The organism is Cupriavidus basilensis, from assembly GCF_000832305.1.
Taxonomy (GTDB): domain Bacteria; phylum Pseudomonadota; class Gammaproteobacteria; order Burkholderiales; family Burkholderiaceae; genus Cupriavidus; species Cupriavidus basilensis_F.
In genome coordinates this window covers 2,958,742-3,071,246 of record NZ_CP010536.1, presented here as the reverse complement: position 1 = coordinate 3,071,246, position 112,505 = coordinate 2,958,742, and the positions used below count along the sequence as shown (strand labels likewise).

General features: G+C 64.8%; 110 protein-coding genes, 7 tRNA genes and 1 pseudogene. 82 read left to right on the top strand and 36 right to left on the bottom strand.

All coding sequences use genetic code 11. From position 1 onward, the window contains the following. The first annotated feature begins 71 nt into the window (after nucleotides 1-71). Entirely contained in the window at nucleotides 72-605 is a 534-nt protein-coding gene (locus RR42_RS14290) for a PaaI family thioesterase (protein ID WP_043352107.1), read from the top strand. 97 nt (nucleotides 606-702) lie between these two features. Next, nucleotides 703-1,320, top strand: coding sequence for a LysE family translocator (locus tag RR42_RS14285; RefSeq protein WP_043347971.1), 618 nt, complete (start codon nucleotides 703-705; stop codon nucleotides 1,318-1,320). A 390-nt stretch (nucleotides 1,321-1,710) separates the two neighbouring features. On the opposite strand, the gene rpsU is transcribed toward RR42_RS14285, so the two are convergent. Both rpsU and RR42_RS14275 read right to left on the bottom strand, forming a co-directional pair. Beyond that, the gene (gene rpsU / locus RR42_RS14280) at nucleotides 1,711-1,923 is read right to left on the bottom strand and encodes a 30S ribosomal protein S21 (protein ID WP_006158571.1); all 213 of its coding nucleotides are present in this window, start codon (nucleotides 1,921-1,923) and stop codon (nucleotides 1,711-1,713) included. A 34-nt stretch (nucleotides 1,924-1,957) separates the two neighbouring features. Then, nucleotides 1,958-2,155 carry a cold-shock protein gene (locus tag RR42_RS14275; protein ID WP_006158572.1) on the bottom strand — a complete coding sequence of 66 codons (198 nt, stop codon included), beginning with the start codon at nucleotides 2,153-2,155 and terminating at the stop codon, nucleotides 1,958-1,960. 129 nt (nucleotides 2,156-2,284) lie between these two features. Between RR42_RS14275 and RR42_RS14270 the strand changes: the two genes are divergently transcribed. After that, nucleotides 2,285-2,360 (top strand) — tRNA-Met (locus RR42_RS14270). Nucleotides 2,361-2,560: 200 nt separating this feature from the next. On the opposite strand, the gene RR42_RS14265 is transcribed toward RR42_RS14270, so the two are convergent. Next, nucleotides 2,561-3,889, bottom strand: coding sequence for an ATP-binding protein (locus tag RR42_RS14265; RefSeq protein ID WP_043347967.1), 1,329 nt, complete (start codon nucleotides 3,887-3,889; stop codon nucleotides 2,561-2,563). After that, complete coding sequence (locus tag RR42_RS14260) at nucleotides 3,890-4,624, bottom strand: response regulator (protein ID WP_043347964.1); 735 nt, start codon at nucleotides 4,622-4,624, stop codon at nucleotides 3,890-3,892. It abuts the gene before it with no gap. 246 nt (nucleotides 4,625-4,870) lie between these two features. Between RR42_RS14260 and RR42_RS14255 the strand changes: the two genes are divergently transcribed. From RR42_RS14255 to RR42_RS14230, 6 genes are all read left to right on the top strand, one after another. Next, complete coding sequence (locus RR42_RS14255; protein WP_043347963.1) at nucleotides 4,871-5,614, top strand: MipA/OmpV family protein; 744 nt, start codon at nucleotides 4,871-4,873, stop codon at nucleotides 5,612-5,614. 10 nt (nucleotides 5,615-5,624) lie between these two features. Then, nucleotides 5,625-6,821: an SDR family oxidoreductase gene (locus tag RR42_RS14250; protein WP_052494628.1), complete on the top strand. Its 1,197-nt coding sequence runs from the start codon at nucleotides 5,625-5,627 to the stop codon at nucleotides 6,819-6,821. A gap of 95 nt (nucleotides 6,822-6,916) precedes the next feature. Beyond that, nucleotides 6,917-7,168, top strand: a complete 252-nt coding sequence (locus RR42_RS41485) for a penicillin acylase family protein (RefSeq protein WP_043347961.1) — start codon at nucleotides 6,917-6,919, stop codon at nucleotides 7,166-7,168. 201 nt (nucleotides 7,169-7,369) lie between these two features. Continuing rightward, a complete protein-coding gene (gene fusA, locus RR42_RS14240; RefSeq protein WP_043352101.1) occupies nucleotides 7,370-9,478 on the top strand; it encodes an elongation factor G in 2,109 nt (702 codons plus the stop codon). Between the two features lie 75 nt (nucleotides 9,479-9,553). Then, nucleotides 9,554-9,835 (top strand): hypothetical protein, encoded by a 282-nt coding sequence (locus RR42_RS14235; protein WP_043347959.1) that lies wholly within the window; start codon nucleotides 9,554-9,556, stop codon nucleotides 9,833-9,835. Nucleotides 9,836-10,078: 243 nt separating this feature from the next. After that, the gene (locus tag RR42_RS14230) at nucleotides 10,079-10,855 is read left to right on the top strand and encodes a tripartite tricarboxylate transporter substrate binding protein (RefSeq protein ID WP_419188861.1); all 777 of its coding nucleotides are present in this window, start codon (nucleotides 10,079-10,081) and stop codon (nucleotides 10,853-10,855) included. A gap of 203 nt (nucleotides 10,856-11,058) precedes the next feature. On the opposite strand, the gene RR42_RS14225 is transcribed toward RR42_RS14230, so the two are convergent. The 3 genes from RR42_RS14225 to fdxA all read right to left on the bottom strand — a co-directional run bounded on the left by RR42_RS14225 (nucleotide 11,059) and on the right by fdxA (nucleotide 12,875). Then, nucleotides 11,059-11,134, bottom strand: a tRNA-Asn gene (locus RR42_RS14225). Between the two features lie 209 nt (nucleotides 11,135-11,343). Next, entirely contained in the window at nucleotides 11,344-12,453 is a 1,110-nt protein-coding gene (locus RR42_RS14220) for an NAD(P)/FAD-dependent oxidoreductase (protein ID WP_043347958.1), read from the bottom strand. Between the two features lie 98 nt (nucleotides 12,454-12,551). Then, a complete protein-coding gene (fdxA, locus tag RR42_RS14215) occupies nucleotides 12,552-12,875 on the bottom strand; it encodes a ferredoxin FdxA (RefSeq protein WP_043347955.1) in 324 nt (107 codons plus the stop codon). 353 nt (nucleotides 12,876-13,228) lie between these two features. On the opposite strand from fdxA, the gene RR42_RS14210 reads away from it, so the two are divergent. From RR42_RS14210 to rmuC, 6 genes are all read left to right on the top strand, one after another. Continuing rightward, the gene (locus tag RR42_RS14210) at nucleotides 13,229-13,762 is read left to right on the top strand and encodes a hypothetical protein (RefSeq protein WP_043347952.1); all 534 of its coding nucleotides are present in this window, start codon (nucleotides 13,229-13,231) and stop codon (nucleotides 13,760-13,762) included. Nucleotides 13,763-13,851: 89 nt separating this feature from the next. Beyond that, complete coding sequence (gene pncB, locus RR42_RS14205; protein WP_043347950.1) at nucleotides 13,852-15,030, top strand: nicotinate phosphoribosyltransferase; 1,179 nt, start codon at nucleotides 13,852-13,854, stop codon at nucleotides 15,028-15,030. Between the two features lie 82 nt (nucleotides 15,031-15,112). Next, nucleotides 15,113-15,799, top strand: a complete 687-nt coding sequence (locus RR42_RS14200; RefSeq protein ID WP_043347947.1) for a LutC/YkgG family protein — start codon at nucleotides 15,113-15,115, stop codon at nucleotides 15,797-15,799. Nucleotides 15,800-15,976: 177 nt separating this feature from the next. Then, nucleotides 15,977-17,419 (top strand): sodium:proton antiporter, encoded by a 1,443-nt coding sequence (locus RR42_RS14195; RefSeq protein WP_043347944.1) that lies wholly within the window; start codon nucleotides 15,977-15,979, stop codon nucleotides 17,417-17,419. 8 nt (nucleotides 17,420-17,427) lie between these two features. Continuing rightward, nucleotides 17,428-18,426 carry a 2-hydroxyacid dehydrogenase gene (locus tag RR42_RS14190; RefSeq protein ID WP_043347941.1) on the top strand — a complete coding sequence of 333 codons (999 nt, stop codon included), beginning with the start codon at nucleotides 17,428-17,430 and terminating at the stop codon, nucleotides 18,424-18,426. Between the two features lie 32 nt (nucleotides 18,427-18,458). Beyond that, on the top strand, nucleotides 18,459-19,931 hold the full coding sequence (gene rmuC / locus RR42_RS14185; RefSeq protein WP_043347937.1) for a DNA recombination protein RmuC: 1,473 nt from the start codon (nucleotides 18,459-18,461) through the stop codon (nucleotides 19,929-19,931). A 72-nt stretch (nucleotides 19,932-20,003) separates the two neighbouring features. Here rmuC and RR42_RS14180 read toward each other — a convergent pair whose 3' ends face one another. From RR42_RS14180 to RR42_RS14160, 5 genes are all read right to left on the bottom strand, one after another. Then, nucleotides 20,004-20,270, bottom strand: a complete 267-nt coding sequence (locus RR42_RS14180) for a hypothetical protein (RefSeq protein WP_043347933.1) — start codon at nucleotides 20,268-20,270, stop codon at nucleotides 20,004-20,006. A gap of 183 nt (nucleotides 20,271-20,453) precedes the next feature. Beyond that, nucleotides 20,454-21,731, bottom strand: a complete 1,278-nt coding sequence (glp, locus tag RR42_RS14175) for a gephyrin-like molybdotransferase Glp (RefSeq protein ID WP_043347929.1) — start codon at nucleotides 21,729-21,731, stop codon at nucleotides 20,454-20,456. 36 nt (nucleotides 21,732-21,767) lie between these two features. Next, nucleotides 21,768-22,367 (bottom strand): molybdenum cofactor guanylyltransferase MobA, encoded by a 600-nt coding sequence (gene mobA / locus RR42_RS14170; protein WP_043347927.1) that lies wholly within the window; start codon nucleotides 22,365-22,367, stop codon nucleotides 21,768-21,770. Between the two features lie 46 nt (nucleotides 22,368-22,413). Then, a complete protein-coding gene (gene moaA, locus RR42_RS14165) occupies nucleotides 22,414-23,538 on the bottom strand; it encodes a GTP 3',8-cyclase MoaA (RefSeq protein ID WP_043347925.1) in 1,125 nt (374 codons plus the stop codon). Between the two features lie 214 nt (nucleotides 23,539-23,752). Next, nucleotides 23,753-26,905: an Rne/Rng family ribonuclease gene (locus RR42_RS14160; protein WP_043347922.1), complete on the bottom strand. Its 3,153-nt coding sequence runs from the start codon at nucleotides 26,903-26,905 to the stop codon at nucleotides 23,753-23,755. A 768-nt stretch (nucleotides 26,906-27,673) separates the two neighbouring features. Here RR42_RS14160 and RR42_RS14155 point away from each other — a divergent pair. From RR42_RS14155 to RR42_RS14140, 4 genes are all read left to right on the top strand, one after another. Then, nucleotides 27,674-28,675: an RluA family pseudouridine synthase gene (locus RR42_RS14155; protein WP_043347918.1), complete on the top strand. Its 1,002-nt coding sequence runs from the start codon at nucleotides 27,674-27,676 to the stop codon at nucleotides 28,673-28,675. A gap of 19 nt (nucleotides 28,676-28,694) precedes the next feature. After that, a complete protein-coding gene (locus RR42_RS14150; protein ID WP_043347914.1) occupies nucleotides 28,695-29,354 on the top strand; it encodes an HAD-IA family hydrolase in 660 nt (219 codons plus the stop codon). Continuing rightward, on the top strand, nucleotides 29,347-29,739 hold the full coding sequence (locus tag RR42_RS14145; protein ID WP_052494627.1) for a Rieske (2Fe-2S) protein: 393 nt from the start codon (nucleotides 29,347-29,349) through the stop codon (nucleotides 29,737-29,739). Before RR42_RS14150 ends, RR42_RS14145 begins: the two co-directional genes overlap by 8 nt. A 63-nt stretch (nucleotides 29,740-29,802) precedes the next feature. Continuing rightward, nucleotides 29,803-30,972, top strand: coding sequence for a S49 family peptidase (locus tag RR42_RS14140; RefSeq protein WP_043347910.1), 1,170 nt, complete (start codon nucleotides 29,803-29,805; stop codon nucleotides 30,970-30,972). 82 nt (nucleotides 30,973-31,054) lie between these two features. On the opposite strand, the gene RR42_RS14135 is transcribed toward RR42_RS14140, so the two are convergent. Next, complete coding sequence (locus RR42_RS14135; RefSeq protein ID WP_043347907.1) at nucleotides 31,055-31,786, bottom strand: SAM-dependent methyltransferase; 732 nt, start codon at nucleotides 31,784-31,786, stop codon at nucleotides 31,055-31,057. A 51-nt stretch (nucleotides 31,787-31,837) separates the two neighbouring features. After that, entirely contained in the window at nucleotides 31,838-32,437 is a 600-nt protein-coding gene (locus RR42_RS14130) for a Maf-like protein (RefSeq protein WP_043347904.1), read from the bottom strand. A gap of 248 nt (nucleotides 32,438-32,685) precedes the next feature. Here RR42_RS14130 and RR42_RS14125 point away from each other — a divergent pair, with 248 nt between their 5' ends. The 23 genes from RR42_RS14125 to nagZ all read left to right on the top strand — a co-directional run bounded on the left by RR42_RS14125 (nucleotide 32,686) and on the right by nagZ (nucleotide 53,086). Continuing rightward, nucleotides 32,686-33,282 carry a DUF177 domain-containing protein gene (locus RR42_RS14125; protein WP_043347901.1) on the top strand — a complete coding sequence of 199 codons (597 nt, stop codon included), beginning with the start codon at nucleotides 32,686-32,688 and terminating at the stop codon, nucleotides 33,280-33,282. Between the two features lie 119 nt (nucleotides 33,283-33,401). Continuing rightward, nucleotides 33,402-33,581, top strand: a complete 180-nt coding sequence (gene rpmF, locus RR42_RS14120) for a 50S ribosomal protein L32 (RefSeq protein ID WP_006158597.1) — start codon at nucleotides 33,402-33,404, stop codon at nucleotides 33,579-33,581. Between the two features lie 323 nt (nucleotides 33,582-33,904). Next, the gene (gene plsX, locus RR42_RS14115) at nucleotides 33,905-34,981 is read left to right on the top strand and encodes a phosphate acyltransferase PlsX (RefSeq protein ID WP_043347896.1); all 1,077 of its coding nucleotides are present in this window, start codon (nucleotides 33,905-33,907) and stop codon (nucleotides 34,979-34,981) included. 59 nt (nucleotides 34,982-35,040) lie between these two features. Continuing rightward, nucleotides 35,041-36,021, top strand: coding sequence for a beta-ketoacyl-ACP synthase III (locus tag RR42_RS14110; protein WP_043347892.1), 981 nt, complete (start codon nucleotides 35,041-35,043; stop codon nucleotides 36,019-36,021). A 72-nt stretch (nucleotides 36,022-36,093) separates the two neighbouring features. Then, nucleotides 36,094-37,029, top strand: a complete 936-nt coding sequence (gene fabD, locus RR42_RS14105; RefSeq protein ID WP_043347888.1) for an ACP S-malonyltransferase — start codon at nucleotides 36,094-36,096, stop codon at nucleotides 37,027-37,029. A 15-nt stretch (nucleotides 37,030-37,044) separates the two neighbouring features. After that, complete coding sequence (fabG, locus tag RR42_RS14100) at nucleotides 37,045-37,794, top strand: 3-oxoacyl-ACP reductase FabG (protein WP_043347885.1); 750 nt, start codon at nucleotides 37,045-37,047, stop codon at nucleotides 37,792-37,794. A gap of 170 nt (nucleotides 37,795-37,964) precedes the next feature. Continuing rightward, nucleotides 37,965-38,204, top strand: coding sequence for an acyl carrier protein (acpP, locus tag RR42_RS14095; RefSeq protein WP_009522116.1), 240 nt, complete (start codon nucleotides 37,965-37,967; stop codon nucleotides 38,202-38,204). A 199-nt stretch (nucleotides 38,205-38,403) separates the two neighbouring features. Then, nucleotides 38,404-39,636: a beta-ketoacyl-ACP synthase II gene (gene fabF, locus RR42_RS14090; protein ID WP_043347879.1), complete on the top strand. Its 1,233-nt coding sequence runs from the start codon at nucleotides 38,404-38,406 to the stop codon at nucleotides 39,634-39,636. Between the two features lie 52 nt (nucleotides 39,637-39,688). Continuing rightward, nucleotides 39,689-40,156, top strand: coding sequence for a hypothetical protein (locus RR42_RS14085; protein ID WP_236701913.1), 468 nt, complete (start codon nucleotides 39,689-39,691; stop codon nucleotides 40,154-40,156). A 129-nt stretch (nucleotides 40,157-40,285) separates the two neighbouring features. Further along, entirely contained in the window at nucleotides 40,286-40,885 is a 600-nt protein-coding gene (rpoE, locus tag RR42_RS14080; RefSeq protein WP_006158605.1) for an RNA polymerase sigma factor RpoE, read from the top strand. Between the two features lie 134 nt (nucleotides 40,886-41,019). Then, entirely contained in the window at nucleotides 41,020-41,649 is a 630-nt protein-coding gene (locus RR42_RS14075; RefSeq protein WP_043347871.1) for a sigma-E factor negative regulatory protein, read from the top strand. Nucleotides 41,650-41,657: 8 nt separating this feature from the next. Next, entirely contained in the window at nucleotides 41,658-42,731 is a 1,074-nt protein-coding gene (locus RR42_RS14070; RefSeq protein ID WP_043352097.1) for a MucB/RseB C-terminal domain-containing protein, read from the top strand. A gap of 151 nt (nucleotides 42,732-42,882) precedes the next feature. Next, nucleotides 42,883-44,334: a DegQ family serine endoprotease gene (locus RR42_RS14065; RefSeq protein WP_419188860.1), complete on the top strand. Its 1,452-nt coding sequence runs from the start codon at nucleotides 42,883-42,885 to the stop codon at nucleotides 44,332-44,334. 14 nt (nucleotides 44,335-44,348) lie between these two features. After that, nucleotides 44,349-44,621: a glutaredoxin family protein gene (locus RR42_RS14060; protein ID WP_043347865.1), complete on the top strand. Its 273-nt coding sequence runs from the start codon at nucleotides 44,349-44,351 to the stop codon at nucleotides 44,619-44,621. A 273-nt stretch (nucleotides 44,622-44,894) separates the two neighbouring features. Further along, nucleotides 44,895-46,688, top strand: a complete 1,794-nt coding sequence (gene lepA / locus RR42_RS14055) for a translation elongation factor 4 (RefSeq protein ID WP_043347862.1) — start codon at nucleotides 44,895-44,897, stop codon at nucleotides 46,686-46,688. A gap of 87 nt (nucleotides 46,689-46,775) precedes the next feature. Then, a complete protein-coding gene (gene lepB, locus RR42_RS14050) occupies nucleotides 46,776-47,675 on the top strand; it encodes a signal peptidase I (protein ID WP_043347859.1) in 900 nt (299 codons plus the stop codon). 51 nt (nucleotides 47,676-47,726) lie between these two features. Then, on the top strand, nucleotides 47,727-48,212 hold the full coding sequence (locus RR42_RS41750; protein ID WP_419188859.1) for a DUF4845 domain-containing protein: 486 nt from the start codon (nucleotides 47,727-47,729) through the stop codon (nucleotides 48,210-48,212). A 1-nt stretch (nucleotide 48,213) separates the two neighbouring features. Beyond that, complete coding sequence (gene rnc, locus RR42_RS14040; protein ID WP_020205117.1) at nucleotides 48,214-48,984, top strand: ribonuclease III; 771 nt, start codon at nucleotides 48,214-48,216, stop codon at nucleotides 48,982-48,984. Beyond that, complete coding sequence (gene era / locus RR42_RS14035; RefSeq protein WP_043347855.1) at nucleotides 48,981-49,916, top strand: GTPase Era; 936 nt, start codon at nucleotides 48,981-48,983, stop codon at nucleotides 49,914-49,916. Before rnc ends, era begins: the two co-directional genes overlap by 4 nt. Further along, nucleotides 49,909-50,787 (top strand): DNA repair protein RecO, encoded by an 879-nt coding sequence (gene recO, locus RR42_RS14030; protein WP_043347851.1) that lies wholly within the window; start codon nucleotides 49,909-49,911, stop codon nucleotides 50,785-50,787. Before era ends, recO begins: the two co-directional genes overlap by 8 nt. A 30-nt stretch (nucleotides 50,788-50,817) precedes the next feature. Further along, a complete protein-coding gene (pdxJ, locus tag RR42_RS14025) occupies nucleotides 50,818-51,600 on the top strand; it encodes a pyridoxine 5'-phosphate synthase (protein ID WP_043347849.1) in 783 nt (260 codons plus the stop codon). Then, nucleotides 51,597-52,040 (top strand): holo-ACP synthase, encoded by a 444-nt coding sequence (acpS, locus tag RR42_RS14020; RefSeq protein WP_043347846.1) that lies wholly within the window; start codon nucleotides 51,597-51,599, stop codon nucleotides 52,038-52,040. Before pdxJ ends, acpS begins: the two co-directional genes overlap by 4 nt. Then, nucleotides 52,037-53,086, top strand: coding sequence for a beta-N-acetylhexosaminidase (gene nagZ / locus RR42_RS14015; protein WP_043347842.1), 1,050 nt, complete (start codon nucleotides 52,037-52,039; stop codon nucleotides 53,084-53,086). Before acpS ends, nagZ begins: the two co-directional genes overlap by 4 nt. A gap of 110 nt (nucleotides 53,087-53,196) precedes the next feature. Here nagZ and efp read toward each other — a convergent pair whose 3' ends face one another. Continuing rightward, complete coding sequence (gene efp / locus RR42_RS14010; protein WP_043347839.1) at nucleotides 53,197-53,757, bottom strand: elongation factor P; 561 nt, start codon at nucleotides 53,755-53,757, stop codon at nucleotides 53,197-53,199. A 126-nt stretch (nucleotides 53,758-53,883) separates the two neighbouring features. Beyond that, nucleotides 53,884-55,086: an elongation factor P maturation arginine rhamnosyltransferase EarP gene (earP, locus tag RR42_RS14005; protein ID WP_043347837.1), complete on the bottom strand. Its 1,203-nt coding sequence runs from the start codon at nucleotides 55,084-55,086 to the stop codon at nucleotides 53,884-53,886. 112 nt (nucleotides 55,087-55,198) lie between these two features. On the opposite strand from earP, the gene uvrC reads away from it, so the two are divergent. From uvrC to ybaL, 7 genes are all read left to right on the top strand, one after another. Then, complete coding sequence (uvrC, locus tag RR42_RS14000) at nucleotides 55,199-57,322, top strand: excinuclease ABC subunit UvrC (protein WP_082055019.1); 2,124 nt, start codon at nucleotides 55,199-55,201, stop codon at nucleotides 57,320-57,322. A gap of 103 nt (nucleotides 57,323-57,425) precedes the next feature. Continuing rightward, nucleotides 57,426-58,028, top strand: a complete 603-nt coding sequence (gene pgsA, locus RR42_RS13995) for a CDP-diacylglycerol--glycerol-3-phosphate 3-phosphatidyltransferase (protein ID WP_043347835.1) — start codon at nucleotides 57,426-57,428, stop codon at nucleotides 58,026-58,028. Nucleotides 58,029-58,195: 167 nt separating this feature from the next. Next, nucleotides 58,196-58,271: transfer RNA gene (locus RR42_RS13990), tRNA-Gly, on the top strand. A 79-nt stretch (nucleotides 58,272-58,350) separates the two neighbouring features. Beyond that, nucleotides 58,351-58,426: transfer RNA gene (locus tag RR42_RS13985), tRNA-Gly, on the top strand. 104 nt (nucleotides 58,427-58,530) lie between these two features. Beyond that, nucleotides 58,531-58,604 (top strand) — tRNA-Cys (locus RR42_RS13980). A 437-nt stretch (nucleotides 58,605-59,041) separates the two neighbouring features. Beyond that, entirely contained in the window at nucleotides 59,042-60,586 is a 1,545-nt protein-coding gene (locus tag RR42_RS13975) for a methyl-accepting chemotaxis protein (protein ID WP_043347834.1), read from the top strand. Nucleotides 60,587-60,984: 398 nt separating this feature from the next. Further along, nucleotides 60,985-62,223, top strand: a complete 1,239-nt coding sequence (gene ybaL / locus RR42_RS13970) for a YbaL family putative K(+) efflux transporter (RefSeq protein WP_082054901.1) — start codon at nucleotides 60,985-60,987, stop codon at nucleotides 62,221-62,223. 27 nt (nucleotides 62,224-62,250) lie between these two features. Here ybaL and RR42_RS13965 read toward each other — a convergent pair whose 3' ends face one another. Continuing rightward, nucleotides 62,251-63,156: a LysR family transcriptional regulator gene (locus tag RR42_RS13965; RefSeq protein WP_043347832.1), complete on the bottom strand. Its 906-nt coding sequence runs from the start codon at nucleotides 63,154-63,156 to the stop codon at nucleotides 62,251-62,253. Nucleotides 63,157-63,280: 124 nt separating this feature from the next. Between RR42_RS13965 and RR42_RS13960 the strand changes: the two genes are divergently transcribed. Next, the gene (locus RR42_RS13960; RefSeq protein WP_043347829.1) at nucleotides 63,281-64,384 is read left to right on the top strand and encodes a YeiH family protein; all 1,104 of its coding nucleotides are present in this window, start codon (nucleotides 63,281-63,283) and stop codon (nucleotides 64,382-64,384) included. Nucleotides 64,385-64,432: 48 nt separating this feature from the next. On the opposite strand, the gene RR42_RS13955 is transcribed toward RR42_RS13960, so the two are convergent. Then, a tRNA-Leu gene (locus tag RR42_RS13955) sits at nucleotides 64,433-64,519 on the bottom strand. 197 nt (nucleotides 64,520-64,716) lie between these two features. Here RR42_RS13955 and RR42_RS13950 point away from each other — a divergent pair. The 3 genes from RR42_RS13950 (at nucleotide 64,717) to RR42_RS13940 (ending at nucleotide 66,188) form a co-directional block, all read left to right on the top strand. Then, nucleotides 64,717-65,043 carry a hypothetical protein gene (locus tag RR42_RS13950; RefSeq protein WP_043347826.1) on the top strand — a complete coding sequence of 109 codons (327 nt, stop codon included), beginning with the start codon at nucleotides 64,717-64,719 and terminating at the stop codon, nucleotides 65,041-65,043. Between the two features lie 282 nt (nucleotides 65,044-65,325). Further along, nucleotides 65,326-65,583 (top strand): hypothetical protein, encoded by a 258-nt coding sequence (locus tag RR42_RS13945; protein ID WP_043347823.1) that lies wholly within the window; start codon nucleotides 65,326-65,328, stop codon nucleotides 65,581-65,583. Nucleotides 65,584-65,780: 197 nt separating this feature from the next. Beyond that, nucleotides 65,781-66,188: a heme-binding protein gene (locus RR42_RS13940; RefSeq protein WP_006158644.1), complete on the top strand. Its 408-nt coding sequence runs from the start codon at nucleotides 65,781-65,783 to the stop codon at nucleotides 66,186-66,188. Between the two features lie 246 nt (nucleotides 66,189-66,434). Here the strand turns inward: RR42_RS13940 and RR42_RS13935 are convergent, their stop codons facing one another. The 4 genes from RR42_RS13935 to RR42_RS13920 form a co-directional block, all read right to left on the bottom strand. Then, a complete protein-coding gene (locus RR42_RS13935) occupies nucleotides 66,435-66,767 on the bottom strand; it encodes a hemin uptake protein HemP (RefSeq protein WP_043347818.1) in 333 nt (110 codons plus the stop codon). Between the two features lie 216 nt (nucleotides 66,768-66,983). Beyond that, a complete protein-coding gene (locus RR42_RS13930; protein ID WP_043347815.1) occupies nucleotides 66,984-67,397 on the bottom strand; it encodes an ExbD/TolR family protein in 414 nt (137 codons plus the stop codon). 29 nt (nucleotides 67,398-67,426) lie between these two features. After that, nucleotides 67,427-68,164: a MotA/TolQ/ExbB proton channel family protein gene (locus tag RR42_RS13925; protein WP_043347812.1), complete on the bottom strand. Its 738-nt coding sequence runs from the start codon at nucleotides 68,162-68,164 to the stop codon at nucleotides 67,427-67,429. Nucleotides 68,165-68,193: 29 nt separating this feature from the next. After that, nucleotides 68,194-68,850: an energy transducer TonB gene (locus RR42_RS13920; RefSeq protein ID WP_043347808.1), complete on the bottom strand. Its 657-nt coding sequence runs from the start codon at nucleotides 68,848-68,850 to the stop codon at nucleotides 68,194-68,196. A 448-nt stretch (nucleotides 68,851-69,298) separates the two neighbouring features. On the opposite strand from RR42_RS13920, the gene RR42_RS13915 reads away from it, so the two are divergent. Further along, on the top strand, nucleotides 69,299-71,599 hold the full coding sequence (locus tag RR42_RS13915) for an AAA family ATPase (RefSeq protein ID WP_043347805.1): 2,301 nt from the start codon (nucleotides 69,299-69,301) through the stop codon (nucleotides 71,597-71,599). Nucleotides 71,600-71,620: 21 nt separating this feature from the next. On the opposite strand, the gene murI is transcribed toward RR42_RS13915, so the two are convergent. Beyond that, entirely contained in the window at nucleotides 71,621-72,433 is an 813-nt protein-coding gene (murI, locus tag RR42_RS13910) for a glutamate racemase (RefSeq protein ID WP_043347802.1), read from the bottom strand. Between the two features lie 96 nt (nucleotides 72,434-72,529). Further along, nucleotides 72,530-74,053, bottom strand: a complete 1,524-nt coding sequence (locus RR42_RS13905; RefSeq protein ID WP_043347799.1) for a fumarate hydratase — start codon at nucleotides 74,051-74,053, stop codon at nucleotides 72,530-72,532. Between the two features lie 285 nt (nucleotides 74,054-74,338). Between RR42_RS13905 and RR42_RS13900 the strand changes: the two genes are divergently transcribed. The 3 genes from RR42_RS13900 (at nucleotide 74,339) to RR42_RS13890 (ending at nucleotide 77,233) form a co-directional block, all read left to right on the top strand. Beyond that, complete coding sequence (locus tag RR42_RS13900) at nucleotides 74,339-75,136, top strand: hypothetical protein (protein WP_043347796.1); 798 nt, start codon at nucleotides 74,339-74,341, stop codon at nucleotides 75,134-75,136. A gap of 82 nt (nucleotides 75,137-75,218) precedes the next feature. Continuing rightward, the gene (locus tag RR42_RS13895) at nucleotides 75,219-75,971 is read left to right on the top strand and encodes a response regulator (RefSeq protein ID WP_043347791.1); all 753 of its coding nucleotides are present in this window, start codon (nucleotides 75,219-75,221) and stop codon (nucleotides 75,969-75,971) included. Then, entirely contained in the window at nucleotides 75,968-77,233 is a 1,266-nt protein-coding gene (locus tag RR42_RS13890) for a sensor histidine kinase (protein ID WP_043347787.1), read from the top strand. The genes RR42_RS13895 and RR42_RS13890 overlap by 4 nt, the downstream gene beginning before the upstream one ends. Nucleotides 77,234-77,264: 31 nt before the next feature. On the opposite strand, the pseudogene RR42_RS41130 reads toward RR42_RS13890, so the two are convergent. Both RR42_RS41130 and RR42_RS13885 read right to left on the bottom strand, forming a co-directional pair. Then, nucleotides 77,265-77,339 (bottom strand): annotated as a pseudogene (locus RR42_RS41130) (TIGR00645 family protein); the annotation flags it as partial. Between the two features lie 20 nt (nucleotides 77,340-77,359). Continuing rightward, nucleotides 77,360-78,304 carry a DMT family transporter gene (locus tag RR42_RS13885; protein ID WP_043347784.1) on the bottom strand — a complete coding sequence of 315 codons (945 nt, stop codon included), beginning with the start codon at nucleotides 78,302-78,304 and terminating at the stop codon, nucleotides 77,360-77,362. 408 nt (nucleotides 78,305-78,712) lie between these two features. On the opposite strand from RR42_RS13885, the gene acs reads away from it, so the two are divergent. The 8 genes from acs to RR42_RS13845 all read left to right on the top strand — a co-directional run bounded on the left by acs (nucleotide 78,713) and on the right by RR42_RS13845 (nucleotide 85,133). Then, a complete protein-coding gene (acs, locus tag RR42_RS13880; RefSeq protein WP_043347780.1) occupies nucleotides 78,713-80,695 on the top strand; it encodes an acetate--CoA ligase in 1,983 nt (660 codons plus the stop codon). A gap of 101 nt (nucleotides 80,696-80,796) precedes the next feature. Further along, a complete protein-coding gene (locus tag RR42_RS13875; protein WP_043347776.1) occupies nucleotides 80,797-82,848 on the top strand; it encodes a VC_2705 family sodium/solute symporter in 2,052 nt (683 codons plus the stop codon). A gap of 62 nt (nucleotides 82,849-82,910) precedes the next feature. After that, nucleotides 82,911-83,000: transfer RNA gene (locus RR42_RS13870), tRNA-Ser, on the top strand. A 536-nt stretch (nucleotides 83,001-83,536) separates the two neighbouring features. Then, nucleotides 83,537-83,917 (top strand): DUF5594 family protein, encoded by a 381-nt coding sequence (locus RR42_RS13865; RefSeq protein ID WP_043347772.1) that lies wholly within the window; start codon nucleotides 83,537-83,539, stop codon nucleotides 83,915-83,917. A gap of 43 nt (nucleotides 83,918-83,960) precedes the next feature. Further along, nucleotides 83,961-84,143: a hypothetical protein gene (locus RR42_RS13860; RefSeq protein WP_043347768.1), complete on the top strand. Its 183-nt coding sequence runs from the start codon at nucleotides 83,961-83,963 to the stop codon at nucleotides 84,141-84,143. Nucleotides 84,144-84,225: 82 nt separating this feature from the next. Beyond that, entirely contained in the window at nucleotides 84,226-84,429 is a 204-nt protein-coding gene (locus RR42_RS13855; RefSeq protein WP_043347764.1) for a hypothetical protein, read from the top strand. 82 nt (nucleotides 84,430-84,511) lie between these two features. Then, the gene (locus tag RR42_RS13850; RefSeq protein WP_043347761.1) at nucleotides 84,512-84,730 is read left to right on the top strand and encodes a hypothetical protein; all 219 of its coding nucleotides are present in this window, start codon (nucleotides 84,512-84,514) and stop codon (nucleotides 84,728-84,730) included. Between the two features lie 118 nt (nucleotides 84,731-84,848). Further along, the gene (locus tag RR42_RS13845) at nucleotides 84,849-85,133 is read left to right on the top strand and encodes a hypothetical protein (RefSeq protein WP_043347757.1); all 285 of its coding nucleotides are present in this window, start codon (nucleotides 84,849-84,851) and stop codon (nucleotides 85,131-85,133) included. Between the two features lie 102 nt (nucleotides 85,134-85,235). Here RR42_RS13845 and RR42_RS13840 read toward each other — a convergent pair whose 3' ends face one another. Then, on the bottom strand, nucleotides 85,236-86,507 hold the full coding sequence (locus RR42_RS13840; RefSeq protein WP_144409823.1) for a serine hydrolase domain-containing protein: 1,272 nt from the start codon (nucleotides 86,505-86,507) through the stop codon (nucleotides 85,236-85,238). Nucleotides 86,508-86,709: 202 nt separating this feature from the next. Between RR42_RS13840 and RR42_RS13835 the strand changes: the two genes are divergently transcribed. Both RR42_RS13835 and RR42_RS13830 read left to right on the top strand, forming a co-directional pair. Beyond that, nucleotides 86,710-86,937 carry a hypothetical protein gene (locus RR42_RS13835; RefSeq protein ID WP_043352090.1) on the top strand — a complete coding sequence of 76 codons (228 nt, stop codon included), beginning with the start codon at nucleotides 86,710-86,712 and terminating at the stop codon, nucleotides 86,935-86,937. Between the two features lie 127 nt (nucleotides 86,938-87,064). Then, a complete protein-coding gene (locus RR42_RS13830) occupies nucleotides 87,065-87,349 on the top strand; it encodes a hypothetical protein (RefSeq protein ID WP_043347749.1) in 285 nt (94 codons plus the stop codon). Nucleotides 87,350-87,711: 362 nt separating this feature from the next. Here RR42_RS13830 and RR42_RS13825 read toward each other — a convergent pair whose 3' ends face one another. The 4 genes from RR42_RS13825 to glpK all read right to left on the bottom strand — a co-directional run bounded on the left by RR42_RS13825 (nucleotide 87,712) and on the right by glpK (nucleotide 91,882). Beyond that, nucleotides 87,712-88,098 carry a hypothetical protein gene (locus tag RR42_RS13825; RefSeq protein WP_043347745.1) on the bottom strand — a complete coding sequence of 129 codons (387 nt, stop codon included), beginning with the start codon at nucleotides 88,096-88,098 and terminating at the stop codon, nucleotides 87,712-87,714. A 109-nt stretch (nucleotides 88,099-88,207) separates the two neighbouring features. Beyond that, complete coding sequence (locus tag RR42_RS37765) at nucleotides 88,208-88,600, bottom strand: MliC family protein (protein ID WP_052494624.1); 393 nt, start codon at nucleotides 88,598-88,600, stop codon at nucleotides 88,208-88,210. Further along, a complete protein-coding gene (locus RR42_RS13815) occupies nucleotides 88,597-90,201 on the bottom strand; it encodes a glycerol-3-phosphate dehydrogenase/oxidase (protein ID WP_043347742.1) in 1,605 nt (534 codons plus the stop codon). The genes RR42_RS37765 and RR42_RS13815 overlap by 4 nt, the downstream gene beginning before the upstream one ends. Nucleotides 90,202-90,319: 118 nt before the next feature. Further along, the gene (glpK, locus tag RR42_RS13810) at nucleotides 90,320-91,882 is read right to left on the bottom strand and encodes a glycerol kinase GlpK (protein WP_043347741.1); all 1,563 of its coding nucleotides are present in this window, start codon (nucleotides 91,880-91,882) and stop codon (nucleotides 90,320-90,322) included. A gap of 90 nt (nucleotides 91,883-91,972) precedes the next feature. Here glpK and RR42_RS13805 point away from each other — a divergent pair, with 90 nt between their 5' ends. Together RR42_RS13805 and purU are read left to right on the top strand one after the other, a co-directional pair. After that, nucleotides 91,973-92,839 (top strand): NUDIX hydrolase, encoded by an 867-nt coding sequence (locus RR42_RS13805; RefSeq protein WP_043347739.1) that lies wholly within the window; start codon nucleotides 91,973-91,975, stop codon nucleotides 92,837-92,839. A gap of 29 nt (nucleotides 92,840-92,868) precedes the next feature. Then, complete coding sequence (gene purU / locus RR42_RS13800) at nucleotides 92,869-93,735, top strand: formyltetrahydrofolate deformylase (protein WP_043347737.1); 867 nt, start codon at nucleotides 92,869-92,871, stop codon at nucleotides 93,733-93,735. Between the two features lie 115 nt (nucleotides 93,736-93,850). On the opposite strand, the gene RR42_RS13795 is transcribed toward purU, so the two are convergent. Beyond that, nucleotides 93,851-94,618, bottom strand: coding sequence for a DeoR/GlpR family DNA-binding transcription regulator (locus tag RR42_RS13795; protein ID WP_043347735.1), 768 nt, complete (start codon nucleotides 94,616-94,618; stop codon nucleotides 93,851-93,853). Between the two features lie 156 nt (nucleotides 94,619-94,774). On the opposite strand from RR42_RS13795, the gene RR42_RS13790 reads away from it, so the two are divergent. From RR42_RS13790 to RR42_RS13755, 8 genes are all read left to right on the top strand, one after another. Next, nucleotides 94,775-95,875, top strand: a complete 1,101-nt coding sequence (locus tag RR42_RS13790) for an ABC transporter ATP-binding protein (protein WP_043347733.1) — start codon at nucleotides 94,775-94,777, stop codon at nucleotides 95,873-95,875. Nucleotide 95,876: 1 nt separating this feature from the next. Further along, on the top strand, nucleotides 95,877-96,983 hold the full coding sequence (locus tag RR42_RS13785) for an ABC transporter ATP-binding protein (protein WP_043347731.1): 1,107 nt from the start codon (nucleotides 95,877-95,879) through the stop codon (nucleotides 96,981-96,983). Next, nucleotides 96,980-97,873 (top strand): carbohydrate ABC transporter permease, encoded by an 894-nt coding sequence (locus tag RR42_RS13780; protein ID WP_043347729.1) that lies wholly within the window; start codon nucleotides 96,980-96,982, stop codon nucleotides 97,871-97,873. The genes RR42_RS13785 and RR42_RS13780 overlap by 4 nt, the downstream gene beginning before the upstream one ends. After that, nucleotides 97,866-98,699 (top strand): carbohydrate ABC transporter permease, encoded by an 834-nt coding sequence (locus tag RR42_RS13775; protein WP_043347727.1) that lies wholly within the window; start codon nucleotides 97,866-97,868, stop codon nucleotides 98,697-98,699. Before RR42_RS13780 ends, RR42_RS13775 begins: the two co-directional genes overlap by 8 nt. A 12-nt stretch (nucleotides 98,700-98,711) precedes the next feature. Then, nucleotides 98,712-99,020, top strand: coding sequence for a DUF2160 domain-containing protein (locus RR42_RS13770; RefSeq protein WP_043347723.1), 309 nt, complete (start codon nucleotides 98,712-98,714; stop codon nucleotides 99,018-99,020). Nucleotides 99,021-99,167: 147 nt separating this feature from the next. Then, entirely contained in the window at nucleotides 99,168-100,898 is a 1,731-nt protein-coding gene (locus RR42_RS13765) for an ABC transporter substrate-binding protein (protein ID WP_043352086.1), read from the top strand. A 334-nt stretch (nucleotides 100,899-101,232) separates the two neighbouring features. Beyond that, nucleotides 101,233-101,709, top strand: coding sequence for a hypothetical protein (locus RR42_RS13760; protein WP_043352085.1), 477 nt, complete (start codon nucleotides 101,233-101,235; stop codon nucleotides 101,707-101,709). 136 nt (nucleotides 101,710-101,845) lie between these two features. Beyond that, nucleotides 101,846-102,448 carry a TetR/AcrR family transcriptional regulator gene (locus RR42_RS13755; RefSeq protein WP_052494803.1) on the top strand — a complete coding sequence of 201 codons (603 nt, stop codon included), beginning with the start codon at nucleotides 101,846-101,848 and terminating at the stop codon, nucleotides 102,446-102,448. On the opposite strand, the gene RR42_RS13750 is transcribed toward RR42_RS13755, so the two are convergent. Continuing rightward, nucleotides 102,429-103,823, bottom strand: coding sequence for an APC family permease (locus RR42_RS13750; RefSeq protein WP_043347719.1), 1,395 nt, complete (start codon nucleotides 103,821-103,823; stop codon nucleotides 102,429-102,431). The genes RR42_RS13755 and RR42_RS13750 overlap by 20 nt on opposite strands. A gap of 128 nt (nucleotides 103,824-103,951) precedes the next feature. Beyond that, entirely contained in the window at nucleotides 103,952-104,824 is an 873-nt protein-coding gene (locus RR42_RS13745; RefSeq protein ID WP_043347715.1) for a LysR family transcriptional regulator, read from the bottom strand. Between the two features lie 139 nt (nucleotides 104,825-104,963). Between RR42_RS13745 and RR42_RS13740 the strand changes: the two genes are divergently transcribed. From RR42_RS13740 to RR42_RS13720, 5 genes are all read left to right on the top strand, one after another. Then, complete coding sequence (locus RR42_RS13740) at nucleotides 104,964-105,569, top strand: cysteine hydrolase family protein (protein WP_043352082.1); 606 nt, start codon at nucleotides 104,964-104,966, stop codon at nucleotides 105,567-105,569. Nucleotides 105,570-105,721: 152 nt separating this feature from the next. Beyond that, nucleotides 105,722-106,720 carry a lipopolysaccharide heptosyltransferase I gene (gene waaC, locus RR42_RS13735; RefSeq protein WP_043347711.1) on the top strand — a complete coding sequence of 333 codons (999 nt, stop codon included), beginning with the start codon at nucleotides 105,722-105,724 and terminating at the stop codon, nucleotides 106,718-106,720. A gap of 252 nt (nucleotides 106,721-106,972) precedes the next feature. Next, nucleotides 106,973-107,587, top strand: coding sequence for a TetR/AcrR family transcriptional regulator (locus RR42_RS13730; RefSeq protein ID WP_043347708.1), 615 nt, complete (start codon nucleotides 106,973-106,975; stop codon nucleotides 107,585-107,587). A 57-nt stretch (nucleotides 107,588-107,644) separates the two neighbouring features. Further along, nucleotides 107,645-108,871: a YbfB/YjiJ family MFS transporter gene (locus RR42_RS13725; RefSeq protein ID WP_043347705.1), complete on the top strand. Its 1,227-nt coding sequence runs from the start codon at nucleotides 107,645-107,647 to the stop codon at nucleotides 108,869-108,871. Between the two features lie 92 nt (nucleotides 108,872-108,963). Beyond that, entirely contained in the window at nucleotides 108,964-110,085 is a 1,122-nt protein-coding gene (locus RR42_RS13720) for an NADH:flavin oxidoreductase/NADH oxidase (RefSeq protein WP_043347703.1), read from the top strand. A gap of 84 nt (nucleotides 110,086-110,169) precedes the next feature. Here the strand turns inward: RR42_RS13720 and RR42_RS13715 are convergent, their stop codons facing one another. Beyond that, nucleotides 110,170-111,150, bottom strand: coding sequence for a Bug family tripartite tricarboxylate transporter substrate binding protein (locus RR42_RS13715; protein ID WP_043347699.1), 981 nt, complete (start codon nucleotides 111,148-111,150; stop codon nucleotides 110,170-110,172). Between the two features lie 89 nt (nucleotides 111,151-111,239). Next, nucleotides 111,240-112,337, bottom strand: coding sequence for a porin (locus RR42_RS13710; protein WP_043347697.1), 1,098 nt, complete (start codon nucleotides 112,335-112,337; stop codon nucleotides 111,240-111,242). Nucleotides 112,338-112,505: the final 168 nt, after the last annotated feature.

The window sequence follows — 112,505 nt, the reverse complement described above, 5'->3', positions numbered from 1 at the left end:
TGCCGGCAAACGTTGCTGCGTGCATGGGACACAAAAAAAGCAGATCAGAGCGGATCATGGAGACAAAGCAGATGAGTGCGCAAGACACGTTGGCACAGTGGCAGGAAGCGGAACGACTGGCGCGCGCCAGGCTGGGAGGCCCGGGCGTGGCGACGCTCGCGCAGTTGAGCGAACGTGCCGGGCTGCAGTTCTTCGAGGACATGCTGGCCGGCAAGCTGCCCGGTGCGCCGATTGCGCAACTGATGGACTTCTTCCCGGTGGAGTTCGACGCGGGACGCTTCGTCTTCCAGGGCACACCCGGCCCGCAGCACTACAACCCGATCGGCAGCGTGCACGGGGGCTATGCTGCGACCTTGCTCGATTCCTGCGTGGGTTGCGCTGTCCACACCATGCTGCCGCCCGGCAAGGGCTACACCACCCTGGAGCTGAAGGTGAACTACGTGCGCCCGCTGACCGCCAAGACCGGCCCGATTCGCGCGGAGGGCAAGGTCATCAGCCTGACCACGCAGATCGGGATTGCCGAGGGCCGCATCGTCGACACGCAGGGCAAGCTCTACGCTTACGCCACTACCACCTGTCTGGTTTTTCCGATGCCGGCTGGTTGATACGTGGCAGGGCCGGCGCCCCTGTCACCGGCAAGCCGCGTTGCTTATACTGATGCGCCACCCGCAGGGTGCCCAATCAATGAAACCTGGAGTCGCAATGTCATTCGAACACTGGCTGGCTTTTGTGTTGACAAGTATCGTCGTCCTGATCATTCCCGGCCCGACCATCCTGCTGGTGATCGGCGATGCGCTTGCTCATCGTGGCCGCTCCGCCTATGCCACCGTGGCTGGCGTTGCCGCGGGCGACCTGACCGCGTTCACGCTGTCGATGGCCGGCCTCGGCGCGGTGCTGGCCACCTCGGCGGCCTTGTTCACGGCGTTGAAGTGGGCCGGTGCGGCTTACCTCGTCTACCTGGGCATCCAGGCCTTGCGCGGCGCCTCGCGTGCCGGCGCCATGGCGGTCACGGCACAGTCGGGGAGCAGCCGCCAGCGCTTTGCCAAGGCATGGCTGGTCACCGCGCTCAATCCCAAGAGCATCGTGTTCTTCGTGGCCTTCGTGCCGCAGTTCCTTGACGCGCGCCTGGCCTTCTGGCCGCAGGCCGTGGTGCTGATTCCCACCTTCGTGGTCATGGCGAGCGCCAACGCCGCTGTCTACGCGCTGCTGGCGCGCGCGCTGGCCAAGCGCCTTACCACACAGCGTGCCCAGGCCAATGTACAGCGCGCGGGCGGCATCACGTTGATTGGCGCGGGCGCGCTGATTGCGGTGCGCAGCTGACGCAGGGGGAGTTGCTGGCCAATCGGGCCGCCACGCATCGTGCGGCCTGTTATCTTGCCAGTCGCAGCGGCAAGTGCCGTAGCTTTAACGCGAGACAATGCGGCAGCAGCGCATACGCGCGTCTGGAGCCATTAAATGACGAAGAGAGGAGTAAAAGTGCTGGCTGTGTCGCACACAAAGGGCGAACGCAAGCATAGCGCCGGCCGCGCTCGGTCCGATTGGAGCGATGGGCAGGGCGGTATCAGGGCCGGTCGGCGGTTGTCAGGCCACGAAGGGCCGGACATCCGACGGCGCCGCTAAAACAAGAAAATCCGCCAGGCAATGACTGGCGGATTTATACGGCCTGCGGCAGAAACGCGTCGAAGCGCGCTCGCCGCTTGCTGTGCCGAATCAGTACATCTTCTTCGGCAACATCTGCATGCGCAGGCGTTTGCGAAGGCGCGATTCCGCGGCTTTCTTCTTGCGCTTGCGCTCGGTCGTGGGCTTCTCGTAAGCGGTACGGCTCTTGAGTTCAACGATCAGGCCGGTCTGGAGGATGGCCCGACGGAAACGCCGCATTGCAACTTCAACGGGCTCACCTGGTTTCAAGACGATCTTAGTCAATTCTGTCCTTTAGCATTGCCGCAAAGCGGCGGGTTCAAACGGGGGAAACATTGGCCGCTTCAGGACCCTTCTTGCCCTGTTGCGACTGGTATTGCACTCGCTGGTTATCTTGCAGCGGAGCACCCCCGCGAACCTGAGAGATGTGGACGAACAAGTCCTTGCCACCAGCGTCCGGGGTGATGAAGCCAAAACCCTTCTGGGCGTTGAAGAACTTGACGGTACCAGTTTCCATGGAAAAATCCTTTTTTGAGCGCAAAGAATGCGCCCACTTGCTTTTACACGTTTACGTAAACGCTGTCAAGAAAGCGCGCCGGAAAAGCTATGCAAATCCGTCAAGGTGGCGTATAGTACGCCCCTCTGACGCGGGGTGGAGCAGTTGGCAGCTCGTCGGGCTCATAACCCGAAGGTCGCAGGTTCAAGTCCTGCCTCCGCAACCAGACCGTATTCTACTAAAAAGCCTGCCCGGAGTCCCGGCAGGCTTTTTGTTTTGTTGCGCGGGCAGCTTCCGTCACTACCGCGCCATCACTGCGCCGCCAGACCGGAAAACGCCATCGCCAGCCAGCCGGCGCAGGCGCAGGCGGCCATCCACGCAAGCAGCACGGTAACGATCGTCGACCATTTCATGGGGGGCGGCTCCTCAACTCGCCGGCTTGCCGGGCATGGCGGGCTCGTCCATGCTTGGCAAGCTGATCACGAAGCGCGCGCCGCCTTCGCTGCTGCTGTCCAGCCTGACTTGGCCGCCATGCAGCAGCGCGATGCGCCGCACAATGGCCAGCCCCAGGCCGAACCCCCCGGTATGACGGTTGCGGCTGGAATCGGGCCTGTGGAAGGGCTCGAAAATGCGGGCGCGCTCCTCTGGCGCAATGCCGGGGCCATCGTCCTCCACCGTCAGGGTCAAGGTGCCTGCCGCGTCGGTCTCGGCGTGCAGGTGGATGGCGCTGCGCGCGTAGCGGGTGGCGTTGCGGCAGAGGTTGAGCAGCGCCCGCGCCGCCAGCCGTGGATCGCAGACGTGGTGGGGCGCAGGGCCGCTGGCGTAGGCCGAGAGCGTGAGCTTGTTATCCGCCACCTCATCGGCCACGCTGGCCGCGACACTGTCGATCAGCTCACTCACTGATACGCGCATCAGCATCATCGGCGCCGCGCCTTGCTCGAGCTGGCCTAGCGTCAGCAGCTCGGTGACCAGCTCGTCGAGCTCGCGCACGTCGCGGCGCAAGTCCTCCAGCCGCAATACCTGGCGCGCCTGTTCCGCTTCGCCAGTGCCGGCCGACTGCAGCAGCGCGATGCCGAACTCCAGCCGTGCGATCGGCGTCTTCAGCTCGTGCGAGATGCCGTGCATCATTTCGCGCTGGTGCACGATCGAGGCTTCAATCTGTTCGGCCATCTCATTGAATTGCCTGGCGAGTGCGGAGATGTTGGAGCGCCGGGGCAGGTTGGCCCGGGTCGACAGCTTGCCGTTGCCGAAATCCCTTGCCGCCTGCTGCAGCTTGTCCAGGTCGCGCCAGTGGTACCACACCCAGGCGATGATCGACAGCAAGGTGGCAAGGGCGATCAAGCCGTAGGCCAGCACCGAGATGTTGGTGTGGTCGTCTTCCACGCTGTACGCGTGCAGGATCTGGCCATCGCGCAGCGGCAGGTAGTAGTGCTTGGCGTCCTGGCTTAGCACCAGTTTGCCGGTGGCAAGGTCGCTGCGCTGCTGTGCATCGAGATGCGTCAGGCTGGCGGCGTCGACCAGGTCAAACGTCTCGCGCGAGTGTTCTTGCAGGATGGAAAGCGCGGCTTCGCGCTCGGGACCCTGTTGCGGCCCGAGGAATTGGGAGAGCGTAAAGGCATAACCCTTGCGGCTTTCGCGTTCGGTCTCGGTGAAATGTTCATGGAACAGCGGGATAAACGTGTTGTCGATGACAGTCACCGCGCCGGCCGCTGCCAGGATCACCAGCAGATAGAGCTTGAGTAGCGAGCGGACCATTCATTCCTCCCATGCCGACGGGCTGAACAGGTAGCCGCGGCCCCAGATGGTCTTGATCTTGTGCGGCTCGGGCGAGGCATCCTCGAAGCGGCGGCGCAGCCGCGAGATGCCGGAGTCGACGGTGCGGTCGATGCCATCGAACTCGATGCCGCGCAATGCCTTGAGGATGTCGTCGCGGCTCAGCACGGTGCCGGCGGCGCGCGCCAGGATCAGCAGCAGGTTGAACTCGGTGGTCTTCAGGTCCACCTCTTGCCCGCGCCATGTCACCTGCCGGTTCGGCGGCGAGATCACCAGTGCGCCGAATACCAGCTCATGGCCCCGCTGCGCGGGCGTGGCGGTCTCGGCAACCCGCTCTGCGGCGGCACGCCGTAGCAGGGCGCGGGCGCGCGCCACCAGCAGCCTTGGCTCGATGGGCTTGACCACATAGTCGTCGGCGCCGATCTCCAGCCCTGCCACCTGGTCATACGTATCGACGCGCGCAGTCAGGATCAGCACGGGCACGCGCGAGAAAGCGCGAATGCCGCGGCACACCTCCATGCCATCCATATGCGGCAGCATCAGGTCGAGGATGACCAGCGCCGGACGCAGGGCCTGGACGGCGGCCACCGCGATATCGCCGCGCCGCACCACCTCCACCACGAATTCGTAGTTGCCCAGATACTCGCTGACAAGCTGTGCGAGGCGATCATCGTCCTCGACCAGTAACACCTTGTACTTGGCCATGGTATCGCTCATGACAGGGCTCCCCGGGGCAGAAAAATGCCGATTCTATCCGGCGAACGACTTGTATTGGGTGCCGGAGACGCTTCAAGACAAATTTGCACAATTGAACAAGATTTCGCGCGATTTCAGGACAGACAGCCCGGCGCGCCATCCTTAATCTGCGTGCTTCGACATCAAGGCGGAGCATCCGTGCAAGAGCAAACAAGAGATCAGGGGGGCGCGGCAAGGTTGCCGGCAGCGTGCAAAGGCGGGCTTCTCGTGGCCGCGCTGGCGAGCCTGTGCCCGGCAGCGCATGCGCAAAGCACCTATTCCGTCGGCCTGGCCGCCGGCGCCGCACCGCGCTATGCGGGAAGCCGCGACTACCGGGCTGTCGGCGCGCCTGTGCTACGCGCCGACTTCGGCAACGGCGCCTTCATCGATATGCTGCAAGGCGCTGGCTATACCTACAAGTTCGGCAATGGCATGTTTGCCACCGCCTCGCTCGGCTACGCGCTGGGCCGTACCGACAAGAATCGCGTGGACCTGCCTGGCTCCAATCACCTGAAGGGCATGGGTGATATCCGGGGCTCGCTGATGGGCGCGTTTCAGCTCGGCGCGCGCGTGTACGGCGACGCCACATTGAGCGTGACGCTGGACGCGCCGCTGACGCATCGCGAACGCGGGCTGAGCGGACACATTGACCTGGTCGTGCCGGTGATCCAGTCGGGCGCGCACATCGTGACGCTCGGTCAGAGCGTGCACTACGGCTCGGGCCGCTACATGCAGACCCTGTTCGGCGTGACCGACGCGCAGGCCGCCAACAGTGCCTTCAGCGCGTATGCACCCAAGGCCGGCTTTGATGCCGCGACGCTGTCGCTCGCATGGAACTACACCCTCTCCAAGGAATGGTCGGTGCGCACCCTGGTTGCTACGACACGCCTGCTGGGAGATGCAGCGAAAAGCCCGATCGTGCAGACCAAGCAGTCGTACTTCGGCATGAGCTCGATCAACTATACGTTCTGAGGAGAACGCCATGATGTGGGATTGGCACGCCAGCCTGCCCGCGCAGGATCTCGCCGCCCGTGCGCATGCCTGCGGCACGCGCCTGCCCGGCGTCGACTCCTTGCTGCTGACCGGCGCTACCGGCTTTATCGGCGGCAATGTGATGGTGGCTGCCATCAACGCCGGCCTGGCGCGGCGCTTGCTCTGCCTGGTGCGCGGCGTGGATGCCGCAGATGCACTGGCTCGCCTGCGCGAGAATGCCATCCAGTGCGGCCTGTTGCGCAGCCGGGTGGACTGGCTCACCGAGGACAACATATTGCTTGGCGTGCTGGACAGCGATTTTTCGCCTGCCGCGCAGGCGCGCATTGCTGGCGTCACCCATGTCATCAACTGCGCCGCGATGGCCTCGTTCTCCGCCGATGCGCAGGTCACGCGCATCAACGTGCAAGATACGTTGCGCTTCGCCTCGCGCTTCGCGGGCAGCGCAACCTTGCAGCGCTTCATTCATGTCGGCACCGCGATGGCTTGCGGCACGCAGCGCGGGCCGAGGATTGCCGAGCGGGATGCTGGCCATGGCGGCGCCAGCGATCTCAGCCACCTGGTGCCCTACACGCGTAGCAAGCAGGAAGTGGAGGTGCTGCTGCGCAACAGCTTCCCCGACCTGCCGCTCGTGGTGGCGCGTCCCTCCATCGTGGTGGGGCATACCGTGCTGGGCACGCAGCCTTCAGCTAGTATCTTCTGGCTCTTCCGGATCATCCACCAGTCGCGCCGCTACACCGCGGGCCCGCATACCCGCATCGACGTGATCGCGGTGGACGACTGCGCGCGGGCGCTGCTGCGGCTCGCGGTCAAGCCCGAACTAGCCTTCGATGCCTACCATCTCTCGGCCGGCGCGCGCGCGCCCACCATCGCGCAGGTGATCGCCGCCATGGACGAGGCGGTCTCGATCGATGGCGAGCCCGCCTACCGCAGGTGCCCGGCCAGCGAACTGCCTGCGCTGGCGAGTGACGTGGCGCGCAAGGAGCGCAACAGCAACCGGCGCCTGATCGAGCGCGCGCTGCGGCTGTACTCGGGCTTCGCCGAGCTTGGCTATGTCTTCGATAACGGGCGCATCCGGGAGGAGATCGATTTCGAGCCCTTGTCGATCACGGACTATGTCAGCGAATGCATGCGCACGTCGCGCGGCGTTGGCATCCTCGAGCAGATGAGCTGGGATTTCAAGTCATGATGGGCATGCGCTGCGCCTCGGCCGCTTGCGTCGTCATCGGCCGAGGCATGGTGCTGGATGCCCGGCCCGCACGCCGCGCGGCCTGAAGCTGGACGATGCTGCCGTCGCGGGGCTGCTGCGGCTGGCGCGGTGCATGCGGTGGATGGCACTGGCATGCGGTGTCGTTCAGCGTTGCTGGGCCACATGCCGAAGCGTTCCTTGCCTATTCGCAGTCGTCGGACCCGGCGTCGCCGCATGCAGCCGACCAAGCCGAGCGTTTTTCCGACAAGCGCTGGATTGCCCTGCCATTTACCGACGCGCAGATCAACGCCGACCCTGGCTTCAGCGAGAGGCAGATCGCGCAATGAAGGGGCCCCCGCTCGCGGCGCGCCTGCCCACCTGGCACTGGCGCGGACGTGATGTTGGCGGTACTTGTTGCCGGCGCACGAGCTGGGGCGAGGCAGGCCGGCGCTGGCCGTGCCGGCCCGGCGAGCCGCGCCTGGCGTACCTTACGATGCGGCGCCTGTAGAAGTGTTACTCTTTTGAGTGATGCCTACCAGGAGATCACCGTGAGCCGCAAAACCCCCATCGAGCGCTATCGGAACATCGGTATCAGCGCGCACATCGACGCCGGCAAGACCACCACCACCGAACGCATCCTCTTCTACACCGGGGTCAACCACAAGATCGGCGAAGTCCACGACGGCGCGGCCACCATGGATTGGATGGAGCAGGAGCAGGAGCGCGGCATCACCATTACCTCGGCCGCCACCACGGCGTTCTGGAAGGGGATGGCCGGCAATTATCCTGAGCATCGCATCAATATCATCGACACCCCCGGGCACGTGGATTTCACGATCGAGGTGGAGCGCTCGATGCGCGTGCTCGACGGTGCCTGCATGGTCTATGACGCGGTGGGTGGCGTGCAGCCGCAGTCGGAAACGGTCTGGCGCCAGGCCAACAAATACAAGGTGCCGCGCATCGCCTTTGTCAACAAGATGGACCGCGTCGGCGCGGACTTCTTCCGGGTGCGCTCGCAGATTGCCGAGCGGCTAAAGGGCACGCCGGTGCCGGTCCAGATACCGATTGGCGCCGAGGAAGGCTTCCAGGGTGTGATCGACCTGGTCAAGATGAAGGCGACCGTCTGGGACGACACCAGCCAGGGGCTGCACTTCGAATACCGCGAGGTGCCGCCCGAACTGCTGGAGCTGGCCAGGGAATGGCGCGAGAAGATGGTCGAGGCCGCGGCGGAAGCCAGCGATGAGCTGCTGCACAAGTACCTCGGCGGCGAGCCGCTGACGGAGGACGAGATCAGGGCCGCGCTGCGCAAGCGCACCGTTGCCAACGAGATCGTGCCGATGCTGTGCGGCAGCGCGTTCAAGAACAAGGGCGTGCAGACGCTGCTCGATGCGGTGATCGACTACCTGCCGTCGCCGGCGGACGTGCCCGCGATTCTCGGCCATACCGAGGACGACAAGGAGGCCGAGCGCCATCCCAGTGACGACGAGCCATTCTCTGCGCTGGCCTTCAAGATCATGACCGATCCCTTCGTCGGGCAGTTGATCTTCTTCCGCGTCTACTCGGGCGTGGTGAACTCCGGCGACACGGTCTACAACCCGGTCAAGGAAAAGAAGGAGCGGCTGGGACGGATCCTGCAGATGCACGCCAATGTGCGCAGCGAAATCAAGGAAGTGCGCGCTGGCGACATTGCCGCGGCGGTAGGGCTGAAAGAGGCCACCACCGGTGACACGCTATGCGATCCCGATCACGTGATCATCCTCGAACGCATGAGCTTCCCGGACCCGGTGATCTCGCAGGCGGTCGAGCCCAAGACCAAGGCCGACCAGGAGAAGATGGGCCTGGCGCTGAATCGCCTGGCGCAGGAAGACCCTTCGTTCCGCGTGCATACCGACGAGGAGTCGGGCCAGACCATCATCTCTGGCATGGGCGAGCTTCACCTGGAAATCCTGGTGGATCGCATGCGCCGCGAGTTTGGCGTGGAGGCCTCGGTCGGCAAGCCGCAGGTGGCTTACCGCGAGACCATCAAGCAGGGGGTGAAGGACATCGAAGGCAAGTTCGTCAAGCAGTCCGGTGGGCGCGGCCAGTACGGCCACGTGGTGCTCGATCTGGCGCCGCAGGCGCCGGGCAAGGGCTATGAGTTCGTCGATGCCATCAAGGGCGGCGTGGTGCCGCGCGAGTTCATTCCCGCAGTGGACAAGGGCATCCGCGAAACGCTGGCGTCGGGCGTGCTGGCCGGCTATCCGGTGGTGGACGTCAAGGCTACGCTGGTGTTCGGCTCCTATCACGATGTCGACTCCAACGAGAATGCCTTTCGCATGGCCGGCTCGATGGCGTTCAAGGATGGCATGCGCCGCGCCAAGCCGATCCTGCTTGAGCCGATGATGGCAGTGGAGGTGGAGACGCCCGAGGAATTCACTGGCAACGTGATGGGCGACCTGTCGTCGCGCCGGGGCATCGTGCACGGCATGGAGGACATCGCTGGCGGTGGCGGCAAGTCGGTGCGCGCAGAAGTGCCGCTGGCCACCATGTTCGGCTACTCGACCTCGCTGCGGTCACTGACCCAGGGGCGCGCCACCTACACCATGGAGTTCAAGCACTACACGGAAGCCCCGGCGAGCGTGGCCGAGGCAGTCATCAACAGCCGGCACACGCGCTAGCGTGCATGGAATGGCCGGGCAGGGAAATGGCGCCGCGCGCCATGCGGCGCCGCTTCGACTTGACGGGAGAGTGCAATGGCCAAGCATCCGTTTTCCCAATTCCCCGAGGACGAACAACGAGAAGTCGTGGCCCTGTGCACGCGGCTCGGCTTTGTGACGGAGGACTTCGAGATCACCGACGAAGGCTTCCAGCCCGATGACGGCGACCCGGCGCAACGCCAGATCAGCGTGCGGCGCCCCGCGACGGACGCGCAGAGCGCCTATGATGCGAGCGAAGGGGCTGGCTGGATCGAGGAGTTCGAGAGCGATCTCGAGTGCGGCCTGTTCGGGCAACCTTCGGGGCAGGCGCCAGCCTAGTGTCCGCGCATCGGCGCGGCGTCCTGCCGCGCCACAAAAATAATCTGGAGACAATCTATGCAGCAGGGTTTGCCGGCTGGCGTGTCAGCGCTTGTGCGTTCTTTCTGGCCATCTTTTCCGTCTGCCTTCCCGTCGGGTTTTGCCTCGTCGTCACCGGCCGTGCATGCCGGCCGGCGCCGGCAACTTGCCGCATGGCTCGCCACCGCGCTCCTTTGCCTGCCGGCGTTGGTCGCGGCACAGGCCGTGGATAGCTATCCCTCCAAGCCGATTCGCGTCGTGGTGCCTTATTCGGCGGGCGGCGGTGCGGACAACGCCGCGCGCGTCATCACCGCTCAGATGACCGTGCTGCTCAAGCAGCAGGTGGTGATCGACAACAAGCCGGGCGCGAGCGGCACCATCGGCGCCGCGGCGGTCGCGCAGGCGCCGGCCGATGGCTATGTGGTGCTGTACGACGCGTCCACTTTCGTTGTCAATCCGGCGCTGCGCAAGCTGCCGTTCGATGCGGCCAAGGATTTCCTGCCGGTTTCGCTGGCGGTCACGGCGCCCAATATCCTGGTGGTGCCGCCCAACGCTCCCTACAAGACAGTTGGCGAGTTTCTCGGCTACGCTCGTCAGCATCCCGGCAAGACAACCTACGCGTCGTATGGTCCCGGCAGCCCCGCGCATATGGTTGGGGAACTGCTCAAGAGCCAGGCCAAGGTCGACCTGCTGCATGTGCCGTACAAAGGCGGCGCGCCGGCGCTGACCGACGTGATGGGCGGGCAGGTCGATGCCTACTTCGCCAACGCGGCGTCGGGCTTGCACTATGTGAAGGCCGGCAAGCTGCGGGCGCTGGCGGTGACTTCCGCCAAGCGCATGCCGGCGTTGCCCGACGTGCCGACGTTGGTGGAAAGCGGGCTGGCGGGCTTCGACGTGCTGGAGTGGAATGGTTTCTTCGTGCCCAAGGGCACGCCGCCGCCGGTGGTGGCGCGGTTGGCAGCGGCCCGCAGGCCTTCGGACAATTCCTGCAAGCCGAGCTGACGCGCTGGGCGCGGCTGGTCAAGCAGAACGGCATTGCGATCGAGTAGGGGGAGGTTGGATGGGCGGGATGCGGCTGCGGGGCTTGGACCCGCAGCGGTTCCGCCGCCGGGCGCGGCGTTACGATGCCGAAGCACGATGCATCGAAGAAGGTAGACGCACAAATGGAAAAGGCCCGCAATTTCTTGCGGGCCTTTCACATTCTTTGGCTCCCCGAGCTGGGCTCGAACCAGCGACCTGCGGATTAACAGTCCGTCGCTCTACCAACTGAGCTATCAGGGAACAGCTGAGAAAAGGATTGTAACCAGTTTCTCGTTTATCCGTCAACACCTGCGCTGTAATTTCTTGCTGCCGGTACTGCGGAACTTCTGGTTCCGCCCCGATGTTCCGAGGCAGGGCCGCATTATAGAAGGTCTTTCAGGTTTTTGCCATAAAAAATCGCCCCGAAGGGCGATTTTTTGCGCCATGCACTGAGTCAGGCGCGGCCAGGCTCAGTCGAACACCGGCGAATCGACGCCGAGGATCTTGTGCAGCTTTGGCGAGGTGGTCGTGTACTGCATGTGGATCTTCTTCTCGGGGAAGATGTAGGGCGCGGCGCCGAAGGCGGCCAGCGCGGCTTCATGGAAGCCCGAGAGGATCAGCTTCTTCTTGCCGGGGTAGGTGTTGATGTCGCCCACCGCGAAGATGCCCGGGATGTTGGTCTCGAACTTCTCCGTGTCCACCTTGATCTGCTTGCGCTCCAGATCCAGGCCCCATTCGGCGATCGGGCCCAGCTTGGGCGACAGGCCGAAGAACACCAGCAGGTCGTCGAGCGGCAGGCGGCGGGTCACGCCGTCGGCGCCCGTCACCTTGATCTCCGTGAGCAGGCCGTCCTTTTCCTCGTAGCCGCTGATCTGGCCCACCAGGAACTGCATCTCCATCTGCTCGCACAAGTCCTTCATCTTGGCGACCGATGACGGCGCGGCGCGGAAGCCGTCGCGGCGATGGATCATCACCACCGATTCGGCCTTGCCGACCAGGTCCAGCGTCCAGTCGAGCGCGGAGTCGCCACCACCGACCACGACCAGGTTGCGGCCGTGGAAGCGTCTCGGATCCTTGACGCGGTAGAACAGCTGCTTGCCGTCGAATTTGTCGATGCCGTCCACCTTGACCGTGCGCGGCTGGAATGAACCCACGCCGGCAGCAATGAAGATGGTCTTGGTGATGAAGCGGGTGCCGAGCGAGGTTTCGACGAAGAAGCGGCCATCTTCGCGGCGCTCCACCACGGCCACTTCCTGGCCCAGGTGGAAGGTCGGCTCGAATGGCTCGATCTGCTTGAGCAGGTTGTCCGTCAGTTCCTGGCCAGTGCAGATGGGCACGGCCGGGATGTCGTAGATGGGCTTGTCCGGATAGAGCTCCACGCACTGGCCGCCAACCACCTTGAGGGAGTCGATCACGTGCGCCTTGATTTCCAGCAGGCCCAGTTCGAAGACCTGGAAGAGTCCGACCGGACCGGCACCGACGATCAGCGCGTCGATTTCCAGCGGGTGACCGCCGCCAGCGTTGCCGGCGGCAACGTGGTTGGTGGCGTCGGCGACGGGATTAGGGATGCTCAAGTCCATATTCGTCCTGATACGTTGTGGGCACAGGCGTGCCCGGCATTACGGGAAAGCGCGTGGGTGGGGACGGCTTTCTGACCTGTCTTTTGGTGTTGCAGGTATCAGCGTTGCAGGTACTGCAGCTTCTCGGCCGTGTCCTTCCATTCCTCGGCTTCGGCCAGCGGGGCCTTGGTCTTGGTGATGGAGGGCCAGTTGCGTGCCAGCTCGGCGTTCAGGTCGATGAACTGTTGCTGGTCGCCCGGCACGTCTTCCTCGGCGTAGATCGCGTTGACCGGGCATTCCGCCACGCACACCGCGCAATCGATACACTCATCCGGGTCGATGGCGAGGAAGTTGGGGCCTTCGCGGAAACAATCGACCGGACACACGTCAACGCAGTCGGTATAGCGGCAACGGATGCAGGATTCGGTGACAACGTGAGTCATTTCGGTTCCAGAAAAACGGGATCGGCTTCGATGGGAATGGATTTGGCCTGTTGTGCCTTGCTCATCACGCCGGTGCGGGTGCAACCCAGGGTTCACCGGGTTCACCATACGCGGCGCGAGCGAAGGCCGTGGCCTATCAAAGACCGATATTGTAGCTGAGCCATTACGCTAGGGTAGTCGCTCTATATAGCCAGATCAGACAGTTTTCTTATTTCTTTATGTGCATTTGATCCAAGGCAGTCGGCATCCCACTTGCCGATGTGCGCCTCTGGCCGGTGCGGCGTTGCCGTTGTATGCTGCGTGGGCTTGCCTGCGCGGTATTGCCGCGTGCCCAACCGAGTGAGGAGTGCGCCATGCCAAGACCAGTCCGGGAGTCGCCGCGCGGCCGCCGTTTCAGCCAGGCGGCGAGGGCCTTGCTCTGCCTGGCGGCGCTGGCCATGCCAGCCGCGCATGCGCAGACGCTGGCCAAGGCCGGACCGCCGGACAGCGTGGTGGCCCGCCTGATGGCCTGGCGCATGATGAGCGACAGGCCGGTATCCCTGAGTGCGCTGGCGCTCTTTGAGTGGGATGATTTCGGCGTGGTGGTCGAGGCGGCGGGGGAGGGCATGGCCAACTGCGGCCAGGCCGGCTTCCTGCCATGCGATGCCAGCCTGCAGCCCGAGCGCGGCGCGCCGGTGCAGGTGCTGGTGTTCCGTCGCGGCACGCAGCGGGTCTACCAGGAGCGCATCACGGCCCGTTCGGCAACCTTCGCTGAACCGCTGCCCGCCCAAGTGCCCCGGGCGCAGGCCACGCTGGTTGGCTGCCCTGGCTATCGCGGGCAGGTCCTGTGGTGCCTGCGCGGCAGCGCACGGGGCCGCCAGCCCGATCCTTTCCTCGATGGCGCATGAGGCCGGCGTGGCCGATGCGGCTTCATGGCTTGAGCGCCGCGCTTTCGGGTAGCATGACGCTCTGACCCGGCACTGCCGTTTGGCCCGACATGATCATTACCTCATTGCTCGACACCGACCTGTACAAGTTCACCATGATGCAGGTGGTGCTGCATCACTTCCCGGCGGCACAGGTCGAATACCGCTTCAAATGCCGTAACGCGGGGGTCGATCTGACGCCCTACGTGGACGAGATCCGCGAAGAAGTGGCGCAGCTCTGCCAGGTCCGCTTTACGCCGGACGAGTTGCAATACCTGCGCGAGCTACGCTTTATCAAGAGCGATTTCGTCGACTTCCTCGACCTGTTCCACCTCAACGAGAAATACGTGACGATCGCGCCCGCCGCTCCCGGCAGCGGTGAGATCGAGATCACCATTCGCGGGCCGTGGCTGCATACCATCCTGTTCGAGGTGCCGTTGCTGGCCATTGTCAACGAGGTCTATTTCCGCCGCACCCAACCGCAACCTGACTGGAGCGAGGGGCGCAAGCGCCTGGAAGACAAACTGGCCTTGCTGAAGATGCCTGCCCACGCGGACTGCGTGATTGCCGACTACGGCTCGCGTCGCCGCTTTTCGCGCGACTGGCAGGAAGAGGTGTTGCAGACCATGCGCCGAGTGCTCGGCCCGCAACTGGCCGGCAGCAGCAACGTGCATTTCGCACGCACGCATAACCTGGTTCCGCTCGGGACCATGGCGCATGAATACCTGCAGGCCTGCCAGGCCCTGGGGCCGCGGCTGCGCGACTCGCAGGTGTTCGCGCTGGAAGTCTGGGCCAAGGAATACCGTGGCGACCTCGGCATTGCCTTGTCCGACACCTATGGCTTCGACGCCTTCCTGCGTGACTTCGACCTGTACTTCTGCAAGCTGTTCGACGGCGTGCGGCATGATTCCGGCGATCCCATCGCCTGGGGCGAACGCATGCTGGCGCACTACGCCGCCGGCCGTGTCGACCCGCAGGGCAAGACGCTGATCTTCAGTGACAGCCTCGACATCCCGCGCGTGATCGAACTGTACGAACGCTTTGGCGGGCGCTGCCGGCTTGCCTTCGGCGTGGGCACCAACCTGACCAACGATCTTGGCTACACGCCGCTGCAGATCGTCATCAAGATGACCCGCTGCAATGGCCAGCCAGTGGCCAAGCTGTCGGACACGCCCGAGAAGACCATGTGCGATGATCCAGCCTACCTCGCGTACCTGCGGCAGGTGTTCGGCATCAAGGCGCCGGCGTAGCGCTCAGGTGCGATGCAGGCGCGCCGTTGCTGCAGCCCCCAGATCCCTAAGCCTCCAAGCCTTCAACCTCCGGAAACCGACCATGGATACCACCTCCGCCCGCGATCGCATCTTTGCCCGCATCCGCGCCGCCCAGGGCCGCGCGCCCGGGGTGAGCAACGGCGAGCGCGCGGCGGTGGCTGATTACCTCGCGCGCCATCCCGCCGGCCCCCGTCCGCCGGCGCCGGTGGACCGGATCCAGGCCTTCCAGGAACAGGCGCAGAAAATGGCCTCCACGGTGGAGCGGGTGGCCACGATGGCCGACGTGCCGGGCGCGGCCGCGCGCTACCTGGACAGCCTCGGCCTGGCGCGCCGTGCCGTGGCCTGGGACAGCCTGGCGGCACTGGACTGGCAAGGGCAGGGCTTGACAGTGGCGTGCCGCCCGCCCATCCGCGATGCGCAGGCCGATCACGACCATGGCGACATGGTCGGTATCACGGGCTGCTTTTGCGCGATCGCCGAGACCGGCTCGCTGATGCTGCTGTCCGGCCCGCAGACCTTCGCTTCGGCGGCGCTGCTGCCGGAGACGCATATCGCGGTGGTGCCGGTCTCGCGCATCGTCGATGGCCTGGAAGACGCCTTCGCGCTGGTGCGCAGCGAGCGCGGGGAGTTGCCCCGTGCCACCAATACCATCAGCGGGCCCTCGCGCACTGGTGACATCGAGCAGACCATTGTGCTCGGCGCGCACGGCCCATACCGCGTGCACGTGATCCTGGTCGAACAGGACTGAGCGCGGCAGCCCAGGGCGTCCGGCATTGGTGGAGCCGCGCGGCGATTGCTTTACACTTGAGGGTCTCGCCGCGCGCCTGCGGCCCGCTTGCCGGGCCACTCGGGCTCGTGCGCTTTCTCCGCTCGCGGCCGCCTTCAGGCCCGGGTGACGCAATCCGATACAAGGAGATCCCGCCCGATGCGACGTGCCCCCGCACTGCTATTCCCGCTGGCCCCGCTGTTGTTCACCCTGCTGTTCATGCTGGCGCCGAGCCTGGCCCATGCCGCCGATCTCGACGGGGCCACGCTGTCGCCAATGTGGGCGTTGCCCTTCGCCGGTACCTTGCTGTCGATCGCGCTGTTTCCGTTGATCGCGCCGCGCTTCTGGCATCACCACTACGGCAAGATCATCGCAGCCTGGGCAGTGCTGTTCCTGGTACCGTTCGCGCAGGCCTTCGGCATGCATGCCGCCGTCGCCAATGCCGTGCACGCGCTGCTGTCGGAGTACATCCCCTTTATCGCGCTGATCGCCGCACTCTATATCGTGGCCGGCGGCATCTGCGTGCGTGGCAACCTGCATGGCACGCCGCGCCTGAATACCGGCCTGCTTGCGCTCGGCACGGTGCTGGCCAGCCTGATGGGCACCACCGGCGCCGCCATGCTGCTGATCCGGCCGCTGCTGCGCGCCAATGACAACCGCAGGCATGTGGCGCATGTGGTGGTGTTCTTTATTTTCCTGGCTGCCAATGCGGGTGGCGCGCTGACGCCGCTGGGCGATCCGCCGCTGTTCCTGGGTTTCCTGAAAGGCGTGGATTTTTTCTGGACCCTGCGCAACATCCTGCCCGAGACGCTGTTTATCTGCATCGCACTGCTGGTGATTTTCTATTTCGTCGATCGCCACTACTACCTGAACAAGGAAGAAGAGTTGCCGCAGGCAGCGGACCCCACACCCGATTCCGCGGGCATCCGCATCGAAGGCAAGCGTAATTTCGTGCTGCTGCTGGCGGTGGTGGGCTTGGTGCTGATGAGCGGGCTGTGGAAGCCCGGTATCGAATTCAACGTGATGGGCACCATGGTCGGCCTGCCGGCGGCGGTGCGCGATGTGTTGCTGGTGGTGGTGGCACTCGTGTCCCTGCTGATCACGCCGATCACGGCGCGCACGGGCAACGAATTCAACTGGGAACCGATCCTGGAAGTCGGCAAGCTGTTCGCCGGCATCTTCCTCACCATCATTCCCGTGATCGCCATGCTCAAGGCCGGCACCGACGGCGCCTTCGCCAGCGTGATCCGCATGGTCAGCGATAGCGGCGGCCAGCCCATCGACAGCATGTATTTCTGGGCCACGGGCATTCTTTCGTCTTTCCTGGACAATGCGCCGACCTACCTGGTGTTCTTCAACACCGCAGGCGGCGACCCCGCTACGCTGATGACGCGCGACGCCTCAACGCTCGCAGCCATCTCGGCCGGCGCCGTCTTCATGGGCGCCAATACCTATATCGGCAACGCGCCCAACCTGATGGTCAAGGCAATTGCCGAAAGCCGCGGCGTGCGCATGCCTAGCTTCTTCGGCTACATGCTGTGGTCGATCTGCGTGCTGGTGCCACTGTTCCTGGTGATGACCTTTATCTTCTTCCACGTGTGAGTGTGAGCATGACCAAGCCTTCCGTTCTCGTGACCCGCGCCGTCTTTCCCGAAGTGATCGACCGGCTCGCGCAGTACTTCGACGTCGACGACAACCAGCCGGACGTGGCGCTGGACGGCGCCGCGCTCAAGGCGCGCCTCGCCGGCAAGGCCGGCGTGCTGGCCAATGCCGCGGACCGCATCGATGCCGGCCTGGTAGCCGGGCTGCCGGCCTTGCGCGCGGTCTGCAACATGGCGGTGGGGTACAACAACCTCGATGTACCGGCGCTGACCGCCGCCGGGATCGTGGCCACCAATACGCCCGATGTGCTGACCGAGACCACGGCCGATTTCGGCTGGGCCTTGCTGATGGCGACCGCGCGCCGCGTGACCGAGTCCGAGCACTGGCTGCGCGCTGGCAAGTGGGAGCGGTGGAGCTACGACATGTTCCTCGGCATGGACCTGTACCGCAGCACGCTCGGCATCCTTGGCATGGGCCGCATCGGCCAGGCCCTGGCACGCCGCGCCGCGGGGTTTGGCATGTCGGTGCTCTATCACAACCGCAGCCGCTTGCCCGAGGACACCGAGCGCGTGTTGAACGCGCGCTATGTCAGCAAGGCCGAGCTGCTGGCACAGTCCGATCATCTGCTGCTGGTGCTGCCGTATAGCGCGCAGAGCCATCACAGCATCGGCGCGGCCGAGCTGGCGCAGATGAAGCCGTCGGCCACGCTGGTCAACCTGGCGCGCGGCGGCGTGGTCGACGACGCTGCGCTGGCCCGGGCGCTGCGCGAGGGGCGTATCTTTGCTGCCGGGCTCGACGTGTTCGAGGCAGAGCCACAGGTCCATCCCGACCTGCTGACGGTCCCCAACGTGGTGCTGACCCCGCATATCGCCAGCGCCTCGGAGAAAACCCGCCGCGCCATGGCGGATCTGGCCGCCGACAACCTGATCGCCGCGCTCGGCGTGGGGCCGCAGGCAGGGCAGCCGCCTTCGGTGATCAATCCCGAAGTGATGGCGCGCCGCCGCTGATCCTCTCGCCGCCAACACCTGCCAACCTATTCATGACTTTGATTTCCCTGTTGACCCTGGCCCTTGCACTGGCAGCCGTGCTGCTGCTGGTAGTGTTGCTGCTCCGACCCCGCGTGGCACAGGACGGCGCCGGTGGTCCGGAGCTGCTGCGTCAGCTCGCCGATCTGCGCGCCGAAGGCGCGCGCGGCAATGAGCGCCTGGAGCGTGAGCTGCGCACCGAGGTGACTGAGAGCGCGCGCGTCGGCCGTGGCGAAGCCGGCCAGCAGATGATGCGTTTCCAGCAGGCTCTGTCCTCGCAGCTCACCAGCATCGCCACGCTGCAGAACAACCAGATCGACATGTTCGCGCAGCAGCTTGCCAAGCTGACCGAGTCCAACGCCCAGCAGCTTGAGCAGGTCCGGCAGAACCTGTTGCAACAAGGCCAGCAGGCGCGAGACGAGCAAGGCAGCGCGCTGCGCCGATTTGGCGACGGGCTGCAGCAGGAACTGGCGCAGATGTCCGAGGGCAACGAGCGCCGCCTGGGCGAAGTGCGCGCCACGCTGGAGCAGCGGCTCAAGGAGATCGAGGTCAACAACGCGGCCAAGCTTGAGGAGATGCGCCGCACCGTCGACGAGAAGCTGCACGCCACGCTGGAGCAGCGGCTGGGCGAGTCCTTCAAGCTGGTCTCGGACCGGCTCGATCAGGTGCACCGGGGCCTTGGCGAAATGCAGGCGCTGGCCCAGGGCGTGGGCGACCTCAAGCGGGTGCTGACCAACGTCAAGTCGCGCGGGACATGGGGCGAAGTGCAGCTGGAGATGCTGCTGGAGCAGGTACTAACCGCCGAGCAGTACGCCAAGAACGTGGAGACGGTGCGCAATACTGGCGCGCGCGTGGAGTTTGCGATTCGCCTGCCGGGCAAGGATGCTGCCGGCGGACAGGTGTGGCTGCCCATCGATGCCAAGTTCCCGAAGGAACAGTACGAGCGCCTGCTCGACGCGCAGGAGCGCGGCGATGTCGATGGCGTGGCGCTGGCCGGGCGCGAACTGGAAGCCGCGATCAAGCGCGAGGCCCAGACGATCTCCGAGAAATATGTGTCGCCACCGGCGACCACGGACTTCGCCATCCTCTTTCTCCCCACCGAGGGGTTGTATGCCGAAGTCTTGCGGCGCCCGGGGCTGGCCGACCTGTTGCAGCGCAATTTCCGCGTCACGGTAGCCGGGCCGACCACGCTGGCCGCGTTGCTTAACAGTTTGCAGATGGGATTTCGCACCCTCGCACTGGAGCGCCGCTCAAGCGAAGTCTGGGAGGTGCTGGGCGCGGTCAAGACCGAGTTCGGCAAGTTCGGCGATGTGCTGGCCAAGACCCGCGACACGCTGGAACGTGCTGCCCGCAACATCGAGCAGGCTGAGGTGCGTACGCGCCAGATGGAGCGCAAGCTGCGCACCGTGGAAGCGCTGCCGGGCGAGAACGCGCAGGAACTGCTTGGCCTGGCCGCCGTGGTGGATGACGAGACCGCGGGCGGTTGAGGGGCAAAGCGCGCTGGGCAAAAAAAAGCGCATCGATTCGATGCGCTTTTTACGATCCGACGGCCGGCGGCTTCAGGGCAAGTCGCGGATTGTCACCTCGATGCCGCCGAAACGCGCTGCCACCCAGTTGTAGGCCTTGCAGGCCAGCCACAGCAGGCCGAAACCGATCAGCGCATTGAGAATCAGTGCCGTGAAGACGGTGATGCCGGGCAGGTCGCCATAGCGGATAAAGGCCACGAACAGACCCAGCGAGACGATGGGTACCGAAAAGCACAGGTACACGAGCACGAGCGCGCGGGCGGTTTTGACCGGGTGGAGGTACGCAATCTCCTGATTCATGACAGCTTGGGCAGTAAGCAAAGTAATGTTGCGCAAGTGTATCCAATGGGGGAGGCGGCGCATAGTCCGGCACTCGCGGGGTACGGAAAACCGCCGATCTGCTTGCTAAACCCCGGCAAAACTGCTGCACAAAAACGACACAAAGGTGCAGCCGGCGTACCGTGGCGGCCTTTCTGCCAGCGCTTACATCAGCCCGTCGAACAGCATGACTTCGACCTCGTCGCCGGCGGCGACCATGCCCTGTTCGTGCCCTAGCACGATGAAGCAATTGGCCTCGCTCATCGAGCGCAGCACGCCCGAGCCCTGCTGCCCGGTGATGCTAACCTGCCAGCCGCCCTCCGGGGCAGGCGCCAGGATGCCGCGCTGGTACTCGGTGCGGCCAGGTTTCTTGCGGATAGCCTGGGCGCTGCGCACGCGCATCAGCGGCAGGGGTGCCACCTTGGCGCCCATCTGGCGGTGCAGGGCAGCCCGCACGAAATGATAGAACGTCACCATCACCGCCACGGGGTTGCCCGGCAGGCCGAACAGCAGCGCTTCGTGGCCGTGGGAAGCGATGCGGCCGAAGGCCATGGGCCGGCCGGGGCGCATGGCGATCTTCCAGAAGGTCACATCGCCAAGCTGGGCCATGATCTGCTTGGTGTAGTCGGCTTCTCCCACCGAGACGCCGCCCGAGGTGATGACCGCGTCGGCGTTTTCGCACGCGCTGCGCAACGCCGCTTCGAGCGCGGCGGGATCATCGTGCACCACGCCCATGTCGATCAGGTCCACGTTCATCCGCCGCAGCATGCCGTGCAGCGTGTAGCGGTTTGAGTCGTAGACGCAGCCCGCATCGAGCGGCTCGCCAATGGAGCGCAGTTCGTCGCCGGTGGAGAAGAACGCCACGCGCAGGCGGCGCCGCACCTTGACTTCGGCCACGCCCAGCGACGCCAGCAGCCCGAGGTCGGCCGGCTGCAGGATGCGTCCGGCGGCCAGTGCCGGCTGGCCGATGGCGAGGTCTTCGCCCCGCAGGCGGCGGTTGTCGCCTGCCCGTACCGCCTTGGCATCGAAGCGAATCAGCTCGCCCTCGACGTCGACGAATTCCTGTGGAATCACGGTGTCGCAGCCGGCCGGCATGATGGCGCCCGTCATGATGCGCGCTGCCTGCCCGCGCGCAACCGCTTGCTCGCAGGCAGCGCCGGCGAAGGCGCTGCCGACCACAGCCAGGGCCACGTTGCCGCCCACGGCCAACTCGCTGCTGGCGAACGCATAACCGTCCATGGCGGAGTTGTCGTGCGCGGGCACATCCAGCCTGGAGATGACGTCTTCGGCCAGCACGCGGTCGAGCGCGGCGCGCAGGGCGACCTGCTCGGTGCCGCGCACCGGCTCGACCAGCTCGCCGATGATCTGGTTGGCCTGTGCCACCGGCAATGCGCCGGGATCGTAGTCGGACAGGCAGGAAATGACGGATTGTAGTGATGGCATGGACCGTTCCCGGGGGCAGCGGCCTGGTTTGGGTTGTCAGCGCGCTTCGAGCGTGCGCAACTCATCCAGGGTATTGATATTGGCGAAGGCGCCGGCGTCTTCGAACAGCACTTCGGCCAGGCGGTGCGAGGCGGCCCAGGTTTCGATCTTGCGGCCGCCGCCGTTGAGGAAAGCCACCAGGCCGTCGAGCGCCGTGACCGGCATCAGGCAAAACACCGGCTGGACCTGCCGGCGGCCATCCGCGTCGATGGTGACCGGGATGGCCATCTCGGCGTCTTGCGCGTCTACCGCGCTCGCCAGGCGCGCGGCCAGGTCGGATGGCAGGAAAGGCGAGTCGCAGGGGGCGCTCAGCATCCAGCCCGTCTGGCACTGTTCCAGCCCGGCCAGCATGCCAGCCAGGGGGCCGGCGAAGTCCGGCACCGAATCGGTGACCACCGGCACGCCGAAGGACTCATACGCGGCCAGGTTGCGGTTGGCGTTGATCAGCATGCCGCCGGTCTGCGCGGACAGGCGCAGCAGCGTATGCATCGCCATGGGCGCGCCGCGAAACGGCTGCAGGCCCTTGTCGGTGCCGCCCATGCGGCTGCCCCTGCCGCCGGCCAGGATCAGGCCGGTAATGTCTTCGCGAGAAATCATCGGGGGATGGGAGGATAGGGTGATGGGTTGGGCGGGACGGCTGTCGTCAGCCGCCGATATAGGACATCTCGATCTTGTTCTCGGCGCGCGCCTGGCGCACCGCGGGGTCGCTGCGCTGTTCGGAGTAGTGATCGGTGCGGCCTTGCCAGACCCCGGCAATGGCGTTCGAGATTTCCAGGTCGCTATGCTCGCCGCGCAGCAGCGCGCGCAGGTCGTAGCCTTCGGTGGCGAACAGGCACAGGTAGAGCCGGCCTTCGGTCGACAGGCGGATGCGGCTGCAGTCGCCGCAGAAGGCGTGGGTCACGCTGGAGATCACGCCGATCTCGCCGGCGCCGTCGCGGTAGCGCCAGCGCTCTGCGGTCTCGCCACTGTAGTTGGCTGGGATGGCTTCCAGCGGGAAGGCCGCGTGGATGCGGCGCACCACATCGGCCGAGGGCAGCACCTCGTCCATCTGCCAGTGGTTGCTCGCGCCCACGTCCATGAACTCGATAAAGCGCATGATGATGCCGCTGCCGCGGAAATGCGCGGCCATCGGCACGATTTCCCCGTCGTTGGTGCCGCGCTTGACCACCATATTGACCTTGATCGGCGCCAGGCCGGCCGCCTGGGCGGTCTCGATGCCGTCCAGCACGTCGCGCACCGCGAAGTCAACATCGTTCATGCGGCGGAAGGTGGCGTCGTCGATGGCGTCCAGGCTCACGCTGACCCGCGTCAGGCCTGCGTCGCGCAGCGCGCGCGCCTTGCGGGCCAGCAGCGAGGCGTTGGTGGTGAGGGTGAGGTCCAGCGGCTTGCCGGACACGGTGTCGATGCGCGCCAGCATTTCCACCAGCTTCTCGATGTTCTTGCGCAGCAGCGGCTCGCCGCCGGTGAGGCGGATCTTCTCGACGCCGTGCGCAACGAAGAGGCGCGCCGCGCGTTCGATTTCCTCGAAGCTCAGCAACTCGGAATGGGGCAGGAAGGTGTAGTCCTTGTCGAACACTTCCTTGGGCATGCAGTAGACGCAGCGGAAATTGCAGCGATCCGTGACCGAGATGCGCAGATCATGGAGCGGGCGGCCGCGCGTGTCGGCAACCAGCCCGGACGGTGCGGTGAGCACGGCCGGAATGCTTGGCGTCATCGAGCGGTAGCGATGGTCGCGCAGGTCGAAAATGGGAATGACGGATTCGGTCATGGCCTGGGGGGGTGGCAGTGCGGGTGACGGGCGGTTCTGGCGCGATTGCATGGGGCAGCATCGCCCGTTCCGGGCACCATCTTTCGGGTGCCATCTATTTGCCATTCTAGCCGAGCCGGGCATGGTACCGCCGGCATCACCCGGGACAAAGCCCGCTGGCATGAAAAAGGGACGGCATCGCCGTCCCTTTCCTTGCTACCCGTGAGGGTGCCGCTTACTTCTGCGGCGTCCCGGCGGTATCGCCACCGGTTTCGACCATGATCATCGGACCCTCAGGCAACGGCGGCAGAGGCTTGCGCTCCCGCACGACGCGCGCTGCCGGCGGGATGCTGGCAGCCGCTTCCTGCGCAGCGCGCAGCTTGCTGGTGTCGGTGTTGACCCACTCCAGGCCAGCCGAGGCCAGCATCGGCTGCAGGCTTTCGACCGCCACCGGGGCCACCGGGGCCACCGTTGCCACGGGGGCAGCGGCCGGCACATCAACGGCAGGCGCCACAACAACAGCAGGGGCTTCCACGACAGCTTCAGCCGCAACAGGGGCCGCAACTGGAGCCGATGCCGGCTGGTAGGCGGCCGGGCTTGCTGCGATCGTCCCAGCCACCGTTTCAGCCACTGGCTCGGCAACCGTTTCGACGATCGGCGCAGCGACCGGCGCCGAGATCGGCGCGGCCTGCACGAACACCGGCTCCGCCGGCAGTGCCACGGGCTGTTGCGTCACTACGGCAGCTTCGGCGGGCTGGTAAGCCGGTGCGCTCGGCGCGGCTTCGGCAACCGGCGCGGCAGCGGCTTCGATCGCAGGCGCTTGGGCGACCACAGCCGGGGCGGCGGCCTGGGTGCTTTCGCTCACTTCCGCCGTGTACTCGCCTTCAGCGCTTTCCGCGCCTTCGGTTGCCTGGACGCCGTCGTCGCGTTCGCGGCGATAGCGGTTGCGGCCACGGCGATTGCGGCGGCGGCGTTCTTCGCCTTCACCGTTCTCGGTGCCTTCCGTGCCTTCCGGCAGGTCGGTGCGTGCGTTGTCGGCGTCATCGTGCGAGGCAACCGCTGCGGCCACGGCCGGCGCTGCCACGACAGATGCGGCGGTCGCGGCTACGGCTTCGGCAGCCAGGCCTTCGGTGGCTTCGCCTTCGCGCGGCGCGTCGCCTCGTTCACGCTGGCGGTCGCGCTGGCGCTCGCGGCGTTCCTGGTTGCGGTCGCGGCGGCCTTCGCCACGGCCTTCCGTACGCTCGGCCGGCGCGCCTTCGGGCTGGCGGGCCGGCTGGACTTCCAGTGCGGCCTGGCGCGGAGCGCGGCTGTTGCGCTCGCCGCGTTGTTCTCCGCGCTCGCCACGTTGCTCGCCACGTTCGCCGCGCGCTTCGACGCGCTCCGTGCGCTGTTCGCCACGGTCCGCGCGCTCGGTGCGCTCGCCACGTTCCTGGGGGGCGCGCTCGCCGCGCTGGCCACGGCCCTGGCGGTCGCCACGTTCGCCGCCGCGCTCACCACGCTCGCCACCACGTTCGCCCCGCTGGCCACGGCCTTCACCGCGTTCGCCACGTTGGCCGCGTTCGCGACGGTTCTCCGCGCTGCGCTGCTCCGCGTCAACCGGCTTGGCCGGCTCGACGGCGGGCGCCGCGGGCTTGGCGCCGAACAGGTTCTTCAGCCAGCCGATAAAGCCACCGCCGACCACCGGCTGGGTAGCCGGCACCGGACGTGCGGCTGCCGCCGCGGCTTCCGGGCGCGGGGCGCGCTCTGCGCGCGGCACGGAGACGGGTGCCGGCTGTTCCGGGGTGATGCCCTTGACGGCAGCTTCCTGGCGCGGCTTGGCGTCTTCCTTCTTGCGGCTGCTGTAGCTGGTGTCGGCTTCCAGTTCCTTGGCGGCAGCCTCGGCCATCTTGTAGCTGGCCATGCTGTCTTCCAGGCGCGGGTCGTCGTGACGCAGGCGCTCCAGCTTGTAGTGCGGGGTCTCCAGGTGCTTGTTGGGGATCAGCAGCACGTTGACCTTGAAGCGCATCTCGATCAGGTTGATGTCCTGGCGCTTCTCGTTAAGCAGGAACGCAGCCACTTCCACCGGCACCTGGCAGTGGATGGCGGCGGTGTTTTCCTTCATCCCTTCTTCCTGGATGATGCGCAGGACCTGCAGGGCGGAAGATTCAGTATCCCGGATATGGCCAGTGCCGTTGCAGCGCGGGCAAGTGATGTGCGAGCCTTCCGACAGCGACGGGCGCAGGCGCTGGCGCGACAGCTCCATCAGGCCGAAGCGGCTGATCTTGCCCATCTGCACGCGGGCGCGGTCATGGCGCAGGGCATCCTTCAGGCGCGTTTCCACGTCCTTCTGGGCCTTGCTGGCTTCCATGTCGATGAAGTCGATCACGATCAGGCCGCCCAGGTCGCGCAGGCGCAGCTGGCGGGCGATTTCGTCGGCGGCTTCGAGGTTGGTGCGCAGCGCGGTTTCCTCGATGTCGGCGCCCTTGGTGGCGCGGGCCGAGTTCACGTCCACCGACACCAGGGCTTCGGTGTGGTCGATCACGATGGCGCCGCCCGAGGGCAGCATCACCATGCGCGAATAAGCCGACTCGATCTGGTGCTCGATCTGGAAGCGCGAGAAGAGGGGCACGTCGTCCCGGTACTTCTTCACGCGGTTCATGTTGTCGGGCATGACCACGCTCATGAAGGCGCGGGCCTGTTCGTAGATTTCGTCGGTGTCGATCAGGATCTCGCCGATATCCGGCTGGAAGTAATCGCGGATGGCGCGAATCACCAGGCTGGACTCGAGATAGATCAGCAGCGGGGCCTTGTTGTCGCCGGCGGCGCCGTCGATGGCCTTCCACAGTTGCAGCAGGTAGTTCAGGTCCCACTGGAGCTCTTCGGCCGAGCGGCCGATGCCCGCGGTGCGGGCGATGATGCTCATGCCCTCGGGCACGGCCAGCTGACCCATGGTCTCGCGCAGTTCCTGGCGGTCCTCGCCCTCGATGCGGCGCGATACGCCGCCGCCGCGCGGGTTGTTGGGCATCAGTACCAGGTAACGGCCGGCCAGCGAGATGAAGGTGGTCAGCGCCGCCCCCTTGTTGCCGCGCTCTTCCTTTTCTACCTGGACGATCAGCTCCTGGCCTTCATGCAACGCGTCCTGGATGCGCGCGTTACGCACGTCCACGCCTTCCTTGAAAAAGGCGCGTGCTACTTCCTTGAAGGGCAGGAAGCCGTGGCGTTCTTCGCCGTAGTTGACGAAGCAGGCTTCCAGCGAGGGCTCGATCCGGGTGATGACACCCTTGTAGATGTTGCCCTTGCGCTGTTCGCGCCCGGCGGCCTCGATGTCGATGTCGATCAGCTTCTGACCATCGACGATGGCGACGCGCAGTTCCTCTTGCTGCGTCGCGTTGAAAAGCATGCGTTTCATCGCATTACCTCACTCAATGCCGCGGATTGCACCGGCATGCGGTGCCCGCGGCGTTCGTTCCGTGGAGCACGCAAGGGAGCGAGTGAGGGCGCGAGAATTGCCGAAAGCGCCGTCGCGCAAATGAGCACGGCCGGCTGGGCACGGGTGAAAGAGAGGTAACGACGTCGAAAGCGCCGTCCGCATGGTCGGAGAGAACGCCGGTGTGCTGCTTTGCGCAGCGACCCAGCGGGTTTCCGGCTGGCATGGCGGCGGTGCGGGCGCAAAGAGGCGTCATCGCACCGCGGCCGGCCGCGGAAGGGCTAGACGCGTCAAAGAGCAAGTTTGTCGTCACGGCAATGCTGCTTCGCTTCCTGACATCTCCTGGCGGGCGCACCTACTGCTTCTTGGAGTTCTGCGACCGGGCGCCGGTATAACCAGTCAGGCGGCGTTGGAAGCATGCCGGCGGCACCGTTTCCCGGTGCGGGCGGGACTTCTCTCACCAGAGTGGATGCCGGTTGGGCATCCACTATCAAATTCTGTTCTACCTGAACACTACTCCCACGTGACCGCCGTCAGCGCCGAAGTTGCCTTTGGGCGACTTCCTGCGCGGGCGATACCGTGCGTGCTGCGTTTTTGCTGCCATTTACCAGCCCCGGGCTCGCGTGGTACGCAAAGAAGCGGGAGGCTGGCAGGGTTGGCGGCAACCCGAAGTGTAAAATACGACGAATCGCCTACACCTGACTTGCGCTGCCGGTCTTTGGCCGGAACAGCGAGGAAATTATATTGAAAATGAATGAGTTACGCCATCAAATTGAAAAAGAGGTGCGGCCCGCCGCGGCCGGGCCCCAGGTGGCGTATGTAACGATTGGCGACGAAGCCGATGGCCAGCGTATCGACAACTTCCTCCTGAAGCTCTCGAAAGGGGTGCCCAAGAGCCATGTCTACCGCATCCTGAGGTCGGGCGAAGTGCGTGTGAACAAGGGGCGGGTCGACGCCACCTATCGTCTGCAGTTGGGCGACGTGGTACGGATTCCGCCAATGCGTGTGGCGGCTTCGGCACCTGATGCCGGCAAGTTCGTGCCGCCGGCCAGTTTTCCGGTGGTCTTCGAGGATGAATACCTGCTGGTGATCAACAAGCCTGCCGGCGTGGCCGTGCATGGCGGCTCCGGCGTGGCATTCGGCGTGATCGAGCAATTGCGGCGCGCCCGCCCGCAGGCCAGGTTCCTTGAGCTGGTGCACCGTCTCGACCGCGAGACCTCCGGCCTGCTGGTGCTGGCGAAGAAGCGTACGGCGCTGGTGAACCTGCATGAGCAGATGCGCGGCAGTGCGCTGGACAAGCGCTACTTCGCCTGCGTGGCTGGACATTTCGAGAATGCCCGGCAGCACGTGAAATTCCCGCTATATAAGTACACCACCCCGGAAGGCGAGCGCCGTGTGCGGGTGCAGGAAGATGGCATTGCCTCGCATACCGTGTTCAACCGGCTCGAGGTCATGCCAGGCTACACCTTGCTCGAGGCCGAGCTGAAGACAGGGCGGACCCACCAGATCCGGGTCCACCTGGCGCATTCCGGCTTCCCGATCCTGGGTGACGAAAAGTACGGCGATTACGCCCTCAACAAGGCGCTGGCCCGCAGCGGCGCCAATCCTGGGCTCAAGCGCATGTTCCTGCACGCGCACAGCCTGACATTCACGCATCCGATAAGTGGGGAAATCACCACTGTCGTTGCACCCATGCCGCCGGAGTGCGAAGCGTTCCTGCAGCAAGCCCGTAACCAGCGCGCCGCTGACTAAGGCGCTAACAAGGATATTCATGGCCAGGCAATGCTTCGACCTGATCGTGTTCGACTGGGATGGAACCCTGATGGATTCCACCCCGACCATCGCCAAATGCATCCAGCTGGCCAGCCGCGACCTCGGCTTGCCGGTGCCCGACGACAGCGCCGCCAGCCACGTGATCGGGCTGGGACTCAAGGATGCGCTGTCGTACGCCGTGCCCACGCTCGATCCCGCCGACTATCCCCGGCTGGCCGAGCGCTACCGTTTCCACTTCCTGACCCGCGACGCCGAACTGGTGCTGTTCGATGGGGTGCGAGAGATGCTGGAAGCCTTGCGCGCCGAGCATTATTTCCTCGGTGTGGCGACGGGCAAGACCCGCGTCGGCCTGCAGCGCGCCTTGGAAGCAACTGGCCTTGTGCGCTCGTTCGACGGCACGCGTTGCGCCGACGAGACCTTTTCCAAGCCCCACCCGGCCATGCTGCAAGAGCTGACCCGCGAACTGGGGCAGGACATGGAGCGCACGGTGATGATCGGTGACACCACCCATGACCTGCAGATGGCGGCCAAAGCCGGCGCGGCGGGCATCGGCGTGGGCTACGGCGCGCATCCCGCGGACGCCCTGCGCGCGATGGCGCCGCTGCATTGCGCGTCGTCCATCGCCGACCTGAAAGACTGGCTGCTGGCGCATGCTTGACGCAACGGGCCGGGGGATGACCGGCGAGCGTCACCTGTGTGCGGGCGAGGACCTGGCTGACGGTGGCGTCGGGGTGCGTTTTGTGGTCGAAGTGGGTGGGCGCCCCGTGAGCGCGTTTGTCGTGCGCTTCGAGGGGGCTGTCCACGGCTACCTGAACCAGTGCGCCCATGTGCCGATGGAGCTCGATTGGCAGGAGGGACAGTTTTTCGAGTCCTCGGGCCTATACTTGATGTGCGCGACACATGGCGCGGTTTATGCGCCGGACAGTGGTTTGTGCGTGGGCGGCCCCTGCCGGGGCGCTTCATTGGCCAAGCTGCGCGTCGAAGAGCGCGATGGCAATGTGTACTGGCTGCCGGAAAGTCCATACGAAGCACCCGCGGGCTAGCGGGCAGCCGGCAGGCCCGGTGCCCCCGGCCCGCCTATCTATTCATAATCAAGAGCCAACTGCATGACTGAACAGCAAAAACCGCCGCAGGACGAATCCGGCAAGGCGCAGGAACCGGTGGCTTCGGCCAGCGCCGGGGCGCCCGGGGCGGGGGATGATCGGCTGGAAACCGCTTCGCAGGCCGATTACCCGCTGGAGCAGGAGTTGCGCGCCGGAGATGCTGCTTCGCAGAAAGAAGCCGGCCAGCGCAAGGCGCGCATGGCCGGCCGTGACGTCGGCCCGGTCCCCACGGGGACAGGCTGGGAGCGGGATGTGCTGGAAAAGGTGCTGATGGCGACGCTGCGCGAGCAGCGCGCGGCACGCCGCTGGCGGATATTCTTCCGCTTCGCCGGGCTCGCCCTGCTAGCGCTGATTTTCTTTGCCGTTTTTGACTTCAAGGGCGACGGCACCATTGCCACGAGCGGTCGCCATACGGCAATGGTGTCGCTCGACGGCGAGATTGCTGCCGGGACTCCGGCCAGCGCTGAATCGATCAATGCAGCCCTGCAAGCCGCGTTTGCCGATACCAATGCCGCCGGGATTATCCTCAAGATCAACTCGCCGGGTGGCTCGCCGGTGCAGGCTGGCATGATCAATGACGAGATCCGGCGCCTGCGGACGCTTTATCCCGCCAAGCCGTTCTACGTGGTGGTGGAGGAGATCTGCGCCTCGGGCGGCTATTACGTGGCGGCGGCGGCCGACAAGATCTATGTCGACAAGGCTAGCATTGTCGGCTCGATCGGCGTGCTGATGGACGGCTTTGGCTTTACCGGGCTCATGGACAAGCTGGGTGTCGAGCGCCGGCTCTATACCTCCGGCGCCAACAAGGGCATGCTCGACCCGTTCTCGCCGCAGGTGCCGAGGCAGAAACAATACGCCGAAACCATGCTCAAGCAGATCCACCAGCAGTTCATCGACGTGGTCAAGGAAGGCCGGGGCAATCGCCTGAAGGACGATCCGGACCTGTTCTCCGGCTTGTTCTGGTCCGGCGAGCGCAGCGTTGAGCTGGGCTTGGCCGACGGCCTGGGTAACGCGGACTACGTGGCGCGGGATCTCTTCAAGGCCGAGGACATCGTCGACTACACCGTCAAGGAGAATATTGCGGAGCGGGTAGCCAAGCGCTTCGGCGCGGCGATGGGCACGGCGGTGATGAAGACCATGCTGTTCGGCACGCGCGTGCAGGCTATGCATTAAGCCGGCCGGGCTGAACTCGGAGCAGAAAAATGGGGCGCAAACGCCCCATTTTTCGTTTGTTTCCTCGTTTGCCGGCCGTCGCTCAGGCTGCCAGCAAGGAGAAGATGGCCGGGCGCTTGTTCAGTGCCAGCCGCTCCGGGCGCCAGTCGGAGATGGGCAGCGTGACGATCGTCTCGCTTGGCAAGGTCAGGTCTACCGCGATCGACAGCAGGCTGGTGCCTGCGCAATGCTGGCGCATGGCTTCCAGCAACGGGCCATTGCGGTACGGCGTCTCGATCCAGACCTGGGTCTGGCGCGCTTTGCGCGATAGCTGCTCCAGCTCGCGCAGGCGCTTGGCGCGCTCGCCGGCATCCACCGGCAGGTAGCCGTTGAAAGCAAAGCTCTGGCCATTGAGGCCGGACGCCATCACGGCCAGCAGGATCGAGCTCGGGCCCACCAGCGGGCGCACGCGCACGCCCTTGGTGTGAGCCAGGCGCACCAGGTTGGCACCGGGATCGGCCACCGCCGGCACGCCGGCTTCCGACAGCAAGCCGCCGTCGCGCCCTTCGCGGATCGGTGCCAGCAGGGCGGCCAGTTCGCTTTCCCGCGTATTGACGTTGAGTTCGCGGATCTCGATCTGCTGGATTGGCTTGGCCAGCGGGCAGGTTTCGCTGAGTTTCTTCAGGAAGGCGCGTGCCGTCTTGGCGTTTTCCGCTACGAGGTAGTCCAGGCCGGCCGTGATCTGCTGCACGCCAGCCGGAATGACATCCGCGAGCGGGTCGAACTCGTCGCGTTTGCCCAGGGTGTTGGGGATCAGGTACAGGGTGCCGCTCATGCTTGGGTTCTCATTTGTCTTCTGTGGCTTGGCGCAAGGTGGGCGAAGCCCTCAGTCCTGGAAGAAAGGGTAGCCGGCCTGGCGCAGCATATTGGTCAGCGCGATCAGGGGCAGGCCTACCAGCGCGGTGGGATCGTCGGACTCCATATGCGAGAGCAGGGCGATGCCCAATCCTTCGGATTTTGCGCTGCCCGCGACATCATAAGGCCGCTCGATGCGCAGGTAGGCATCCAGTTCCTGGTCGGGAAGGTCGCGGAAAGTCGCGCGCGTCTGGATATCCGCCAGCTGAGCCTCGCCGTTACGACTGTCAAGCAGGCACAACGCGGAGTGAAAAGTGACGGTGCGGCCGCGCATCCACTGCAATTGCGCCAGGGCCTTCTCGTGGGAGCCGGGCTTGCCGATCTGCCTGCCGTCCAGCGTGGCGACCTGGTCGGAGCCGATGACCAGGGTGCCGGGATGCCGCTCAGCAATGGCCTGTGCCTTGGCGTGGGAGAGCCGCAGCGCGGTGGCCTCGGGGCTTTCGCCAGGCTGCGGGGTTTCGTCGATGTCCGGAATCGCCACCTCGAAAGGAATGCGCAGGCGCTCCAGCAATTCGCGGCGATAACGTGAGCTGGAACCCAGGATCAGGGTGGGGCGGGAAGTTTGCGGCATAAGTAATTGAGCGAAAAGGGAAAGCGGCGAATGGCCGTCTTCCGAAATTTTGACCGCGGCAGCAGAATCGACGTATAATCTCGCGTTTAGCCAAGCAAGTCCGGCGCAATACCGTGCTTTTTCCGGTGTTGTGTGGTTTCCGAGTCACGTTTCGACGGTGCGTATACGGGCATGTGTCAGGTATACGTAAAAAAGCGTCGAAGCCGCGATCCTCCGGGATGCCTCCCGGCATGACGGCACGATAAGACATGACCCAGCCGATTGACCTGCGCGCGCTCGATCTCTTTGCGTTTTGCCGCGCTGGCGACGACGCCACCGGCGAAGTTGCCGCACGCGATTTGCCGCGCATCATAGCCGAGACTGCGGCGCAAGCGCCAGCGTCGGCGCCGGACGAGGTGTTCAGCTACGCGCTTTCCGGCTTTGTCGAGGAAGAGGCGAGCGAGCCCGGCAAGCCCGCGGTGGAGCGCCTGTTCATCGACCTGGCCGTGAATGGCCGGGTCTGGCTGGACTGCCAGCGCTGCCTGCAGGTCTACGAACAGCTCATCGCCACGGACATGTGTTTCGAGGTGGTCGCCAGCGAGGCGGATGCCGATGCGGCGCCCATGGACGACGACGAGCTCGATGTGATTGTTGGCTCCAAGCGCTTCGACCTGCTGACGCTGATTGAAGATGAAGTGCTGCTGGCTTTGCCGGTGGCGCCCAAGCATGACGTTTGCCCCACGGTGCACGAAAGTCTCGTGACCGGGGTGGACGGACAGGCGGAACCTGAACCAGAGGTTCTGCCGGAAGAAGAAAAACGGCCTTCGCCCTTTGCGGCGCTGGCTGGCCTGAAAACGAAGCACTGAAGCTGGTTCGCCGGCATCTGGCAACGTTCGAGGGCACCAGGATCAGCATCCGGCCGGGCCCGGCTACGCCTCGTGCGGGATGCGTGTGTTACCATTGAAAAATTCTCGAAGGAGTCATCATGGCAGTTCAACAGAACAAGAAGTCGCCCTCCAAGCGCGGCATGCATCGCTCGCACGACCACCTGACCACGGCAGCGCTGGCAGTGGAGCCGACCACGGGCGAAACCCACCTGCGTCACCACGTGAGCCCGAACGGCTACTATCGTGGCCGCAAGGTCATCAAGACCAAGAACGACTGACAGATCGTTCGGCGTGACTTTGCGTCTCGTACGCGCGCGTTGGTAGGTCAAAAACAAAAAAGCGGCAAAATCGTTGCCGCTTTTTTGTTGCGCGCTCGCAGCGTAAACCGTAGCGCAGGCTTCCATCGAGCCGATTTGCGCCGCCGGCTCAAGCTGGGTGCATGGCTAGGTGCCATGCGCGGCGGCGAGGGCTGCGCCAGATCTTGCCGTGGAGCGCTCCGGGAGTGCCGTCGGGTTGCCACCGGCTGGTCAGGGTCAAGCCTGCCCGGCTCGGGAGCCAGGATTTCAAGTCACGCCGACCAGCGCTTCTGCACCAGGAAACAATGACGATCAAACTAGCTATCGACTGCATGGGTGGCGATCACGGTGTCTGCGTGACCGTACCGGCGGCGATCAGTTTTCTCTCAAGCCATAGCGACGCCGAAGTGGTGCTGGTCGGCTTGCGGGACAGCATCGAGCCGCAGCTCAGGAAGCTGCACGCGCTCGACCATCCGCGCGTGCGCATTGTGACCGCGTCCGAAGTCATCACCATGGATGACCCCGTTGAAGTGGCGTTGCGCAGGAAGAAGGATTCCTCGATGCGCGTGGCGGTGACCCAGGTCAAGGAGGGGCTGGCTGGCGCATGCATCTCGGCAGGCAATACCGGCGCCCTGATGGCGGTGTCGCGCTATGTGCTGAAAACGCTCGAAGGCATCGAGCGGCCGGCCATCGCCACCACCATTCCCAACGAGCAGGGCTGGGGTACCACGGTACTCGACCTCGGTGCCAATGCCGACTGCGAGCCCGAGCATCTGCTGCAGTTCGCGCGCATGGCAGAGGCCATGGTTGCCGTGGTGGATCACAAGGAACGCCCGAGCGTCGGCCTGCTTAACATTGGCGAGGAAGTGATCAAGGGCAACGATGTGGTCAAGCGTGCGGGTGAGCTGTTGCGCGCTTCGGAACTCAACTTCTACGGCAACGTGGAAGGCAATGACATCTTCAAGGGCACCACCGATATCGTGGTGTGCGATGGCTTTGTTGGCAACGTCGCGCTAAAGAGCAGCGAAGGGCTGGCCAAGATGATCGCCAACATGATCAAGGAAGAATTCACGCGTTCGTGGTTTACCAAGCTGCTGGCGGTCCTGGCTTTGCCGGTACTCAAGCGATTGTCCCGGCGCCTTGACCCGGCACGCTACAACGGCGCTTCCCTGCTCGGCTTGCGCGGGCTTGTCGTCAAAAGTCATGGTTCCGCCGACGCGCACGCTTTTGAGTGGGCTATCAAACGCGGGTATGATGCGGCCAGGAATGGTGTGATCGAACGCACCATTCAGGCCTTCGCCAACAAGTCAGGTAACAGCACTCCGGCTACCGGCCCGCAGTCAGGCGCCGAGGATTCCAGTCCAAGCCCGCACGCCGCCTGAGGTCTTGATGTAGATGCCGCGGGCGACGACCCGTGGCCAGACGATCGATCCGACATTACATGACAAGCTACGCAAAAATCATCGGGACCGGGAGCTATTTGCCTCCGCGGCGCGTCACTAACCAAGATATCGCGGCGCAACTGGCTGAGAAGGGCATCGAGACCAGCGACGAATGGATCTTTTCGCGCAGTGGCATCTCGGCCCGCCATTGGGCCGAGCCGGATGTCACCAGCAGCGACCTCGCCGTCAAGGCGGCGGAGCGCGCGCTGGAGGCCGCTGGCATCGATCGCCAAAGCATCGACCTGATCATCGTTGCCACTTCCACGCCCGATTTCGTCTTTCCCAGCACCGCCTGCCTGGTGCAGCAAAAGCTTGGCATCACCAACAACTGCGCGGCGTTCGACCTGCAAGCGGTGTGCTCCGGCTTTGTCTATGCGCTGGCCACCGCCGAGAAATTCATCCGCAGCGGTTCGCACCGCAATGCGCTGGTGATTGGCTCGGAAGTGTTTTCCCGCATCCTCGATTTCAACGACCGCACCACCTGCGTGCTGTTCGGCGACGGCGCCGGCGCAGTCGTGCTGTCGGCCTCCGAGGAGCCCGGCATCCTGTCGTCGGCGATGCACTCCGATGGCAGCCACGTGGATATCCTGTGCGTGCCGGGCAACGTCGCGGGCGGCAATATCACCGGCAACCCCTTCCTGCACATGGATGGCCAGGCTGTGTTCAAGCTGGCGGTCACCGTGCTCGACAAGGTAGCGCGCGAAGCACTCGCGGGCGCGCAGTTCCCGGCGGAAAAGGTTGACTGGCTGATCCCGCACCAGGCCAATATCCGCATCATGCAAAGCACGGCCAGGAAGCTTGGCCTGCCCGCCGAGCGCATGGTGGCTACGGTGCATGAGCACGGCAACACCTCGGCTGCCTCGATCCCGCTGGCGCTCGACGTGGCGGTGCGCGATGGCCGCATCCACGCAGGGCATCACGTGCTGATGGAAGGCGTGGGCGGCGGCTTCACCTGGGGCGCGGTACTGCTGCGCATGTAATATTCGGGCCGGCGCGGTGGTGTCATGCCGTTGCGCCGACCTGGCGCTATTCATCTTTACGATTCGATTGCGATGAAATTCTCCTTTGTATTCCCAGGGCAAGGCTCGCAGGCAGTTGGCATGCTCAACGCCTTTGCCGGCAATGCGGTAGTTCGTGCCACGCTGGATGAGGCATCCGCCGCGCTTGGGCAGGACCTGGGCCGACTGATCGCCGAAGGCCCGGCCGAGGACCTGAACCTCACCACCAACACGCAACCGGTGATGCTGACCGCCGCGGTGGCCATCTACCGCGCCTGGCTCGACGCCGGCGGCCCGGCTCCGGCCGTGGTGGCGGGGCACAGCCTGGGTGAATATTCCGCGCTGGTGGCAGCCGGGGTGATCCCCTTCGCTGACGCGGTGCCGCTGGTGCGTTTTCGCGCACAAGCCATGCAGGAAGCCGTGCCGGTTGGCGAGGGCGGCATGGCGGCCATCCTGGGCCTGTCCGACGATGACGTGCGCGCCGCCTGCGCTGAAGCGTCGGCGACCGGTGCCGGCGTGGTGGAGGCCGTGAACTTCAACGCGCCGTTGCAGGTGGTGATCGCTGGCAACAAGGGTGCCGTGGAGAAGGCCTGCGAAATGGCCAAGGCACGTGGCGCCAAGCGCGCGCTGCCGCTGCCGGTGTCGGCACCGTTCCACTCGTCGCTGCTCAAGCCCGCATCGGACCGCCTGCGCGAGCGCATGGTCGACATGGTGTTTTCCGCACCGTCGATTCCGCTGGTGAACAACGTCGATGTGGCCATCGTCAATGACCCGCAAGCCATCAAGGACGCGCTGGTCCGCCAGGCCGCAGCCCCGGTGCGCTGGGTCGAGTGCGTGCAGAAGATCGCTGCTGAAGGTGTGACCCATGTGATTGAGTGCGGCCCCGGCAAGGTGCTGGCGGGCATGACCAAGCGCATCGACGGCAGCCTGGTGGGCGGAGCGATCTTCGATCCGGCCTCGCTGCAGGACACGTTGGCGCTGCTGAAGTAAACAAGGACCAACGCAATGACAAAATTTCTGGAAAACCAGGTCGCGCTGGTAACCGGCGCATCGCGCGGCATTGGCCGCGCCATCGCGCTGGAGCTGGCCGCCCAGGGCGCCACGGTGGTAGGTACCGCCACCAGCGAGGCCGGTGCAGCTGCCATCAGCGAATACCTGGCGGCAGCCGGCGGCAAGGGCCGTGGCGCCGTGCTCAACGTCAATGATGCGGCAGCGTCAGAAGCGCTGATCGACGAACTGGTCAAGGCACATGGCAGCCTGGGCGTGCTGGTGAACAATGCCGGCATTACCCAGGACCAGCTCGCCATGCGCATGAAGGACGAAGACTGGAGCGCGGTGATCGAGACCAATATGACGGCGGTGTTCCGCCTGTCGCGCGCCGTGCTGCGCCCGATGATGAAGGCCCGCGGCGGCCGTATCATCAACATCACCTCGGTGGTCGGCTCGACCGGCAACCCAGGCCAGATGAACTACGCGGCTGCCAAGGCAGGCGTGGAAGGCATGAGCCGTGCGCTCGCACGCGAGATCGGCAGTCGCAATGTCACCGTCAATTGCGTGGCGCCGGGCTTCATCGATACCGACATGACCAAGGTTCTGTCGGAAGAGCAGCATGCGGCACTGAAGACGCAGATCCCGTTGGGCCGGCTCGGCCAGCCGGAAGACATCGCACATGCGGTGGCTTTCCTGGCAGGCCCGCAGGCGGCCTACATCACAGGTACGACGCTCCATGTGAATGGTGGCATGTACATGAATTGATCGCCTTGCGCAGTGATCGGGTTCGAGGGAGAAGCCGGTAGAAGCTGTGTGAAGTGGTTATTTTTAAAACTGATCGGGCGTAGTTCTTGCAATAGATGGCGGGGGGCATTTTTATGGCCCAAACCTGCTAAAATGCGCCCACTTTTTGTCGAACTTCCCTGGAGGGTTACATGGACAATATCGAACAACGCGTCAAGAAAATCGTGGCAGAGCAACTCGGCGTGGCCGAGGCAGACATCAAGACCGAATCGTCGTTTGTGAACGACCTGGGCGCTGACTCGCTCGACACGGTTGAGCTGGTGATGGCGTTGGAAGATGAATTCGGCATGGAAATTCCTGATGAGGAAGCCGAGAAGATCACGACCGTGCAACAGGCAATCGATTACGCCACTGCACACGTCAAGGCTTAAGCCTGTCGTATCTGAATTCCGAGCCACAGAAGGCAGGCGCGTGGGCCTATGGGTCCGCTGCGCTGTTTTCTGTGGCTTTCGTCTGTTCGCAGAAGCACAATTGGATGCGTTGCGCCGGTGCCGGTGCAGCCAGTTGCTGGCCTTTGGCCGGCATCGATTCCCAATCCGGTTTTGCTTCACGTATCCGTAGGAAATCATAGTGAGCCGTCGTCGCGTCGTCGTCACTGGGCTTGGCCTTGTGTCTCCGGTCGGAAACACGGTTGCCGAAGGCTGGGCCAACCTGGTCGCCGGCAAGTCCGGCATTGCCACCGTCACCAAATTCGATCATTCCGCGCTTGCCGTGCACTTCGCTGGCGAGGTCAAGGGGTTCAATGCCGAGGACTACATCCCGGCCAAGGAAGCCCGCCATATGGATACCTTTATCCACTATGGCATCGCAGCGGGTTCGCAGGCGCTGAAGGATAGCGGCTACGAAGTGACCGAAGCCAATGCCGATCGCATTGGCGTGCTGGTCGGATCGGGCATCGGCGGCCTGCCGATGATCGAGGATACCCACGCGGAGCTGACCAATCGCGGCCCGCGCCGGATCTCCCCGTTCTTCGTGCCTGGCTCGATCATCAACATGATCTCGGGCCACCTGTCCATCATCCATGGACTCAAGGGCCCCAACCTGGCCGCGGTCACGGCCTGCACCACCGGCCTGCACAGCATCGGCCTTGCGGCCCGCCTGATCCAGGCGGGTGACGCCGACGTGATGCTGGCCGGTGGCGCTGAATCCACCGTCTCGCCGCTGGGCATCGGCGGTTTTGCCGCAGCGCGTGCGCTGTCGACCCGTAACGATGACCCCGCAGCCGCCTCCCGCCCCTGGGACAAGGATCGCGATGGCTTCGTGCTGGGCGAGGGCGCCGGTGTGGTCATGCTCGAGGAGTACGAGTCGGCCAAGGCTCGCGGCGCCCGGATCTATGCGGAGCTAATCGGCTTCGGCATGAGCGGCGACGCTTACCACATGACCGCGCCCAATATGGATGGCCCCCGCCGCTGCATGGCCAACGCCCTTAGGGATGCTGGCATCAATGCGGACGAAGTCGGCTACCTGAATGCGCACGGGACCTCGACTCCGCTTGGTGACAAGAACGAGACCGAAGCGATCAAGCTGGCTTTTGGCGATCACGCCTACAAGCTGGCTGTCAACTCGACCAAGTCGATGACCGGTCACCTGCTGGGCGGCGCGGGCGGGCTTGAGTCGGTCTTCACTGTGCTGGCGCTGCACCACCAGGTGTCGCCGCCGACCATCAACATCTTCAACCAGGATCCCGAATGCGACCTGGACTACGTGGCTAATACGGCGCGTGACCTGAAGATCGATGTGGCGGTGAAAAACAACTTCGGCTTCGGCGGCACCAACGGCACGCTTGTCTTCCGTCGCGCCTGAACCCGGCGGCCGCCGGGCGGCTTTCCCTTTGCGTTTGGTCGGGGCCCATCCCTTGCGGTGGGCCTTGGTGCTGATCCTCGCCTGCGAGCTGGCAACGTTCGCGTTGCTGGCCTCGCAAGGCGTGCAGGAATTGGGGCGCTCGGTGCAACGCTGGGAATTCACGCAGTGGCTGTTGGCAGGCGGCTTGGCCGGGATGTGCGGCTGGCTGGCCTGGCATTGGCCCAAGCTCTGGCACGGCGCAGCCTGTACCTACGGCGGCCTTGCGCCAGGGCGGGATCGCACTGGCCGGCCTGGCATTGTGGTTGATATGCCGGACGGCAGCCGCGCGATAGCGAGGGTGGAATCCAGTTGGGAACTGGGCGAGCTGGCGCTCGTGCTGGCCTTGGAGCCGGTAGCCGGACAGCCACCACGTGTGCTGGTGGTCAATCGCGCATTTGCCGGTGCCGGCGCTTTGCGCGCCCTGAGGCGCACTATTCGGGTTGCGCGCCGCGAAGGCCCGGCGGCCGGCGAGGCTGGCTGATGCGCGGCTATTTCAACCATTCTTCACAATATGCGTTGCAACGCACTGACCGTGCGGCCGGCAACGTAGGTAAAATACAACGTTTGTCGTGAAGACGATACCAAGAGATACACTGCAGGTGAAATATTCGTGAGCGAACGCGAAGCCGATCAGCTCCTCGTTGAACGCGTCCAGCAGGGCGATAAGCGGGCCTTTGAATTGTTGGTGGTGAAATACCACCGCAAGATCATCAGGCTCATTTCGCGTTTGGTGCGGGATTCCGCGGAAGTGGAGGATGTGGCGCAAGACGCCTTCATCAAGGCGTATCGTGCATTGCCGCAATTTCGCGGTGAGTCGGCGTTCTACACCTGGTTGTACCGGATCGCGGTGAACACGGCGAAGAACTACCTGGCCACCCAGGGACGCCGCCCGGAAGCCTCCAGTGATATCGATGCCGAAGAGGCTGAAACTTTTGCGGACGGTGAGCAACTAAGAGATATCAATACGCCGGAGTCGATGCTTCATACCCGCCAGGTGGCCGAGACGGTCAACCGTGCGATGGAAGCACTGCCCGAGGAATTGCGCACCGCCATCACCCTTCGCGAGATCGAGGGCCTCAGTTATGAGGAGATCGCGGAAGCCATGGGTTGCCCGATCGGCACGGTCCGGTCACGCATCTTCCGGGCGCGCGAGGCGATTGCCGATAAATTGCGCCCGCTGCTGGGAACGGCAGAGGGCAAGCGGTGGTAGCAGGTAGTGATATCTAGCGGTAAGCAGTAAATAAAATGTCGTGCGGCCAGCGTTGCAGCCTATTCCTGCATCGAAAAACGACAAAGCTGTAGACGGGATTGTCGGTTGTTCAATGGTTTTTCTAGGGGTGGGAAATGGGTCAGGCTCATAAGCAGTCGGTTCATGAAGAGGAAGCAGCGGAGCAAATCTCCGTGCTGATGGATGGCGAGCTGGCGCCGCACGAAGTAAACGCAGTGCTGGACCTCGCGAAAAGTGAGGCAGGCATGGCGAGTTGGGCCTCTTATCAATTGATTGGCGATGCCCTGCGTTCGGAAGAACTGACGCATGCCGGCTCGACCGATGACTTTCTTTCCCGGTTTTCCGCTCGTCTGGACAGTGAGCCGCATGTGCTGGTGCCCGCCGTCGCCAAGGCGTCGTCGGCTCATCGCCTGCTGTTCAAGCCGTCGTGGGTGCGGCGCGTCATGCCGAGCACCGCGATTGCCGCTGCAGTGGCCGCCGTCAGTTGGGTAGCCGTGCCGCAGATGCGCGGCGCCGCCGACCTCGGCACGCCGGATGCGGTGGTGGCGCGTGTCGAGCAACCTGCAGCGCCCAAGGCTGGCGGTATCGTGACTGTCTCCGCCGATAACGCGCAGATGATCCGCGATCCCCGTCTGGATGAATATCTTCGCGCTCACCGCGTCTCGGTTGCCACCGATGCGGTTGTGCCGACCATGCGCCAAGTGGCTAACAGCGCAAACTTCTCTCAGGACAATTCGCAGGAATAATGCCGGACATGCATAAAGGATGGTCGCCCGCCAACGTAGCGGGCGCACACAGAATCAGGGCCCTTCGCAGGTCCTTTTTTCTGGCCTTGTGTCTGACTGCGGCTGCGGCAACTGCGCAGCCGCCGGACAATACGCTGGCCCGTCGCGACGCAACGGCCTGGCTCAACAAGATCCATCGCGCGGCCCAGCGCGAGAATTATGTCGGCACGCTGATTTATCAGCGTGGCAGCGTGATGCATGCATCGCGTATCCAGCACTACAGCGATCTCGTCAACAACGAGTATGAACGGCTTGAGACCCTCGACGGCAAGCCGCGCGAGGTGCTGCGCCAGAACGACATCGTCCACAGCCTGATTCCCGAGGCCAAGCTGGTGGTGGTGGAGAAGCAGGAGGCCAAGGATCGTTTTCCGGCGCTGCTGGCCACCAACAAGAGCGATGTGCTCGACATCTACGATATGCGCAAGCTTCCGGGCGAGCGCGTGGCTGGTGTCGAGTGCGAGGTTTTTTCGCTCGAGCCGCATGATGCGGCGCGCTACGCCGTGCGGCTTTGGGCCGAGAAGAATTCCGGCTTGCTGATGCGTGCACAGACCCTGGGCGAAGGTGGCAAGGTGCTGGAGCAGGTTGCTTTCTCGCAAGTCGATATCGGCGTGCCGTCGGAAAAGCAGCGCATTCTCACGGCCATCAAGAACTCCGGCTCCTGGACTCATTATGAGGTGACCAACCATCCGGCCAATATTGCCGACGAAGGCTGGAGCATCGCGGTTCCGGTCAAGGGGTTCCTGAAGATCCGCGAGGTTCGCCGCCCGCTGGGAGAGCTGCGCGCACCGCAGGCCAACCCGCGCGGCAATGTCTTCGAAGTGCTCCAGGTCGTCTACAGCGATGGCTTGACCGGCCTGTCGGTGTTTATCGAGCCGGTTTCCGAGCAGCGCGTGCGCCGCGAAGGCGTCGCCTCGCTGGGTGCCACGCAGGTCGTGGTACGCCGCGTAGCCGATTTCTGGATCACGGTGGTGGGCGAAGTCCCGCCGGCCACGGTGAGGCAGTTTGCCTCGGCGGTAGAATACAAATCACCGAAGGCCCACTAGGCCGGATCGCGGTGTTGCCGCAGGCGTGAACATCGCCTGTGGGCCGCCGCCGATCGGCAACCCTGCTGCCTGTGCTTTCTTCCTCTTTTCGCTGATTTCCCGGGAGTCGACGATGTCACCAAGATCTCCAGCCTTGGCTCGGACCGTGCTCATGGCTGCCATTCTCGCCTTTGCGCCCTTTGTCGCGGAGCTGAGTCACGCGCAGGCCGCCGCGCCGTCCTATAACCTGCCCGACTTCACCGATCTGGTGGAAAAGGCCGGACCGGCTGTCGTGAACATCCGTACCACCGAGCGTGTGCGCGCGCGCGGCACGCCGGGGGGGGCGGAAGATGACGAAATGGCAGAGTTTTTCCGCCGTTTCTTTGGCGTGCCCATGCCAGGCGCACCCACGCCGCCGGGTGCCCCGCGCCGTGGCCAGCCGCCGCAAGGCGAAGAGCAGAGTCGTGGCGTGGGGTCGGGTTTTGTCATCAGCCAGGATGGTTATGTGATGACTAATGCCCACGTGGTTGCCGATGCGGAAACCATCTACGTCACGCTGCCCGACAAGCGTGAATTCAAGGCCAAGCTGATCGGCTCGGACAAGCGCACCGATGTCGCCTTGCTCAAGGTCGACGCGACCGGCCTGCCAAAGCTGACGCTGGGCGATTCGGACAAGGTTCGCGCTGGCGAATGGGTGCTGGCCATTGGTTCCCCCTTTGGCCTCGATAACACGGTGACTGCCGGCATTGTCTCCGCCAAGGGGCGCGATACCGGTGACTACCTGCCGTTCATCCAGACCGATGTGGCGGTCAATCCCGGCAATTCCGGCGGTCCGCTGATCAACCTGCGTGGCGAAGTGATCGGCATCAACTCGCAGATCTATAGCCGCAGCGGTGGCTATATGGGTATCTCCTTCGCCATCCCGATCGACGAAGCCATGCGGGTCACCGAGCAGCTCAAGGCGACCGGCAAGGTCACGCGCGGACGCATCGCGGTGGCAATCGGGGATGTGACAAAGGAAGTTGCCGATTCACTCGGCCTGGGTCGTGCCCGGGGCGCGCTGGTCGGCAGCGTCGAGCCCGGCGGCCCTGCCGAGAAGGCGGGGATCGAGGCCGGTGACATCATCCTCAAGTTTAACGGCCGCGACATCGAGAAGGCGTCGGATCTGCCGCGCATGGTTGGCGACATCAAGCCGGGCACGCGTGTTCCGCTGCAGCTCTGGCGCAAGGGCGCGACGCGCGATGTGTCCATCACCGTGGCCGAGCTGGATGTGGATGCGAAGGTGAAGACCCGTGGCAATGGCTCGCGCGACGATAGCACCCCGCCGGCAGCCAAGCCCAATGCGCTTGGCTTGATCGTCAACGAGATTCCCGATGCAAAGCTCAAGGACCTCAAGATCAAGTCGGGGGTCGAGGTCGAGCAGTCGGATGGTCCGGCGATGCGCGCCGGCATTCGCCCAGGTGACATCATCCTGCGGCTGGGCGACAGCGATGTGACCAGCCCCAAGCAGTTCAACGAGCTGGTCAAGGGACTCGACAGAGCCAAGATCGCAGCGGTGTTCGTGCGCCGCGGCGATGCCACCCAGGTGCTTACCTTGCGGCCGGGCACGATGTCCTCGCGCTGACAGCCGCCGCCATCATGGCCGAGCTCACGCTGTATGGCAGAAGCTACTGCCATCTGTGCGAGGACATGAACATCGCGCTGGAGCCGCTCCGGCGCGATTTTTCCTTTGTCCTGCACGAGGTGGACGTGGATGCGGATCCGGCGGCCATGGCTCGTTTCGACGAGCTGGTACCCGTGCTGATGGCCGGGTCCCCGGCCGCCCCGGACGTGGAGCTGTGCCATTACTTTCTTGACGAAAAGCGGGTGAGGGCGTGGTTGGCCGCACATGTGGGGCCGCGAGCTGGCTAACGGGTGGGCAATGGGGCTGCAGATGGCATATAAGTGCGCCCGGCGAAGCCTGGTTCGGCTGCGGGGCTAGCGCCGTGGCCCATTTCGCAATACGGAAGTCCTTGAAAATACGGTAAAATCGCACTTTGGCGCAAAGTCTGCGTCACCAACCTGCGGCCGGGATCGGCGTGCGCCCCGCAGGGCGCCAGTTCCAGGCCGTTCATAATTGCTGCGCCGCCCGGCGTGCCCACGTGGGCACTTCGTGGCCTGAAACGGCGCACCCCTGAGCATCAGATGGACCATATCCGCAATTTCTCGATCATCGCCCACATCGACCACGGTAAATCGACCCTGGCCGACCGCATCATCCAACTCTGCGGAGGCCTGTCCGATCGCGAGATGGAAGCGCAGGTGCTTGACTCGATGGACATCGAGAAGGAGCGCGGCATCACCATCAAGGCGCAGACTGCCGCACTGAGCTACAAGGCGCGTGACGGCAAGATCTACAACCTCAACCTCATTGACACCCCGGGACACGTCGACTTCAGCTATGAAGTGAGCCGCTCGTTGTCCGCCTGCGAAGGCGCGCTGCTGGTGGTCGATGCATCGCAGGGCGTGGAAGCGCAGACCGTCGCCAACTGCTACACCGCGATCGAACTCGGCGTGGAAGTGGTGCCGGTATTGAACAAGATCGACCTGCCGTCGGCCGATCCCGAAAACGCGATCCGCGAGATCGAGGAAGTGATCGGCATCGACGCGCACGACGCCACGCCTTGCTCGGCCAAGACCGGCCTCGGCGTGCAGGACGTCATCGAGGCGATGATCGCCCGCGTGCCGCCGCCCAAGGGCGATCCCGCAGCCCCGCTGCAGGCCCTGATCATCGACTCGTGGTTCGACAACTACGTGGGTGTGGTGATGCTGGTGCGCGTGGTCAACGGCACCCTCAAGCCCAAGGACAAGGTCCTGCTGATGGCCACGGGCTCGCAGCACCTGGTCGAGCAGGTCGGCGTATTCTCGCCCAAGTCGCTGCCGCGCGAATCGCTGCAGGCGGGGCAGGTGGGCTTTGTGATCGCCGGCATCAAGGAATTGAAGGCCGCCAAGGTGGGTGACACCATCACCACGATGGCGCGCAAGGCGGCCGAGCCGCTGCCTGGTTTCAAGGAAGTCAAACCGCAGGTCTTCGCCGGCTTGTACCCGGTGGAAGCCAACCAGTACGAAGCGCTGCGCGAATCGCTGGAAAAGCTCAAGCTCAACGACGCATCGCTGCAGTACGAGCCCGAGGTGTCGCAGGCGCTTGGCTTTGGCTTCCGCTGCGGCTTCCTTGGCCTGCTGCACATGGAGATCGTGCAGGAGCGCCTGGAGCGCGAATTCGACATGGACCTCATCACCACCGCACCGACGGTGGTGTACGAGGTCGACATGCGCGACAAGACCAAAGTGATCGTGGAGAACCCGGCCAAGATGCCGGACCCGAGCCGCATCGAGAACATCCTCGAGCCCATCGTCACGGTCAACCTGTACATGCCGCAGGCCTACGTCGGCTCGGTGATCACGCTGTGCACGCAAAAGCGCGGCACGCAGATCAACATGAGCTACCACGGCAAGCAGGTGCAGCTTACGTATGAGATTCCGATGGCGGAAATCGTCATGGACTTCTTCGACCGGCTGAAGTCCGTGTCGCGCGGCTATGCCTCGATGGACTACGAGTTCAAGGAGTATCGCGCCGCCGACGTGGTCAAGGTGGACATCCTGATCAACGGCGACAAGGTCGATGCCTTGTCCGTGATCGTGCACCGCTCCAATTCGCAGTACCGTGGCCGCGAAGTCGTATCCAAGATGCGCGAGATCATCCCGCGTCAAATGTACGATGTAGCCATCCAGGCCACCATTGGCGTCAACATCATCGCGCGCGAGAACGTTAAGGCGCTGCGCAAGAACGTGCTCGCCAAGTGCTACGGCGGCGATATCTCGCGCAAGAAGAAGCTGCTGGAGAAGCAGAAGGCGGGCAAGAAGCGCATGAAGCAGGTGGGTTCGGTCGAGATTCCCCAGGAGGCCTTCCTGGCGATCCTGCAGGTGGGCGACAAGTAAGCCGGCTGGACCGCGCCGGCGCTGCCGGCAGACTCCTGGCAGTGGTTGACGCGGCCTCTATCAAAACAACACGACGATCTAGCCGACATGAATTTTGCACTGATCCTTTTTGTGCTTGTGGTTATTACGGGCATTGCCTGGGTGGCCGACAAACTGGTGTTCGAGAAGCAGCGGCGGCTTTCCGCCCAGTCCGCGCTGGCTGAGTTCGATGCGCGCAAAGCTGATCTCCAGGGACGCTACGGCGTCGGCGAGATCGACACCTCGCGTAGCCGCCTCGCCGAGGAAAAGCTGCGCCAGCCTTGGTGGCTGGAGTACTCGGCAAGCTTCTTCCCGGTGATCCTGGCCGTGTTCGTGCTGCGCTCTTTCGTGGTCGAGCCATTCAAGATCCCGTCCGGCTCGATGATCCCGACGCTGCTGATCGGCGACTTCATCCTGGTCAACAAGTACGACTACGGCATCAGGCTGCCGGTGGTGAACAAGAAGATCCTCTCGGTCGGCGACCCGAAGCGCGGCGACGTGATGGTGTTCCGCTACCCGAAGGATCAGTCCCTCGACTACATCAAGCGTGTGATCGGGGTGCCGGGCGATGTGGTGAGCTACCAGAACAAGCGCCTGACCATCAACGGCAAGGCAACCGATTACAGCCCGCTGCCCGATTACCTGGATGAAGAACGGCTTTCGTATTCGAAGCACTTCCGCGAGAAGCTGCCCGACGGCCCGGAGCACGGTATCCTCAACGACGCCGACCGGCCGCCGTTTGTCTCCGGCGCGGACCCCGATTTTCCGTTCCGCGAAAACTGCACTTACAATCAGCAAGGGCTGACCTGCAAGGTGCCGCAAGGTCACTATTTTGTGATGGGCGACAACCGCGACAACAGCCTGGATTCACGTTATTGGGGCTTCGTGCCCGATCAAAATATTGTCGGCCGGGCATTCCTGATCTGGATGAACCTCGGCAATATCGGACGCGTGGGGGCGTTCAAGTAAGCCTTCCGCGGCGCGAATAAATCACTCCAGTCAAGCGAGGGAAAGCGCAACATGGGTCAACAGGGTCAGAGTGGTCAGAAGGGTCAGGCTGGTCGACCGGCACTGGCAGAACAGGCAGAACAAGCAGAACAGTCGGATCAATCGCGTCGGGAGGTTGGTTCAAAGAGAGGGAGCGCACGCCTGGCGGGGCGGTACAAGGTGCGCGGATTCTCCCTTGGCAGCTTGCTGATCGTCATCTTGGTCGTCGGAGGCATCGTGATCCCGGCGGTCAGGGCGATCCCAAGCTTGCTGGAGTATTTTTCGGTCAAACGCGCCGTCGGTTATGCCAGGCAACAGGCATCCAACAAGCGCGAAGTGGCCGATTATTTTGCCAAGCAGGCACAGATTGACCGTATCACCGCTGTGCGCAGCGACGATCTGGACATTCAGGAGGACGACAATGGCACGATCCGCTCGGTGGGTTTTTCCTACCGTAACGAGGTGCCGTTATACGGCCCTCTGAGCCTTATGATTACCTATTCGGGAACGCAGTACTGACATGAACCTCGATGCCTTGCAGCAACGCCTCGGCTACCGCTTCAGCAAGCCAGAATTGCTGCAGCAGGCGCTGACGCACCGCAGCCACAGTGCCTTGCACAACGAGCGCCTGGAGTTCCTGGGCGATTCGGTGCTGAACTGCGCCGTGGCCGATATGCTGTACGGCATGTTCAGCAAGCTCGACGAAGGCGATCTATCCCGCGTGCGCGCCAACCTGGTCAAGCAGCAGGCGCTGTATGAAATTGCGCAGATGCTGCAGTTGTCGGAGGCGCTGCGCCTGGGCGAGGGCGAACTGAAGAGCGGCGGTTTCCGCCGTCCTTCGATCCTTGCCGATGCGCTGGAAGCCATCGTCGGCGCCGTATTCCTCGATGCCGGCTTCGAAGGTGCGCGCACACTGATCCGCAAGCTCTACATCCCCATCCTCGAGCAGGTGGATCCGCGCACGCTGGGCAAGGATGCCAAGACGCTGTTGCAGGAGTACCTGCAAGGCCACAAGATAGCCCTGCCGCAATATAACGTGATCGCCACCCATGGCGCCGCGCATAATCAGCAGTTTGAAGTCGAGTGCACCGTGCCTAAACTGGAAGTGCGGGTGTTCGGTACCGGCGCGTCGCGCCGTGCCGCCGAGCAAGCCGCAGCCAAGCTGGCGCTCGACGAGGTGCAAAAGCTCGTGCCCCAGTTGCTCAAGCGCAGCCGGGCCGAGCGCACCGGCAAGACGCGCAAGCAGCCGGTGCCGCCCGATCCCCAGTTGTCTCTCAGGTTGAAGGAATGACCGAATCTACCAATCCGCAGCAAGACGCCGCGGATATCCCAGGCGCAGCCTTTCGTTGCGGTACCGTGGCCATTGTCGGGCGTCCCAACGTCGGCAAGTCCACGCTGATGAACGCGCTGGTTGGCCAGAAGGTCAGCATCACCTCTCGCAAGGCGCAGACCACGCGCCACCGCATCGTTGGCATCCAGACCACCGAGGACGCCCAGTTTGTCTTCGTCGATACGCCGGGTTTCCAGACTCGCCATGCCAGCGCGCTGAACCGCTCGCTGAACCGCGCCGTCACCTCGACCCTGTCTTCGGTGGACTTGGTGCTGTTCGTGGTTGAGGCCGGCTACTACGGCGCCGACGACGAGAAGGTGCTGTCGCTGCTGCCCAAGAAAGTGCCGGTGCTGCTGGTCACCAACAAGCTGGATCGCCTTGGCGCGGACCGGGCTGAGGTGATGATGCCCTTCCTGGAAAAGATGGGGCACCAGTTCCAGTTCGCGGAAGTGGTGCCGATGTCGGCCAAGACGCACGATCACATCGAACGCCTGCTCGCCATCATCCGGCCTTACTTGCCGGAAGGCGAGCCGATGTACGACGCCGACTCCATGACCGATCGCAGCGAGCGCTTCATGGCCTCGGAGATCATCCGCGAGAAGGTCTTCCGCTGGACCGGCGACGAGTTGCCCTATACCAGCACGGTCATCATCGAGAAATTCGAGACCGAAGGCCGGCTGCGGCGCATCTTTGCCACCATCCTGGTCGAGCGCGACGGGCACAAGGCGATGATCATCGGCAACAAGGGCGCCAAGCTCAAGACCATTTCCACGGAGGCCCGCATCGACATGGAGAAGCTGTTCGACGGCAAGGTCTACCTGGAGATGTTCATCAAGGTCAAGAGCGGCTGGGCCGACAACGAAGCTGGATTGCGCGCCTACGGCTATGAGTGATAGAGCGGGCGGGCCTGCCCTGAAGGCCCGCCGCATTGACCCGGTGGTGGAAGAAGCCGCCGAACTGCTGGGCAGCCATGCCGTGCCTGGCATGGCAGTGGCGGAGCAACGCGCGATGATGGATCGCGCGTTGCGCATTGTGCCGGCGCGCACCGAGCTGCGCGTCGCCAACCAGCCCGGCTTCGTGCTGCATGCCTGGCCTTACCGCGAAACCAGCCTGATCCTCGACGTGTTCACGCGTGACCACGGCCGCGTGGCCATGGTGGCCAAGGGGGCCAAGCGGCCGCATTCGGCGCTGCGCCCTGTACTCCAGCATTTCCAGCCGATCTCGCTGTCATGGAGCGGCCGCGGCGAGGTCAAGACGCTGACGCGCGCGGAGTGGGTTGGCGGCATGCTGCCGCTGGCAAGCGACGCCTTGCTCTCGGGTTTTTATCTCAACGAATTGCTGCTGCGCTTTTGCGCCCGCGAAGACGCCCACGTTACCCTGTTTCGCCAGTACATGGCCACGCTGACCCAGCTCTCGCACGGCGAGCCGGCTGGCCTGGTGCTGCGCGGCTTCGAGCGTGTGCTGCTGCAGGAAACCGGCTTCGCGGTGGCTTTCGACGAGTGCGCCAATTCCGGCGAGACGGTCGAGCCGGAACTGGACTATGTCTACCAGCCCGAGCGGGGTGTGCGTCGCGCCCAGGCCAGCGATCCATCATCCTGGCCGGTGGTTTCCGGGCGGACGCTGCTCGACATGTCGCAGGACGACTATAGCCGTACGCAAACTGTCACGCAGAGTCGTGCCCTGATGCGCTTCCTGCTGCATTATTATTTGCAAGGCGCGCCACTGAAGACGCGCCAGATCTTGATCGACCTGCACTATCTCTGATTTATTTCCGAGCCTTTAGAGCCCACCCGCATGATCTTCCACGCGCATCCCGGCGTCATCGACCTTGGCGTCAATATCGACCACGTGGCCACGCTGCGCAATGCGCGCGGCACGGTCTATCCCGATCCGATCCAGGCAGCGCTGCAGGCCGAGCAGGCCGGCGCCGACCTGATCACGCTGCACCTGCGCGAAGACCGCCGCCATATCCGCGACGCTGACGTGCATGCGCTGCGCCCGCTGCTGGCCACGCGCATGAACCTGGAGTGCGCGATCACCCAGGAAATGCTCGACATCGCCTGCGGGATCCGTCCGCAGGATGTCTGCCTGGTGCCCGAGCGGCGCGAGGAAGTCACCACCGAAGGCGGCCTGGACGTAGCCGGGCGCTTCGAGCAGGTCAAGTCCGCCTGCCGCCAACTGGCCGACGCAGGCATTCGCGTCTCGCTGTTCATCGATGCGCAGGTCGAGCAGATCGAAGCCGCTGCCGCTTGCGGCGCCCCGGTGGTGGAACTGCACACCGGGCGCTACGCCGATGCGCATTCGGCCGAGGAGCAGGCCGCCGAGCTGCGCCGCGTCGCCGAAGGCGTCGATGCCGGCGTGCGGCTTGGCCTGGTGGTCAACGCTGGCCACGGCCTGCACTACACCAATGTGCAGCCGGTGGCCGCGCTGCATGGCATCAAGGAACTGAACATCGGCCACGCCATCGTCGCGCACGCGGTCTTTGTCGGCTGGCAGAATGCCGTGCGCGAGATGAAGGCCATCATGGTCGCCGCGCGTCTCGGCACCACCTATCCGCGCCCGGACGCCGCAGCGTGATCTACGGCATCGGCACCGACATCATCCAGATCGATCGCGTGCAGGGCGTGATGGAGCGCACACGCGGCCGGTTTGCCGAGAAGGTGCTCGGTCCGCAGGAACTTCAGAAGTACCACGCCCGCAAGGCGCGCTCGGAAAAACGCGGGCTCGCTTTCCTGGCCACGCGTTTCGCTGCCAAGGAGGCCTTCTCCAAGGCGATCGGCCTGGGCATGCGCTGGCCGATGACCTGGCGCGCGATGGAACTGCTGAACCTGCCCTCCGGCGAGCCGTATCCGCATTGTCACGGCGAGCTCGACGCCTGGCTGCGCGAGCGCGGCCTCGTGGTGCGGGTCAGTGTCAGCGACGAACACGATTATGCGGTCGCTTTTGCGATTGCCGAGCCGGGCGGCGCTGGCGTCAGCCTGCCGCTTGCCTCCCAGCCTAGTGAAGAATCCAAATGATCAAGAAGATTTCCGGTAAACGGCCGGGTCCGGTTGTACTCGATGTCAAAGGCAAGCAACTTGATGCGGACGATGTCCGCCGCATCTCTCACCCCCTGACTGGTGGCGTGATCCTGTTCGCGCGCAACTTCGAGTCGCGCGCGCAACTGCAGGCACTGACGCATGAGATCCGCACCGTGCGCGACGATGTGCTGATCTGCATCGATCACGAGGGTGGCCGGGTGCAGCGTGCCAAGACCGATGGCTTCACGCACCTGCCGGCGATGGCCCGGCTTGGCGCGTTGTGGGACCAGGACGTGCTGGCGGCAACCAAGGCGGCCGTGGCCTGCGGCTACGTGCTGGCGGCCGAATTGCGCGCCTGCGATATCGACCTGAGCTTCACCCCCGTGCTCGACCTGGACTACGGGCTCAGCGCCGTGATCGGCGACCGTGCCTTCCACGCTGACCCGCGTGTGGTGACCATGCTCGCCAACCACCTGACCCACGGCCTGCTGCTTGCCGGCATGGCCAATTGCGGCAAGCACTTCCCGGGGCACGGCTTTGTGGCAGCGGATTCGCATGTGGCCGTACCGGTGGACGAGCGCGGCCTCGACGAGATCCTCTCGCAGGATGCGCGCCCTTACGAGTGGATGGGGATGACGCTGTCATCGGTGATGCCGGCACACGTGATCTACCCCAAGGTCGACCCGCACCCGGCCGGCTTCTCACGCTACTGGCTGCAGGACGTGCTGCGTACCCAGTTGGGCTTCGAAGGCGTGATTTTCAGCGATGACCTGAGCATGGAAGGGGCCAGCGTGGCAGGCACGGTGACCGAGGCCGCGCGTGCTGCCTTGGGCGCCGGATGCGACATGGTGCTGATCTGTAACCATCCCGAGCGGGCCGACCAGTTGCTGGATGAGCTCGATGTGCGTATCGGCAAGACCTCGCAACGCCGTATCCGCCGCCTGTTCGGCCGCCGCAAGCCGCTGGACTGGAACAAGCTGATGCAAGAGGCGGAGTACGCCGCCGCCATGGGCGTGCTCAAGCGCCACGGCCTGATTGCCTGACGCTGCATTCGCCGAAAGCCGGCAAGCAGCAGGGAAAAGAAAAGGGCAGCTTCGGCTGCCCTTTTTCCATTGCGCCAACCGCGCTGCGGTTGGCGGCGAATCAGCGGCGCTTAATTTGCGCGGCTGCGGTATTCGCCGGTACGGGTGTCGATTTCGATCTTGTCGCCGATGCTGCAGAACAGTGGCACTTGCAGTTCGAAGCCGGTGTTGATCTTGGCGCCCTTGAGCACCTTGCCCGACGAGGTGTCGCCCTTGACGGCCGGCTCGGTGTAGGTGATCTCGCGGACCAGCGTGGTCGGCATGTCCACCGAGATGGCCTTGTCGTTGTAGAACACCACTTCGACGGTCATGCCGTCTTCGAGGTAGTTCAGCGAGTCACCCATGCTGTCCTGCTCGACTTCGTACTGGTTGAAGTCGGTGTCCATGAACACGTACATCGGGTCGGCGAAGTACGAGTAGGTGCATTCGCGGCGTTCCAGCATCACGACTTCAAACTTGTCGTCAGCCTTGAAGACGGATTCACCCGGGGCTTCCGTCAGCAGGTTCTTGTACTTCATCTTGACCACGGCGGAGTTGCGGCCCGACTTGTTGTACTCAGCCTTCTGCACGACCATCGGGTCGGTACCGATCATGAATACGTTGCCGACGCGGAGTTCTTGTGCGGTTTTCATCTGAACTATTTCCTGAAAAAGAATGTCTCGGAATTCGGTATGGCGAAGGCGCTCTGCCGACACACTGCGCGCAAGCTTGCGCGGGGCGTTTCCGTCTTCCGGCCTGGTCACCATCAAAATAACCCACTATTTTACCCGATTTTCGCAGAAGGCCACGAGATTTGCGGCCAGGTCGCCAAGGTGCTGCAGGCTGCGCTGCCACTGCTCGGTGGCGGCACCCAGCACGGGCAGACAGGCGCGCAGGCGCGACCAGTCAGGTGATTCACCATCCTTATTCCAGCTGTGCCAGAAGGCGGAAAGTGCGTTGGCAGCCTCAATTTGGCCGCTTTGTTCCAGCCGATGGCGGAACAAAGCCAGGAAGGCATCAAGCTTGACCATGTGCGCCGCGTCGGATTGCGGGTAGATATGCCAGACAAAGGGCCGGCCAGCCCACTGCGCGCGCACGAACGAATCCTCGCCACGTACGAAGTTCAGGTCGCACAGCCAGAGCAGTTCATCGTAGTGCTCCTGGCGCACAAAGGGCACCACCTGCACGGTCAGGTTGCCACACTCGAAAGCGCTGCCGGCCATGCTGCCGGCCGCCCCGAACCATTCGCTTGCCTGTTGCGCCGCCAGGCCGGCCGGGACCAGGCACTGGACGGGGTCCGGGCCATCCCGCCATTGCGCGAGCAACGCCGGCAACGCGGCGTTGGCATAGGCGAACAGGCTGACTTTTATGGCGCCGTCGATGGGCTGGAAGCCAAGGCGACGCCAGAGCGCCGCTTGGGCTGCGGGGCTAGTGCGCAGGTGCTCGCGCTGCATGCCGAGCATGGCTTCGCGCAGCAGGCCGCCCGTGCCGGGCTCGAAGCCTGGGAAGAAAAAATACTTGACCAGTGGCAAGCGCGGGTGGGGCGAGGCCATGCCGTGGTGTTCCCTGACCCAGGGCTCGGCGCTCATGTATTCGAGATTGATCCAGGCCGGCTTGGGCTCGCATGCAGCCATGGCGGCCAGGAATGTGGCCGGCAGGTCGCAGGCGAAGGACTCGATCACCGCATCGTGCGGCGCGACCCCCGCGAAGCGCGCGGCGCTCTCCTCGGCGCTTTCCTGGTCCGCGCGCCGCCACGGGCGAATCGTCACGCCGGCAAGCACTTGCTCTGGAGCGGCGATGTCGAGGCCTGGTGCAAGGCGCGCGAAGCTGGTCAGGTCGTCCACCCACAGGCGCACGGCGTGGCCGTGTTCCTGGGCCAGCTGGCGTGCCAGCCGCCAGCAGACGCCGATATCGCCATAGTTGTCGATGACGGTGCAGAAGATGTCCCAGGAGCGGATGGCGCGATCGGGCTGAGTGGGCATGGTGGCGTGATTCCGCAAGGATTTGCTCTAAACTTGCGATTTTAGAGCTTGTTGCGCTTTGGCCCTGCCGGGCATGCGCGCTGCCAGCCAGCCCACGGTCAATTCGCTACCGATGTCCCAGCAGGAACCTGAAACCCACGATCAGGGCGCGTCCGCCTCCACCCAGCCGGATGGGCTGCCCGAGCAGCTGGCCAAGGCGTCCTTGGCGGCCCCTGCCGACTCTGTGTCGGACGCGCCATTCGACGCCAAGGCCGTGATTGCGCAATTGCCCGGCCTGCCCGGGGTCTACCGCTACTTCGATGCCCAGGGCAATGTCCTTTACGTGGGCAAGGCGCGCGACCTGAAAAAGCGCGTCTCCAGCTACTTCAACAAGACGCTGCTGTCGCCGCGCATTGCCATGATGGTGGCCAAGATCGTGCGCATCGATACCACGGTGGTGCGCACCGAGGCCGAGGCGCTGCTGCTGGAGAACAACCTGATCAAGGCGCTGGCGCCGCGCTACAACATCCTGTTCCGCGACGACAAGTCGTATCCGTTCGTCAAGCTGACCAGCCATCGCTTCCCGCGCATGGCCTATTACCGCGGCGCCACCGACCGCAAGCATCAGTATTTCGGGCCGTTCCCCAGCGCGGGCGCCGTGCGGGAGAGCATGCAGATCCTGCAGCGCGTGTTCCAGCTACGTACCTGCGAGGACACCGTCTTTACCAATCGCACGCGGCCTTGCCTGCTGCACCAGATCCACCGCTGCACCGGGCCTTGCGTGGGCGCCATCAGCGAGGCGGATTACATGCGCGATGTCAGCAACGCGGCGCGCTTCCTGCAAGGCCGCCAGAACGAGGTGCTCGAAGGCTTGCAGGCGAAAATGGAAGAGCATGCGGGGCGGCTGGAGTTCGAGCAGGCGGCGGCGGTGCGCGACCAGATCGGCGCGCTGTCCACCGTGCTCAAGCGGCAGGCCGTGGAGGAGGTCGGGCAGTCCAGCGACATCGACGTGCTTGCGGTAGCGGTGGAGGGTGGCCGTGCGTGCGTCAATCTGGCGATGGTGCGCGGCGGCCGCCATCTTGGCGACAAGGCTTACTTCCCGGCGCACGTCGAAGAGGGCGCGATGATTGTCGGGCACCGGGACGAGGATGCCGGTGCCAGCGCGGTGACCGAGCCGGGCGAGGCGGGTGGCGAGGGCGCGGCAGCGCCCGGCGGCCCGGCCGGCATACCGGTCGAGCGCATCGCTGCCGAGGTGTTGTCTGCCTTCTTGGCGCAGCACTATCTGGACCAGGCCGTACCGCCGATCCTGGTGGTGAGCCACTTGCCGCCAGGCAAGGCGCTGTTGGAGGCATTGTCGATGCAGGCGGGGCGCAAGGTCACGCTGGTGCGCCAGCCGCAGGGGCAGCGCCGGTCCTGGCTCGAGATGGCGCAGAAAGGCGCCGAGCTGGCGCTGTCGCGCCGCCTGGCTGAGCAAGGCAGCCAGCAGGCCCGTACGCGGGCGCTGGCCGAGACGATCGGCATCGACATGGAGGACCTCGCTTTGCTGCGGGTCGAATGCTTCGACATCAGTCACACCGCTGGCGAGGCCACGCAAGCGTCTTGCGTGGTCTTCCACCATCACGAGATGCAGAACGCCGAGTACCGCCGCTACAACATCCAGGACATCACGCCCGGCGACGACTACGCCGCCATGCGTCAGGTGCTGACCCGCCGCTACCAGAAGCTGGTGGAGATGCTGGAGCAGGCGCAGGAGGCAGCTCCCGGGGGTGACGAGCAAGGCCGCGAGGCGGGCGCGTCCAGCGCGCTGGCGCTGGTGCCGAACGTGGTGCTGATCGATGGCGGCAAGGGCCAGGTGGAGGTTGCGCGCCAGGTGTTCGAGGAGCTTGGCCTCGATATCGGGCTGTTGGTCGGCGTGGCCAAGGGCGAGGGCCGCAAGGTCGGGCTGGAGACGCTGATCTTCGCCGATGGCCGTCCTTCGCTGGAGCTGGGGCAGGGCAGTGCGGCGCTGATGCTGGTGGCGCAGATTCGTGACGAGGCGCACCGCTTTGCCATTACCGGCATGCGCGCGCGCCGCGCCAAGGTGCGCAACACGTCGCGGCTGGAGGAGATCGAGGGCGTCGGCGCCCGCCGCCGGCAGAAGCTGCTCACGCGCTTTGGCGGCCTGCGCGGGGTGGTCGCGGCCAGCATCGACGAACTGGCCAGCGTCGATGGCATCTCGCACGCGCTGGCCGAGGAAATCTATCGGCAGCTACATTGATCCGGCCAAATCCGACGCCCATGTGGCAGGAAATGCTCGGCCATCGTTGAAATAGGCGACAATCTCGGCGTTGCCCATTGCCGTCGTCCCGTTCCGAGCCCCCATGCCGCTGAATATACCGATCCTGCTGACCTGGCTCCGTGTTGCCATGATTCCCCTCGTGGTGGGCGTGTACTACCTGCCTGAAGCATGGCTGCCCATGCATGCCAAGAACATGACGGCAGCCGGTTTTTTCATCGTGGCCGCGGTCACCGACTGGCTGGACGGTTTCCTGGCCAGGCGCTGGAACCAGACGTCTTCCTTTGGCGCCTTTCTCGATCCGGTCGCCGACAAGCTGATGGTGGCGGCCGCGCTGCTGTCGCTGCTGGCGCTGGGCCGGGTGGCCGACCTGATCGCGCTGGTGATCATTGGCCGGGAGATCACCATCTCCGCGCTGCGCGAGTGGATGGCGCAGATCGGAGCGTCGAAGAGCGTCGCGGTGAATTTCCTCGGCAAGCTCAAGACCACCTTCCAGATGATCGCGATCCCTCTGCTGCTCTTCAACGATAGCCTGTTCGGCATCGTCGATGCTTCCGTGCTGGGCGCATGGCTGATCTACGTGGCGGCGGTGCTGACCCTGTGGTCGATGTTCTATTACATGAAGCTGGCGTGGCCGCAGATCCGCGAGCGCAGTGGCCTAAGTGGCGAGGCCACCGCACAAAAGTGATGATTCGATGAAAAATATGCTTGACGACCACGCCGCTGATTTGCAATAATCCTGTTCTCGCTTCTGACGAAACAAACCGAACGAAGCGAAAAGCAGCAAGAATGTAGCAAGATGTGAGCTGTATTGGCACAGAAGCTGTGTTTTGAGTAGGAAGTTAGCAGGATCCTGCGGGAGTAGCTCAGTTGGTAGAGCGCAACCTTGCCAAGGTTGAGGTCGCGAGTTCGAGCCTCGTCTCCCGCTCCAGGTTTCGGTTAAATCTGGAAATCCACAGTGTGTGTTTTGTGGTTCCAGGTTGGCACGCAGAGTAGTCGAAGTAGTAAATGCGGGAGTAGCTCAGTTGGTAGAGCGCAACCTTGCCAAGGTTGAGGTCGCGAGTTCGAGCCTCGTCTCCCGCTCCAATCCCAAAGGGAAGCACCGCTTCCCTTTTTGTTTGTGATGGTAGTGCGCAAGCGCGGCCCGGCAGGGTCTGGCGAATGCGGCTACAATCCAGCAGCCGTCACCCGGCGGGGTGGCAGAGTGGTCATGCAGCGGCCTGCAAAGCCGTGTACGCCGGTTCGATTCCGACCCCCGCCTCCAGTATCTTCAAGCACAGAGCGCTACCCTAACCGGTGGCGCTTTTGCTTTCTGGCGATCCGTTCACCACCGGTGCCATCTGCACCAACGTTCCCCTCCTCCTTCCCCTCCTTCTTCCCCCTCTTTTTTTCCTCAAATTTCCGCCAGAGCGTGAGTCCCGGCTGTCTTTTTGTCGTTTATCCTCTTCTATTTTTAGGACAAGTCCTAATATCGTCGCTTATTTTTGTTTTATTTCCCAATTTTGCTTCAGCTATTCCAGCGGCTGCCGTAAAGGCGGAGTGAGGGTCGTCCAAAAGATGACTCGCCGGATTTCGAGACTGTTGCAAGCGCGCTTCCAAAACTGACTGCCTGACCCCGTTCCCGTTGCCCACGGGCGTCATTTCATCGTCCACCTCTATTGGAGAAGCGGTGCGCGCCCTCGCGCGCGCCGACATTGCGCCATGAACATCACTCAACGCCTGTTAGGCACCTTGTCGCTGGCCCTGCTTGCCCTGCTTGCAGTCGGAGTCGGCGGTATCTGGCAACTCCGCGAGTCGCAGGAGCGTTTTACCTACTTCAACGACAACACGCTCGCCAGCGTGCGCACGCTGAGCGACCTGCGCGATACCGTCAGTACCATGCGCCTGTCGCTCTACCACTATGCCTTGTCCCCGGAGGCGAGCAGCCGCTCGGAGGCGGTGGCCGCTTTGTCTAAGGCGGACGAGGCTTTCGACGCCACAGTCGCGCACTACGAGCGCACCGATCTTTCCGATGAGACCGACCGCAAGATGCTGGATGCGGATCGCGCCGCGATCAAGCAGTATCGCGCGGAGCGGGGGCGCTTCCTGGAGCGGTCTGCCGCCGGCGACGCCGACGGTGCGCGGGGCATGCTGATAGGGGGGTCGCTCTTTGTCGCGGTCAAGGCGCTGCGCACCGCCATCAACGAGCACGTGGCGTACAACGCGGGCCTGGGCGAGAAACTGGTTTCGAGCAACGCGAAGGCGTACACGCTAGCCTTGGCGTTCTTTTCGGCAATTATTGTCTGCGGCTTTGTTGTCACGGGCGCAATGGGCTATTCGCTCTATCGGCACATTCATGTCAGCCTGGCGGAGATCGAGCAGACCTTGCACTATGTGAGCAAGTCGCTGGACCTCGAGCGTCGCGCTTCGGTGCGCAATGGGGATGAGATCGGGCGCACGGCGGTTGCCTTTAATCAATTGATCGAGCGCGTAGCATCGGCGCTGCGTGAAGTCCGCATGTCGACCGATTCCGTGAGCACGGCTGCCCGCCAGATTGCGGCAGGCAATGCTGACCTGTCCACGCGCACCGAGCAGCAGGCTGCGTCGCTGGAGCAGTCAGCAGCCAGCATGGAGGAACTGACCGCGACGGTGCGGCAAAATGCCGACAATGCACACCAGGCCAGCAGCCTGGCGAATTCTGCCGCCGATGTGGCCGAGTACGGCAGCACGGCCGTGCAGCAGGTGGTGGAGACGATGGGCGCAATCAGCACCAGTTCCACCCGTATCGCGGAGATTACGACCTTGATCGAAGGCATCGCCTTCCAGACCAATATCCTGGCGCTCAACGCTGCGGTCGAAGCTGCGCGCGCTGGCGAGCAGGGCCGTGGCTTTGCGGTCGTGGCCGGCGAGGTGCGCAGCCTGGCCCAGCGGTCGTCCAGCGCGGCGAAGGAAATCAAGGACTTGATCGACACCTCGGTCGACACGGTCAGGCAAGGCTCGGCGCAGGCCGAGGATGCGGGCAAGACCATGGGCGAGATTCGTCAGGCCGTGCGCCGCGTGTCCGACATCATCGGGGAGATTGCCGCAGCCTCGCGCGAGCAAAGCACCGGGATCGAGCAAGTCAATCAGGCCGTCGGGCACATGGACCAGGCCACGCAGCAGAACGCGGCGTTGGTGGAGCAGGCGGCAGCGGCTGCGCAATCGCTGGAAGAGCAGGCCGACAAGCTGCGCGAGACCGTGGCAACGTTCCAGTTGGCCGGGCGGTAGGACTTCAGGGCGGTAGGATCAGGGCGACGGGATGGCAGGGCGGCGGCGCGCTTCCGCGATGATGGCGGCGCATCCTGCCCCGATTCCGCGCTTTGCCTTTGTGGTGATCGTGTTACATTCCATGTTGTAGTCTTCACGGGGCGTTCAGGGCATATCCTGACCTGAACAGCGTGCCATCGTCGTCCGCTTGGACTCATGCCGCGCTTTTCGCCTCCAGGCTGCTGTAAAACTCCCGTTCCCGTTTCCCTCAATCAGTGCGGTACCTCTCGGCCTGTGTCCGGCGTTCAACGCCGCAGCGCGGCCCGGAGGTCGCTTTGTGGTCCCCGCCTACGGCCGCTGGGGGCGGGCGGGTTGTCCAGTCACCGCCGCCATGGCCAAGCACGAGGAACCCAGAACGCATGCATCACGCTACCCCGCTCATCAGCACCATCGTCGGCGGTCTCGTCCTGGCGTTTATATTGGGTGCGCTGGCCAACCGGCTCAAGCTCCCACCGCTGATCGGATACTTGTGCGCGGGCATCGTGGTCGGCCCGTATACGCCGGGCTACACCGCGGACCAGGCGCTGGCGCCGGAACTGGCGGAGCTTGGCGTGATTCTGCTGATGTTCGGGGTTGGCTTGCATTTCTCGCTCAAGGACCTGATGGCGGTGAAAACGATCGCCATTCCGGGAGCGGTGGTACAGATCGGCATCGCGACCTTGCTCGGGATGGGCGCGGCCTGGGGCTTCGGCTGGGAATGGGGCCCAGGCCTGGTCTTCGGGCTGGCACTTTCGGTGGCGAGCACCGTGGTATTGCTCAAGGCGTTGCAGGAGCGCGAGCTGGTGGAGTCGCCTCAGGGCCGGATCGCGGTGGGCTGGCTGATCGTGGAAGACCTGGCCATGGTGCTGACGCTGGTGCTGCTGCCGGCGCTGGCTGGCCTGCTCACGCCGTCCGCAGACGGCGCGGCGTCAGGCGCGGCCGCACCGGACTCGGGCGACATCGTGTTCGCCGTGTTCGCTACCCTGGGCAAGGTGGCGGCCTTCGTCGCTGTGATGCTGGTGATTGGCCGTCGCTTTATTCCCTGGATGCTGGAGCGCATCGTCTGGACCGGGAGCCGTGAACTGTTCCGTCTGGCGGTGTTGGCAACGGCGCTCGGCGTGGCCTTTGGCGCGTACTCGCTGTTCGGCGTGTCGTTTGCGCTCGGTGCATTTTTTGCCGGCATGGTGCTGGCGGAGTCTGAGTTCAGTCACCGCGCGGCGGAGGAGTCGCTGCCCCTGCGCGATGCGTTCGCGGTGCTGTTCTTTGTTTCGGTCGGCATGCTGTTCAACCCGATGGTGCTGATCAACGACCCCTGGGGCGTGCTGGCCACGCTGTTCATCATCGTGGTGGGCAAATCGCTTGCTGCACTTTGCATCGTTCGGGTGTTCGGGCATTCCACCCGTACCGGCATGACCATCGCGGTCAGCCTGGCCCAGATCGGCGAGTTCTCCTTCATCCTCGCGGGCCTCGGTGTCTATCTGAAGATCCTGCCCGAGCGGGGCCACGCCCTGATCCTGGCTGGCGCGCTGCTGTCCATCGTGCTAAATCCGTTGCTGTTCCACCTGCTCGATCGCTATACCGCCAAGCATGCAGGCGAAGCGGATCCCCATCCCGCATGAGCGCGGGCATGCAGCGGCCTGTGCAGTTCACTGGCTGGTTGCCGCGGCATCGCGGCGAAGATACTCCGTAAAGGCCAGCAGGCCCTGCGTAGGGTACTTGTCCTGGTGAACCACGAGGTGCAGTGGCCTCACCACGTCGGGCAGGCCATCGCGCAGCGCCACCAGAGTGCCGCGCTGCAATTCGTCTTCCACCACCTGCAGCGACAGGCAGCTCACTCCATAGCCGCTCATCACGGCACGCTTGATGGCTTCGGAGTTGCCCAACTCCAGCGCGAAGCGCAACTCGCCCAGCAGTGGCGCCAGCCGTTGTTCGATGATCTCGCGCGTGCCCGAGCCGGGTTCACGCACGACCCAGTCGGCGTCGCGCAAGGCGGCCAGATTGCCAGGGTAGCTTGCGAGCGGGTGTGACGGGCTGACCACCACCACCATCACATCGTCCCGCCAGTGGGCGCTGCGCAGGTCGCGCTCGTGGCATGTGCCCTCGATCAGCCCGATATCCGCCTCGAAATGCAGCAATGCCTGCAGGACCTCGCGCGTGTTGCCGATGCGCATGTCCAGCGCACAGGGGCCACTCTGCGCATGCCGAAAACCCGCGAGCAGCCCCGGCAGGATATAGCTGCCGATAGTGTTGCTGGCGGCAATGCGCAGTTGCACCCCGGGTTGCACGGTGAAGCGCTCGAGTTCCTGTGCCTGGTCCAGCAGCGACAGCGCGCGCGGAAAAAACAGCCGGCCGGTCTCATTGATGCTCAGTCGACGCGCCACCCGGTCAAAGAGGGAGCCGCCCAGCGTGGCCTCCAGATCCGCCAGCGCGGCGCTGACCGCGGATTGCGACATGGCCAGCGCATCGGCCGCAGCCACGGTGCTGCCGTGCTGCGCCACCGCGACGAAAACGGAGAGTTGGCGCAGGGTGAGGCGGAGTGGGCGATGGCTCATATCTGTAAAACAGGTAATGTATAACGATATTACCTGTTTTACAGATTTACGCCAGCTAAGTACGCTTCGAGCATATTCAATATGCGCCCCGAAGCCCTCCGGCATTACGGGCAGGACCCCCGCCATGTCTTCCATTCAATCGTCCGCAGTTGCCAATCTCGGCACCGAACCTCCTTCGTGGCCGACCCGGGTCTTGACGCTGGTGCCACTGGGTTTCATCGCCTGGCTGGCCATGGTGTTCTCGGCGCACCCGGCGGTCTCGCGCCTCGGCATGAGCGCGCTGACGCTGGCCATGTTCGCCGGCATGGTGGCCGGCAATACGCTGCCGCAACGCTGGCTCATCCCGCTCGCGCCGGGCATGCAGCTGGCGCGCCAGCAACTGCTGCGCTTCGGCGTGGCGTTGTATGGCCTGCGCCTCACCTTTGGCGCCATCGCCGACCTGGGCCTGGCAGGCGTGCTGGTGCCGCTGGCCATGCTGGTCTCGACCATGCTGCTGGGGATCTGGATCGGCTCTTCGCTGCTGGGACTAAGCCGCCGGGAAGCGATTCTCGTCAGCGCGGGCAGCGCCGTATGTGGCGCCGCGGCGGCCATCGCGGTGGCTTCGGTGGTGCGCACCGATGACCGCCAGACGGCCGTGGCCGTGGCCACGGTGGTATTGTTCGGCACGGCCGGCATGCTGCTGTATCCCTATCTGTTTGAGCTGGCCACGCAGCACTGGCACCTTGCCATCAGCGAGCGCACGTTTGGCATCTACACCGGTGCCACGCTGCACGAAGTGGCACAGGTCATTGCCTCGGGCAAGATGGTCAGCGACGCCACCGCGGATGCCGCCGTGGTGACCAAGATGGTGCGCGTGCTGGCGCTGGGCCCGCTGTTGCTGGTGCTGGCGCTGTGGCCGAAGGCCGGCATCGGGCTTGCGGAAGACGGCAAAGGCGAGAACGCGGCAGGCGGGCGTCCGTGGGGTGCCATTCTGAAGGCGATCCCGTGGTTTGCGGTGGGTTTCGTGGCGGTGATGGCCGTGCATTCGGCGGGCCTTGTCCCCCAGGACTGGAAGCCGGCCCTGCTGGCCTTCGATAACTGGCTGCTTGCCTGCGCGATGCTCGCAATTGGCTTGCACACCCGCATTGGCACCTTGCTGCGCGCCGGGCGCAAGCCCCTGGTGCTGGCAGGCCTGCTGTTTGTGTTCCTTGTGTGCGGCGGCGCGCTGCTGTGCGCAGCGGTGGCCTGAGCGCGCAAAGCCGGGGGAGGGGAGCGTGGATGCTGGGAGGGTAGATGCTGGTGCGGCCGACGGGGGTCGAACCCGTAAGCCCGTAAAGGCGGCAGATTTTAAGTCTGCTGAGTCTACCAATTTCTCCACGGCCGCACGGCAAGCCCGATATTGTGGTCGGTTGCGCGCGGTGATGCAAGCTCCGCGCCGTAGGCAGCCAAGTGAGCCGAGGCAACGTCTTTATGTGTCGGTTGTTACTCCTGGTAACAATGTAACGTTCTCGGTTTCACCTGCAATTTCCCAGGAACCTACAATACCTCTTATCGAATAACGCATTGCAAGAGGCTAGGATCATGAAACGTTGGTGGCTCGCAGGACTCGCTTTGCTTGGGGCGCTGGCATCCGGTGCGGCAATGGCCCATGTGAGCGTTGGCGTGGCGATTGGGGTGCCTGGCGTTGTGGTCGGCGGCCCGGCGTACTATCCGCCGCCAGCCTATATTGCCGCTCCGCCCGTGGTCATGGCGCCTGCACCTGTCTACTATGGCCCGCCACCGGTCATCGTGCGGCCGGCTCCGGTCTACTACGGTCCGGGGCCGGGTTATTACGGCCCGCGCTACTACGGCCGCGGCTACTATGGGCGGGGTTACTACGGCCCGGGACATGGACGCCACTGGCGATAAGCATGAACGACCTGCCTCGCGCAGGCTGGCGAAAGGGGCCCTGCGGGGCCCTTTCGTTTTTCAGGCGCAGCCCTGGGAGGCAAACTGTAGGCGGCAATCCGGACAAGGTTCCATAGTTATCAGTGGGGTCAAAAAATTTGAAGAGACAGGTCAAACCGGCTCTCATATCCTTATTAGGGTTTTCACCTATACTGACGCTGTGACGCCGTGATGACAAGATTCCGCAATGCTTCGTCATCCAGCGCCCCTCCAGCACGACCTAATTCCCAAGAGGATCCGCCCATGAAGATCAAAAACAACCTGGTGGCGATCGCAGCCCTGACCGCCCTCTCCGCACTCTCCGCTTCCGCCTTTGCAGCCGGTATCGCCAAGGCAGACCCTTACACCGATGGCGCCAAGATCGGCAAGGTTGATCCCTACACCGATGGTGCCAAGCTTGGCAAGGTTGACCCGTACACCGACGGCGCGCGCAAGGTGGATCCGTTCACCGACGGCGCCAAGGTTGGCGATCGCCGCGACCAGTTCAGCGACGGAGCCTGAGTTTGCCGGACACAAGCCTGCGGCCCTGAGGGCTGCGGCCGTCCGCATCCAGCAACGCTCGTGAATCATCAAAGGACCCGCCTCGAGCGGGTCTTTTGCTTTTTGCGGGCAGGTGCCAGGACGGTGGCGGCATGGTCATGCCAAGGGCCGTGGCGCTATACTTCCGGCTCACTGAAATGATCTTCGAGGAGAGTGGTATGCAGCAAAAAACCGTGCTGACGGCAGATGATGTGAAGAAGGTACTGGCCGCAGCCGAGCTGGAAGCCAAGAATCACCAATGGGCGGTTTCGATTGCCATCGTGGACGATGGTGGTCACCTGCTGGCATTGCAGCGCCTGGACGGTGCTGCACCGATCTCGAGCTACATCGCGACCGAAAAGGCACGTACGTCGTCGCTGGGCCGTCGCGAGTCCAAGGTTTACGAAGACATGATCAACAACGGCCGTCACTCTTTCATGACCGCACCGGTGCTGCAAGGCATGCTGGAAGGTGGTGTGCCTATCGTGGTCAATGACCAGGTAGTGGGTGCGGTTGGCGTGTCGGGCGTGAAGTCGACCGAAGACGCACAGATCGCGCGTGCGGGTATTGCCGCCCTGGGCGTCTGATACTCGCCTGCAAACAGAGGCGGCCGTGGTGCCGGCAGTGAGCGTGGCTCACGGCCGGCACCTCCTGCCTACCGCGGAGCGAATCGCTTGTGCTCCCTGATGCCAAAGCCTGTCGACAGACTTTGGCGTCGGGCTGCCGGTTCCGGTAGCCCTTCTTGCATCGAGATCCCGTACAGCATTACATGGTTGCCACGAGGGTTTCCCACGGCATGGCTTGTGCTGGCGCGTGCGCGCGCTCGGGCACGGTCACTTCGTCAGGATCAGCTTGCCATAGCGCGTGATGCGCAGCGTGTAGACCTCGCCGTTATGCAGGATCGGCAGCAGGTTGGCGCCACGCATCAGCGAATCCAGGGGCACTGCATCCCCAGCGGGCGCAGCGGGGAGGCTGTCGCGCACCAGCGCTTCGAGCCGGGCGGGCAGGGCAGCTACAGCAGATTTCATCGATTCGATCGCCGCGCTGGCGGGGTTTTCGCGCCGCGCCGGCGCAGCCTTGCTGGGATTGACTTCGACCCGGCGCAGGGAAAGGCGGCGACGGGTGACTTCATGCGGTTGCGACAGCGGCAGGGTCAGGGTGCTCATGGGCGGGCTCCGGTCCGGTGGTCTGTGGCGGCTGCGCGGGACTGCGAGCGGTCACGACCGGGTTCAAGTTGGCTCAATATTAAATGAGAATTGTTATCATTACAACAGAGATCTCTATTGTGAAGGACGGTTCAGCGCAAACAAAAAGGGCACTCCATGGAGTGCCCTTTTTGTCGATGCTCCGCTGCCGGCCCAAATAGCACGGCACGAACAGCACTAATGCTTGGGTTCCGTGATGAACCCGATCTTGCCCAACCCGCCGTGCTGGGCGGCTGCCATGACTTCCGCCACACGCTCATAGCGCACGTCGCGATCGGCCCGCAGATGCAGCTCAGGCTGCGGCTGCTGCTGCGCGGCCTGGGCTATGTTGGCTTCGAGCGTGGGCTCGTCCACCTCAGCCTGGTTCCAGAAGACCTTGCCGCTGGCGTCGATCGCCAGGTTGATGTTCTGCGGCTTGGGATCGTTGGGCGTGTTGGTTGCACGCGGAAGGTCGATCTTGACCGTGTGGTTGATCACGGGAATGGTGATGATGAAGATGATCAGCAGCACCAGCATGACGTCGACCAGCGGCGTCATGTTGATTTCGCTCATTACTTCGTCTTCGTCCGAGTCGAGGGTGCCGAATGCCATGATGACTTCCTTGTTGCCTTGCTGCGGCCTTACTGATTCTTGACTGCGAGGCGCACACCGTTGTCATCGGCGGCACGCGCGCTGGCGCTGGCCGGGCGCACACGGGCGCCGGTGACGAAGTAGGCGTGCAGGTCGTGGGCGAAGCGGTTGAGTTTCGAGATCACGCCCTTGTTGCCGCGGGTCAGCGCGTTGTAGCCGAGCACGGCGGGGATCGCAACAGCCAGGCCGAAGGCGGTCATGATCAGCGCCTCGCCCACCGGGCCTGCCACCTTGTCGATGGTCGGCACGCCGGAGGCGCCGATGTTGATCAGCGCGTGATAGATGCCCCACACGGTGCCGAACAGGCCAACGAACGGCGCTGTGGAACCGACGGACGCCAGCACGGCCAGGCCCGATTGCATGCGTGCAACGGCGTCGTCGATGGCGCTCTTGAGCGAGCGGGTGATCCAGTCCGAGATGTCCATCACGTCGTGCAGTTGCGGCTGGCTGGCGCGATGGTGCTGCGCGGCTTCCTTGCCGGTCATGGCCAACGCGCGGAACGGGTTGGCTTCGCTGCTGCCGAGGGTTTCGAGCGCGTGGTCGAAATCGTCGGAGTGCCAGAACCGCTTTTCAGCGCCATGCGCCATCTTCTTCAGCCGGAAGAGATCCCACGCCTTCGTGAGAATCACGATCCACGAAGCCAGCGACATGATGAGCAGAATGATGGCGGTGGCACGCATGACGAAATCGCCTTGCGTCCAGAGGTGAGAAAGTCCGAGGTCCTGCATGTTGGTTCCTGGTGAGGTCGGTATTGAAATCAGTTGAGTTCGAACCCGATCGGCTGCTGGGCGGTAACCGCCACGGCACGACCGTTGTCCAGATAGGGCTTGCAGCGCATGCGTCGCACCGCCTCCTCGGCGGCCTGGTCCAGCCTGGAGGATCCGCTCGAGGTTACGACCGTGGTCTTGACCACCTTGCCGGTATCGTCTGTAGTCAGACGCACCACGGCCTTGCCGGTTTCACCCATGCGGCGCGATTGCGACGGGTAGGTGGGCTGTGGCGGGCTGCACTGGATCTCGCCAATGCCGACCGCGCGTGGCGCTGCCGACACAGGAGCGGCTGGCTCGGGGGCGGGGGCGGGCGGTGCCGGCGGGGCAGGCGGCGCGAGCGGTGCTTCCACGGCATTGGGCGTGGGCGGCAGCGATGCCACCGGCGTCGGCGTGGGGCGCGGTTGCGGCGGTGCAGGCTTGGGTGCGGTGACCTTCACCTGCTTGGGCGGGGTTTCCGGTTTGGGCTTTGGCGTCTCGACGGCGGGCTTCTGGGGCGGCTCGAGCGGGATGATGCGCGCGACGACTTCCGGCGAGATCACGGCCTCCGTGATCTTGCGCCCCAGCCCGCTCTGGATCAGGTAGAGCAGGCCGACGTGGAACAGCAGGACGGCAAGCGTGATCTTGAAAAAACGTTGATCGAACATGAGAAAACAGCAGATGTCGGCGAATTGGCGCGGCGCCGGCTTTATTAGCGATAGGGCCTATTTGCGATAGAACAGGATCAGCGAGATGCCACAACCGACCAGCAAGCTAAGCAGCAATTCCATGATAAACGCTCCTTCAACAGTGATGCCGGTGGGAGCGCCGCTCTCGAGGCAGCGTGTCAGGTCGCCAGTATAAACGATAATGATTCTTATTTGGTGGCATTTTGCGCAATGCGTTGAATCGCTGCCGCGCAGCCGCCTTTATACGCCGATTTGGCGATACCTTCCCGCGGCTGCGACAAAATGCGCGCTCTCGCACGGCACAGGGTTGCCGGCAATGCCCGATCTGCCACAAAGCGCGCTAGCATAGGAAAAAGACGAACCATTCGAGCCGTTCGAGTATTTCGCCGCGCCGGCCGCGGCGCCCCCCGTGCGAGAGGACCAGGCCATGGATTTCACCCGTTTCGCCGAAGACGACCGCTCGACCCTCCTGCGTGCTGCGGCCGGCTCGCCATGCACCTCCGCGCTCGACTGGATGTGCGCCCAGTTCGCCCTGCGGGTCGTGTGCTCGCTGGGGCCCAGATTCAACCTGCGCAGCAATATCAACGACATCCTGACGGTCAGCGCACAGGAGATGGTGTGGCCGTACGGCGTGGTGTTGCGCGTCCAGCGTTTCCTTGCCGCGCGCTGCGCCGATATGCCGGCCTGGAAAGGCGCTGCGCGCCTCACGCCCGAAGAATTCCTGGAGCGGCACGGGCAATGGAACAGCGCCTTCGATGAGAGCGCGCTGTTCTACTACCTGGATGAGTACGTCAAGCATCACGCCAAGGATATGTTCGCCGTGTTCGATGCGTCGGCGGCAGCGCTGGCAGAGCGGCTGGATGGCGAGCGCGTGCTGCTGGTGCGTAACATCGACATGCTCAGCCATGTGCTGGATTTGCCCGAGCACGAGCGCAAGCTGTTGCTGTATGCGGCGCTCGCAAAATACAAGCGCGACCTGCGCGCGGTGATGGTGGACTGCAAGGTAGCGCACAGCCAGGAGGCCTTCCAGATCCTCGCGGGCTTGACCGGCGCAAGTCCGGCCGCGGTGGCGGCCTCGCTGCGGCCCGGCTCGCGCCTGGAGACGCTTAACCTGATCGAGCAGCCCCTGCCCGAGAACAGCGTGACCGATCTGGGTGACCTGATGCGCCTGTCGGATCGGTTGTTGCATGTCCTGCTTGGCAACTACGCTAACGAAGCCGAGATGATGGCGGTGTTCACGCGCCCGGCGGCGGCCCCCACGCTTGGCACCGGCGACTATCCGCACGTCGAGACGGATGCGCGCTACCTGTCGGCGCTGCTGGCCAACGCCACACAGCAGCATGCCTGCGGCGTCAACGTGTTGATCTACGGCCCACCCGGCACTGGCAAGACCGAGTTCGCGCGGCTGCTGGCGCGCGAGGCTGGCTGCGAGTTGTACGAAGTGGACTGCCTGGACCGCGACGGCAACAGCTTGTCAGGCAAGGATCGCTATCGCTCGCTTCAGGTGTCGCAGGCGTTCCTGCGTGGCCGCCCGCGCACGGCTTTGCTGTTTGATGAAGTCGAGGATGTGTTCCCGGGCAGCGCGCGCGAGCTCACCAGCCTGTTTGGCCAGGAGGATCCGCGCGGCTCGGTGAACGGCAAGGCCTGGGTCAACCAGACGCTGGAGCAGAACCCGGTACCGGTGATCTGGATCTCCAACTCGATTCGCCAGATTGACCCGGCCTATCTGCGCCGTTTCCAGTTTCACCTGGAGCTGAAGATCCCGCCCCCGCTGGTGCGCGAGAACATCATTCGCAAGCACCTGGGCACGCTGGACGTGAGCGACGCCTTTATTGCGTCGCTGGCCGCGCGCAAGACCTTGACACCGGCGCAGGTGCAATCGGCCGCGCGCTTCGTGCAACTGGCGGGCTCGGGCGTGGCCGAGCCGGTGGAGGCGCTGATATTGCGGCAGCTTGACCATGCCGACCGCGCCATGGGCTTGCGCCCGGAGGTGGAAGGGCGCCCGGTGGTGACGCACTACCGCCTGGATTACCTGAACCTGGAGACGCGCTACGAGGTCGGCAAGATCGTGCAGGCGCTCAAGGCACGGCAGCGCGGCACCTTGTGTTTCTATGGTCCCCCGGGCACCGGCAAGACCGCGCTGGCCGAGCACATCGCGGCCGCGCTCGAGCAGCCGCTGATGATCCGGCGCGCCTCCGACCTGATGAGCAAGTACGTGGGGGAGACCGAACAGCAGATCGCGGCGATGTTCGCGCGCGCGGAGGAGGACGGCGCCATCCTGCTGCTCGACGAAGCCGACAGCTTCATGCAAAGCCGGCAGAACGCCGTGCGCAACTACGAGGTGTCCGAGGTCAACGAGATGCTTCAGGGCATGGAGCGCTTCAACGGCATCTTCGTATGCACCACCAACCTGTTCGAGCGGATCGACGAGGCGGCGCTGCGTCGTTTCTCGTTCAAGATCCGTTTCTTGCCGCTCAAGCCCGAGCAACGCATGGCGATGTTCGTCGAGGAAGCGCTGGATGCCGAACCGCAGCGCATGGACGCAACCATGCGCGAGGAGCTGGCGAAGATGGATTGCCTGACGCCGGGCGACTTCGCTACTGTCAAGCGTCAGTGCGTGCTGCTCGGCGAGACGCTCACGCCAGACGAGTTCCTGGCGCAGTTGCGCCAGGAACATGCTGTCAAGCCGGACGTGCGGCAGCGCCGGCCGCTGGGGTTCCTGCAATGACCTGAAGCAGGAGGCGACGCCTCAGTCGAATGCCGGCGCGGGCTCGATCACCAGGGTTTCCGCGGGCGCGTCCACATGCAGCAGCGCCGCGGCCATGGCGCGCAGATGGGCGGCATCCTTGGTCGAGGTGTAGCGGTCGCTGGGCACCGCGTCGGCGCTCGCAGCCATGTCGTGCTCGGCCAGCTTGCGCCGAAGTTGCCGCGCGATCGCGTCACCGGTATCGACCAGCGTCAAACGATCGCCCACCAGTTCACGCACGGTGTCCGACAGGAAGGGGTAGTGGGTGCAGCCAAGTACCAGCGTATCGGCGCCGGCCTCGAGCATGGGCGTCAGGTAGGTGGTGAGTTTCTCGCGCACGGCCGGGCCATCCACATCGCCTTGCTCGATCAGCGGCACCAGCCCGACGCCAGCCTCGCAGAGGAAGCGACTCTCGCCTTCCAAGGAGGCAAGCAGCCGGCCGAACTTTGCGCTCTTCAATGTGTTACCCGTGGCCAGCACGCCAACCACTTTGCTGCGGCTGGCAGCGGCGGCGGGTTTCAGGCCGGGCTCGACGCCGATGATCGGCAGCGCCAGCTTTTCGCGCAGCGTTTGCACCGCATGCATGGTCGCCGTGTTGCAGGCGATCACCAGGGCCTTGCAGCCCTGTGCCACCAGCCATTCGCAAACCTGCAGCGTGCGCGCCTCGACAAAATGCTCGGGCTTCTCGCCATAGGGCGCGTACTTCGAGTCGGCTACGTAGATCAGCGATTCCTGCGGGAGCAGGGCACGGATTTCGCGCAACACGGACAGGCCGCCGAGGCCGGAATCAAAGATGCCAATGGGTGCGTTGTTCACAGGAGGGGTCGAGGCAATCAAAAGGTCAGGTAGCAAAAAGCCGGGTCGGATGACCCGGCTTTTGCAGACAGCATTGCTGTCACGGCGTGGCGCGTGTTACAGCGCAGCGACCGGGATCTTGCCGATCTTGGCTTGCCATTCGGCGGGGCCGGTCTTGTGCACCGAGGTGCCTTCGCTGTCCACGGCCACCGTCACGGGCATGTCCTTGACGTCGAACTCGTAGATGGCTTCCATGCCCAGGTCTTCGAAGCCGACCACCTTGGCGTGCCGGATAGCCTTGGCCACCAGGTAGGCCGCGCCGCCGACTGCCATCAGGTAGGCAGATTTGTGCTTCTTGATGGCCTCGATCGCCACCGGGCCGCGCTCGGCCTTGCCGATCATCGAGATCAGGCCGGTTTCGGCCAGCATCATCTCGGTGAACTTGTCCATGCGGGTAGCGGTGGTGGGACCTGCCGGGCCGACGGCCTCATCGCGCACCGGATCGACCGGGCCCACGTAGTAGATCACGCGGTTGGTGAAGTCCACCGGCAGCTTTTCGCCCTTGGCCAGCATGTCGGCGATGCGCTTGTGCGCGGCGTCGCGGCCGGTCAGCATCTTGCCGTTGAGCAGCAGGGTCTGGCCCGGCTTCCACGAGGCGACTTCCGCCGGCGTCAGCGTGTTCAGGTCGACGCGCTTGGAGGTCTCGGTGTTTGGTGCCCACTCGACCTTCGGCCAGGCCGACAGGTCAGGCGCTTCGAGCTTGGCCGGGCCGCTGCCGTCCAGCGTGAAGTGCACATGGCGGGTGGCCGCGCAGTTCGGGATCATCGCCACCGGCTTGGAGGCAGCGTGGGTGGGGTAGCCCATGATCTTGACGTCCAGCACGGTGGCCAGGCCGCCCAGGCCTTGCGCGCCGATGCCCAGCGCATTGACCTTCTCGTACAGCTCGACGCGCATTTCCTCGATCCAATCCTGCGGGCCGCGAGCGATCACGTCCTGGATGTCGATCGGGTCCATCAGCGATTCCTTGGCCATGACCATGGCCTTCTCGGCGGTGCCGCCGATGCCGATGCCCAGCATGCCCGGCGGGCACCAGCCAGCGCCCATGGTCGGCACGGTCTTGAGCACCCAGTCGACGATGGAGTCGGACGGGTTGAGCATGACGAACTTCGACTTGTTCTCCGAGCCGCCGCCCTTGGCCGCCACCTGGATATCCACCGTGTTGCCCGGCACCACTTCGTAGTGGATCACGGCCGGGGTGTTGTCCTTGGTGTTCTTGCGGCCACCTTCGGGCGGGCTCACGATGGACGCGCGCAGCACGTTGTCCGGGTTGGTGTAGCCGCGGCGCACGCCTTCGTTGATCATGTCCGACAGGCCCATGGTGGCGTCATCCCAGCGCACATCCATGCCAACCTTGACGAAGATCGTCACGATGCCGGTGTCCTGGCAGATCGGGCGCTTGCCTTCAGCGCACATGCGGCTGTTGGTCAGGATCTGCGCGATCGCATCCTTGGCCGCGGGACTCTGCTCCAGCTCATAGGCACGGCCCAGGCTGGTGATGTAGTCCATCGGGTGGTAATAGCTGATGTATTGCAGGGAGTCGGCGACGCTCTGGATGAGGTCTTCTTGTTTGATGACAGTCATTTTTGTGGGGAGGACAGTCGAGGGGAAATTTAGCCCGAAATCATACACCTAGCGAGGGGGAGGTGCCTGATTGCATGCGGCTGTCGACAGGGCCGCAGGTGCGCTTCGCTGCGCACGGCTGGCCGATGCGCGCTTCCTTGCGCGAAGTTCCTCCCCTGCCTGCGACGCTTGCCTTACAGGGCCTTACGGGCGGGTGAAATGGTCCGGATTCCGTTTTCTCCTTGGCGCATGTTCACGGTGGGCCGGCGGTTATCTTGGCATCTCCTCAATAACGGAGATGTGACCATGACCTTGAGCGCAATTGGCAGCAACACGTCGCTGTCCAGCCTTTTCCAGCCGCACTCCACCAGCAAAAGCTGCGGTGGCCAGGATGCGTCCAGTGGCAGCGACACCAGCAACTCGGTCAGCAATCCGGCCGATGCGCTGATGCAGGCACTTCAGCAAACGTTGGCGCAGTTGGGCATCACGACCTCGTCGTCCAGCACGGACAGCTCGACGACCGCGGCGTCCGCCACTTCCGCCGGCACCGCTTCGGGCGCCGCCGCCAGCAACACCACCACCGCGTCCAGCGCGACGGACAGCGCGGATGCCTCCGGCAACGCAGTGCAAGCGTTCGTCGGCGCGCTGTTCCAGGCACTTGCCGCCCAGGCAGCCGGCACCACCGCAAGCCAGGGCACGAGCGCTGCTACCACCGCTACCACCACCGCCGCCAGCACGACCTACAGCACCGTAGCCAGCGCGACCGGCACCGATGCTGCGCAGGCAACCCAATCGCCGGCTGCCGCAACCGGCCATCACCACCATCACCACCACTACCAGAGCGTCAGCTCGGATCTGTCCAGCCTGGCGCAAGAAGCTGGCGCCAGCAGCACTTCATCGAGTGGTGCCAGCTCGGACAGCGCCAGCAACCCGGCGTCAACAACGCTCGCGACCCTCGAGACGGATTTTTCCGCGCTTCAGCAATCCGGTAGCTCTGGATCGCCGGTATCCTTGCAGTCGTTCCTGCAGACGCTCTCGGCCAACCTGCGCAGCGGCAACGGTACGATGAGCACTGTTGGCAACTTCGTTACCACGCAGGCATAAAGAACTACCTGCAAGGGCGTGCCGCTGTTCCCGGTACGCCCTGCGCACGCTGCCCCGGCAGCGTGCGCGCACCTTCACATTCATGACTCCTCACGTGCTTCTCGTCGACGACGACCCCGTCGCCTGTGACCTGCTGTCACGCATCCTGCTATCGAGCGGCATGACGGTGTCGGTGCTGCATGACGGCTACGACTTGTCGCGCCGGCTCACGCAAGAGAGGCCATCGGTGGTGCTGCTCGATATCATGATGCCGCGCAAGGATGGGCTGAGCGCGTTGCAGGAGGTGCGCGCTGGCGGTGACGATGTGCCCATGATTTTCCTGTCGGCGCGCGGCGAGGCCGCCGACCGTGCCGCGGGCCTGGAACTTGGCGCCGACGATTACCTGCCCAAGCCCTTCTGCTCGCGCGAATTGCTGGCGCGGATCCACGCGGTGCTGCGCCGCCGCCCGCAGGCCCCGGGGAGCGCGCCGGAGCAGCGTCACTCTTACAGTTTTGGCCCGTTCGACGTCGATTTTTCCGCCCGCATCCTGACGCGCGACGGCGAGCGGCTGCCTTTGCGCGATACGGAATTCGCCATGCTCAAGGTCTTCACCGGCCACCCGATGAAGGTGCTTTCGCGCGCCCGGCTGCACGACCGTCTCTATGGCTCCGACATGCATTTTCGCGACCGCAGCCTGGATGTGCCGGCCTGGCGCTTGCGCCGCGTGATCGAGGAGGATCCATCCGTGCCTCGTTACATCCAGACCGTGCGGGGCCGCGGCTACGTCTTCGTCCCCGGGCTCGACACGTTCTGCGCCGAAGAAGCCGACGACCTCGACGAAGCGCCGGACGCATGAAGAATCCGTTCAATACGCTGTTTGGGCGCATGGCGGTGCTATCCGTCTCCGTGCTCGTCATTGTCCATCTGGGCTGGACCGCGCTGATGTTTCACCTGCGCCCGCATGGCCAGGCGGACGGCATGGCACGGGGCATCGTGCTGGCGCTGGGCACGCTCGACGGGAGGCCGGGCGCCGGCGCGGAGCGCAATCCAGGCGCCGCCATCCGGCTTGCCGCCCTTGGCACCGAGCCCGCCGCCGGCCCGTTGCCAGAGCATGGGCCCTTGCGCCATCTGCTGCGCGAACTTCGGCAAGGGCTTCCGGCGGGGTCGGAGCTGCGAGTGGACCAGGCATGGCCGCCGCACCTGTGGGCGCGCCTTCCCGGGCAGTCCCGCTGGGCGGTCATGGCACTGGACATGCGGCCGCCGCCATTGCCGCCGTTCGTCTTTGAAACCACGGGCATGCTGGTCGCGGCGATCCTGCTGTCCCTGTTCGTGGCATGGCAGATGCAGCGCCCGATCGCCCGCGTGGCCGGTGCCGCGCGCGAGCTTGGCAATGGCGGGAGCGCGGCGCTGATTCCGGTGACGGGCCCGTCCGAGTTGCGCTATCTGGCCGAGTCCTTCAACGACATGATGCGCAGGCAGGCGGAGAGCCGCGAGAACCAGGCGGTCATGCTTGCCGGCGTGGCGCACGACCTGAAGTCGCCGCTGACCCGGCTGCGCCTGCGCGCCGACGTGCTCGCGGACACCGCTGAGCGCGGTGGCTTTGTGCAGGACATCGACTCGATCACGCATATCGTCAACCAGTTCCTGGAGTACGCGAACGAGAGTCCCGACCCCGGCCCGGCCATCGAAGTCGATGCCTTCCTGCGCCAGCAGTTTTCCGGCGCGTTGTTTCAGTTGCGCCTGGACGCCGGACCGCGGTTCGTGTTGCCGCGCACGCTGGTGGACCGGATGGTCACCAACCTGGTGGACAACGCGCTGGAGTACGGCATGCCGCCGATCCAGATCGAGACCCGGCTGGAGGGCGAGCACTGGCATATCGTGATACGCGACCATGGCGAGGGCATGCCGGATGCGCAGGTCGAGGTGGCGATGCGTCCATTCGCGCGGCTGGATACCTCGCGCGGCGGCGACGGCCATTGTGGCCTTGGGCTGGCGATCGTCAGCCGCCTGGTGGAGCGCATGGGGGGCAAATGCCTCGCTCGCAATGCGCCCGGGGGCGGTTTCCAGGTTTGCCTCGTGCTGCCCGCGCCGCAACCACCAGAGCATCCGGTGGCATGAAGCGCTGGCCGCCGGGATGCGCGGGATGAGAAACCAGGCTGGAGATCATCACCACATCGATCAGGCCGAGCACCACCAGCATGAACTTGGTTTCGTCGTACTCGGTGGCGCTTTGCCCGCTCGGGGCTAGTCGGCGTTGCGCGCCCCTGTCCTGCTGGCGCGCCACGCGCGGCGGGCCAGCGGTCCGGGCCAGCTCGCCAGCGCGATGCCGGCCAGCACACAGGCGAGCGCCACGCCGTGCGGCCAGCCCGGCGTCTCCCCGAGGAACACGATGCCGTAGGTGGCGGCCGCGATCGGCAGCACCGCGGTGAACACGCCCGCCATCTGTGCAGGCACATGGCGCACGCCTTTCATCCACAGCCAGAACGAGAAGATGCTGGCCGACAGCGCATACCAGAGCACCATCCACCATATGCTAGCCGGAACCGATGCCATGTCGAAATGCAGCAGCGGCATCAGGCCCAGTGGCAGCATCAGCAGCCCGCCGATCAAGTGCGTATAGGCGCAGATCTCGATGGCCGCCAGGGTTTGCGCCAGCCGCCGCGAGAGGATCACGTAGATCGATTCGCAGATCACCGCGCCCATGATCATCAGGTTACCGAGCAGCGCATGCTCGCCGCCGACATCGGCACCGCCGCTGCCGCCGTGGTCCGTGCCCCGCGCCACGTTCAGCACCGCGATGCCCGCCACCGCCAGCAAGACCGAGAACACGGTACGCCGCGATAGCCGTTCGCGCAGGATCAGCCACGAGAGCAGGGCTACGGTCGCCGGGATGGTGCTGGTGATCACGCCCGCTGCCATGGCGCTGGTCAGCCGTACGCCGCCCAGCATCAGCAGCGTGAACAGGAACGTGCCGAAAAAGGCTTGCAGGAAGAGGTTGAGCCATTCCCCGCGTGAGACGGCGCGCATGCGCGCGGGGCGGTACCAGGGCGCCAGGCACACGATGGCGATGGCGAAGCGCAGCAGCGCGAACAGCAGGATCGGTACGTAAGCGACGATGGCCTTGCCCAGCCCGACGTTGCTGCCGACGAGGGCCATTGAGGCAATCAGGAGGAGGGCGTGGATGGGCACGGGGTCTGGGTGGCGGCGCTGTTTGGTCGGGATCTGGCGGCTTCCGGCCGGGTTCCGGCCCGGTACTGGCCGCGATTTGGAGAGGACTCGGCGACGATTTGGCGACGATTTGGCAAGTAATGGCCGGTGCCTCGCGGTGGCGCATCGCGCTGAGCACGTCTGCCGGCCAAGGTCCGCAATGCCGCAGCGCCGCGTTCGGGATAGGGCTCGCGGCATTATAGCTGTGCTAGCCTAATGGAGAAGGCTGCACATCCTTACCCGTGTCCGGCCGTTATCCATGGTGCGCCGCAGCAGCCGGCGCACGGGTGGCGGCGTTCGAGCGGGTTGGGTTTGGCAGCGTCAGGTTTAAGTAAGCCGTCGAGCGTAAGTTCGCAGCCAGGCAGCCACGCTATATCAGGAGACAAACAAATGTCCGCCATCGAGTCCGTGATGCAGGAGCATCGCATTTTCAATCCCCCGGAGTCGTTTGCCAAGCAAGCCGCGATCCCCAGCATGGAGGCTTACCAGGCTTTGTGCGACGAGGCCGAGCGCGACTACGAGGGTTTCTGGGCGCGTCACGCCCGCGAGCAACTGCACTGGACCAAGCCCTTCACCAAGGTGCTGGACGAGAGCAATGCGCCGTTTTACAAGTGGTTCGAGGACGGCGAGCTCAATGCCTCCTTTAACTGCCTGGACCGCAACCTGGACAACGGCAATGCCGAGAAGGTAGCCATTGTCTTCGAGGCCGACGACGGCACCGTTACCAGGGTCACCTATCGCCAGTTGCATGCCAAGGTGTGCCAGTTTGCCAACGGCCTCAAGGCGCTGGGCATCAGGAAGGGCGACCGCGTCGTCATCTACATGCCGATGTCCGTCGAGGGCGTCGTCGCCATGCAAGCCTGCGCGCGCCTTGGCGCCACGCACTCGGTGGTGTTCGGCGGATTCTCCGCCAAGTCGCTGCAAGAGCGGCTGGTCGACGTGGGCGCGGTGGCGCTGATCACCGCAGACGAGCAGATGCGCGGCGGCAAGGCGCTGCCGCTCAAGGCCATCGCCGATGAAGCGCTGGCGCTGGGCGGCTGCGAAGCCGTGAAGAGCGTGATCGTGTACCGCCGCACGGGCGGCAAGGTCAACTGGGCCGAAGGCCGCGACCGCTGGATGGACGATGTTGCCGCTGGCCAGCCGCAGACCTGCGAGGCCGAGCCCGTCAGCGCCGAGCATCCGCTGTTCGTGCTCTACACCTCGGGCTCAACCGGCAAGCCCAAGGGCGTGCAGCACAGCACCGGCGGCTACCTGCTGTGGGCGCTGATGACGATGAAATGGAGCTTCGACATCAAGCCCGACGACATGTTCTGGTGTACCGCCGATATCGGCTGGGTCACCGGGCACACCTACATCGCCTACGGCCCGCTGGCCGCCGGCGCCACGCAGGTGGTGTTCGAAGGGGTGCCCACTTATCCCAACGCCGGCCGCTTCTGGGACATGATCGCGCGCCACAAGGTCAGCATCTTCTACACCGCGCCGACCGCGATCCGCTCGCTGATCAAGGCGGCCGAGGCCGACGAGAAGATCCATCCCAGGCAATACGACCTGTCCAGCCTGCGCCTGCTGGGCACGGTGGGCGAGCCCATCAACCCCGAAGCGTGGATGTGGTACTACCAGAATATCGGCGGCGAGCGCTGCCCGGTGGTCGACACCTTCTGGCAGACCGAGACCGGCGGCCACATGATCACGCCGCTGCCGGGCGCCACGCCGCTGGTGCCGGGCTCGTGCACCTTGCCGCTGCCGGGTATCATCGCGGCCATCGTTGACGAGACAGGGCAGGACGTGCCGAACGGCAGCGGCGGCATCCTGGTGGTCAAGCGGCCGTGGCCTTCGATGATCCGCACCATCTGGGGCGACCCGGAGCGCTTCAAGAAGAGCTATTTCCCGGAAGAACTCGGCGGCAAGCTGTACCTTGCCGGCGACGGCTCGATCCGCGACAAGGAGACCGGCTACTTCACCATCATGGGCCGTATCGACGACGTGCTCAACGTCTCGGGCCACCGCATGGGCACGATGGAAATCGAGTCCGCGCTGGTCTCCAACCCGATAGTGGCGGAAGCCGCCGTGGTGGGCCGCCCGGACGACATGACCGGCGAGGCCATCTGCGCCTTCGTGGTGCTCAAGCGCTCCCGCCCGAACGAGGAAGAGGCCAAACAGATCGCCGCCGATCTGCGCAACTGGGTGGGCAAGGAGATTGGCCCGATCGCCAAGCCCCGTGACATCCGCTTTGGCGACAACCTGCCCAAGACGCGTTCCGGCAAGATCATGCGGCGCCTGTTGCGCTCGCTGGCCAAGAACGAAGAAATCACCCAGGACACGTCCACCCTGGAAAACCCCGCCATCCTGGAGCAGTTGAAGCAGGCACAATAACGCGATGACGCGATAACGCAGTCATCCGCCCCTGCCGGCACGCCTTGCGCATGCCGGCAGGTTGCTTGCTCGCCCACCCCGGCTGCCCAACCACTGCTCCCATGCCTGATGAACAGTCGCGCTTTCGCCGACGGCTGCTGCTGTACTACGGCTTGTTCACGATAGGCCTGTTTGTCTTTATCGGCATGATGGGCCTGCTGGAGCATTCCAGCGGCGATGCGCTCTGGCTCGGTTACGTCTTCCTGTTCGTCACCATCGCCATTTATGCGTGCATCGGGCTGATCTGCCGCACCTCCGACCTCAATGAATACTATGTAGCAGGCCGGCGCGTGCCCGCGCTGTTCAACGGCATGGCGATCGCGGCCGACTGGATGAGCGCGGCATCCTTCATCGGCCTGGCCGGCATCCTGTTCGCCTCGGGCTACGAAGGGCTGGCCTACGTGATGGGCTGGACCGGCGGCTATTGCCTGGTTGCGTTCTTGCTCGCGCCCTACCTGCGCAAGTACGGCGGCTACACCATCCCCGACTTCCTCGCCGCACGCTATGGCAATGGCAAGCCCGGCGGCAACATGCCGGTGCGCGCGATTGCCGTGATGGCGGCGTCGCTATGTTCCTTCGTCTATCTGGTGGCACAGATCCAGGGGGTAGGGCTGATCGTCACGCGCTTTATCGGCGTGGAGTTCGCGGTCGGCGTGTTCTTCGGCCTGGCCGGCATCCTGGTGTGCTCCTTCCTTGGCGGCATGCGCGCGGTGACGTGGACCCAGGTCGCGCAATACATCATGCTGATCGCGGCCTTCCTGGTCACGGTCTCGATGATCGCGTGGAAGCACCATCACGAAGCGCTGCCGCAACTGAGCTATGGCACGCTGCTGCAGCAGCTCGACACGCGCGAGCGCAGCATCGAGCGCGACCCGGCCGAGCAGGCCGTGCGCGAGTACTACCGCCAGCAGGCCATCCAGATGCAGGACCGCATCTCGCGGCTGCCGCAATCGTTCGATGAGGAGCGCAATGCGCTGTCCGCGCGCCTGCAGGAGCTGCGCTTGCGAAACGCACCGCTGCGCGAGATCAAGACGGTGGAGCGCGAACGGGTCGAGTTTCCGCGCGACATAGCGGCGGCCCAGCAGCAATGGAACCAGCAGCGCGAAGAAGCCCTGGCGCGCAGCCAGCCTTCCACGCCGTCGACCGAGCCCTATCCGTCGCCCTCGGAGGCGGAGCGCAAGACCAAACGGTTGAACTTCGTGCTGCTGGTGTTCTGCCTGATGCTGGGCACCGCTAGCCTGCCACACATCCTGACGCGGCTCTACACCACACCCTCGGTCAAGGAGTCGCGCAACTCGGTGGCGTGGGCGGTGTTTTTCATTGCGCTGCTCTACGTCTCCGCACCGGCGCTGGCGGCGCTGGTCAAGTACGAGTTCTTCCAGCACCTGGTTGGCACGCCATACGCGGAACTGCCGCAGTGGGTGGTGCAGTGGCGCAAGGTCGATCCGCCGGTGTTCGGCATTCGTGATGTGAACGGCGACGGCATCGTGCAGTGGGCGGAGATCCTCATCCAGCCCGACATGATCGTGCTGGCCGCACCGGAAATCGCGGGCTTGCCTTACGTGATCTCGGGCCTGGTTGCCGCGGGCGCGCTGGCGGCCGCGCTATCCACCGCCGATGGCCTGCTGCTCACCATTGCCAACGCGCTGTCGCACGACGTTTTCTATCACATGGGCGACCGCACCGCGAGTCACCAGCGGCGTGTCACCACAGCCAAGATCGTGCTGCTGGGCGTGGCGCTGTTTGCCTCTTACGTCACCTCGCTGCGTCCGGGCAATATTCTCTTTCTCGTCGGCGCGGCCTTCTCGCTGGCCGCGTCCAGTTTCTTCCCGGTGCTGGTGCTGGCGATCTTCTGGCGCCGCACCACGGCTGCGGGCGCGGTGGCAGGCATGGTGGCCGGACTCGGTGTTGCGGTCTACTATATCTTCGTCAACTACCCGTTCTTTACGCGCATGACCGGCATTTTCGGCAATCGCTGGTTCGGCGTGGACCCGATCGCTTCCGGCGCATTCGGCGTGCCCGCCGGCTTTGCCGTGGCCATCCTGGTCAGCCTGCTGACGCCGCGCAACGCCCCGGTGATCGACCGCCTGGTGACGTACTTGCGACGCGGATAGGGCCTTCGATCACGAAACACTAGATTTGCGAAACAACACTCTGATATACTCGTGGACTTGCTGGAGAGATGGATGAGTGGTTTAAGTCGCACGCCTGGAAAGCGTGTATAGGTTAATACCTATCCGGGGTTCGAATCCCCGTCTCTCCGCCAGAACAACGGAAAAAGCCCTTGATTTTCAAGGGCTTTTTCTATTTCCGGGAGAGGTTCTGGAGCAGCGAGGTTCGGGAGCAGCGCGCGCATATTGGCGTATTGCGGTGTATCGCGCCCTGGCATGGGCGGACTTCCCACGCATAAAAAAAGCACCTGTATCAGGTGCTTTTTCATTTCCCGCGGTTGAAGGGGGGAGGGGACCGAACCGGGTCGGCAAACTCATTGGGATCCGGTTCGGACTTGCAAGCCTAATCGGCTTGCTCGATCTCACTGCCATATTGGCCAGAGGATCATCTGCCACTTACCTTCGCTTTGCTACTGCGTGTCTCAGTCGGCAGGACTCCAGTATAGGTCAGCAGAAGTCGGGGTCAACCTGAGTTTAATGGCGGGATGCTGATGGGTCTCATGGACGGTTTTTGCCGGCGAGTCATCGTGCTTGTGAGTTCTGCTGCACGTGGCGATCCGCGGGTGTTCCCGATGCCGTCGCGGCAAACGCGCCGTGCTACGATCGATAAAAAATCGGGATGAGACACACAGTGAGCCAAGACATTGCAGCGCGTTTCAATGCGGAGTTCGCCCCGCGGATTGCGCAGACGATCGCGGAATTGTTCAAGCGCCGCATTCACGTCGAGGTGGTGCCGGATGAGAGGCCTGGCCGCGCTGCGCGCGTCCGCCTTTGCGGCGAGCCGTTCGATGAGCCGCGGCGGTTCGCGCAGCCATTGAACGTTTACCTGTCGTGGGACGGCCTCGAGGTGGAAGCGCTGTTCGCCGCCGGTGGCGCGGAAAAATTCGAGCACTATCTCGCGGCCCTGCCGGGCAAGATGCGCGCGTGGCAAACGCCCCGGCAGATCGACTTCGGGACACGTTCGCAGGCAGATCCTACCGTGCTGCTTGGCGGGCTGGATTTCGAGCATTGAGACTGAGCCGTTCTGGCATTCTCACCGCAACCCCTGCGGCCCTTTGCACGTTTCACACCAGATCCATCAGCCGCGGCGCGACTTCCAGTCCGCCGGCATCAAGCTGCAGCACGTGCCGTACAAGGGCAGCGCCCCGGTGGTGGGCAAGCGCAACGCGGCGTTTTACGCCAAGCTTGGCCTGACGCCGGCCGATCTGGAAACGCTGCACGAATTGCGGGTGGTCTGACAAGCGCGGCGTGCCGGCGCTGCGGCAGCCTCATGCGCAACTCGTGCTACAGTGGCCCGATCCGATTCTCCGGAGGAGCATCATGGCTAAGGATTCCACGCCGCATCTTCAGGCAATTGTCCAGACAGCGCCGCAGGCCGGACGCTATGTGTGGGTGATCACGCTGGTCGATTTCGCCGCGCAGATGGTCAAGCGCACCATTGTTTCGGACGATACCTTCACCACCTCGGACGCGGCGCGCGTGGCTGGCGACGCGCAGCTCAAGGCGATGGCGGCGGATAAGTAGCCGCTACGCGTGCCATGGAAAGGCGCTGCATTGGCACTGCCGGCCCGCTTGCTGACTGCATGCGCAAGACGCGGGAGCGACGATGAGCATGTGCGAGGCTTGTGCGCAGATACGGCCCGGCTCGACCGGTGGCACGGGGCATCCCAGGCTGCTTCTGACGGATACGCAGCGCATCAAGCCGCGTGGCCGGCCCGCGATCACCTTTGCCACCTACACCTGTGCCGACTGCGGCTGCCGCTGGCGCCATGAGAGCGACAAGAACGGCAAGGGGCCGGGTTGGTCGATACAGCCGGCAGACTGACGCGGCCTGAATTTGCCTGAGAGCATTCCCGCCACCGCCTGGCAACAGGGCGGGGCGAATCCGTGGAGGCGCGGCACCGGCCGCATCCACCCATCCATCATCGACAGGGGAGCGCAAGTTGGACACTGGACCTTTCACCCGCTACAAAGGCTTCGATCTCTACCCGCTGATCTATCGTCACCAGGCGGAACGTACCTGGCCCGAGCGCCGGCCGGATCGCAGCTTCAACGCGTCGGTGGTGATCTGTCGCGAAGGGCATGAGCCGGGGACCGAGCGCTCGCGCGTGTTTCGCCTCAGCGCCGCGCCCTGGGACAATATCGGCACCGCGCGGCGCGGCGCCGTGAAATTCGGCGAGGACATCATCAACGGTCTGGTGCCGGGCGAGTCCGTTGCTGCGCTGTAGGGCGCCTTGGGGGAGGGCTGTCAGGCGCGGCAGGGCATGCCAGCCGCAGTGGCAGCGGGCGGCCACCGCGGCGCTTCATCACGGCGCCATGGCGTTATGACGTCATGGGATCATGGCGCTGTACACCGTGTTCCTGAACCACGCACGGTAATACTCGCGCTGCCCCGGCGCCTGCATCATCCAGATCGCCACGGTCTTTTCCTTCGGGTCGACCCAGAAGTAGGTGCCCCCGACCCCGCCCCAGTAGTAGTCCCCGACCGATCCCGGCGTGGCCGATTCGCCGGTGCCCGTGCGTGTGCCGAACCCCAGGCCAAAGCCATAGCCCGGCCCCGGGAGGTAGGCAGCTCCGCGCGCCAGGGAACGGGCACCCACGATGCCAAGGTGGTCGGCCGTCATGTAGGCGACCGTCTTGGGCGATAGCAGGCGCACCCCGTCGATCTCGCCACCATTGAGCAGCATCTGGGCAAAGCGGAAGTAGTCGGCTGCGGTCGACACCAGGCCGCCGCCGCCCGATTCAAGCCTCGGGGCGCGGCGTACGTTGATCAGCCCGACCGGTACCTTGCTGTCGGGATCGACGGCAAAGGGTTCCGCAATGCGGCCTTGCTGTGCCGGCGGAACCCAGAAACCGGTGTCCTTCATCTGCAATGGCGTAAAGATCCGCTGCTGCAGATGTGTGGCCAGCGTCTGGCCCGACACGCGCTCGAGCAGGGCGCCCAGGACATCGGTGGAGCGGCTGTATTCCCAAGTGGTGCCGGGCTGGAACTGCAGCGGTACCTTGGCCAGACGCGCGATGAACTCGGTATTGGTTTGCTCGGTGGCATCCACATCCAGCCGCTTGTATTCCTCCTTGACAAGCGACTTGCCGAACACGCCGTAGGTCAGGCCGGACGTGTGGCGCAGCAGGTCCTGCACGGTCATTTCGCGATGGGCGGGCACCAGTTCCAGCACGGGCTTGCCGGCAGCGTCGGTCTTCTCCACGCCAACGCGCAGGTTCTTGAGCTCGGGCAGGTACTTCGACACCGGGTCGGCCAACTGGATGCGGCCGTCCTCGACCATCATCATGACTGCCACCGAGACGATCGGCTTGCTCATCGAGTAGATGCGGAAAATCGAGTCCGGGCGCATCGGCACCTTGCCCGCCGCGTCCTGCCAGCCAATGGTCTGCGTGCTGACGATGCTGCCGTTGCGGGCCACCAGGTAGACGGCGCCGGGAATGCGCCCTTGCGCGACATCGGCACGCACGCGTGCGCTCATGCTGTCGAGTTGCGTGGCGGAGAAGCCGGTCGTGAGCGGTGCGGTATTTTGCGTGTTGGCCGGGGCTGCGCAGGCGGCCAGCAGTGCGACCGCTAGCGCTGGCAAAGTGCTACGTATCATTTGTCTCATCCTTTGTCTTATCGTTGTCTTGGCAATGTCTTATCGATGCGGCATCGGTGTGGCACCGATGTGGCATCGGGAAGGGCTCGATTGCGGCAAATGCAAGGCGATCATGGCATGCGGGTTGGCGCGCGTGAATCGAGGCTCACCCGAATCGGGCCGCGCGCCATGCTACGATCCCGACAAATCATCGGAGGTGAAGATGTCAAAACACGTGTTCACTCGCAGCCAGTACCTGGCCATCCTCAATGAAAGCCTGAAGAACGATCCGAGGTGGAAGCCAGGCATGGCCTTTGTCTTTCATCCGCCGGGCGCGGACGAAGCCAGCGCGACCGGTGTCGGATGCACCGGCCCCGACGACGTGCTTCCCGTCTATGCGGAGATCGAGCGGGTGGCGGCGGATCTGATCGAGGTGAGGGAGGCGCGGTAGGGGCTGGCGTGGTGACGCCATGCGGTGCCGGCCAGGCATGCATTGCGTCATGTGCACGACGCAAAGGCAGGCTCTCTCGCCGACCTGCGTACAATACCGCCCCAGACAGACTCTAGCGGAACAAGCCGTGAAAAAAACCGACCTCGAAAAGAACAAAGCGTTGAAGCTCGCAAACAGCCTGAAGCTGTCCGCCGCAGTCCGTGCCGGCCGTGATACCGGCCCGGCCAAGGTTGATCGCCGCGAACAGCGCCGGCTCGACCAGGAGCAAGGCCTGGTGCCGTTTGCGTGCAAGCTGGATGCCGAACTGGTGAAGCGCCTGCAGGCACTGGCACCGGCACATGCCGGTGGCATGAGCGGCCTGCTGAAAGAAGCGCTGGAACGCGGCCTGCCGCAGGAAGACGCGGCAGCCTGATTGCGGCGCGCCGGGCCGGGCGGGCATGAGGCACTGGTTTGTGCCTTTTTGTCCACGCAAACGGTGTGGTGCGCGGGGCCGTAGCAAACAGAAGCAAGCAAAACGCCCGCTGGGTTTCAGCGGGCGTTTTGCTTTTGCCGTTTTGCTTTTGCTATAGGCATGGCCGTTTTTGCACGGTGTCCGGCGGTTTCCGCTTGCGGTGTAGGACTGGGCTGACGGGGCCGGGGAAGGAAAAGACGCGGGGCAGTGTGGTTGCCCGCGGCGAGGCACGCCAGGGCGGAGGGAACGGAGCGGCCGCCGGGGCCGCTCCAGGGGATCACAACCTTCTGGCCGTCATCCCCCCGGGGTGGAGCAAAGGGCGCTCAGTCCTCTTCGCCTTCTTCCGAGTCGAGGAAATCGCGGCGAAGCATCCAGTTTTCGATGGCTTCGTCGCAGATCTTCTTGAGCTTTTGCTTCTCCGGCACTTTGTCGAACAGCTCAAAGTTCACCAGCGCGATGCCGGCGTCGGAGATGTAGAACAGGCGGCCGGGCTCGTCGTAATGCACGATGCGCCCGTCGATGCCGCTTTCCTCGCTGTCGACCGGCATGTCTTCCAGTTCGACCACCCGGCAGGTGAAGCGGGGCGCGCGGGTGTGGGTCAGATATTCAAATTCGTCATGCATGACCTCGCCGCCCTTGGGCGTGAAGATCGCGAAGCCCCAGATAAAGCGGGGCATCGGCAGATCGGACAGATCATCAATCTCGTCCATGGTGTTCTCCCTGATTCGATAACCCGCATTATCGCTCGGCCAGGGCGCAAGCACCAAAATGTTCTGGCGATGACCCGCCTGGACGCCGCCTGGGCGCTGCTCCGAAGCCCTATTTCGCCGCGTGGCAGTTGGCGTAGGCCGGCGGGGCGCTCTCGCCCCTGGTCAGATCCTGCAGCATGCCTTCGTCGCCCTTGGTGATCCACAGATAGGCGCCATGCGCATAGCGGGCGCCCGAGCCGGCCAGCACGCTGGCAAAGAGCAGCGGCTTGCCATCCAGCCGCAGGATGGCGATCTGGTTGTCGGTGCTGTTGAAATAGCGCGCTGTGACCTGCTTGCCGTCGTCGCACTGGTAGCGCACGGTACGGGGCGGGTCGAAGCGCATGCCGTCGATGCCGGGCCTGGCCATGGCGGGGGCAACGGCCAGGCCGACGGCGGCGGCGATGGCGCAGGCAGTGAAGCGATGCGCGGCCGGGTGGCATCGCTGTTGCCGATTGCCGCTCACGCCAGCATATAGCCGCTTGCTAGCTCGCGGAAGCTGGCTACCTCGGCCGCTTGCCAGGCGGCGTCGTGCCCGTGCTCCTCGGCCAGGATCTCGGCCACCCGCGGCGCTGCCGCGCTCGCGGCGCTGGCTTCCAGGAACAGGGCGCGATTGCGTCGCGCCAGCACGTCCTCGACTCGCCGAGCCAGTTCGAAGCGAGCGGCAAAGCGCACATGGGCGGCGGTCAGCCCGGCGCCGGGCACCAGCATTTCGTCGTTGCCGGGCAGCGTGTGCAGCATGCCGGCCTCGTTGCCGTAGTAACGGTCCGGCGAGCCGCTGCCGGGCGCGGGCAGGTTAGCGGGCAAGCCTTGCGCGCCGTGCAGCGGCAGATCCGCCGTCACGCAGGGCGCGGCCGGCAGCATCTGGCGCTGGATGGCCGTGCCCACCACGTCCTCGGCCATCTTGCGGTAGGTGGTCCACTTGCCGCCGGTGACGGTGATCAGGCCGGCCTTGGATACCAGGATGGTGTGCTCGCGCGAGAGCGAGGCGGTGGAGGCTTCGCCGGTGGCCTTGACCAGCGGGCGCAGGCCGGCCCAGACGCTGGTCACATCGGCGCGGGTTGGCGCGCGCGACAGGTAGCGCGTGGCGGTCTCCAGGATGAAATCGACATCGTCGGCACCGGCGCGCGGCTCCAGCGGCAGGTCCTTGCGTGGGGTGTCGGTGGTGCCGATGATGGTGTGGCCGTTCCAGGGTACGACGAAGAGCACACGGCCGTCATCGGTCTTGGGGATCAGGATGGCACGGTCGCCGGGCAGGAAGCTGCGCGGCAAGGTCAGGTGCACGCCCTGGCTGGGGGCCACCATGCTGCGGGCCTGGCCGTCTTCCATCTGGCGCACGGCATCGACCCACACGCCGGTGGCGTTGATCACGCAGGACGCCTTCAGGTCGAAGCTGGCGTCGCCCAGCACGTCCTGCACGGTAACGCCGTCGATTACCCCGTTGCGCTGCGACAGCCCGCTCACGCGCAGGTAGTTGATGGCCGTGCCGCCTACGTCGAACAGCGTGCGCATCAGCGCGATGGCCAGGCGGGCATCGTCGAACTGCCCGTCGAAATACAGGTTGCCGCCGCGCAGGGGCCGCCCGCCCACGTGCTCGGCCAGGGTCGGCGCCGCCGCCAGGGTTTCGCGGTGGTTGAGCCAGCGGCTGCCGGACAGGTTGAGGCCGCCGGCCAGCATGTCGTATAGCTTCAGGCCGATGCCGTAGAAGGGCTGGTCGAACAACTGGTAGGCCGGCACCACGAAGCCGAGCGGCCACACCAGGTGCGGCGCGTTGCGGGCTAGCAGGCCACGCTCATGCAGCGCCTCGCGCACCAGGCTGATATTGCCCTGCGCGAGGTAGCGCACGCCGCCGTGAACCAGCTTGGTGGCCTTGCTGGAGGTGCCCTTGGCGAAGTCGGCGGCTTCCACCAGCAGCGTGCGGTAGCCGCGCGAGGCGGCGTCCACCGCCGTGCCCAGGCCGGTGGCGCCGCCGCCGATGACGATGACATCCCACTTCGGCTCGCGCTCGAGGGTGGCGAGCAGGGTGGCGCGCTCGGGCGGCAGGATGGGGGTGTGCAGTGTCTGCATGATTCCTTGTTTGGTGCGAATGCGTGTCGCGGTGTTGCTCGTATGTACTTGCGTACTTGCGTACTTGCGTACTTGTGTACTTGTCTTGTGTGGCTCGTGCGCTGCGCTCAGCCCGCGCTCAGTTCGCCGAGTGCGGTGGCGCGCCATCTTCCCGCGCCCAGTCGCGTGCGCGCTCTACCGCGCGATGCCAGCGCCAGAGCCGGTACGCGCGCGCGTCGGCGCTAAGGTTGGGCTCGAAGCGATGCTCCATCTGCCACTGGCTGGCGATCTCGTCCTCGCCGCTCCAGTAGCCGGTGGCCAGTCCCGCCAGGTAGGCCGCGCCAAGCGCGGTGGTCTCGGTCACGCGCGGGCGAACCACGGCCGTGCCAAGCAGGTCGGCCTGCATCTGCATCAGCAGGTCGCTGCGCGATGCGCCACCGTCCACGCGCAGTTCGGCCAGCGAGATGCCGGCATCCTTCTGCATGGCGTCCAGCACGTCCACGCTCTGCAGCGCGATCGACTCCAGCGCGGCGCGTGCAATGTGCGCTCGTCCGGTGCCGCGGGTCAGGCCGACCAGCGTGCCGCGCGCGAACGGGTCCCAGTGCGGTGCGCCGAGGCCGGCAAAGGCCGGCACCAGCACCACGCCTTCGGTGTCGTCGCACTGGCGCGCCAGCGGCTCCACCTCGGGCGCACTGTTGATGATCTGCAGCCCGTCGCGCAGCCACTGGATGGTGGCGCCACCCATGAACACGCCGCCTTCCAGGCAATACTGCGTGCGGCTGGCGGGCGGCGTGGTGCCGCCCAGTTGCCAGCCGATGGTGGTGAGCAGGCGATTGTGCGAAGTGACCGGCTGCGAGCCCGTGTTCATCAGCAGGAAGCAGCCCGTGCCGTAGGTATTCTTGGCCATGCCCGGGGACAGGCAGGCCTGGCCGTAGGTGGCGGCCTGCTGGTCCCCGGCGATGCCGGCAATGGGGATTTCCGCGCCAAACAGCCGCAGCGCCGTGCGCGCCACCTCGCCGCTGGAGGGCACCACCTCGGGCAACAAGCTGCGCGGGATGTCCAGCAGGTCGAGCAGGTCATCATCCCACTGGAAGGCGTGGATGTTGAACAGCATCGTGCGCGACGCGTTGGAGACATCGGTAACATGGCGCTTGCCGTCCGTCAGCTGCCAGATCAGCCAGCTGTCGACCGTGCCGAACGCCAGCTCGCCACGCGCCGCGCGTTCGCGCGCGCCTTCGGTGTTGTCGAGCATCCAGCGCAGCTTGGTGCCGGAGAAGTAGGCGTCGATGATCAGTCCGGTCTTGTCGCGGAACAGCTCGCCGTGGCCGTCGGCCTGCAGCGCCTCGCACATCGGCGCGGTGCGGCGATCCTGCCAGACCAGCGCGCGGCCGATGGGCTCGCCGGTCTGGCGGTCCCACAGCACGGTGGTCTCGCGCTGGTTGGTGATGCCGATGGCGCTCACCTGGCTGGCCGCGACGCCGGCGTCGTTCAGCACCTCGTGCGCCACCGCCAGCTGCGACTGCCAGATCTCGTAGGGATCGTGCTCGACGTGGCCGGGGTGCGGGTAATATTGGCGGAATTCGCGCTGCGCGACCCGCGCCACGTTGCCGGCGTGATCGAACAGGATCGCGCGCGAGCTGCTGGTGCCCTGGTCGAGCGCCAGCACGAATTGCGGCAGGCCCGAAGGCTGGGTTTGCTTCATGCGTCTTGTCCTGGTTTGACTGCTATTGCCACTACATTAACCATTGCTTTGACCATTGCAGGCGTGCCTTGCCGGCCGCCGGGATCCTTCATGTCCGATACCTTGCCCGATAGCGCCAGCCAGAACCCCGTCGTGTCCCGCGTTGCCGCCTCGCTGGCGGCGCGCAGCCGTTTCGATGCCGGCGCGCATTTGCGGCTGACCGTGGCAGGCCGCCAGGTGGGCTGGCTGCCGCGCGCGCATGCGCAGATCCTGCGCGCGCAGGATACGGTGCCGGGCGTGCTGGGCGAGCCGCGCGATGGCAGCGTGGCGCTGCTGCCGGATTGCGGCGATGCTTGCGCGCGCAGCGCGGCGCTGAAGGTGCTGGCGCACTGGCTGGCGGATGCGGGCCATGTGCGCGGCTGGCGCGACGAACTGTTCGCCGTTACGCCGGCACTCGCGGCGCCGGCGTTCGCGGTGATCGAGCGCGCAGCCGCGCGCTTTCTCGGGCTGCTGACCTTTGCCTCGCACATGAACGGCGTCATTGCCGGCGCGCGTGCGCTGTGGATTTCACGGCGCAGCGCCGCCAAGGCGGTCGACCCCGGCATGTGGGACAACCTGGTGGCTGGCGGCATGCCGCACGGCAGTGATCCGCTTGCCACGCTGGTGCGCGAGTGCGACGAGGAGTCAGGCATTGCGCCCGTGCTGGCGCAGCGCGCCGAGGCGCATGGCGTGATCGAAGTGCTGCGTGAAATCCCCGAGGGCGTGCAGTGGGAGGCCGTGTACGTGTACGACCTGTTGCTGCCGCCGGATTTCGTGCCGCATAACCGCGACGGCGAGGTGGCCGAGCACCGCCGTATCGAGCCGGAGGCATTGCTTGCTATCATGGCGGATGGCGCCATGACGGTCGACGCGACCCTGGTGACGCTGGATGCGCTCAATCGCCGTGGCTGGAGCGCCCCTGGCATCCCCCGCCCTTGATCGGCGCGCACTAGACAAAACCACACACGATGAGCAATACCGGATTCATTCTCACCATTTCCTGCCCGGACCAGCCGGGCATCGTCCATGCCGTCTCGGGCCTGCTGTTCCAGCACGGCTGCAATATCGTCGATTCCGACCAGTACGGCGATGAGTTCACCGGCCGCTTCTTCATGCGGGTGCATTTCACCCCGGCCGCCGGTGGCCCGGACCTGGCCACGCTGAAGACCGCGTTCGCGCCGATCGGCGATCAGTTCGCCATGCAGTGGGACCTGTTCGATGCCAGCGTCAAGCCGCGCGTGATGATCATGGTGTCGAAGATCGGCCATTGCCTGAACGATCTGCTGTTCCGCGCCAAGGCCAGCGGCCTGCCGGTGGAGATCGCCGCCATCGTGTCGAACCACCGCGATTTCTACCAGCTTGCCGCGTCGTACGATATCCCGTTCTTCCATCTGCCGATGATGAACGCCTCGGCTGAGCAGAAGGCCGCGCAAGAAAACAAGGTGTTCGAGATCGTGCGCGAGCAGAACATCGACCTGGTGGTGCTGGCGCGCTACATGCAGGTGCTGTCCGACGACCTGTGCCGCAAGCTGGCCGGCCGCGCCATCAATATCCATCACTCGTTCCTGCCCAGCTTCAAGGGCGCCAAGCCTTACTATCAGGCGCACGACCGTGGCGTGAAGCTGATCGGCGCGACCGCCCACTACGTGACCGCGGCGCTGGACGAAGGACCGATCATCGAGCAGGAAATCGAGCGCGTGGACCACAGCATGGATCCCGAGCAGCTCACCGCGGTGGGGCGTGACGTGGAGTGCGTGGCGCTGGCGCGTGCCGTCAAATGGCATGCCGAGCACCGCATCCTGCTCAACGGCCACAAGACCGTCGTCTTCAAGTAAGACTTCGGGCGAGCTCCCAAGCAAGTCCTCAAGCAAACCCTTCACCAGGTGCCCGGCGCCCGTCGCGCCGGCGCCGCCTCGCCCGCGGGGGAGCCGGCGCCGTGGCTGGCCGCCCTCAGGCCTGCGCGACCACACAGCGCACTCCGCTTTCTTCCAGCATGCTCTCGAATGGCGGCTTCAACGGCTCATCGGTGAAGAGCCGGTCGATCTCCGAGACGTGCGCCAGTTCCACCATGGCCTGCCGGTTGAACTTGCTGGCGTCCGCCGCCAGCCAGACTTCGCGCGAATGCTCGATGATGGTCCGCGCCACCTTCACTTCGCGGAAATCGTAATCGCGCAGCGTGCCATCGGCCTCGATGCCCGAGATGCCGATCAGGCCGATATCCACCTTGAACTGGCTGATGAACTCCACCGTGGCCTCGCCCACGATGCCGCGGTCGCGCGAGCGCAGCACGCCGCCGGCGACGATCACTTCGCAATCGGGGTTGTCGGCCAGGATGCTCGCCACGTTCAGGTTGTTGGTGATCACGCGCAGGCCGCGGTGATGCATGAGCTCGCGCGCGATTTCCTCGACCGTGGTGCCGATGTTCAGGATCAGCGAGCAACCCTCGGGCACGGCGCTGGCCACCGCGCGCGCAATGCGGGCCTTGCCTTCGGCATTGAGCCCCTGGCGCTGCCGATAGGCGATGTTCTCCACCGTGGAGCCCTCCACCCGCACGCCACCGTGAAAGCGCGCCAGCATGCCGGCTTCAGCCAGCAGGTTGACGTCCCGGCGCACGGTTTGCAGGGTCACCCCGAACTTGCGGGCAAGTTCGTCGATGGAAGCGAAGCCCTGGCTGCGAACCTCTTCCAGCAGGGCGGTCTGGCGTGGATTTAGCGTCATGCCGGCATTCTAGTTCAAACACAAACGAAAACAAATGATGCGGTGCATGATTGTTTTATTTTCGTTTTTGCTCTAAAACGAGCGGGAAGCAAGGATTTGTGCGTTTGCATCATTGCAATAAATGTGATGTGTGTGGCATTCGGAATCGGAGACTCGATGCAGCTCAGATTGGAAGGCATCGCCCAGCAAGCAGGCTCGCAGGCGTATCTATATCCCATGTCGCTGACGCCCGTGCCGGGCGCGGTGACCATCCTGCTAGGTGCCACCCAGGCCGGCAAGACTTCGCTGATGCGGGTCATGGCGGGGCTGGACCGGCCCAGTGCCGGGCGTGTCGAGGTGGACGGCATCGACGTGACCGGCATGCCGGTGCGCGAGCGCAACGTCTCGATGGTCTACCAGCAGTTCATCAACTACCCGTCGATGACCGTCTTCGACAATATTGCTTCGCCGCTCAAACTGCGGCGTTCCAGGGATATCGATGGACAAGTGAGGGCGCTGGCCACCCGCCTGCATATCGAGCACCTGCTCGAGCGCTTTCCCGCCGAGCTCTCCGGCGGGCAGCAGCAGCGCGTGGCGCTGGCACGCGCGCTGGCCAAGGGCGCGCCACTGATGCTGCTCGACGAGCCGCTGGTCAACCTCGACTACAAGCTGCGCGAAGAGCTGCGCGAGGAACTGACCCAGCTTTTCGCGCATGGCAATGCCACCGTGATCTATGCCACCACGGAGCCGGCCGAAGCGCTGTTGCTGGGCGGCTATACCGCGGTGCTGGATGCCGGCGAGCTGTTGCAGTACGGGCCCACGCCAGAGGTCTTCCACTATCCCGCCTCGCTGCGCGTGGCGCGTGCTTTCAGCGATCCCCCCATGAACCTGATGGCCGGTAACCTGCTGGCCGGCGCGGTCACGCTGCCCGGCGGCGTCGTCGTTCCCTTGCCCGGGGCAGTGGAACAAGGCGGCACGGTAACGGTCGGGGTGCGGGCCGGTGCGCTGCGCCTGGACGCCGTGCCCGGCTCGGTGCCGGTGGCGGGCCGGGTGGCGCTGGCCGAGCTGTCCGGGTCGGACACCTTCGTGCACATGGATTCCCCGGTCGGCAACCTGGTGGCGCAGTTTCCGGGGGTGGTCGACCTGGAACTGGGCGCGCCGCTCACGCTGCACCTCGATCCCGCGCAGCTCTACCTGTTCGACGCCGACGGCATGCGCATTCATGCGCCCAGCCGGCCGTTGAAGGTCGCCCCCGCCACTGCCGAGCTGGGAGCCTGAGATGACACGCATCGACCTCGACCTGTCCCATTCGTACCGGCCCGATCCGCAAGCGGATGAGGACTACGCGCTGCTGCCGCTGAAGTTCACGTTCAATGACGGCGGCGCTTACGCCTTGCTCGGGCCTTCCGGCTGCGGCAAGACCACCTTGCTCAATTGCATTTCCGGCTTGCAGCGGCCATCGCATGGCACGGTCTCCTTCGACGGCCGCGACGTGACCGCAGCCACGCCGCAGGCGCGCAACATCGCCCAGGTGTTCCAGTTCCCGGTGATCTACGACACCATGACGGTGGGCGAAAACCTGGCCTTCCCGCTGCGCAACCGCGGCGTGCCCGCGGCCCAGGTGAAGGAGCGCGTGGGCCGCGTGGCCGAGATGCTGGACCTGTCCGCATCGCTGGACCGGCGCGCCAGCGGCCTGGCGGCCGACGCCAAGCAGAAGATCTCGCTCGGGCGGGGCCTGGTGCGCCAGGACGTATCGGCCATCCTGTTCGACGAGCCGCTGACCGTGATCGATCCGCACCTGAAATGGCAGTTGCGCCGCAAGCTCAAGGAGATTCACCACGAGTTCCGGCTGACGCTGATCTACGTCACGCATGACCAGACCGAGGCACTTACCTTTGCCGACCAAGTGGTGGTGATGTCGCGCGGCAGGGCGGTGCAGGTGGGGCCGGCCGATGCGCTGTTCGAGCGCCCGGCGCATACCTTCGTTGGCAACTTCATCGGCTCACCGGGCATGAACTTCCTGACAGGGGCATGGCACGATGGCGCCATCGAAATCGCCGGGCGGCGATATATGCCGGAATTCGCGCCCACCGTCGCCGCGGCCTTGCAGGCGGCCGGCAGCTTCAAGGTCGGCGTGCGCCCCGAGTACCTGCGCCTGGCCGCGAGCACCGATCCGCAGGCCGTGCCCGCACGCGTGGAGCGCGCGCAGGACATTGGCACCTACTGGCTCATCACTGCCACCGTGCGGGATGCCAGTGGCCACGCTGCCACCGTGCGCGGCCGGCTCGGCAACGAGGGCGCGGCGCTGCGGGCGGGCGAGACCGCGTGGCTATCCGTGTTCAACCGTCATACCTGTTACTACGTCAATGAGGAGCTGGTGGCATGAGCACGCTGAAGCCCGTCAACCAGAAGGCCTGGCTGCTGGTCATCCCGGTGGTCCTGTGTGTGGCGTTCTCCGCCATCCTGCCGCTGATGACCATTGTCAATTACTCCGTGCAGGACATCATCTCGCCCGAGCGGCGCGTGTTCGTCGGCACCGAATGGTTCCGCACGGTGCTGCGCGACGGCGAGCTGCACGACGCGCTGCTGCGTCAGCTCGGCTTTTCACTGGCGGTGCTGGCGGTGGAGATCCCGCTGGGCATCCTGCTGGCGCTGTCGATGCCGGCCAAGGGGGTGAAGGCGTCGGCGGTGCTGGTGGTGATCGCGCTGTCGCTGCTGATTCCATGGAACGTCGTGGGCACGATCTGGCAGATCTTCGGGCGCACCGACATCGGCTTGCTGGGCGCGGCGCTTGCCGGCATGGGCTTTGCCTACAACTACACCGGCAGCGCGGTGGACGCCTGGTTCACGGTGCTGGTGATGGACGTGTGGCACTGGACGCCGCTGGTGGCGCTGCTGTGCTACGCCGGCTTGCGCGCGATTCCCGATGCGTACTACCAGGCCGCGCAGATCGACGGTGCCTCGCGCCTGGCGGTGTTCCGCTACATCCAGCTGCCCAAGCTGCGTGGCGTGCTGATGATCGCGGTGCTGCTGCGCTTCATGGACAGCTTCATGATCTACACCGAGCCCTTCGTGCTGACCGGCGGCGGGCCTGGCAACGCGACCACGTTCCTGTCGCAATACCTCACGCAGAAGGCCGTGGGCCAGTTCGACCTGGGTCCGGCCGCGGCATTCTCGATCGTCTACTTCCTGATCATCCTGCTCATGTGTTTCATTCTCTACAACTGGATGCAGCGCGCGGGCACCGCCGGCAGCGAGGACATGCCCAATGCGTGAAGCCAAACGTGAAGCCAAGCAAAGCGCCACTTACTGGCGTGCAGTCTTCCTGGTGGTGTACCTGGTCTTCGCCATCCTGCCGATCTACTGGATGCTGAACATGTCGTTCAAGTCCAACGAGGAGATCGTTTCCACGCTGTCGCTGTGGCCAAACGATTTCACGCTGGAGCACTACAAGACCATTTTCACCGATCCGTCCTGGTACTCGGGCTACATCAACTCGATGATCTACGTGGCGATGAACACGGTGATCTCGATCACAGTGGCGCTGCCCGCGGCCTATGCTTTCTCGCGCTACCGGTTCATCGGCGACAAGCACGTCTTCTTCTGGCTGCTGACCAATCGCATGACGCCGCCGGCGGTGTTCCTGCTGCCATTCTTCCAGCTCTACACGACCATCGGCCTGATGGACACGCACCTTGGCGTGGCGCTGGCGCACCTGGTGTTCAACGTGCCGCTGGCGGTGTGGATCCTGGAGGGCTTCATGTCCGGCGTGCCGCGCGAAATCGACGAGACGGCGTATGTGGATGGTTACTCCTTTGGGCGCTTCTTCATCACCATCTTCCTGCCGCTGATCAAGGCCGGCGTGGGCGTGGCCGCTTTCTTCTGCTTCATGTTCAGCTGGGTGGAGCTGCTGCTGGCGCGCACGCTGACCTCGGTCAACGCCAAGCCGATCGTTGCCACCATGACGCGCACGGTGTCGGCCTCCGGCATGGATTGGGGCGTGCTGGCCGCGGCCGGCGTGCTCACCATCGTGCCCGGCGGCATCGTGATCTGGTTTGTGCGGCACTACATCGCGAAGGGCTTCGCGATGGGCCGCGTGTAAGGAGAGGATGCCATGTTCAGCTGGATGGTATGGACCACCCCGGTGGCCGTGTTCTTCATCAGCGTCGCGGTGATGCTGGTTGGCATGACGATGTGGGAGACGCGAGCCCCTACCATGGAGCGCAAGGGCTTCCTGCCCATCGCCACCACCCGCGGCGACCGCCTGTTCATCGGCCTGATGTGCGCCGCTTGGATCAACCTCGCGTGGGTGGGCCTGGGCGAGAAGATGATGGCGTGGTTCTCGCTGGCGGAGGAGCCTTCGATCTGGATCAGCCTGGTGCTGTCCATGCTTGCGCTGGGCCTGGTGATGCGCAAAGGCTGAGCGGCATGCGGATCGCGCACCTGAGCCGACAAGAATAAAGCGACGGATTTTTCGTCAATGGGCATGGCGGCCTGCACCTTCCCCGGGCCGCGACCCAGACAAAGAGCAGGGAGGGGGATTCTCGAGGAGACGTCAATGAAGGTGCACGTGAAATTGGGCATGACGGCGCTGGCCTGCGCAGCGGCGCTCGCTTGCGGCCACGCCGCTTGGGCAGGCGAGGCCGAGGCCAAGAAGTGGGTCGACAGCGAGTTCCAGCCGTCGTCGCTCGCCAAGGACAAGCAGCTTGCTGAAATGAAGTGGTTCATGGATGCTGCCGCCAAGCTCAAGGCCAAGGGCGTGACGCAGATCAGCGTGGTGTCCGAGACCCTCACCACCCACGAATACGAATCCAAGACGCTGGCCAAGGCGTTCGAGGAGATTACCGGCATCAAGGTCAACCACGACATCATCCAGGAAGGCGACGTGGTGGAGAAACTGCAGACCTCGATGCAGTCGGGCAAGTCGATCTATGACGGCTGGATCTCCGACTCCGACCTGATCGGCACGCACTACCGCTATGGCGCCATCCTGCCGCTGTCCGACTACATGAGCGGCGCCGGCAAGGAGTGGACCAATCCCGGGCTGGACGTGAAGGACTTCATTGGCACCAAGTTCACCACCGCGCCGGACGGCAAGCTCTACCAGCTGCCCGACCAGCAGTTCGCCAACCTGTACTGGTTCCGTGCCGACTGGTTCGCGCGCAAGGACCTGCAGGACAAGTTCAAGGCCAAGTACGGCTATGACCTGGGCGTGCCCACCAACTGGTCGGCCTACGAAGACATCGCCAACTTCTTCTCCAACGACGTCAAGGAGCTCGACGGCAAGAAAGTCTACGGCCATATGGACTACGGCAAGAAGGACCCGTCGCTCGGCTGGCGCTTTACCGATGCCTGGCTGTCGATGGCCGGTGCCGCCGACAAGGGCCTGCCCAACGGCATGCCGGTCGACGAATGGGGCATCCGCGTTGGCGCCGACAAGTGCACGCCGGAGGGCGCGTCGGTTGCGCGCGGCGGTGCCGCCAACAGCCCGGCCGCGGTCTATGCGCTCACCAAGTACATTGACTGGATGAAGAAATACGCACCGCCGCAGGCCATGGGCATGACCTTCTCGGAAGCCGGTCCGGTCCCGGCGCAAGGGCAGATCGCGCAGCAGGTGTTCTGGTACACCGCCTTTACTGCTGACATGACCAAGAAGGGCTTGCCGGTGGTCAATGCCGACGGCAGTCCCAAGTGGCGCATGGCGCCGTCGCCTTATGGCCCGTATTGGAAGCAGGGCATGCAGAATGGCTACCAGGACGTTGGCTCCTGGACCTTCTTCAAGAACACCGATCCCAATCGCCTCGCGGCGGCCTGGCTCTATGCGCAGTTCGTGACGTCCAAGACGGTATCGCTGAAGAAGTCGCTCACCGGCCTGACCTTTATCCGCGACAGCGACATCCATCATGAGTACCTTACCAAGAACGCGGCCCAGTACGGCGGCCTGATCGAGTTCTATCGCAGCCCGGCGCGGGTGGCGTGGACGCCCACCGGCACCAACGTGCCCGACTACCCCAAGCTGGCCCAGCTTTGGTGGAAGAACGTGGCGACCGCTGTAACCGGCGAGAAGACGCCGCAGGCCGCGATGGACAACCTGGCCGAGGAAATGGACCAGGTGATGGGGCGGCTGCAACGCGCCGGCATGACGAACTGCGCGCCCAAGCTCAACCCTAAGGGCGATCCCGCCAAGTGGCTGTCCGACGACCACGCGCCCTGGAAGAAGCTGGCCAACGAGAAGCCGAAGGGCGAGACCATCGCCTATGACAAGTTGTTGCAGGCGTGGAAGGAAGGGAAGGTGCGGTAAGCGTCATCCTTGATGGCGTAGCGGACGGTGGCCTCGTGCCACCGTTTTTTCTTCCGGGGTTTGTGATGCGTTATCGACAAAAGCGATCTCCCCAAAAATCCCTTGACTATCTATCTACCAGTAGATAATATTCAGCACATGGAAGCCGCTGCTCCGCCCCAGCAAGAAAGCTGAAGCAGGAAAGAGGATCCAGCGCAGCACCCGGGGACTCCCCGTTTTTTTTGGCTAGCTTATCTATCTACTGGTAGATAACGGCGAGAAAAGCAAAGGGTTCCAAAGCGTACCGATTCGATTCCGCCCAAGCGCGGATCCTCAAATGCAAATGGAGAACATCATGACCTCGAACCTCTTCGCCAAGACCCTGATCACCGCCGCCGCCCTTGCCGCCGCGTTCGTTGCCGGTACCGCCCAGGCTTCGGGCCCGAAGGACAGCACGTTCTCGGGTGACAAGTACGGCTACGTGTTCCGCACCACCACGCCCGACGCCTTTACCGACGGCGCGCGCAGCGGCAAGTTCGACCCGTTCACCGAAGGGGCTCGCGTTGGCAAGGCCGACCCGTACACGGACGGTGCCCGCATCGTAGCCGGCCTGGACCGCACTGGTGTGTCGGCTAGCCCGGCCCGCAGCGTTGACGCTTATACCGACGGCGCCCGCAGCGGCAAGTTCGACCCGTACACCGATGGCGCACGTATCGTCGCTGGCCTGGATCGCACCGGTGTGTCGGGCAGCCCGGCTCGCAGCGTGGATGCCTATACCGACGGTGCACGTACCGGCAAGTTCGACGTGTTCACGGAAGGCGCCAACGCCTGAGCTACGCGCGACGCCTGAACACGCTGTGAATCAATCGGTCATCCAATGAATGCGGTGATACATGCAAAGAGCCGGTAACACCGGCTCTTTGCCATTGCCGGCGCCTCGAGGGTCCGCCGAAGGGTGGATGCATGCCATGACGACTCCGTCCGTACGCGATCAACTGCTGGAGCACACCCTGATGCTGGTGCGGCAGCGGGGTTTCAATGGATTCAGTTATCGGGACCTTGCCGAGCGGGTAGGGGTCAAGACCTCCAGCATCCACTATCACTTTCCCTCCAAGGAGGACCTGGTGCAGGCGGCGGTGACGGAGTACAGCGCCCGCAACGCGCAGCGCGTGCGCGACATCGACACCAGCCTGCCGGTGGACGCGCAGGCTCGCGCTTACCTCGCGCCCTGGCTGGCCACTGCGGGTGGCGACGCCATCTGCCTGGTGGGCATGCTGTCCACGGATGCCGTGTTCCTGCCGGAAGCTGTGCATCGCATCCTCAAGGACTTCTACCGCCTGCACGAGACCTGGCTCACGCGCCTGCTGGAAACCGCGCAGGCCGTGCGGCAAAAGGCCTTGCCGATTCCGCCGCAGGCGCTGGCGCAAGCCGTGTTTGGCGCGCTGCAAAGCGGGCTGGTGGTTGCGCGGCTGTTCGGCGCGCCGCAGCGTATCGAGGCGGCGGCGGACCTGTTGACGGCATCGGTATCCGCCTGGGCGGCCCCGGGGCGTGTCACGGGCCCGGGGCCCTGAGCGCTGCGCGCGCGGCGAGCCGCCGGCGCCGGTTGAACCAGAGCGGTGCCGCGCCAACCGCGATGCCGCCCAGGGCCACCACGCGCGTGGCCAGGTCGAAGCTGGGGATGCTGTACAGCCCGATGAACCACAGGAACGCTGCGCTGCAAGCCGGCCAAAGCACTAGCAGCAACAGCCTGGCGGGTGCGCGGGCGCTACCGCGCCGGCAGTGCCAGGCACAGGCGAAGCCGGCCAGCCCGTAATAGAACGCCACCTGGAAGCCGATGGCATTGACCGAGTCCTGGATGATCTGGCCCACGCTGTTGAAGCATGCCGACAGCGCAAGCAGCAGCAAGCCGAACGAGGCGATCACCGCGGTGGCCACCCACGGCGTGCGCCAGGTGCGGTGCAGCTCGGCATAGCGCGGATGCAGCAGGCCATCGCGGCCTTTAGCGTAGAGCGTGCGGGTGAATTGCAGGATCGAGGTCTCCAGCGTGCCCACGGTGCTGAGCATGACGGCCAGCACGGCCAGGTAGTCCCACGGGCGCGGGAACAGCCGCGCGGCGAGCGCAAACACCACGTTGGTGCCGGCTCGGCGGATTTCCTGGTCGCTCAGCACGGCCTGGCTGGCGATGACGAAGGCCATGAACAGTGCCAGCACGATGACCATCGCCATCAAGGCGCCGCGCCCGGGCGCACGCGCCGGATCGCGCGTTTCTTCGGTCAGGTTAGCCGTCACGTCCCAGCCCCAGAAGAAGAACAACGCCACCAGCGCTCCATTGGCAAACAGTTGCGGGGTAAAGCCAAATGGCGACAGCATGGCCAGCGAGGGCGGGTGGGCAAGCGGCAGTGGCGCGCGCAGCAGGGCAGCGAGCACGATCGCGCCCAGCACCCCGACCTCGACCAGCGTCATCGCCACCTGGGTGTAGCTGGTCAGCTTGACCCCCTTGACCACGACCACGCTTACCGCCAGCAGCCAGCCTGCGGCGACCAGGGTCACCACGGGCGGGCGCTCCGCCAGCGCCGGATCGAGCAGGAGCAGGGTGGCGGTGGCGGCCGGAATGGTGCCGGATACCATGAATACCGCCGACGCCACCAACAGCGTCCAGCCCGCGAAAAAACCGAGCACCGGATGGAAGATCTCGCAGACCCAGGTGTAGCAGGCGCCCGCGCTGGGCTGCAGCCGGTTCAGTTGCTGGTAGGACAGCGTCACGCCGAACATGATCAGGCCACAATACAGCAGGCTGGCCGGCGCCAGGCTCCCCACCATCGCGACCAGCGTGGCGGTGGTGGCCGCCAGGCTGAAGGCGGGCGCCGTACCCGCTACGCCCATGACGACGGATTCGCCCAGCCCGAGTGCGCCTGCGTCCAGCGTTGCCGGTGAATTCCGATCCATGGCGAAGCTCCCCGTGCCATCGGTGGCCAGTGGCGGCCTGCCGACAGCACCGTGCGCGAGCCCGTGGGGGCGGGCATGCTTGAGGCAACTATACTGCCTGCCCCCGCGTTTTCAACTGCTTGCGTGGCTCACGGGCATTGCCGCAGTGCCCCGGCCAGCCAGTCGATCACGGGCCGGAACCGGGAAGCGCCGCGAAATTCCCGTGGATATGCCAGCCAGATTTCCCGCACCACCTCCGGGACCTCGCGCACCAGCGTGAGCCGGGCATCGTCCCGCGCCAGGTAGTGCGGTAGCAGGCCGATGCCCAAGCCGTTGCGGATGGCCTCGCGCACTGCCAGCAGGTTGTTCGACTGGAACCCCGTGCGTGCCGCCAGCGTGCGCGTCCATTCGGATTCCGGCAGCGCCAGGCCTTCGTCCAGCAGGCCACATAATGGCGCGCCGTCGAGATCCTGCTCGCGCCACGGGCCGGCGTTGTCGGGCCGTACCGGCGCATACAGGCCAAAGCCCATGCTGCCCGCGCGCTGCGCGATGGCATCGCTTTCCTGCGGCCGCGCCAGCCGCACCGCGATGTGGGCGCGGCGCCGCGCCAGGCTGGCGATGCGGTTGTCCGTTTCCAGCCTGACCTCGAGTTGCGGGTGCGCGCGATAGAGCCCGAACATGCGTGGTGTCAGGAAGTGGCTGCCGAGCGCGGCGGTGCAGGCGATGCTGACCACGCCGGAGACGCCGCTGCCGGCGTCCTCCACTTCGCGCAGCAAGCGCTGCGCCGAACTCTCCATCTGCTGCGCCGCGGCCAGTGCCGAGCGGCCGGCCGCCGAGAGCGCGAACGCGCCATCGGTGCGTGTTGCCACGGGCTTGCCGAGCGCTGTCTCAAGCCGCCGGATGCGGCGGATCGCTGTCGCGTGCGTGACCTCAAGCTCGCGGGCGCAGGCCGAGTAGTTGCCGGTGCGGATCAGCGTGGACAGGGTGAGCAGGTCATCCCAGTGGAGTGAGCGTTTTTGCACAATGGATGTGAGCCGGTTGAGAATTGGCGAACAGCATAGCGCGGCTTATCATCGCTTGCATGGTAGTCGCCCTCGTCGTGCCTACCCGTTCATCCCCACGCAGTTTCCATCACGTGATGCATAAGCAAAAGGAGCCATGATGACCACACCCTTTACCCTGCTCGACCTCGCCGGCGCCAGCCGTCTTCCTTCGGCGTGGGAGGCCGCCACGCTGGTGCTGATCGACCACCAGCGCGAGTATGTCGACGGCAAGCTCCCGCTGGTGGGCATGCCCGCTGCCACCGCGGCCTGCGGCGAACTCCTGGCGCTGGCGCGCCGCCATGGCAGCCCGGTGGTGCACGTGGTGCATCACGGGCGGGCCGGCAGCGGCGGCGCCTTCGATCCCGAGGGCCCATATGCGACCATCATCCAGGGCCTGGAGCCGCTTGGCGGCGAGCACACCGTGGTCAAGGGCCTGCCCAACAGCTTTGCCGGCACAACGCTGGCGGCCATGCTGGACAAGCTAGGGCGCAAGGAGCTGATCGTGGCGGGCTTCCAGACGCATATGTGCATCAGCGCCACGGTGCGCTCAGCGCTCGATCATGGCTATCGCAGCACGGTGGTGGCATCGGCCTGCGCCACGCGCGACCTGCCTGACCCGCTGGGCGGGGCGCCGCTCTCGGCAGCGGAAATCCACCGTCACTCGCTGGCGGCGCTGCATGACCGCTTTGCCACCGTGGTGGCTGGCCCTGGCGCCTGGGCCTGAGTTGGCTGGAAAGGGGTGCCGGGCGGATCCCGTGCGGGGCCGCGCGGGGCCGTCGCACGGCTTGCAAATTGGTGCGCCGCCCATGGGGCTGGTGCATACTACGGCCTCGCTGCCAGCCAGCGAGATCCGTCCGCAACCGATTTTCCATTTCCATGAAACGCATTCTCCTCATCAAGATCACCTCTTTGGGCGATATGGTGCACACACTGCCGTTGGTGTCCGACCTGCGGCGCGCCTATCCCGAGGCAAAGATCGACTGGGTGGCCGATGCGTCGTGTGCCGATATTCCGCGCTGGGCAGTGGGCGTGGATCGCGTGATCGCGCCGCCGCTGCGCGGCTTCAAGAAATCCCGCAGCTGGGCCGACCTGCGTGCCATCATCGGCGCGCTGTGGGCCCTGCGCCGCGAGAAGTACGATGTGGTGGTGGATGTGCACGGCGTGTACAAGAGCGCCATCGTGGCCTGGCTGGCGCGCTCCAGCCGGCGCCTGGGTTACGCCGCCGAGTACCTTGGCGAGGCGCGCGCCGTGTTTGCCTACACGCAGATCTTCGGGCCGCATGGCGACGCTACCGCGCGTCACAAGATGCGCATGGTGGTGGCCAACGGGCTTGGCTATGCGCTGGATCCCGTTGAGCATTACGCGCTGCGCGTGCCCGCGCCCGCGGCACCGCTCAATGCCGATGGCGTGCCACGCGCGATGCTGTTCCACGCGACCTCCGTCGAGGCCAAGAAATGGCCTGCGCAGCGCTGGATCTCGGTCGGCAAGACGCTCACCGAGCGTGGCTACAAGATCCAGTTGCCCTGGGGCTCGCCCGCGGAGCGCGAGCAATCCGAAGCCCTGGCGGCGGAGATCCCCGGTGCCGAGGTCCTGCCGCGCATGACCATTACCGAATGCGCGCAACGCGTGGATGCCGCCGCGCTCGTGGTTGGCACCGATACCGGCTTCGTGCATCTGGCGGATGCGCTGGGCAAGCCGTCGGTGATGTTGTTCACGGTCACCGACAGCCAGCACTTCGGCATTAACACGCCCGGGCAGTCCGTCTCCGTTGGCGCGCGTGGCGTGGTGCCGGAGATTGCGGACGTGCTCGCCGCGATCGGCCAGGTCACGGGCGGCCAGTCCAGGCCGCAACGGGTGGCCGCCAGCCAGGGCTGATTGCCGCCCGCCCCGCCGCAACGGCGGGGCGTTCTGTCCACTTGCGCGGCACCGGCAGTTCCCGGCGCCCGCGCCGCTCCCCTTGTTCATCACGGAATGCAGGCCGTCCATCTGGGCGGCCGCCTGCGTTGCCCACGCTTGCCCGCATTTTTGTCTTGCGTTCTATATCGACTGATATACAATGCGTTCTGTATCGTGTGATACAGAATATATCCACCCCAACCGACCCAAGTCAGGCAAGCCGGAGCCACCATGGCGCGACCACGTGAATTTGATGAGAAGCAGGTGCTGGAGGCAGCGGGAGACGCATTCTGGGCGAATGGCTTCGAGGCCACCTCCACGCGCGATCTCGTGAAGTGCACGGGCTTGACGCAGCCCAGCCTGTACAACGCATTTGGCGACAAGCGCGGGTTGTTCCTGCGCGCGCTGGAGCACTACCTCGACCGTACCCTGCGCGAGCGCATCGGCCGGCTGGAAACTTCGCAATCGCCCGCGCATGCCATTGCGGCGTTCTTTGGCGAGATCGTCGAGCGCTCGGTCGCGGACGTGCAGCGCCGCGGCTGCATGCTGGTCAATGCGGCGGTGGAGTCCACGCCCGGCGACGAAGCCTGCCGGAGCGGCATCGCCAATGAACTCGCCCAGATCCAGGATTTTTTCCAGCGCTGCATGGTAGCGGGGCAGGCGAGCGGCGAGATTCCCGCGGCCGTGCCGGCGGCGGATGCAGCTGCGCATCTGCTGGCGGTGCTGCTCGGCGTGCGCGTGCTGGCCCGGGTCAGGCCGGAACGGGCGTTGCTGACGGCGGCCGTTGCGCCGGTGCTTAGCCTGCTGGGCCTGCCGCCGCTGCCCGCCGGACCGCGTACGGCATGAGCCTGCATGAGCTTGCATGAGCATAACAAACACCACACGTATCCATAGGAATGCACCATGTCCGAGCAGACAGCCACCATCCCCGGTCCCACGGCATTGACGCTCGATGCCCGCGCGTTGTCCGCCACGCTCGCAGGGTTGTGTGCCAGCCTGGTGGCCATCGGCCTGGCGCGCTTCGCCTACACGCCGCTGATTCCGCCGCTGATCCAGGCGCACTGGTTCACGTCGTCGCAGGCGGTGACGCTGGGCGCGGCAAACTTCGCGGGCTACCTGGCCGGCGCGCTGCTGGGCCGGCCGATTGCCACGGCGCTGTCGAACCGTAACGCGCTGCGTTTGCTGATGGTGATTGCCACCGCCGCGTTCTTTGCCTGCGCGTACCCGTTGTCGGTGAGCTGGTTCTTTGTCTGGCGCTTTGCTTCCGGCGTGTCCGGCGGCGCCATCATGGTGCTGGTCGCCACCACGGTCCTGCCGCATATCCCGGCCGCGCGGCGCGGCTTTGCCAGCGGCATGATCTTCCTGGGGCTCGGGCTGGGCATCGCCGCCTCGGGCACCATCATTCCGGAGTTGCTGCGCCTGGGTTTGAAGGACACGTGGATCGGGCTGGGCGTGTTCGCGGCCATCCTCACCGCCGTGAGCTGGTTCGGTTGGCCGGGCGCCGCACCGGCGGTAGCGGCGTCCAGCGTGACCGCAAGGCCGGCTCGGCGTGCGAGCACCGCCATGCGCGTGCTGTATGGCCAGTACGCCGCGAACGCGCTGGGCCTTGTGCCCGCCATGGTGCTGCTGGTCGACTACGTGGCGCGCGGGCTCGGCCGTGGTGCGCAGATCGGCGCAGGCTATTGGGTCTTGTATGGTGTCGCTGCCATCGCCGGCCCCCTGGTGTGCGGCAACGTGGCCGATCGCATCGGCTTTGGCCCTGCCTATCGCCTTGCGTTGCTGTTGCAGGCGATTGCCGTGGGTACGCTCGCGTTGTCGGGCAGCCCTGTGCTGGTCGGCGTCGCCACCGTGGTCCTGGGCCTGTTCACGCCCGGCATCGTGCCGCTCGTGCTTGGGCGCATTCACGAGATGGTTGCGCATGACCATGCCGAGCAGCGCGCCGCGTGGAGCCGCGCCACCACCGCTTTCGCGCTGTTCCAGGCGCTTGGCGGCTACGGCTACTCGTACCTGTTCACGGTGTCCCATAACAATTACGCGCTGATCTTCCTGTGCGGCGCCATGGCGCTGGGCGTGGCGTTGGTCGCCGATCTCCTCACCCGGCGCGCGCCGCTTGCGGTGGCTGCGCACTGAAATGGCGCGGCGACGCAAAAAAACCAGGCGTTCTAGAATGGGATGCCATGCCTGGCGCAAGCCGGCGCCACAGACAGCAAGGAGTCTCCCTCATGAGTGAAAGCCCGTTGTTCCAACCCTTTTCGATTGGCAATCTTCGGCTGGAAAACCGCATCGTGATCGCGCCCATGTGCCAGTACTCGGCCGAGGAGGGCTCGGCTGGCGACTGGCACATGATCCACCTCGGCCAGCTCGCGCTGTCGGGCGCCGCGATGCTGATCATCGAGGCGTCGGCCGTGTCGCCGCAGGGGCGCATTACGCCGGGGGATCTCGGCCTGTACTCGGATGCGAACGAGGCGGCGCTCGGCAAGGTGATCAAGGCCGTCAGGGCGCATTCGCCGATCGCGCTGGCGATACAGCTGTCGCATGCCGGGCGCAAGGCATCGAGCCGCGCGCCCTGGGAAGGCGGCAGCCAGATCCTGCCGGACCAGCCGTCAGGCTGGAAGACGCTGGCGCCATCCGCCGTGCCGCACGCCGAGGGCGAGGATGCGCCGTTGGCGCTCGACCGCGCGGGCATGGACAAGGTGCGGGACGATTTCGTTGCCGCGGCCAGGCGCGCGGCCCGCCTCGGACTCGATGGCATCGAGCTCCACATGGCGCATGGCTACCTGCTGCATCAGTTCCTGTCGCCGCTGGCGAACAAGCGTGATGACGAATACGGCGGCAGCCTGGAGAACCGCATGCGGTTCCCGATCGAGGTGTTTGACGCCGTGCGCGCGGCCTTTCCCGCGGACCAGCCAGTCTGGGCTCGCATCTCGGCCACCGACTGGGTGCCGGGCGGCTGGGACATCGAAGGCACGATCGCGCTGTCGAACGCGCTCAAGGCACGTGGCTGCGCGGCCATCCATGTGACCACCGGCGGCGTTTCGCCAGCGCAGGCGATCAAGCTGGGGCCGGGCTACCAGGTGCCTTACGCGCAGCGGGTCAAGGCGGAGGTGGGCTTGCCGACCATCGCGGTGGGGCTCATCACCGAGCCCGAGCAGGCGCAAGCCATCATTGCCAGCGGCGAAGCTGATGCGGTGTCGCTGGCGCGCGCCATGCTCTACGATCCGCGCTGGGCATGGCATGCGGCGGCCAAGCTTGGCGCGCAGGTGCATGCGCCTAAGCAATACTGGCGCTCGCAGCCGCGCGAGTACAAGGACCTGTTCATGGATGCCAGTTTCGGGCAGCGCTAGGCTGCGCCGGAAAGCAAGCGGCGTCCGGTTTCCGCGGGGGAAGCCGGACGCCGCCGTCTTGCACAGGCTGAGCCAGCGCATCCATCAATCGGCCTGGATGCCGAACTCCTTGACGATCTTGGCGTAGCGTGTCGCGTCCGACGCGATCAACTTGCTCAGCGTAGCGGGCTCGCCGCCAACGGGCGTGATGGCGATGGTTGCCATGCGTGCCACCACGTCAGGCATTTTCAGGATGTCGTTGATGTGCGTATTCAGCGTTTTCACCAACTCCGGCGGCAGTCCCTTGGGTGCCAGCAGCGCTTGCCACGCGCCCACCTCCACATCCTTGTAGCCCAGCTCCGCGAGCGTCGGTACATTCGGCGCGAACGGCGAGCGCTTCAGGTCCGCGACGGCCAGCGGCACGATGGCGCCCGTGCCGATGTACTGCGCCACCGCGCCCAGCGTGGAGTACGTCATCGGCACTTGCCCGCCGAGCACGTCGACCACCGCCGGCGCGGTGCCGCGATACGGCACCTGTGAGATGTTCACGCCCGCGGCCTTGTTGAACAGCTCGCCAAGGATGTGCATGGGCGATCCGTTGCCGGGCGAGGCGTAGGTCCGCACCGTACCCGCCTTGGCGCGCGCGACCAGCTCGGGCAGCTTGGTGATGCCCGTGCCTTTGTTGACCACCACGAACAGCGACTGCACGCCAAGCTGGGCCACTGGCGTGAAATCGCCGCGCACGTCATAGCTGGCGCCCGTGCCGTTCTTGAGCACCAGCGGCGCGATGGCAACGGTGTTGGGCGCGACCAGCAAGGTATAGCCATCGGCGGCCGATTTGGCGACGTATGCGCTGCCGATGGTGCCGGCCGCGCCGGTGCGGTTCTCGACCACCACGGACTGGCGCAGGCGCCCCGAGAGTTTCTCGGCGAGTAGGCGGGCCAGCACGTCGGTATCGCCGCCGGCCGGGTAGGCAACGACCAGCGTGATGGGTTTGGTGGGATAGGCCTGCGCTCCGGCGCCGCCTGCCATCATGGCAGTCGTGGCCGCGATGGCGGCAAACAGAATGCGAGTTGCGAGCTTCATGGGGAAACGCCTCTAGATTGACTTCGTGCTGGCATGCAGCGCGTTGCGCGGCGCATGCCAGCCAGTGCCGCGCAGCGACGCGCCGGCGCTTAGAACGTGTGCTTGATGCCGATCATCGTGCCCAGCTGGTTGCCGCCGGGCTTCGGGTTGGAACCCGTCTGGGCAGCGCTGACCGACAGGGCGAGCTGGCCGCCGTTGTCGATGTAGCCAGCTGTGGCGTACACGGAGGTGCGCTTGGAGAAGGCGTAGGTACCACGCAGCGCGTACAGCATCGCCTTGTTGTCGCTGTTGTGGTACTTGAGGTAGTAGACTTGGCCGGCCAGCGTGAACGCCGGCGTGATGTCATATGCAAGGCCCGCATACCAGAGTTCGCTGCGCGGCGTGGGGCTGCCGTCATTGTCGCGGCGGATCACGCCCAGGCCCATCTTGGTCTTGGACAGCAGCACGTAGCCATTGAGCGAGAGACGGTCGTCCGTCAGGTTGCTTTTGGTCAGGCCGCCAAACGCGCCAGGCCCGCCACGCAGCGAGTCGTAGGCCGCGGCCACGCCCCACCACTTGTTGTCGTACTGGAGCAGGGCCGACCATTCGCGGCATTGCTTGCTGTCAGCCGCATTCTCGCCCGCGCAGTTGGCGCCGGCCGGGCTCGGGCCCGCGTTCACCGTGTCGCGGCCAAAGCTATAGGTGGCACCCACCGTGAAGCCGCCAAACGTGCCCTTGTAGGAAACGGCGTTGTCGGCGCGCGCGTTCGGCAGATAGCTGTCGAGCGAGCCCGAGCCGTACACGTTGGGGCCGAGGATGTCAGGGTCCAGCGTGGCCCAGAACAGCATGGTGTACTGCCGGCCCAGGGCGACCTGGCCCCAGGGTCCGGAGAGTCCCACCAATGCTTGCCTGCCGAACAGGCGCGCGCCCTGGTTGGAGGTGCCGGAATCGGGAGCGAATCCGGATTCGAGCACAAACAGGCTCTTGAGCCCGCCACCGAGATCTTCCGTGCCGCGGATGCCCCAGCGCGACGGCACCGTGCCCGTCAGGGTGTTCATGCGGGCCAAGTTGTCTTTCGCCACGCCAACATTGTTCACATACTCGATGCCGGTATCGACGACGCCATACAGCGTCACCGTCGATTGGGCCGAGGCCAGCATGGGTACTGCGGCTGCAAGGGCAGCCAGTGCAATCCGTCCAGGTTTCATCGTTCGTTTCCTCTTCCTTTTCCTTTTCCGCCGTGTCGGTTGGTTGGCGTTGCAGCGCTTCGTCAGGCCATCTTCGAGCTGGGTATATGCATACCGTAAGGCGCACTTTCCTGCTTCTTGTGTTTTATAGGTAAAACATCAAACTACATAAGAAACAACAAGCAAAAT

Coding starts and splice junctions, on each gene's coding strand:
- RR42_RS14290 (WP_043352107.1), top strand. CDS start 72: ATGAGTGCGCAAGACACGTTGGCACAGTGGCAGGAAGCGGAACGACTG.
- RR42_RS14285 (WP_043347971.1), top strand. CDS start 703: ATGTCATTCGAACACTGGCTGGCTTTTGTGTTGACAAGTATCGTCGTC.
- RR42_RS14275 (WP_006158572.1), bottom strand. CDS start 2,155: ATGGAAACTGGTACCGTCAAGTTCTTCAACGCCCAGAAGGGTTTTGGC.
- RR42_RS14265 (WP_043347967.1), bottom strand. CDS start 3,889: ATGGTCCGCTCGCTACTCAAGCTCTATCTGCTGGTGATCCTGGCAGCG.
- RR42_RS14260 (WP_043347964.1), bottom strand. CDS start 4,624: ATGAGCGATACCATGGCCAAGTACAAGGTGTTACTGGTCGAGGACGAT.
- RR42_RS14250 (WP_052494628.1), top strand. CDS start 5,625: ATGATGTGGGATTGGCACGCCAGCCTGCCCGCGCAGGATCTCGCCGCC.
- RR42_RS41485 (WP_043347961.1), top strand. CDS start 6,917: ATGCTGCCGTCGCGGGGCTGCTGCGGCTGGCGCGGTGCATGCGGTGGA.
- RR42_RS14235 (WP_043347959.1), top strand. CDS start 9,554: ATGGCCAAGCATCCGTTTTCCCAATTCCCCGAGGACGAACAACGAGAA.
- RR42_RS14220 (WP_043347958.1), bottom strand. CDS start 12,453: ATGGACTTGAGCATCCCTAATCCCGTCGCCGACGCCACCAACCACGTT.
- fdxA (WP_043347955.1), bottom strand. CDS start 12,875: ATGACTCACGTTGTCACCGAATCCTGCATCCGTTGCCGCTATACCGAC.
- RR42_RS14210 (WP_043347952.1), top strand. CDS start 13,229: ATGCCAAGACCAGTCCGGGAGTCGCCGCGCGGCCGCCGTTTCAGCCAG.
- pncB (WP_043347950.1), top strand. CDS start 13,852: ATGATCATTACCTCATTGCTCGACACCGACCTGTACAAGTTCACCATG.
- RR42_RS14200 (WP_043347947.1), top strand. CDS start 15,113: ATGGATACCACCTCCGCCCGCGATCGCATCTTTGCCCGCATCCGCGCC.
- RR42_RS14195 (WP_043347944.1), top strand. CDS start 15,977: ATGCGACGTGCCCCCGCACTGCTATTCCCGCTGGCCCCGCTGTTGTTC.
- RR42_RS14190 (WP_043347941.1), top strand. CDS start 17,428: ATGACCAAGCCTTCCGTTCTCGTGACCCGCGCCGTCTTTCCCGAAGTG.
- rmuC (WP_043347937.1), top strand. CDS start 18,459: ATGACTTTGATTTCCCTGTTGACCCTGGCCCTTGCACTGGCAGCCGTG.
- RR42_RS14180 (WP_043347933.1), bottom strand. CDS start 20,270: ATGAATCAGGAGATTGCGTACCTCCACCCGGTCAAAACCGCCCGCGCG.
- glp (WP_043347929.1), bottom strand. CDS start 21,731: ATGCCATCACTACAATCCGTCATTTCCTGCCTGTCCGACTACGATCCC.
- mobA (WP_043347927.1), bottom strand. CDS start 22,367: ATGATTTCTCGCGAAGACATTACCGGCCTGATCCTGGCCGGCGGCAGG.
- moaA (WP_043347925.1), bottom strand. CDS start 23,538: ATGACCGAATCCGTCATTCCCATTTTCGACCTGCGCGACCATCGCTAC.
- RR42_RS14160 (WP_043347922.1), bottom strand. CDS start 26,905: ATGAAACGCATGCTTTTCAACGCGACGCAGCAAGAGGAACTGCGCGTC.
- RR42_RS14155 (WP_043347918.1), top strand. CDS start 27,674: ATGAATGAGTTACGCCATCAAATTGAAAAAGAGGTGCGGCCCGCCGCG.
- RR42_RS14150 (WP_043347914.1), top strand. CDS start 28,695: ATGGCCAGGCAATGCTTCGACCTGATCGTGTTCGACTGGGATGGAACC.
- RR42_RS14145 (WP_052494627.1), top strand. CDS start 29,347: ATGCTTGACGCAACGGGCCGGGGGATGACCGGCGAGCGTCACCTGTGT.
- RR42_RS14140 (WP_043347910.1), top strand. CDS start 29,803: ATGACTGAACAGCAAAAACCGCCGCAGGACGAATCCGGCAAGGCGCAG.
- RR42_RS14135 (WP_043347907.1), bottom strand. CDS start 31,786: ATGAGCGGCACCCTGTACCTGATCCCCAACACCCTGGGCAAACGCGAC.
- RR42_RS14130 (WP_043347904.1), bottom strand. CDS start 32,437: ATGCCGCAAACTTCCCGCCCCACCCTGATCCTGGGTTCCAGCTCACGT.
- RR42_RS14125 (WP_043347901.1), top strand. CDS start 32,686: ATGACCCAGCCGATTGACCTGCGCGCGCTCGATCTCTTTGCGTTTTGC.
- rpmF (WP_006158597.1), top strand. CDS start 33,402: ATGGCAGTTCAACAGAACAAGAAGTCGCCCTCCAAGCGCGGCATGCAT.
- plsX (WP_043347896.1), top strand. CDS start 33,905: ATGACGATCAAACTAGCTATCGACTGCATGGGTGGCGATCACGGTGTC.
- RR42_RS14110 (WP_043347892.1), top strand. CDS start 35,041: ATGACAAGCTACGCAAAAATCATCGGGACCGGGAGCTATTTGCCTCCG.
- fabD (WP_043347888.1), top strand. CDS start 36,094: ATGAAATTCTCCTTTGTATTCCCAGGGCAAGGCTCGCAGGCAGTTGGC.
- fabG (WP_043347885.1), top strand. CDS start 37,045: ATGACAAAATTTCTGGAAAACCAGGTCGCGCTGGTAACCGGCGCATCG.
- acpP (WP_009522116.1), top strand. CDS start 37,965: ATGGACAATATCGAACAACGCGTCAAGAAAATCGTGGCAGAGCAACTC.
- RR42_RS14075 (WP_043347871.1), top strand. CDS start 41,020: ATGGGTCAGGCTCATAAGCAGTCGGTTCATGAAGAGGAAGCAGCGGAG.
- RR42_RS14070 (WP_043352097.1), top strand. CDS start 41,658: ATGCATAAAGGATGGTCGCCCGCCAACGTAGCGGGCGCACACAGAATC.
- RR42_RS14065 (WP_419188860.1), top strand. CDS start 42,883: ATGGCTGCCATTCTCGCCTTTGCGCCCTTTGTCGCGGAGCTGAGTCAC.
- RR42_RS14060 (WP_043347865.1), top strand. CDS start 44,349: ATGGCCGAGCTCACGCTGTATGGCAGAAGCTACTGCCATCTGTGCGAG.
- lepA (WP_043347862.1), top strand. CDS start 44,895: ATGGACCATATCCGCAATTTCTCGATCATCGCCCACATCGACCACGGT.
- lepB (WP_043347859.1), top strand. CDS start 46,776: ATGAATTTTGCACTGATCCTTTTTGTGCTTGTGGTTATTACGGGCATT.
- RR42_RS41750 (WP_419188859.1), top strand. CDS start 47,727: ATGGGTCAACAGGGTCAGAGTGGTCAGAAGGGTCAGGCTGGTCGACCG.
- rnc (WP_020205117.1), top strand. CDS start 48,214: ATGAACCTCGATGCCTTGCAGCAACGCCTCGGCTACCGCTTCAGCAAG.
- era (WP_043347855.1), top strand. CDS start 48,981: ATGACCGAATCTACCAATCCGCAGCAAGACGCCGCGGATATCCCAGGC.
- recO (WP_043347851.1), top strand. CDS start 49,909: ATGAGTGATAGAGCGGGCGGGCCTGCCCTGAAGGCCCGCCGCATTGAC.
- pdxJ (WP_043347849.1), top strand. CDS start 50,818: ATGATCTTCCACGCGCATCCCGGCGTCATCGACCTTGGCGTCAATATC.
- nagZ (WP_043347842.1), top strand. CDS start 52,037: ATGATCAAGAAGATTTCCGGTAAACGGCCGGGTCCGGTTGTACTCGAT.
- efp (WP_043347839.1), bottom strand. CDS start 53,757: ATGAAAACCGCACAAGAACTCCGCGTCGGCAACGTATTCATGATCGGT.
- earP (WP_043347837.1), bottom strand. CDS start 55,086: ATGCCCACTCAGCCCGATCGCGCCATCCGCTCCTGGGACATCTTCTGC.
- uvrC (WP_082055019.1), top strand. CDS start 55,199: ATGTCCCAGCAGGAACCTGAAACCCACGATCAGGGCGCGTCCGCCTCC.
- pgsA (WP_043347835.1), top strand. CDS start 57,426: ATGCCGCTGAATATACCGATCCTGCTGACCTGGCTCCGTGTTGCCATG.
- RR42_RS13975 (WP_043347834.1), top strand. CDS start 59,042: ATGAACATCACTCAACGCCTGTTAGGCACCTTGTCGCTGGCCCTGCTT.
- ybaL (WP_082054901.1), top strand. CDS start 60,985: ATGCATCACGCTACCCCGCTCATCAGCACCATCGTCGGCGGTCTCGTC.
- RR42_RS13965 (WP_043347832.1), bottom strand. CDS start 63,156: ATGAGCCATCGCCCACTCCGCCTCACCCTGCGCCAACTCTCCGTTTTC.
- RR42_RS13960 (WP_043347829.1), top strand. CDS start 63,281: ATGTCTTCCATTCAATCGTCCGCAGTTGCCAATCTCGGCACCGAACCT.
- RR42_RS13950 (WP_043347826.1), top strand. CDS start 64,717: ATGAAACGTTGGTGGCTCGCAGGACTCGCTTTGCTTGGGGCGCTGGCA.
- RR42_RS13945 (WP_043347823.1), top strand. CDS start 65,326: ATGAAGATCAAAAACAACCTGGTGGCGATCGCAGCCCTGACCGCCCTC.
- RR42_RS13940 (WP_006158644.1), top strand. CDS start 65,781: ATGCAGCAAAAAACCGTGCTGACGGCAGATGATGTGAAGAAGGTACTG.
- RR42_RS13935 (WP_043347818.1), bottom strand. CDS start 66,767: ATGAGCACCCTGACCCTGCCGCTGTCGCAACCGCATGAAGTCACCCGT.
- RR42_RS13930 (WP_043347815.1), bottom strand. CDS start 67,397: ATGGCATTCGGCACCCTCGACTCGGACGAAGACGAAGTAATGAGCGAA.
- RR42_RS13925 (WP_043347812.1), bottom strand. CDS start 68,164: ATGCAGGACCTCGGACTTTCTCACCTCTGGACGCAAGGCGATTTCGTC.
- RR42_RS13920 (WP_043347808.1), bottom strand. CDS start 68,850: ATGTTCGATCAACGTTTTTTCAAGATCACGCTTGCCGTCCTGCTGTTC.
- RR42_RS13915 (WP_043347805.1), top strand. CDS start 69,299: ATGGATTTCACCCGTTTCGCCGAAGACGACCGCTCGACCCTCCTGCGT.
- RR42_RS13905 (WP_043347799.1), bottom strand. CDS start 74,053: ATGACTGTCATCAAACAAGAAGACCTCATCCAGAGCGTCGCCGACTCC.
- RR42_RS13900 (WP_043347796.1), top strand. CDS start 74,339: ATGACCTTGAGCGCAATTGGCAGCAACACGTCGCTGTCCAGCCTTTTC.
- RR42_RS13895 (WP_043347791.1), top strand. CDS start 75,219: ATGACTCCTCACGTGCTTCTCGTCGACGACGACCCCGTCGCCTGTGAC.
- RR42_RS13890 (WP_043347787.1), top strand. CDS start 75,968: ATGAAGAATCCGTTCAATACGCTGTTTGGGCGCATGGCGGTGCTATCC.
- acs (WP_043347780.1), top strand. CDS start 78,713: ATGTCCGCCATCGAGTCCGTGATGCAGGAGCATCGCATTTTCAATCCC.
- RR42_RS13875 (WP_043347776.1), top strand. CDS start 80,797: ATGCCTGATGAACAGTCGCGCTTTCGCCGACGGCTGCTGCTGTACTAC.
- RR42_RS13855 (WP_043347764.1), top strand. CDS start 84,226: ATGGCTAAGGATTCCACGCCGCATCTTCAGGCAATTGTCCAGACAGCG.
- RR42_RS13850 (WP_043347761.1), top strand. CDS start 84,512: ATGAGCATGTGCGAGGCTTGTGCGCAGATACGGCCCGGCTCGACCGGT.
- RR42_RS13840 (WP_144409823.1), bottom strand. CDS start 86,507: ATGATACGTAGCACTTTGCCAGCGCTAGCGGTCGCACTGCTGGCCGCC.
- RR42_RS13835 (WP_043352090.1), top strand. CDS start 86,710: ATGTCAAAACACGTGTTCACTCGCAGCCAGTACCTGGCCATCCTCAAT.
- RR42_RS13825 (WP_043347745.1), bottom strand. CDS start 88,098: ATGGACGAGATTGATGATCTGTCCGATCTGCCGATGCCCCGCTTTATC.
- RR42_RS13815 (WP_043347742.1), bottom strand. CDS start 90,201: ATGCAGACACTGCACACCCCCATCCTGCCGCCCGAGCGCGCCACCCTG.
- glpK (WP_043347741.1), bottom strand. CDS start 91,882: ATGAAGCAAACCCAGCCTTCGGGCCTGCCGCAATTCGTGCTGGCGCTC.
- RR42_RS13805 (WP_043347739.1), top strand. CDS start 91,973: ATGTCCGATACCTTGCCCGATAGCGCCAGCCAGAACCCCGTCGTGTCC.
- purU (WP_043347737.1), top strand. CDS start 92,869: ATGAGCAATACCGGATTCATTCTCACCATTTCCTGCCCGGACCAGCCG.
- RR42_RS13795 (WP_043347735.1), bottom strand. CDS start 94,618: ATGACGCTAAATCCACGCCAGACCGCCCTGCTGGAAGAGGTTCGCAGC.
- RR42_RS13790 (WP_043347733.1), top strand. CDS start 94,775: ATGCAGCTCAGATTGGAAGGCATCGCCCAGCAAGCAGGCTCGCAGGCG.
- RR42_RS13785 (WP_043347731.1), top strand. CDS start 95,877: ATGACACGCATCGACCTCGACCTGTCCCATTCGTACCGGCCCGATCCG.
- RR42_RS13780 (WP_043347729.1), top strand. CDS start 96,980: ATGAGCACGCTGAAGCCCGTCAACCAGAAGGCCTGGCTGCTGGTCATC.
- RR42_RS13775 (WP_043347727.1), top strand. CDS start 97,866: ATGCGTGAAGCCAAACGTGAAGCCAAGCAAAGCGCCACTTACTGGCGT.
- RR42_RS13770 (WP_043347723.1), top strand. CDS start 98,712: ATGTTCAGCTGGATGGTATGGACCACCCCGGTGGCCGTGTTCTTCATC.
- RR42_RS13760 (WP_043352085.1), top strand. CDS start 101,233: ATGACCTCGAACCTCTTCGCCAAGACCCTGATCACCGCCGCCGCCCTT.
- RR42_RS13755 (WP_052494803.1), top strand. CDS start 101,846: ATGACGACTCCGTCCGTACGCGATCAACTGCTGGAGCACACCCTGATG.
- RR42_RS13750 (WP_043347719.1), bottom strand. CDS start 103,823: ATGGATCGGAATTCACCGGCAACGCTGGACGCAGGCGCACTCGGGCTG.
- RR42_RS13740 (WP_043352082.1), top strand. CDS start 104,964: ATGACCACACCCTTTACCCTGCTCGACCTCGCCGGCGCCAGCCGTCTT.
- waaC (WP_043347711.1), top strand. CDS start 105,722: ATGAAACGCATTCTCCTCATCAAGATCACCTCTTTGGGCGATATGGTG.
- RR42_RS13730 (WP_043347708.1), top strand. CDS start 106,973: ATGGCGCGACCACGTGAATTTGATGAGAAGCAGGTGCTGGAGGCAGCG.
- RR42_RS13725 (WP_043347705.1), top strand. CDS start 107,645: ATGTCCGAGCAGACAGCCACCATCCCCGGTCCCACGGCATTGACGCTC.
- RR42_RS13720 (WP_043347703.1), top strand. CDS start 108,964: ATGAGTGAAAGCCCGTTGTTCCAACCCTTTTCGATTGGCAATCTTCGG.
- RR42_RS13715 (WP_043347699.1), bottom strand. CDS start 111,150: ATGAAGCTCGCAACTCGCATTCTGTTTGCCGCCATCGCGGCCACGACT.
- RR42_RS13710 (WP_043347697.1), bottom strand. CDS start 112,337: ATGAAACCTGGACGGATTGCACTGGCTGCCCTTGCAGCCGCAGTACCC.